This is a genomic window from Flavihumibacter fluminis (genome assembly GCF_021491375.1).
Taxonomy (GTDB): domain Bacteria; phylum Bacteroidota; class Bacteroidia; order Chitinophagales; family Chitinophagaceae; genus Flavihumibacter; species Flavihumibacter fluminis.
In genome coordinates, this window is sequence record NZ_JAKEVY010000001.1 from 575,342 (window position 1) to 690,684 (window position 115,343).

The 115,343-nt window shown below is 45.0% G+C and carries 91 protein-coding genes and 1 tRNA gene (2 of these 92 running past the window's edge); 36 read left to right on the forward strand and 56 right to left on the reverse strand.

Annotated elements, in window-relative coordinates; all coding sequences use genetic code 11:
- On the reverse strand, window positions 1-1,762 hold the 5' portion of the coding sequence (locus L0U88_RS02680; protein ID WP_234864062.1) for a PSD1 and planctomycete cytochrome C domain-containing protein. It extends 554 nt beyond the left edge of the window; the window shows 1,762 of its 2,316 coding nt (coding positions 1-1,762); the start codon lies at window positions 1,760-1,762; the stop codon falls past the left edge of the window.
- 194 nt (window positions 1,763-1,956) lie between these two features.
- On the opposite strand from L0U88_RS02680, the gene L0U88_RS20855 reads away from it, so the two are divergent.
- The 4 genes from L0U88_RS20855 to L0U88_RS02695 all read left to right on the forward strand — a co-directional run bounded on the left by L0U88_RS20855 (window position 1,957) and on the right by L0U88_RS02695 (window position 5,148).
- Complete coding sequence (locus L0U88_RS20855; RefSeq protein WP_255722956.1) at window positions 1,957-2,079, forward strand: hypothetical protein; 123 nt, start codon at window positions 1,957-1,959, stop codon at window positions 2,077-2,079.
- Window positions 2,073-3,713 (forward strand): AsmA family protein, encoded by a 1,641-nt coding sequence (locus L0U88_RS02685; protein ID WP_234864063.1) that lies wholly within the window; start codon window positions 2,073-2,075, stop codon window positions 3,711-3,713. Before L0U88_RS20855 ends, L0U88_RS02685 begins: the two co-directional genes overlap by 7 nt.
- 120 nt (window positions 3,714-3,833) lie before the next feature.
- The gene (locus tag L0U88_RS02690) at window positions 3,834-4,130 is read left to right on the forward strand and encodes a Gfo/Idh/MocA family oxidoreductase (protein WP_234864064.1); all 297 of its coding nucleotides are present in this window, start codon (window positions 3,834-3,836) and stop codon (window positions 4,128-4,130) included.
- A 22-nt stretch (window positions 4,131-4,152) separates the two neighbouring features.
- The gene (locus L0U88_RS02695) at window positions 4,153-5,148 is read left to right on the forward strand and encodes a glycoside hydrolase family 43 protein (protein WP_234864065.1); all 996 of its coding nucleotides are present in this window, start codon (window positions 4,153-4,155) and stop codon (window positions 5,146-5,148) included.
- Here the strand turns inward: L0U88_RS02695 and L0U88_RS02700 are convergent.
- Window positions 5,143-7,701: an alpha-L-rhamnosidase gene (locus tag L0U88_RS02700; protein ID WP_234864066.1), complete on the reverse strand. Its 2,559-nt coding sequence runs from the start codon at window positions 7,699-7,701 to the stop codon at window positions 5,143-5,145. The two genes, L0U88_RS02695 and L0U88_RS02700, sit on opposite strands and share 6 nt — an antisense overlap.
- A gap of 174 nt (window positions 7,702-7,875) precedes the next feature.
- Here L0U88_RS02700 and L0U88_RS02705 point away from each other — a divergent pair, with 174 nt between their 5' ends.
- Window positions 7,876-10,437 carry a TonB-dependent receptor gene (locus L0U88_RS02705; RefSeq protein WP_234864067.1) on the forward strand — a complete coding sequence of 854 codons (2,562 nt, stop codon included), beginning with the start codon at window positions 7,876-7,878 and terminating at the stop codon, window positions 10,435-10,437.
- Window positions 10,438-10,490: 53 nt separating this feature from the next.
- Window positions 10,491-10,760, forward strand: a complete 270-nt coding sequence (locus L0U88_RS02710) for a hypothetical protein (RefSeq protein WP_234864068.1) — start codon at window positions 10,491-10,493, stop codon at window positions 10,758-10,760.
- 1 nt (window position 10,761) lies between these two features.
- Here the strand turns inward: L0U88_RS02710 and L0U88_RS02715 are convergent, their stop codons facing one another.
- The 14 genes from L0U88_RS02715 to L0U88_RS02780 form a co-directional block, all read right to left on the reverse strand.
- Window positions 10,762-11,523 carry a DUF481 domain-containing protein gene (locus L0U88_RS02715; RefSeq protein ID WP_234864069.1) on the reverse strand — a complete coding sequence of 254 codons (762 nt, stop codon included), beginning with the start codon at window positions 11,521-11,523 and terminating at the stop codon, window positions 10,762-10,764.
- Window positions 11,524-11,600: 77 nt separating this feature from the next.
- Window positions 11,601-12,620: a LacI family DNA-binding transcriptional regulator gene (locus tag L0U88_RS02720; protein ID WP_234864070.1), complete on the reverse strand. Its 1,020-nt coding sequence runs from the start codon at window positions 12,618-12,620 to the stop codon at window positions 11,601-11,603.
- Window positions 12,621-12,644: 24 nt separating this feature from the next.
- Window positions 12,645-13,664: an inositol 2-dehydrogenase gene (iolG, locus tag L0U88_RS02725; RefSeq protein ID WP_234864071.1), complete on the reverse strand. Its 1,020-nt coding sequence runs from the start codon at window positions 13,662-13,664 to the stop codon at window positions 12,645-12,647.
- A 30-nt stretch (window positions 13,665-13,694) separates the two neighbouring features.
- On the reverse strand, window positions 13,695-14,624 hold the full coding sequence (locus tag L0U88_RS02730; RefSeq protein ID WP_234864072.1) for a TIM barrel protein: 930 nt from the start codon (window positions 14,622-14,624) through the stop codon (window positions 13,695-13,697).
- Between the two features lie 18 nt (window positions 14,625-14,642).
- The gene (locus L0U88_RS02735; RefSeq protein ID WP_234864073.1) at window positions 14,643-16,115 is read right to left on the reverse strand and encodes a CoA-acylating methylmalonate-semialdehyde dehydrogenase; all 1,473 of its coding nucleotides are present in this window, start codon (window positions 16,113-16,115) and stop codon (window positions 14,643-14,645) included.
- Between the two features lie 12 nt (window positions 16,116-16,127).
- A complete protein-coding gene (locus L0U88_RS02740) occupies window positions 16,128-17,702 on the reverse strand; it encodes a solute:sodium symporter family transporter (protein ID WP_234864074.1) in 1,575 nt (524 codons plus the stop codon).
- 17 nt (window positions 17,703-17,719) lie between these two features.
- Window positions 17,720-19,582, reverse strand: coding sequence for a 3D-(3,5/4)-trihydroxycyclohexane-1,2-dione acylhydrolase (decyclizing) (iolD, locus tag L0U88_RS02745; RefSeq protein WP_234864075.1), 1,863 nt, complete (start codon window positions 19,580-19,582; stop codon window positions 17,720-17,722).
- 18 nt (window positions 19,583-19,600) lie between these two features.
- Window positions 19,601-20,614: a 5-dehydro-2-deoxygluconokinase gene (gene iolC, locus L0U88_RS02750; protein WP_234864076.1), complete on the reverse strand. Its 1,014-nt coding sequence runs from the start codon at window positions 20,612-20,614 to the stop codon at window positions 19,601-19,603.
- Between the two features lie 11 nt (window positions 20,615-20,625).
- Window positions 20,626-21,495 carry a 5-deoxy-glucuronate isomerase gene (gene iolB, locus L0U88_RS02755; protein WP_234864077.1) on the reverse strand — a complete coding sequence of 290 codons (870 nt, stop codon included), beginning with the start codon at window positions 21,493-21,495 and terminating at the stop codon, window positions 20,626-20,628.
- Window positions 21,492-22,469, reverse strand: a complete 978-nt coding sequence (locus L0U88_RS02760) for a class II fructose-bisphosphate aldolase (RefSeq protein ID WP_234864078.1) — start codon at window positions 22,467-22,469, stop codon at window positions 21,492-21,494. Before L0U88_RS02760 ends, iolB begins: the two co-directional genes overlap by 4 nt.
- Before the next feature lie 80 nt (window positions 22,470-22,549).
- On the reverse strand, window positions 22,550-23,941 hold the full coding sequence (locus L0U88_RS02765; RefSeq protein ID WP_234864079.1) for a c-type cytochrome domain-containing protein: 1,392 nt from the start codon (window positions 23,939-23,941) through the stop codon (window positions 22,550-22,552).
- An 11-nt stretch (window positions 23,942-23,952) separates the two neighbouring features.
- The gene (locus tag L0U88_RS02770) at window positions 23,953-25,407 is read right to left on the reverse strand and encodes a DUF1501 domain-containing protein (protein ID WP_234864080.1); all 1,455 of its coding nucleotides are present in this window, start codon (window positions 25,405-25,407) and stop codon (window positions 23,953-23,955) included.
- Between the two features lies 1 nt (window position 25,408).
- The gene (locus tag L0U88_RS02775; protein ID WP_234864081.1) at window positions 25,409-28,306 is read right to left on the reverse strand and encodes a PSD1 and planctomycete cytochrome C domain-containing protein; all 2,898 of its coding nucleotides are present in this window, start codon (window positions 28,304-28,306) and stop codon (window positions 25,409-25,411) included.
- A gap of 122 nt (window positions 28,307-28,428) precedes the next feature.
- Window positions 28,429-29,547 (reverse strand): D-TA family PLP-dependent enzyme, encoded by a 1,119-nt coding sequence (locus tag L0U88_RS02780; RefSeq protein WP_234864082.1) that lies wholly within the window; start codon window positions 29,545-29,547, stop codon window positions 28,429-28,431.
- Between the two features lie 232 nt (window positions 29,548-29,779).
- On the opposite strand from L0U88_RS02780, the gene L0U88_RS02785 reads away from it, so the two are divergent.
- Window positions 29,780-32,329 (forward strand): TonB-dependent receptor, encoded by a 2,550-nt coding sequence (locus L0U88_RS02785; RefSeq protein WP_234864083.1) that lies wholly within the window; start codon window positions 29,780-29,782, stop codon window positions 32,327-32,329.
- On the opposite strand, the gene L0U88_RS02790 is transcribed toward L0U88_RS02785, so the two are convergent.
- Complete coding sequence (locus L0U88_RS02790; protein ID WP_234864084.1) at window positions 32,326-33,453, reverse strand: serine hydrolase domain-containing protein; 1,128 nt, start codon at window positions 33,451-33,453, stop codon at window positions 32,326-32,328. The genes L0U88_RS02785 and L0U88_RS02790 overlap by 4 nt on opposite strands.
- Before the next feature lie 89 nt (window positions 33,454-33,542).
- Window positions 33,543-35,093, reverse strand: a complete 1,551-nt coding sequence (locus L0U88_RS02795) for a M20/M25/M40 family metallo-hydrolase (protein ID WP_234864085.1) — start codon at window positions 35,091-35,093, stop codon at window positions 33,543-33,545.
- An 83-nt stretch (window positions 35,094-35,176) separates the two neighbouring features.
- Here L0U88_RS02795 and L0U88_RS02800 point away from each other — a divergent pair, with 83 nt between their 5' ends.
- From L0U88_RS02800 to L0U88_RS02825, 6 genes are read left to right on the forward strand one after another with little or no spacing between them, the layout of a single operon-like run.
- Entirely contained in the window at window positions 35,177-36,091 is a 915-nt protein-coding gene (locus tag L0U88_RS02800) for a pirin family protein (protein ID WP_234864086.1), read from the forward strand.
- Window positions 36,092-36,107: 16 nt separating this feature from the next.
- Window positions 36,108-37,619, forward strand: a complete 1,512-nt coding sequence (locus tag L0U88_RS02805) for a M61 family metallopeptidase (protein ID WP_234864087.1) — start codon at window positions 36,108-36,110, stop codon at window positions 37,617-37,619.
- A 51-nt stretch (window positions 37,620-37,670) separates the two neighbouring features.
- Window positions 37,671-39,050: an ankyrin repeat domain-containing protein gene (locus L0U88_RS02810; RefSeq protein WP_234864088.1), complete on the forward strand. Its 1,380-nt coding sequence runs from the start codon at window positions 37,671-37,673 to the stop codon at window positions 39,048-39,050.
- 13 nt (window positions 39,051-39,063) lie between these two features.
- The gene (locus tag L0U88_RS02815) at window positions 39,064-39,543 is read left to right on the forward strand and encodes a DUF2271 domain-containing protein (protein ID WP_234864089.1); all 480 of its coding nucleotides are present in this window, start codon (window positions 39,064-39,066) and stop codon (window positions 39,541-39,543) included.
- A gap of 18 nt (window positions 39,544-39,561) precedes the next feature.
- Window positions 39,562-41,757, forward strand: a complete 2,196-nt coding sequence (locus L0U88_RS02820) for a PepSY domain-containing protein (RefSeq protein WP_234864090.1) — start codon at window positions 39,562-39,564, stop codon at window positions 41,755-41,757.
- A 9-nt stretch (window positions 41,758-41,766) separates the two neighbouring features.
- Window positions 41,767-42,804: an FAD:protein FMN transferase gene (locus tag L0U88_RS02825; protein WP_234864091.1), complete on the forward strand. Its 1,038-nt coding sequence runs from the start codon at window positions 41,767-41,769 to the stop codon at window positions 42,802-42,804.
- On the opposite strand, the gene L0U88_RS02830 is transcribed toward L0U88_RS02825, so the two are convergent.
- The gene (locus L0U88_RS02830; RefSeq protein ID WP_234864092.1) at window positions 42,757-44,583 is read right to left on the reverse strand and encodes a serine hydrolase domain-containing protein; all 1,827 of its coding nucleotides are present in this window, start codon (window positions 44,581-44,583) and stop codon (window positions 42,757-42,759) included. The two genes, L0U88_RS02825 and L0U88_RS02830, sit on opposite strands and share 48 nt — an antisense overlap.
- Before the next feature lie 168 nt (window positions 44,584-44,751).
- Here L0U88_RS02830 and L0U88_RS02835 point away from each other — a divergent pair, with 168 nt between their 5' ends.
- Window positions 44,752-47,259: a phosphocholine-specific phospholipase C gene (locus tag L0U88_RS02835; protein WP_234864093.1), complete on the forward strand. Its 2,508-nt coding sequence runs from the start codon at window positions 44,752-44,754 to the stop codon at window positions 47,257-47,259.
- Here L0U88_RS02835 and ygiD read toward each other — a convergent pair whose 3' ends face one another.
- From ygiD to L0U88_RS02855, 4 genes are all read right to left on the reverse strand, one after another.
- Complete coding sequence (gene ygiD / locus L0U88_RS02840) at window positions 47,260-48,111, reverse strand: 4,5-DOPA-extradiol-dioxygenase (protein WP_234864094.1); 852 nt, start codon at window positions 48,109-48,111, stop codon at window positions 47,260-47,262. It lies immediately after the preceding gene.
- A 116-nt stretch (window positions 48,112-48,227) separates the two neighbouring features.
- Window positions 48,228-49,289 (reverse strand): DUF6544 family protein, encoded by a 1,062-nt coding sequence (locus tag L0U88_RS02845; RefSeq protein ID WP_234864095.1) that lies wholly within the window; start codon window positions 49,287-49,289, stop codon window positions 48,228-48,230.
- A gap of 28 nt (window positions 49,290-49,317) precedes the next feature.
- Window positions 49,318-49,896, reverse strand: coding sequence for an NAD(P)H-dependent oxidoreductase (locus L0U88_RS02850; protein WP_234864096.1), 579 nt, complete (start codon window positions 49,894-49,896; stop codon window positions 49,318-49,320).
- Window positions 49,897-49,975: 79 nt separating this feature from the next.
- Complete coding sequence (locus tag L0U88_RS02855) at window positions 49,976-50,548, reverse strand: Crp/Fnr family transcriptional regulator (protein WP_234864097.1); 573 nt, start codon at window positions 50,546-50,548, stop codon at window positions 49,976-49,978.
- Window positions 50,549-50,860: 312 nt separating this feature from the next.
- Here L0U88_RS02855 and L0U88_RS02860 point away from each other — a divergent pair, with 312 nt between their 5' ends.
- On the forward strand, window positions 50,861-51,898 hold the full coding sequence (locus tag L0U88_RS02860) for an alpha/beta hydrolase (RefSeq protein WP_234864098.1): 1,038 nt from the start codon (window positions 50,861-50,863) through the stop codon (window positions 51,896-51,898).
- A 5-nt stretch (window positions 51,899-51,903) separates the two neighbouring features.
- On the opposite strand, the gene L0U88_RS02865 is transcribed toward L0U88_RS02860, so the two are convergent.
- The 4 genes from L0U88_RS02865 to L0U88_RS02880 form a co-directional block, all read right to left on the reverse strand.
- Window positions 51,904-52,644, reverse strand: coding sequence for a LytR/AlgR family response regulator transcription factor (locus L0U88_RS02865; RefSeq protein ID WP_234864099.1), 741 nt, complete (start codon window positions 52,642-52,644; stop codon window positions 51,904-51,906).
- Window positions 52,613-53,728 (reverse strand): sensor histidine kinase, encoded by a 1,116-nt coding sequence (locus L0U88_RS02870; RefSeq protein ID WP_234864100.1) that lies wholly within the window; start codon window positions 53,726-53,728, stop codon window positions 52,613-52,615. Before L0U88_RS02870 ends, L0U88_RS02865 begins: the two co-directional genes overlap by 32 nt.
- Before the next feature lie 103 nt (window positions 53,729-53,831).
- Complete coding sequence (locus L0U88_RS02875; protein WP_234864101.1) at window positions 53,832-55,127, reverse strand: hypothetical protein; 1,296 nt, start codon at window positions 55,125-55,127, stop codon at window positions 53,832-53,834.
- Window position 55,128: 1 nt separating this feature from the next.
- The gene (locus tag L0U88_RS02880; protein ID WP_234864102.1) at window positions 55,129-56,130 is read right to left on the reverse strand and encodes an Ig-like domain-containing protein; all 1,002 of its coding nucleotides are present in this window, start codon (window positions 56,128-56,130) and stop codon (window positions 55,129-55,131) included.
- A gap of 124 nt (window positions 56,131-56,254) precedes the next feature.
- Between L0U88_RS02880 and L0U88_RS02885 the strand changes: the two genes are divergently transcribed.
- The gene (locus L0U88_RS02885) at window positions 56,255-56,956 is read left to right on the forward strand and encodes a VIT1/CCC1 transporter family protein (protein ID WP_234864103.1); all 702 of its coding nucleotides are present in this window, start codon (window positions 56,255-56,257) and stop codon (window positions 56,954-56,956) included.
- A gap of 55 nt (window positions 56,957-57,011) precedes the next feature.
- Here L0U88_RS02885 and L0U88_RS02890 read toward each other — a convergent pair.
- The 6 genes from L0U88_RS02890 to L0U88_RS02915 form a co-directional block, all read right to left on the reverse strand.
- Window positions 57,012-57,093: transfer RNA gene (locus L0U88_RS02890), tRNA-Leu, on the reverse strand.
- A gap of 111 nt (window positions 57,094-57,204) precedes the next feature.
- On the reverse strand, window positions 57,205-58,131 hold the full coding sequence (locus L0U88_RS02895) for a DMT family transporter (RefSeq protein ID WP_234864104.1): 927 nt from the start codon (window positions 58,129-58,131) through the stop codon (window positions 57,205-57,207).
- The gene (locus L0U88_RS02900) at window positions 58,132-58,944 is read right to left on the reverse strand and encodes a 2,3,4,5-tetrahydropyridine-2,6-dicarboxylate N-succinyltransferase (protein WP_234864105.1); all 813 of its coding nucleotides are present in this window, start codon (window positions 58,942-58,944) and stop codon (window positions 58,132-58,134) included.
- Between the two features lie 52 nt (window positions 58,945-58,996).
- Window positions 58,997-59,590, reverse strand: a complete 594-nt coding sequence (locus L0U88_RS02905) for a porin family protein (RefSeq protein WP_234864106.1) — start codon at window positions 59,588-59,590, stop codon at window positions 58,997-58,999.
- A 107-nt stretch (window positions 59,591-59,697) separates the two neighbouring features.
- Window positions 59,698-60,945 (reverse strand): metallophosphoesterase, encoded by a 1,248-nt coding sequence (locus tag L0U88_RS02910; protein ID WP_234864107.1) that lies wholly within the window; start codon window positions 60,943-60,945, stop codon window positions 59,698-59,700.
- A 9-nt stretch (window positions 60,946-60,954) separates the two neighbouring features.
- Window positions 60,955-61,464, reverse strand: a complete 510-nt coding sequence (locus tag L0U88_RS02915) for an NADPH-dependent FMN reductase (protein WP_234864108.1) — start codon at window positions 61,462-61,464, stop codon at window positions 60,955-60,957.
- A 111-nt stretch (window positions 61,465-61,575) separates the two neighbouring features.
- Between L0U88_RS02915 and L0U88_RS02920 the strand changes: the two genes are divergently transcribed.
- The 6 genes from L0U88_RS02920 (at window position 61,576) to L0U88_RS02945 (ending at window position 66,224) form a co-directional block, all read left to right on the forward strand.
- Entirely contained in the window at window positions 61,576-62,256 is a 681-nt protein-coding gene (locus L0U88_RS02920; RefSeq protein WP_234864109.1) for a metal-dependent hydrolase, read from the forward strand.
- 36 nt (window positions 62,257-62,292) lie between these two features.
- On the forward strand, window positions 62,293-63,120 hold the full coding sequence (locus L0U88_RS02925; protein ID WP_234864110.1) for a ParA family protein: 828 nt from the start codon (window positions 62,293-62,295) through the stop codon (window positions 63,118-63,120).
- A 74-nt stretch (window positions 63,121-63,194) separates the two neighbouring features.
- A complete protein-coding gene (locus L0U88_RS02930; protein ID WP_234864111.1) occupies window positions 63,195-64,112 on the forward strand; it encodes a ParB/RepB/Spo0J family partition protein in 918 nt (305 codons plus the stop codon).
- Between the two features lie 3 nt (window positions 64,113-64,115).
- Window positions 64,116-64,922, forward strand: coding sequence for a DUF5683 domain-containing protein (locus L0U88_RS02935; protein WP_234864112.1), 807 nt, complete (start codon window positions 64,116-64,118; stop codon window positions 64,920-64,922).
- Between the two features lie 178 nt (window positions 64,923-65,100).
- Window positions 65,101-65,817: a 4-hydroxy-tetrahydrodipicolinate reductase gene (dapB, locus tag L0U88_RS02940; protein WP_234864113.1), complete on the forward strand. Its 717-nt coding sequence runs from the start codon at window positions 65,101-65,103 to the stop codon at window positions 65,815-65,817.
- On the forward strand, window positions 65,814-66,224 hold the full coding sequence (locus L0U88_RS02945; RefSeq protein WP_234864114.1) for an RrF2 family transcriptional regulator: 411 nt from the start codon (window positions 65,814-65,816) through the stop codon (window positions 66,222-66,224). Before dapB ends, L0U88_RS02945 begins: the two co-directional genes overlap by 4 nt.
- An 8-nt stretch (window positions 66,225-66,232) precedes the next feature.
- Here L0U88_RS02945 and L0U88_RS02950 read toward each other — a convergent pair whose 3' ends face one another.
- Together L0U88_RS02950 and L0U88_RS02955 are read right to left on the reverse strand one after the other, a co-directional pair.
- Window positions 66,233-67,459: a peroxiredoxin family protein gene (locus tag L0U88_RS02950; RefSeq protein ID WP_234864115.1), complete on the reverse strand. Its 1,227-nt coding sequence runs from the start codon at window positions 67,457-67,459 to the stop codon at window positions 66,233-66,235.
- A gap of 62 nt (window positions 67,460-67,521) precedes the next feature.
- On the reverse strand, window positions 67,522-68,469 hold the full coding sequence (locus tag L0U88_RS02955; RefSeq protein ID WP_234864116.1) for an NAD-dependent epimerase/dehydratase family protein: 948 nt from the start codon (window positions 68,467-68,469) through the stop codon (window positions 67,522-67,524).
- 174 nt (window positions 68,470-68,643) lie between these two features.
- Here L0U88_RS02955 and kdsA point away from each other — a divergent pair, with 174 nt between their 5' ends.
- Together kdsA and L0U88_RS02965 are read left to right on the forward strand one after the other, a co-directional pair.
- Window positions 68,644-69,462, forward strand: coding sequence for a 3-deoxy-8-phosphooctulonate synthase (kdsA, locus tag L0U88_RS02960; RefSeq protein ID WP_234864117.1), 819 nt, complete (start codon window positions 68,644-68,646; stop codon window positions 69,460-69,462).
- Window positions 69,463-69,684: 222 nt separating this feature from the next.
- Entirely contained in the window at window positions 69,685-74,397 is a 4,713-nt protein-coding gene (locus L0U88_RS02965) for a translocation/assembly module TamB domain-containing protein (RefSeq protein ID WP_234864118.1), read from the forward strand.
- Between the two features lie 63 nt (window positions 74,398-74,460).
- Here L0U88_RS02965 and L0U88_RS02970 read toward each other — a convergent pair whose 3' ends face one another.
- Window positions 74,461-75,654: a bifunctional 3,4-dihydroxy-2-butanone-4-phosphate synthase/GTP cyclohydrolase II gene (locus tag L0U88_RS02970; RefSeq protein ID WP_234864119.1), complete on the reverse strand. Its 1,194-nt coding sequence runs from the start codon at window positions 75,652-75,654 to the stop codon at window positions 74,461-74,463.
- 166 nt (window positions 75,655-75,820) lie between these two features.
- Between L0U88_RS02970 and L0U88_RS02975 the strand changes: the two genes are divergently transcribed.
- Entirely contained in the window at window positions 75,821-79,054 is a 3,234-nt protein-coding gene (locus L0U88_RS02975) for a TonB-dependent receptor (RefSeq protein ID WP_234864120.1), read from the forward strand.
- 83 nt (window positions 79,055-79,137) lie between these two features.
- Here the strand turns inward: L0U88_RS02975 and L0U88_RS02980 are convergent, their stop codons facing one another.
- The gene (locus L0U88_RS02980) at window positions 79,138-79,965 is read right to left on the reverse strand and encodes an alpha/beta hydrolase (RefSeq protein WP_234864121.1); all 828 of its coding nucleotides are present in this window, start codon (window positions 79,963-79,965) and stop codon (window positions 79,138-79,140) included.
- A 104-nt stretch (window positions 79,966-80,069) separates the two neighbouring features.
- On the opposite strand from L0U88_RS02980, the gene L0U88_RS02985 reads away from it, so the two are divergent.
- The 8 genes from L0U88_RS02985 to L0U88_RS03020 are packed head-to-tail and all read left to right on the forward strand — an operon-like array spanning window position 80,070 to window position 87,089.
- Window positions 80,070-81,032, forward strand: coding sequence for an ATP-grasp domain-containing protein (locus L0U88_RS02985; protein ID WP_234864122.1), 963 nt, complete (start codon window positions 80,070-80,072; stop codon window positions 81,030-81,032).
- 48 nt (window positions 81,033-81,080) lie between these two features.
- Window positions 81,081-82,193 carry a carboxylate-amine ligase gene (locus L0U88_RS02990; protein WP_234864123.1) on the forward strand — a complete coding sequence of 371 codons (1,113 nt, stop codon included), beginning with the start codon at window positions 81,081-81,083 and terminating at the stop codon, window positions 82,191-82,193.
- Window positions 82,183-82,656, forward strand: a complete 474-nt coding sequence (locus L0U88_RS02995) for a hypothetical protein (protein WP_234864124.1) — start codon at window positions 82,183-82,185, stop codon at window positions 82,654-82,656. The genes L0U88_RS02990 and L0U88_RS02995 overlap by 11 nt, the downstream gene beginning before the upstream one ends.
- 20 nt (window positions 82,657-82,676) lie before the next feature.
- Window positions 82,677-83,012 (forward strand): hypothetical protein, encoded by a 336-nt coding sequence (locus L0U88_RS03000; RefSeq protein ID WP_234864125.1) that lies wholly within the window; start codon window positions 82,677-82,679, stop codon window positions 83,010-83,012.
- A gap of 15 nt (window positions 83,013-83,027) precedes the next feature.
- On the forward strand, window positions 83,028-84,659 hold the full coding sequence (locus L0U88_RS03005) for an amidohydrolase (protein ID WP_234864126.1): 1,632 nt from the start codon (window positions 83,028-83,030) through the stop codon (window positions 84,657-84,659).
- A gap of 25 nt (window positions 84,660-84,684) precedes the next feature.
- Window positions 84,685-85,530 carry a type 1 glutamine amidotransferase gene (locus L0U88_RS03010; protein WP_234864127.1) on the forward strand — a complete coding sequence of 282 codons (846 nt, stop codon included), beginning with the start codon at window positions 84,685-84,687 and terminating at the stop codon, window positions 85,528-85,530.
- 39 nt (window positions 85,531-85,569) lie between these two features.
- Complete coding sequence (locus L0U88_RS03015) at window positions 85,570-86,763, forward strand: glutathionylspermidine synthase family protein (protein ID WP_234864128.1); 1,194 nt, start codon at window positions 85,570-85,572, stop codon at window positions 86,761-86,763.
- 11 nt (window positions 86,764-86,774) lie between these two features.
- Window positions 86,775-87,089, forward strand: a complete 315-nt coding sequence (locus L0U88_RS03020; protein WP_234864129.1) for a cupin domain-containing protein — start codon at window positions 86,775-86,777, stop codon at window positions 87,087-87,089.
- Here the strand turns inward: L0U88_RS03020 and L0U88_RS03025 are convergent, their stop codons facing one another.
- From L0U88_RS03025 to L0U88_RS03040, 4 genes are all read right to left on the reverse strand, one after another.
- Entirely contained in the window at window positions 87,090-88,223 is a 1,134-nt protein-coding gene (locus L0U88_RS03025) for an efflux RND transporter periplasmic adaptor subunit (RefSeq protein ID WP_234864130.1), read from the reverse strand. It lies immediately after the preceding gene.
- Window positions 88,224-88,228: 5 nt separating this feature from the next.
- Window positions 88,229-92,590, reverse strand: coding sequence for a CusA/CzcA family heavy metal efflux RND transporter (locus L0U88_RS03030; protein ID WP_234864131.1), 4,362 nt, complete (start codon window positions 92,588-92,590; stop codon window positions 88,229-88,231).
- 40 nt (window positions 92,591-92,630) lie between these two features.
- The gene (locus L0U88_RS03035) at window positions 92,631-93,011 is read right to left on the reverse strand and encodes a hypothetical protein (protein WP_234864132.1); all 381 of its coding nucleotides are present in this window, start codon (window positions 93,009-93,011) and stop codon (window positions 92,631-92,633) included.
- A gap of 93 nt (window positions 93,012-93,104) precedes the next feature.
- Entirely contained in the window at window positions 93,105-95,396 is a 2,292-nt protein-coding gene (locus tag L0U88_RS03040; protein WP_289623300.1) for a TonB-dependent receptor, read from the reverse strand.
- A 247-nt stretch (window positions 95,397-95,643) separates the two neighbouring features.
- Here L0U88_RS03040 and L0U88_RS03055 point away from each other — a divergent pair, with 247 nt between their 5' ends.
- Window positions 95,644-96,126 (forward strand): GNAT family N-acetyltransferase, encoded by a 483-nt coding sequence (locus tag L0U88_RS03055; RefSeq protein ID WP_234864133.1) that lies wholly within the window; start codon window positions 95,644-95,646, stop codon window positions 96,124-96,126.
- On the opposite strand, the gene L0U88_RS03060 is transcribed toward L0U88_RS03055, so the two are convergent.
- The 6 genes from L0U88_RS03060 to L0U88_RS03085 are packed head-to-tail and all read right to left on the reverse strand — an operon-like array spanning window position 96,123 to window position 98,713.
- Window positions 96,123-96,662 (reverse strand): porin family protein, encoded by a 540-nt coding sequence (locus L0U88_RS03060; protein WP_234864134.1) that lies wholly within the window; start codon window positions 96,660-96,662, stop codon window positions 96,123-96,125. The two genes, L0U88_RS03055 and L0U88_RS03060, sit on opposite strands and share 4 nt — an antisense overlap.
- Complete coding sequence (locus L0U88_RS03065) at window positions 96,659-97,282, reverse strand: SprT-like domain-containing protein (RefSeq protein ID WP_234864135.1); 624 nt, start codon at window positions 97,280-97,282, stop codon at window positions 96,659-96,661. The genes L0U88_RS03060 and L0U88_RS03065 overlap by 4 nt, the downstream gene beginning before the upstream one ends.
- A gap of 3 nt (window positions 97,283-97,285) precedes the next feature.
- The gene (locus tag L0U88_RS03070; RefSeq protein WP_234864136.1) at window positions 97,286-97,687 is read right to left on the reverse strand and encodes a hypothetical protein; all 402 of its coding nucleotides are present in this window, start codon (window positions 97,685-97,687) and stop codon (window positions 97,286-97,288) included.
- The gene (locus tag L0U88_RS03075; RefSeq protein ID WP_234864137.1) at window positions 97,668-97,913 is read right to left on the reverse strand and encodes an AtpZ/AtpI family protein; all 246 of its coding nucleotides are present in this window, start codon (window positions 97,911-97,913) and stop codon (window positions 97,668-97,670) included. Before L0U88_RS03075 ends, L0U88_RS03070 begins: the two co-directional genes overlap by 20 nt.
- Window positions 97,882-98,307 (reverse strand): bactofilin family protein, encoded by a 426-nt coding sequence (locus L0U88_RS03080; protein ID WP_234864138.1) that lies wholly within the window; start codon window positions 98,305-98,307, stop codon window positions 97,882-97,884. Before L0U88_RS03080 ends, L0U88_RS03075 begins: the two co-directional genes overlap by 32 nt.
- 10 nt (window positions 98,308-98,317) lie before the next feature.
- Window positions 98,318-98,713: a hypothetical protein gene (locus L0U88_RS03085; protein WP_150847649.1), complete on the reverse strand. Its 396-nt coding sequence runs from the start codon at window positions 98,711-98,713 to the stop codon at window positions 98,318-98,320.
- A gap of 121 nt (window positions 98,714-98,834) precedes the next feature.
- On the opposite strand from L0U88_RS03085, the gene porW reads away from it, so the two are divergent.
- Complete coding sequence (gene porW / locus L0U88_RS03090; RefSeq protein WP_234864139.1) at window positions 98,835-101,798, forward strand: type IX secretion system periplasmic lipoprotein PorW/SprE; 2,964 nt, start codon at window positions 98,835-98,837, stop codon at window positions 101,796-101,798.
- A gap of 25 nt (window positions 101,799-101,823) precedes the next feature.
- Window positions 101,824-104,229, forward strand: a complete 2,406-nt coding sequence (locus L0U88_RS03095) for a penicillin-binding protein 1A (RefSeq protein ID WP_234864140.1) — start codon at window positions 101,824-101,826, stop codon at window positions 104,227-104,229.
- A gap of 70 nt (window positions 104,230-104,299) precedes the next feature.
- Here the strand turns inward: L0U88_RS03095 and L0U88_RS03100 are convergent, their stop codons facing one another.
- The 9 genes from L0U88_RS03100 to L0U88_RS03140 form a co-directional block, all read right to left on the reverse strand.
- Entirely contained in the window at window positions 104,300-105,523 is a 1,224-nt protein-coding gene (locus L0U88_RS03100) for a lanthionine synthetase LanC family protein (RefSeq protein ID WP_234864141.1), read from the reverse strand.
- Between the two features lie 87 nt (window positions 105,524-105,610).
- Window positions 105,611-106,330, reverse strand: a complete 720-nt coding sequence (locus L0U88_RS03105; protein WP_234864142.1) for a LytR/AlgR family response regulator transcription factor — start codon at window positions 106,328-106,330, stop codon at window positions 105,611-105,613.
- A gap of 6 nt (window positions 106,331-106,336) precedes the next feature.
- A complete protein-coding gene (locus L0U88_RS03110) occupies window positions 106,337-107,020 on the reverse strand; it encodes a sensor histidine kinase (protein WP_234864143.1) in 684 nt (227 codons plus the stop codon).
- Window positions 107,021-107,425: 405 nt separating this feature from the next.
- Window positions 107,426-107,620: a hypothetical protein gene (locus tag L0U88_RS03115; protein ID WP_234864144.1), complete on the reverse strand. Its 195-nt coding sequence runs from the start codon at window positions 107,618-107,620 to the stop codon at window positions 107,426-107,428.
- Window positions 107,621-107,712: 92 nt separating this feature from the next.
- Window positions 107,713-110,790 (reverse strand): lantibiotic dehydratase, encoded by a 3,078-nt coding sequence (locus tag L0U88_RS03120; RefSeq protein ID WP_234864145.1) that lies wholly within the window; start codon window positions 110,788-110,790, stop codon window positions 107,713-107,715.
- 73 nt (window positions 110,791-110,863) lie between these two features.
- Window positions 110,864-112,186 carry an OmpA family protein gene (locus L0U88_RS03125; RefSeq protein ID WP_234864146.1) on the reverse strand — a complete coding sequence of 441 codons (1,323 nt, stop codon included), beginning with the start codon at window positions 112,184-112,186 and terminating at the stop codon, window positions 110,864-110,866.
- Between the two features lie 77 nt (window positions 112,187-112,263).
- Window positions 112,264-112,692, reverse strand: coding sequence for a septal ring lytic transglycosylase RlpA family protein (locus L0U88_RS03130; RefSeq protein ID WP_234864147.1), 429 nt, complete (start codon window positions 112,690-112,692; stop codon window positions 112,264-112,266).
- The gene (locus L0U88_RS03135; protein WP_234864148.1) at window positions 112,689-114,365 is read right to left on the reverse strand and encodes a L,D-transpeptidase family protein; all 1,677 of its coding nucleotides are present in this window, start codon (window positions 114,363-114,365) and stop codon (window positions 112,689-112,691) included. Before L0U88_RS03135 ends, L0U88_RS03130 begins: the two co-directional genes overlap by 4 nt.
- 35 nt (window positions 114,366-114,400) lie before the next feature.
- Window positions 114,401-115,343, reverse strand: the 3' portion of a protein-coding gene (locus L0U88_RS03140; RefSeq protein WP_234864149.1) for a chorismate synthase. The gene runs 53 nt beyond the window's last position; 943 of the gene's 996 nt are visible here — the last part of the coding sequence; the start codon falls outside the window, past its right edge; its stop codon occupies window positions 114,401-114,403.

Here is a 115,343-nt window from a genome sequence, read left to right on the forward strand (position 1 = left end):
GTCCACCTATTTTTTTAACCAGTAGGCCGCTGGATGACAGTACCAGGTCACGAACAAACTCTGCTTTCAACCTGGTTCTGGGAGCATGCGACAGATAGATATTCTCAGGATCTTTTTCCAATGCTTTTTCGCTGACCCTGGCAGATTGGCGGTAGGTATTGGAACTAACGATTTTTTTGATGATGTATTTGATATCCCAGTTATGTTCCATGAAATCAACCGCCAGCCAGTCGAGCAGTTCGGGATGTGAGGGAAGTTCACCCTGCATACCGAAATCGCCACTGGTTTTTACCAGTCCCCTTCCAAAAAACTCTTGCCAGAGTTGGTTCACGAATACCCGGGCAGTAAGCGGATTGTTTTTGTCTACTGTCCATTTTGCCAATCCGAGGCGGTTTCTTGGTAATTGCACTGTATCGTATTTCATCACTACCGGCAGTGCCATGGGCTGCACGCGTTCGGTTGGATGGTCATAAACGCCGCGGTTTAATACATAAGTGGGGCGAATGGTATCCAATTCTCCCATTACGGAAACATACAGTGAACTGGTATCTTCCCGGTTTATAAAAGACAGGGTCGATTGGAGTTCCTCATTGGTAAGTGTCAGAATGGGATTCTTAGCCGGTTTGGAAATAGAAACATCACCCTCATAACCGACTTCATAGGTATTATTAAAGAAGGCAAACAGACTGAAATAATCCTTTTGCGAAATCGGATCATATTTATGATCGTGGCACTGGGCACATTCAGCCGTAAGTCCCAGTAACCCTTTGGTGTAGGTTTTCGTTTTGTCAAGCACATATTCAATCCGGTATTCTTCCGGGATTACGCCACCTTCTTCCGTGTATTTATGATTCCTGAAAAAAGCGGTAGCTAAAACCTGTTCCTTTGTTGCATTTGGTAATAAATCGCCCGCCATTTGCCAGGTGACAAACTGATCGTAGGGCATATTTTCATTGAATGCTTTAATAACCCAGTCGCGCCAGGGCCATTGCGTCCGGATATTATCATCCTGATAACCATAACTGTCGGCATACCTTGCAATGTCCATCCAGTGAACGGCCATTTTTTCCCCATATTGGGGAACTGCCAAAAGCGTTTCCACCAGTTTTTCGTACGCATTTTCGGATTTATCATTGAGAAAGCGCTCAATCAGGGCTTCATCAGGTGGTAATCCGGTCAAATCCAGGCTCACCCTTTTCAGCAGTCTTTCCTTATCCGCCTCTTCATTCATGGACAGCCCCTTCTCCTTCAGCCGGGCCAGAATGAAATAATCAATTTCATTTTTTGCAAGAGCTGATTTCACTTTAGGCAAGTCCTGTTTCTCCGGTTTAACAAAAGCCCAGTGTGGTTCATATTCTGCGCCCTGCTCAATCCATTTTTTCAGAATGGCGATTTCTTCCGTTGACAGGGCCCCGAGATGGGAGTCAGGAGTTGGCATGATGTAATTCGGATCAGTAGAGATTACCCGTTTGAATACCTCCGATTCCTCAGGTTTACCAGGCACCAATGCAAATGCCCCTTTGGTTTCTTTCAGGGGAGCAAAGGCAAACTCGGGAAGATCCAGTCTTAAACCGGCTTCCAGTTTATTTTGATCCGGGCCGTGACACTTAAAACATTTGTCAGACAATATCGGCCTGACATGGTAGTTATAACTAATATTACCTGTATCAGAGAGACCTTCTCCGGCACTATTCAGACAGGCAGTAAATGCAATCGCTGCTACAATCAGACTACAAACAGCGACCAAAATTTTTCTCCTCATTTTCTATGGCTTATGGTCGTTTTCAAATTTACGCAAACAATACAGCTTCCTCTTATACTGCATTGTCAAAAACACAGCCTATTTTACCAGTGCAGGTTCTTTATATTTTGTAACTTAAACACATCATTCAGTTTCCCTACCCGCTGGCACTGTTTTTTTGTAGCAAGTTTCATTCATTCTTAAAACGACTTACTATGAAAGATTGGCTTAGAACCCTGATCGCCGGATATGGTGCATACAAATGGGGCGGCGGCTGCCTTGGTACCATTGTAGTTTTCCTTATTCTCTATTGGTTACTTGGTGCAGTAGGATGTTAGGCCTCCGACCCATACTTGTCCTGCTGATTATACTATTCATGGCCTTGCTGGGAGTTGGTATCGTTCGCTATTGGTTAAAATCCAGAGATGTTGCCGAAACCATCAAAGACCGAATTTCGACCTGGGTTAAGGAGGAAACAAGTGGCCAGTACAAACTCAGCATTGGCGACCTGCACATTGACCCTGAAAAACAAAGTATACTGGTCAGTGAGATAGTATTTCAACCTTCTGACAAGATTAGAAGTGCAGGCTCTGTCTACAAATTCAGATTGGAAAATCTGCTGATCAACCAGGTTACTCTCAGCTCCTTACTGGAATCCAGCTTGCTCGATCTATCCAATATAACCATTGCTGGTGGGGAATTTGAGATCATCCGGTATGCTGACAATAATGATGATTCAACTACCGCAAAACAAAAAAAACAGTTCTCCAAAAAAGGATTGCAGGGCATAAAAATCGATTCTATTCAACTTTCACAACTTGATCTGGTATATCAGGCAAGCAATAAAGCCATCACCAAACTGGAATCCGTACACCTTGATCTGTATGGCTTTCATACCGACAGCCTCAACACAACAACAACCAATTCACTACCAGTTGCAAGTTTTCGGTTAGCCATCGAAAATCTTAGGACAGAACTCTCAGATAAGGAATATGAACTCAAGGCTGAAAAGTTTATCCTGAATGGAGCGCAACATTTTCAGGCAATAATTAAAAAGATTGAATTGATTCCGACTGCGGGCAGCTCACTGGAAGCAATTGCTGCCCAAACACCGGTACAAATGGATGTCTACCAGCTAAGCATACCCGAAGTTGTAATTGATTCACTTGATTATAGAGCTTTTCTGGAAGACAGCATAATCCGTACCTCCATGATCCTGCTTAATGAACCTTCTCTCCTCATATTTAATGATCGTAGCAGACCACCCTCCACCCAATCTAAAATCGGTAAAAATCCACATCAACTGATTCAACAACTGATCTTTGGATTGGAGGTACCCGTACTCCAGGTTAACAATGGGTCAATCACGTATTACGAAAAAAACAAAGAGGGTACCGATGTTGGTAAACTCCGGTTTGGTTCTATTTCAGGGAATGCTGGCCCAATACTGAAAGGAGTTGAAACAAAGGGTAGCCTGCAACTCGACCTGGAAGCCAAACTCATGGACCAGGTTCCGATGAAAGCACAGTTTTATTTCCCTCCCGGACCAAATGGTCAGTTCACGGTTCATGCTTCTATCCAATCCTTTCAACTCGCTGCCCTAAATCCAGTCATCCAGCCACTGGCAAGGGTTGCTGTCCGAAGCGGTAAAAGCAACCTTTTAAATTTTACTATTCAGGGATCCGATCAGGGCGCCAACGGCAAGATTCGGTTTAGCTATCAGGACTTTAAAATTGATATCCTGAAAGAAAAAGAGAAAGGAACACCTACCAAACGACCATTCCTGAGTCTACTGGCCAACCAGCTGCTAATCCGTACACACAACCGTTTGGGGGATCGAAAAGCGCATGAATTCCTGGTCCGGGAAGACCGCGATCCATCGAAATCATTCTTCAATCTGATCTGGAAAACCCTCTTTGAAGGACTCAAAAGCAGTGCAGGAATTCGCTCAAAAGACACTAAACCTGCCTGAAATGGCTAAAAACTGCGATATAAAAGCTATTTAACTGGTTAAAAAAGGCTTTAATGTTTAGACATTAGAGACTGATAGGCTATCTTTGCAAGTGTATTTTTTACCATTAATAAGAATAACATGGGAACTTATAAATATATCGGACTGATTGCTACCCAGCAATTGGAAACACCCATTCTGCTGAGCTCAGGAAGTTTGGCAAATGGGTATAAGCTAAAAAAAGTGCTGGCGCATGGCGAGGCTGTTTCAAACGGACTCGCTGAATCCTGGTATCCCGGTGTGGAAGTAGTTGCGAATCTTTCCGATATTCTTGAAGATGAAAACATCGAGCTGGTAGTTGTGGCTGGTAAATCACACAACCAGTTGGAATTGATCCGGCAGGCAACGGAAGCAGGTAAATTTGTACGGGTAATTTAATCCGCAATGATTAGTTTGCTGTATGCAAACGAACATAAGAATTGGACTCCTTATTACCCTGACTATTTTACTGATACAAGCGGGGCATGCACAAAAAGAACATAAGTCGCAAAACCTGAGTGGCAACCCGCTTTTTCAAGGTTGGTACGCAGATCCGGAAGCCATCATTTTTGGAAAACAATATTGGATTTATCCAACCTATTCAGCCCCTTACGAAAAACAGGTTTTCTTTGACGCGTTTTCTTCCAATGATCTGAAAACCTGGAAAAAACACCATCGTATTCTTGATACGAGTGCCATCAAATGGGCAAACAGAGCAGTATGGGCTCCCTCCATCATTGAAAAAAACAATCGGTATTTCCTGTTTTTTGGTGCCAATGATATCCAGAGTAACGAAGAATATGGAGGAATTGGTGTTGCCGTAGCAGATCATCCCGCCGGACCTTTTAAAGATCATATTGGCAAACCCCTGATAGATCGTTTTCACAACGGCGCACAACCCATTGATCAGTTTGTTTTCAAGGATGATGACGGACAACACTACTTGTATTACGGAGGCTGGAGACATTGCAATATTGCTAAACTGAATGTTGATTTCAACGGTTTCATCCCCTTTGATGATGGTAGCATTTTTAAAGAAATTACACCCGATAAGTACGTAGAAGGTCCGTTTGTATTCAAACGCAATGGAAAATATTACTTCATGTGGTCTGAAGGTGGCTGGACCGGCCCCGATTATAGTGTTGCCTATGCAATCGCAGATTCACCGCTTGGCCCTTTCCAAAGAATCGGAAAGATTTTACAACAGGATCCTGCAATTGCAACGGGCGCAGGACATCATTCAGTAATCCGTCACCCCGGCACCGATCAATATTATATTGTATACCACCGCAGGCCGCTCAGCGAAAAAGATGGCAATTCGAGAGAGACCTGCATTGATCTCATGAATTTTGACGAAAAGGGATTTATCCTTCCAGTTAAAATAACCAGGGACGGCGTGAAAAAATCGCGTTTATAAATTCTTCCAACTAAACTGATGAATACCGGAGCCTAATTCAATAAAATGGGTTCCGGCTTTCCCTTGTGACGGAATTCTGAGCCGGCCGGTTGCTCCGGGAGGGATGGTTACCTTGTACTGCAGCATATTCCCTTTTCGCTCCCAGGCCGATTCAATTTTCCCCCATACCGATTCATAACTACAGGAAAACTGATCCAGTTTTTTGGGGAAGTTTGGCTCAAGCTGTATCACCTGAAATCCAGGCGCTGCTTCAACTGGTTTGATTCCACCCAAAGCTTTGTACATCCACGCACCAATTTCCCCAAACATGATATGATTCATGGAAATATCGGATGCTGCATTGATGGGCCAGTTTTCATATAAAGTGGTTGCTCCGTTTTTAATCCACCAGCCCCAGGACGGAAATGTTTCTCTTGATGCGAGCTCATAGGCCAGATCTGCATAGCCATTATCACTTAATGCATTTAAGATGGTTTTGGTTCCCAGTAAACCAACATCAATTTGTCTGCCATCTGCCACCACCCTGTCTGCCAGCGCTTTCGCCACAACAGGAATCAAACTGTCGGGAACCAGTTTCCAATGAAGTGCAACACTCAGTTCCGTCTGCAATCCGGATCCGTATAAACGGGTGGATGCATTCCAGAATTTTTGCTGGAAGGCCTGATAAATTTTTTCCGAAAGGGCTGTATAACGGTCAGCATCAGCCGCTTTTCCTAGTAATCGGGCTGCTTTTGACAAGATCACCACATCCGTATAATAATAAGCTGTAGAGGTGAATTCAACAGGGGTTTTTGATTTGACCGGTACCCAGTCGCCAAGTCCCCAGTAACAAATTCCATCCTTACTGATACTTTCCAGGTACTGCACGTATCTTTTCAATGCATCATATGTGTGTGCGAGCAAACTGGTATCACCATAAAACTGGTAAATATTCCAGGGGATAATAGCAATGGTGCTGGTCCAGTCTGGACCATTTCCCCATTCATAACCCCAGCCATTGGATGGAATAATGGAAGGGAATACGCCGTTCGGTTGTTGTTCATCCAGGTGATCCTGCAACCATTTTTCATACACCGTAATGCCATCAAAATTGAAGAGTCCGGTTTCACTGGCAATATGTCCATCTCCTGTCCAGCCGTTTTTCTCCCGCTGCGGACAATCTGTTGGATAACCAAACATATTAGACAGATAGGATGCATTTGTGGCAGCCCATATTTTATTTAACACAGGATTCGAACTGCTGACAGCCCCCGTTACCGGTAAATCCGAATGCATGAAATAAGCCTTTACGGATTCTTTTGTCAACTCTATCGGCTCACTGGCTGTCACTTCCACATATTGAAATCCTTTATAGTTAAAACGCGGAGTAAACTCTTCCATGCCTTTACCTGAAAGAATAAAGATGTCGGTCTGGAAAGGATCGGAATTATCCTGAGGACGATAATGCACATCGATATTGGAAAGATCTGTGCGGCCATTTTCATAGAGCCGTTCGGAATGACGGAGTTTTACAATGGTTCCGGCTTTTCCTTTGAGCCGGATGCTGGCAACTCCTGAAATATTACGTCCCATATCAAGCACATACACGGTATCACTGAATTTCCGAATTGATACGGCTGCTAATTCCTTTACTCTTCTGATCGGATGTAACGCCTGTGCCGTAACCAAAGGTGCAGGCGCAGAACGATAAATGGAGTTGCTCCAACTGGAGTCCGCAAAACCTGCCTGGTCCCAGCCCGGCATATCCAGTCTTGCATCATAATGTTCTGCAGTGTAAATGCTGGAGAAAATAACCGGACCTGTTTTTGTTTTCCAATCACGGTCAGACCCAATCGTTTCAACTGTACCATCTTCATATTCAACACGGATATCCAGTACAAAACAGGGTCGGTTCCGCCAGGGAGCCTCATGAAAATTCCACACGGCTGTAGACTGATGATTGTACCATCCGTTTCCAAGTAATACAGCAACCGCATTTTTTCCGTTTAACAATTCGGCAGTAATATCATAGGTGCAATACAACAAACGACGATCGTAACGTGTATACGTAGGTTCCAGCCAGGCATCACTGATCCGTTTGCCATTCAGACTTAATTCAAACAATCCGCCGGCAGCAATGTAAGCGCGGGCAGATCGTATCTTTTTTGTGAGGCTAAATTCTTTTCGGAAATGAGGTAAGGCTTTCTCCTCTTTTGAGTTTCCATCACTGATCCAACTGCCTGTCCAGTTGCCAGAATGCATTTTTCCCATTTCAAAAGAAGCCCAGGCTGAATAGGCAGAAACAAATCCTGACTGATCCCAAGCGCGTGTCCTCCAGTAATAACGAGTATAGGGTTGAAGTTCAGGGCCATTGTATCGATAAAAACCTACTGGTGACACAATTTTCCCGGTACGGTGAAGAAACGTTCCTTTGGCTACCAAGCTGGTATCCTTACAAAACTCAAGTTCAAACGCAGTGCTTCGAACAGCTTGCTCTAAACTGTTGATTTTCCATCGGAAACGAGGATTTGGCTGATCCAGACCAATTGGATTGACCAAATTTTCAACCGTCATGGAACTAACGTTTATCGCTATACGAGATAAACCATCCTGTACTGTCCTGTTTTGTGCAACTAATTGACTGTTATTTATCGCATTTATAAAAAGTAATACGAAAACTAAACGAAAAACTATACTCATCTGTTAAATTTAAGGAATCCTTCAGGTTTAAATGGCTTCCTTTGCAAAATGACACGTAGAACCTCAGGAATATCGACTCCTTTATACCAGTTTTTTTTATTACTGACTATGGCATTCGCGCTTGTATCAAAACAATCAAATGCGCAAGTTCAGTCTGATGACCGGATTAAAATTTCCGGAATCGTAAAAGATGGTAAAACAGGTAATGCGGTGGCATCCGCTTCCATCACAGCCGTAACAACAGTTCGCAGGGAAGGCGCAGATCCAGATACACTGTCCAATATTTCAATAACTGACCCCGATGGCAAATTTGTAATTACTGCACCCAGAGGAATTCGTACCATCATCCAGATCAGTGCCGTTGGTTTTGGATTGGAAGAAATACCTGTTACTATTTTGAACGATTTAAGTGCTTATGAATTGGGAGAGATTAATCTCACTACAGAAGCATCCAGTCTGGCAACCGTAGTAGTAACTGCAAGAAAGCCATTAATGACTGTTGGCGTGGACAGGAGGATTTTTAATGCAGATGCTGCCATAACCAGTAAAGGTGGAAATGCAGTAGACCTGATGAGACAGATCCCCTCTCTTTCCGTTGATGTTAATGGTGGTGTATCACTGAGAAATAGTTCGCCCCAGATTTTTGTGAATGGACGTCCTACCATTCTTACACTTGAACAAATTCCTTCTGATGATATTGATCGTGTGGAAGTGATTACCAATCCTTCTGCCAAATACGACGCTGGCAGCACAGGAGGTATTATCAATATTATTCTTAAAAAAAATCGCAAAGGCGGACTGAACGGAGTTGCTACGCTTGGTGCAGGAACACCGAGTCTGTTTAATGGCGGACTAAGTTTGAATTACCGGAAAAACAAAGTGAATCTGTTTGCCAGTGGTAATTATAACCAGTCTGGAGGTATTGCACGCGGTGAAGCCTATCGGGAAAATAAACGCAACGGCCAGACTACGGATTTTTTCAACCAGCAGACAGACAGAGAAAGGTTGCGCAAATTTTCTTCTGTTCGCTTTGGTATGGATTATGACTTCAACGACTTTAACAGTATTTCCATTTCACAGGGCTTTGTGAGAGGCGCTTTTGAAAACGATGAAGTGCAGCAGCAGCAGTATTTCGCTGCCAATGGACAACCTACACAAACCGGGCAGCGTTTTTCAACTGATGATTTCAGTTTTAATCGTGCCAACACACAATTGAATTACAGGAGAACATATACCAAACCTGAAAAAGAATGGACAGCAGATGTCACATTTAATACAGGAACGAATGGAGGTAATGGAGATATCCGGAACTTCTTTTACAATATGGAAGGACAATTGATATCCACGCCGAATACAGTTATCAACGATGCCACCGGAAGTGGAACACAGGTTACCATTCAAACGGATTATGTTAACCCGCTTTCTGAAAACAGCAAGTTGGAATTTGGTGCAAGATCCTATCATAATTTTTCAAAGGACAAACTGGATGTATTCTCTCTTCAAAGCGGAAACATGAGTAAACTCCCACTGAGTAACAATTACAGTTTCCGTGAAATGGTAAATGCTGTATATGGAAATTATTCCAACAAGATCGGGAAACTCGGTTACCAGGCCGGTGTCCGGATTGAGCAGTCCAGTTTTGACGGTGAACTGATTGACAGCTCACGCAAGTTCGGTTACGATTATCCATCGAAAGGAAATAATCTTCTAAATGCATTCTTCCCCAGTTTATATTTGACCTATTCGGTTAAGGAAGGCAGTGATATCCAGGTGAATTTCTCTCGCCGGATTCGTCGCCCGAATTTTTGGCAGATCAATCCTTATGTAGATATCACCGATCCGTTGAATATCCGTAAAGGAAATCCGGAATTACGTCCGGAGTTTACGAATTCCTTTGAACTGAATTTCAACCGCACTTATAGCACCGGAAATGTACTAGTGTCCAGTTATTTCAGAAACAATACGGAAGACATAACCATGTTCAGCGATACCCTGACAACTGCTGAATACGAAGCACTTGGAAATGCAGCGATTGATCCAAATGCGATACTGAATACATTCGTAAATGCAGACCGTACAAACCGGATGGGATTGGAACTGACCTGGCAACAGCGGATTGGAAATAACTTCGATTTTACTCCCAACTTCAATGCGCAATACCGGGATGTAAAAGCGAATGTTAGAGGAATCAATCTAAGCAATACCGGTTTTAACTGGAGTACCAAACTGATGATGAATTATAAGATCAATCAGCCAGACGCTAAATTCTTCAACAATTTTTCGTTCCAGTTATCAGGAGAATATGAATCACCCAGGGTAATGCCCCAGGGCAAGACCAAGGAACAATATTATATGGATTTTGCGATCCGCAAAGATTTCCTCAAGAACAATGCCGGCACCCTTACCTTCAACGTAAACGACGTATTTAACAGTCGCCGCTTTGGAAGCATCACAGACACCGAAAACTTTTACCAGGATTCCTACAGACGATGGAATGTGCGGACGGTTCGCCTGACTTTCAGCTATCGTTTTGGACGTCAGGACCTTGACCTCTTCAAACGCAGGGAAGGTGGCGACCGCAACGGGGGTGGCGAAACGGGTGAAGGATAAAATGTTGAAAACTTTGTTTTTGGATTTGGACTTATCCACTTATTTTGGCATACATGGATCACCCCTATTCCACTCTCCAAACGATTTATAATATTGTCAAGGATGACCCGGATCCGACCAGTTACCCCTGTAAACCGGCCCAGATCATCGTACGTCAGTTTTTACCCTGGGATACCATCCTTGAGCATATCCACCAGCTAACCCGGGAAGGATTGGTTGAACTGCAACAACAGGAGCGATTCACCCTGGTTAAGATTACCCTTAAAGGGCTTGCTTTATGCAGTTCCGGTGGTAAGGCAGCAGAATTGAACCTGAGCGCCTGAATTAAAATATGTTTTCGATGCTTAGACCGTAATTGAAGAGCAGGTTTTCTGATTCTGTGAAATTTACTTTGTTATAGGTCAACCCTACTGTAAGGCTAAGCCATTTTTTCAACCTGAACGAAATCGTATTGGTTGTTCGCAGAATAAAATCTTCTCCATCTGCAAAAGATTGTTGCCAGAAATGAACCCCATCCAGGGTTATTAGTTCATGAATAATCAATCGGTTTTTAAACCGAAAAGAATTCCGGAGGGTTTCATAACCGGTTCTGTCATATTTATCAGGTTCCCTCAATGCAGATTTCTCATACAGCAATCCATTGGAAATAACCAGGTTCAGTTTTCTTGAATTAACCAGGGTATATCCAAGTCCGCCTCCAAACTGGTAACGGTCATAAAGTTTTAAGGAAAGACTTTTTTCGTATCCAGCAAGGCCCCAGTAATAAAGTTTACGGGTATGTTTGAATAAATCTGCATCCACGATAAATAAAAAATCATTATTGGTTTTACGTGTTGGATTCTCTCCGTAAATCCAGTTGGTGAATGCATTTACTGTTAATATTTTTTTATCAATACTAAAGCGCAGGGAGTTATTGAAAATGTAAGAAGTGCCATTAACGGCAGTACGATTTATATTACCTGTACCGGTAAATCCTAAACGATAGATGGTAGTATCCGGCTCTTCCTTAAAAACGCTGTCTTCATTTTGGGCAATGCCCTGGAAAGATAACAGAATCCATCCGAGCAGTATTCCGATTATCCTCATGATTCGGCTGTTGGTAAGCCACAAAAATAAAAAAATCAGCGGCTAAGGATATCCTTATTATTTCAAATACACAGAGTTTATCGAACGGATTCTCTCTCTATAATTTGAGTCGGTAATATAATATGGGATGCTTCGGTGCCGGACTGCTCTATTTGCCTAACCAGCACCTCTACTGCTTTTTTAGCCATTTGTTTAATCGGCTGGCTCATGACTGTTATACCAGGTTTTCCCAGGCGAAACAAATCATTGTCATCAAAACAGATAACCGATACCTTTTCCGGCACGCTGATGCCCAGGTTACTGAAAGCTTCAAGCCCTGCTACTCCGAGGTTATTGGAAGTAAAAAAAACGGCATCAAAATCAGCTTTTTGTTTGTTGAAAAATTGTGCCAGTTCTTTTACCTGCTTCTGTTCCGGCCAACCAAAAGGAATTTTTTTCACCATGCTCTTTTCAAAGACCAGTCCATTTTTCTTAAGCCCTTCCATATAGCCGTCAATCCGTTGCTTCATCTGGAGCTGATCTGTATCATTGGTCACGAGCGCTATTTTCCTGTTTCCTTTGGAGGCCAGGTGATTCACTGCTTCCAGGCTCCCATTGAAATTATCTACGGTAACATAGTTTGAATTCAGATCCGGGAAATAGCGGTCTATCAATACCGTTGGCCGTTTTTCATCAATGAGTTTTTCCAGTTCCGGCAACATGAAGGTGGTGGGAGCAATTATGTATCCATCCATATGTTTATCAACCAGCATATTCAGGATATTCCTGCTCTTACCCTCATTGTTTTCGCTGCTGCAAAACATTACGGTATAGCCCTTTTTGTCTGCCTCCTCTTCCACCACTTTAGCCAGGTGGCCGAAAAAATAGTTGGAGATATCATCCACAATCAGCCCGATGGTATTGGTTTTGCCGGTACGCAAGCCCTTCGCAAAATGATTGGGACGGTATTGCATTTTCTCGGCCAGCTTCTCAACCTTAAGGGCCATGCTTTCACTGATCTTCATTTCCCGGGCTCTTCCATTCAGCACAATAGAAACCGTAGTTGCCGATACACCGGCAGCAGCAGCAATGTCTTTTATGGATACTTTTTTAGCCATGGAGTCAGCTGTAACCCCGCATAGTTACAAAATAGCTTTTACTTCCGCGATGCTTACCGGTCTTTTTTTCTCTACGGACCATTTGGCCGCTGTAGCAATCACTACCGCTTCTAGTCCATCCTGCCCGCTTACCGGGATTGGCTGGTTATTCTGCAGGGCTTCAATAAAAAATTTCATTTCATTCAGATAGGAAGCGGCATAGCGATCCATGAAAAAATCAAGGGGAAGCGATTGATGTATGCCCTGTTTATCATACACAATATTGCGATTGTGCAGATTATTCTCCACTTGCAACATGCCTTTATTACCAAAAATTTCAAGTCGCTGGTCGTATCCATAGATAGCTTCCCTGCTGTTATCTATTACTGCATAGGAATCGTCTTCAAAGATCAGGGTGGTTAGTGCGGTATCAATATCACCGGCCTCTCCAACTTTGGGATCAACCAAAACCCTGCCCCTGGCATACACTTCCTTTACTTCCTTTTGCATGATATAACGTGCCATATCAAAATCATGAATCACCATATCCATAAAGAGACCTCCTGAATGCTTGATGTATTCAATCGGCGGCAAACCAGGATCCCGGCTGGTAATCTTTACGATCTGAACTCCACCGATCCTTCCTTCTTTAATCTGCCGCTGTGCATGCAGGAAATCAGGATCGAAGCGGCGATTGAAACCCAGCATCATCTTAATGCCGGAACCTTGCACCTGGTCAACTAGCTGTTTGGTAGTTTCCAGGGAAAGGTCTACAGGTTTCTCGCAAAAAATGTGCTTGCCATGCTCCAGCGCAAGCCGGATCATATCCGCATGTGTACTGGTGGGTGTACATATCAAAACGGCATCTACTTCCGGTTTTGCTACCAGCTCCTTTGCGTCCCGCGAAAATGGAATACTGCCGTACTCCCGCGCAAACTGCTCCGGATTATAATCACGGTCAGCAACACCCGAGATCTGCACTTGCGGAAAATGCCGCAAAATATTATTCAGGTGGATCTTTCCAATGCGACCCATTCCGATCAGTACAAGAGATAATTTTTTCATGTTGGTTAAGTGCTTGATTTTTGTACTTGGTTATAGTTGAATAGAAGCCAGGTATTCACGATTCTTTCGGGCACATTCCAGCGGCTGTCCCATTCCGGGTAATACATCCTGCTCCACCACAATCCAGTCTTTATACCCTTCCTCTTCCAGCAGGTTTTTGATGGCTTCAAAAGGTACAGCACCTTTTCCCAACTCACAGAAAACCCCGTTCTGTACCGATTGAAAATAATCCCAGTTTTCTATTGTTGCTTTATCCCGTACCACCGGATCAAAATCCTTAAAATGAACATGCCAGATCCGGTCTATATGTTTTTTTATGAATCCTACCGGATCCGTACCTCCACCCAGCATATAATGGCCGGTATCAAAACATAATCCCAGTACTGAAGGGTCTGAACCTTCCAACAACCATTCTATTTCCTGCGGTGTTTCTACATAACCGGCACCATGGTGATGGAAGACGGTACGCATGCCATATTTTTCCTTTACTGCGCGTGCCAGTGCTTCCGCATTGTTAGCAATAAACCGATAGGATTCCCGGTCCAGCAAATCGTTTGCTTCCACCCTGCCCGCTTTTTTTGTTCGTTCGGGCACCGAACCATTTTCATCCGCCAGCACTATAAACGCATTGGGATAACCAGCTGCGTGCATGAGTCCGGCTGTACGTAATGCCCGCTCAATCCCCTCTGCCTGCGCTTCCGGTTTTACCAAAGCTACCGGTACAAAAGCCCCGAGTAAGTCCAGCTGACGTTGCTGCAATTCAGCCCGAAGTGCTGCAGGATCAGTAGGCATAAATCCCCAGTCACCTAATTCCGTTCCGCTATATCCTGCCGCCTTCATTTCATCCAGCACCTGGTCAAATCCTTTTTTCTCTCCTTCGAGTTCAAATTCCAGCACCCCCCAGCTGCAGGGAGCATTGGCTACTTTTATAGTTTGTTTTTCTATAACAGTTTGATTCATAACGGTAATGTATAAACGTTAAAATTTACGGGTCCATTCTTTAGGCCATCTTTCTACTACTACTTTGGTTTGAGTAAAGAATTCAATGGCATGTTTGCCCTGCCCATGCAGGTCGCCAAAGAAACTTTCTTTCCAGCCGCTGAAAGGGAACTGCGCCATTGGTGCGGCAATACCGATATTGATACCGATATTTCCGGCCATCGCTTCACTCCTGAATTTTCTTGCGCTGTTGCCACTGGTGGTAAACAGGCAGGCCATATTACCATAGATACCACGGTTGATAAAGTCAATCGCATCGTCCACGTTCTTCATATGCACCAGGGTCATAACCGGACCGAATATTTCTGTTTTGATCAACTCTCCGTCAAGCGGCAATCCTTCCATGATGGTAGGCCGGATGAAGTTTCCTTTTTCATATCCGGACACAGCCTGGTTTCTGCCGTCCAGCAATAGTTTGCCGCCTTCCTGCAATCCTTTGCCTATCAGAGTTTCGATACGTTCTTTGCTTTCCGGAGTGATAACTGGTCCCATTTCAACGGTGCTTTCCAATCCGTAGCCTACCTGGCGTTTTTTTGCTGATTCGTAGAGTGCTTCCTTGATGTTTGCATCGTTATCAACGGTAATAACGACAGAAGCAGCCAGGCAACGCTGTCCTGCACAACCATACACACTGTCCGTTATAATCTGTGAAGTCACTTCAATATCCGCATCAGGCAGGATCACTACCGGATTCTTGGCACCACCCTGAGCCTGTACGCGTTTGCCATTAGCCGTTCCGCGTGCATAAATGTATTTCGCTACCGGTGTACTACCCACGAAACTGATCGATTTCACCAATGGATGATCCAGTATGGCATCCACCGTTTCCTTGCCTCCGTGAACGAGGTTCAGTAAACCCGGTGGCAGATCCAGTTTATCAATCAGTTCAAATATTTTCATCATCGTCAGCGGCACTTTCTCTGATGGTTTAATGATCATACTGTTGCCAGTCGCTATTGCATACGGCAAAAACCAGAAACTGATCATTGCTGGAAAATTGAAAGGCGCAATACAGGCTGTTACTCCCAGCGGTTGCCGGATCATGAATTCATCAATACCGGTTGCTACATTCTCCAGGAATTCACTCTGCATCAGCATGGGGGCGCCGCAAGCCACTTCCACATTCTCGATGGCCCGCTGGATTTCACCTGCCGATTCAGCCAGTGTTTTACCACATTCCAGCGTAATCAGTTTAGTGATCTCCTCTTTATTTTCCTCCAGTAGTTGTTTTAGTTTGAACAGGGGCTGGATACGCTTCAACACCGATACGGATTTCCAGCCGAGATACGCTTCCTGTGCTGCCAGCACGGCAGTTTCCAGGTCTTTTGAAGTGGCAGCCCCAAAGGGAACTTTAGCCAATACCTCCTGGGTAGCGGGATTCAACACATCACGGGTTTCAGCACACTGACTGCTGACCCATTTTCCGTTAATATAGTTTTGTAATACCTGCATATCGTTTTGTTTTTAGCTTAAGAAATAATACACCGCAATAGTTGCCAGCACCAGGAAAATCGAAACCGGCTTGGTGTACTTCCAGGGTTCGATATTCACTTCACCGGTATGCACCGGTTGATACTGATTGGTGTTGGGATAAAATTTGGAAATCAGCAACATCACGAGGATATTAAGTACAAATTCAATTCCCCACACATGAATGAAATGAATGTCTACTTTAAGAATGAAGGTGGTCAGTAAATAAAAAGCCAGACCTGTAAAGATGGCCACCTTGGCTCCGGTTGCAGAAATCGATTTGATAAAAAATCCACCCAGCAGTACCGAAGCAATCGGAATGAAAAATATCCCGTTCAGTTCCTGTAACATCTGGTAGAGTCCCTCCGGTGCTTTTGCCACCATCGGTGCTACAGCAATGCCGAAAACAGCTAACAAAATGGAGGCCCAACGACCCGTTCTCACCAGCTTCTTTTCATCCGCCGCCGGATTAATTTGACGTTTGTATACACCCAATGTAAAAAGGGTTACTGCACTGTTCAACACTGCGTTAACCGTACTTAAAACAGTTCCCAATACCACAGCAGCAAAGATGCCGATTAAACTAACCGGCAATACTTTTTTCACCAGCTCTGGATAGATGGTATCCTGGTTATTGTAAAGTGAATCATTAAAATAATAAAAACCAATTACACCCGGCAATACAATGATCAGTGGCATGAGAATTTTAAACAAGCCCATGATCAGAAATCCTTTCTGTGCTTCTTTCAAATTTTTAGCACCCAATGCTCTTTGTACGATCACCTGGTTCATACACCAGAAATAAATCTGGTTGATAACAAGTCCCGTAAACAGCGTTCCAAAGGGCAAAACAGAATCTGAACTACCAATGGAATTGAATTTTTCCGGTGCATGTTCATACACTTTTTTTAACCCGCCTGCGATATCGGTTTCACCAATTTCATAGAGCGCAAAAAAGGGAACTGCCAATCCGCCTATAAACAAACCGATTCCATAGATCATGTCCGAATAGGCAATGGCTTTGAGTCCACCAAAAATTGCATACACTGAACCCAGCACCCCGATCAGTACAATCATCCACCACATCGATTCTTCTTTGGTAATTCCAAACCGCTCAGATACATCAAACAGGGTTTCAAAATTGATCGCACCGGTATAGAGTACGATGGGCAGCAGGGTGATGATAAAGGAGAGAATGAGTAAGAGGTTAACAATCGTATGTGTCGACTTATCAAATCTCAGTTCCAGGTATTGCGGAATTGTTGTTAAGCCCATCTTCAGGTAACGCGGAATAAAATAAACCGCCCCTAAAACAAGCGCAATCGCACTGGTTACTTCCCAGGCCATCACAACAAATCCGTTTTTATAGGAAGAGCCGTTCATACCGATTAGGTGTTCGGTAGAAATATTCGTGAGCAACATGGAGATCGCAATCAGCCAGGCTCCAAGGGACCTTCCTCCAAGGAAATAACTGGAGGCAGTTTCAAACTTATCGCTGCGCATTTTGTACCAGCAATAAATTCCCACAAACAGGGTAAACAACGCAAACGTTACTATAGCAAGATTCATTCGTTGGTATTGGTGGATTAATAAATGCGTTGCTTTGCTTTGTTCTTTTTCAATTTATCATAGGCGGATTTCACACTGGCATGCGTAGATACTTCCGCTACAGGAACCTCCCACCAGGCGTAACCACCTACCCGTTGTTCGCGATCCGTTTCAATGTATACGACCGTAGTGTTTTTATTTTTCTTCGCCTGGACGAGTGCGGCTTCCAATTCTTTTCGTGTTTGTGCCTTAATAACCGTAGCACCCATGCTGGCTGCATTCGCAGCAAGATCTACGGGAAGAATACCACCATCCAACTGGCCGGTTTTTTTGTTGCGGAATTCATACCGGGTTCCGAATCCTTTGGTACCAAGTGATTCTGATAAACCACCGATACTCGCATATCCATTGTTGTTAATCAGCACAATAATGAGTTTCATCTGTTCCTGTACAGCCGTTATGATTTCCTGGCTCATCATCAGGTAACTGCCGTCGCCCACCATCACATAAACTTCCCGGCTTGGATCGGCCATTTTGATTCCAAGTCCGCCTGCAATCTCATACCCCATACAGGAATAGCCATATTCCAGGTGAAAGCCTTTGGGGTTGCGGGTTCGCCAGAGTTTGTGTAAATCTCCAGGTAAACTGCCGGCAGCGCATACCATCACATCCTTGTCATTGGACAGGGTATTCACTGCACCTATTACTTCACCCTGGCTAATCGGTACGGGATGATTGAGCTTATAAACCGTATTCACCACCTTATCCCATTTTCGGGCTTCTCGTTCCTGTTTGGCGCGATACGCATCTGAAACCTTATACCGCCTGATGGATTGCAGTAGTTCCTGCAATATTGCTTTCGCATCTCCTACCAGGGGAATAGCTGCATGTTTGAAAGCATCAAATTCTGTGACGTTAATATTAATAAAGCGAACGTTTGGATTTTGAAAAGCCGATTCAGAAATCGTGGTAAAATCACTGTAACGCGTACCAATTCCAATTACAAGATCTGCTTCTGCAGCAGCTGCAATAGCACCGGGAGTGCCGGTAACTCCTGCTGCACCCAGGTTCAGGGGTTCGGCATAATGAACAGCTCCCTTACCGGCAAAAGTTTCCATTACCGGAATACCGGTTCGGTTGATGAACTCCGTTAGTTCCTTACTGGCTTCGCTGTATAGCACACCTCCACCTGCAATGATGATGGGTTTGCGTGCTGCTTTAATGGTTTGTAAAGCAGTAGCAAGGGCTCTGGCATCGGGACGGTTACGCTGGATGGTCCATACTCTTTTAGCAAAGAATTCCACAGGGAAATCAAAGGCTTCCGCCTGCACATCCTGGGGCATACAGAGGGTAACAGCGCCGGTTTCAGTGGGTGAAGTAAGTACCCGCATCGCTTCAGGCAAGGCAGTTATCAATTGCTCCGGACGATTGATCCGGTCCCAGTAACGGGAAACCGGTTTGAAACAATCATTCACGGAAATATCCTGGCTCCAGGTTGATTCAAGTTGTTGCAGCACTGGCGCCACATCCCTTTTGGCAAAAATATCGCCGGGTAATAAGAGTACGGGAATTCGGTTAATGGTAGCCGTTGCAGCACCGGTGACCATATTGGTGGCACCCGGACCAATAGAGGTAGTACAGACCAATGCACCGATGCGATTTTTCATTTTCGCATAAGCAATGGCGGTATGCACCATCGCCTGTTCATTGCGGCTTTGAAAATAGGGGAACGATGGATATTGAAGCAGCGCCTGTCCGATACCGGCCACATTACCGTGACCAAAAATGCCAAAACAGCCACCAAAAAAAAGCTGCTCCTTTCCATCTCTTTCCACGTATTGATTTTGCAGGAACAGAATCGTAGCCTGCGCCACAGTCAATCGTTGTGTTTTCTTTGCCATATGAGTTCGTTGATCAGTTTAATCGGTGAGTCCACCGCGTTCTTCAATCAGTTGCATTACTTCGGATAAAGTGGGCATATCATTCGCACAGCCGGGTCTTTGCACCACCAGGGCACCGCAGGCATTACCCAGGCGGCAGGCCTTGGAGATACTCCATCCCTGTACAAATCCATAAATGAAGCCGCCCGCAAACGCATCACCAGCGCCCAATACATTCAGCACATCTACCGGATAACCGGGAACATCCTGGGGTTCATTACCCGCCGCATAAATCGTAACGCCCTTTGATCCTTTTTTTACAATCAGCACTTTGACCCCTGCATTCAGGATCTGTTTTACGGAAGCCTCTAGGTTGCCTTTCACTTTGGGGGCGGAAACCTGCTGGTGTTCAATCACCACATCGTTGATATCCTGAAGGGTAGCTGCCAATACCTCTTCTTCTGTACCAATCGCAATAGTCACTTTAGGCAAAATGGCACGAACCATCAGTCCGAAGGAACGGATATCTGTCCACTGATCGGCCCTGAAATCAATATCCAGGATTACTGGCACATCCTTATCATAACCCTGTTCAACTGCATAAAAAATAGCACTTCGACTCGGTTCTTTACTCATCGCATTTCCCGAAACCTGCACTACTTTAAACTGACCTACATCCGCGGCAGCCACATGATCCATGGTGATTTGAATATCTGCACAGTTATCGCGGTAAAAAACCAGCGGGAAACGATCCGGAGGTTCAATACCAAGAATCACAGCACTGGTGCGGGCACCCGGAATCCGGGGAATATAATCCGTGACAATCTTTTCTTTGTTTAGAAAATTCAAAATGAAATCACCGGTTTTGTCCTGGCCTACTCCGGTTAACAGAGCCACTTTCAAACCAAGCCGGCCAGCTCCTACTGCGATATTCAAAGGAGAGCCACCTACAAATGCATTAAACCCTTTGATATCAATAAAATCGGCACCGATATCCTGGGAGTATAAATCAATAGAAGAGCGACCAATGGTCAGTAAATCCAAATTTTTCATGTTGGTTGGTCTTAGGGTTGATTGTTCATTTCAGCAGTTACCATGGGAATTCGCGGATCTCTGAATTTCCAGCTGTCAAATAACCAGCTATGATCCGGATCGGGTGTATTGGCCAGTGACTGATCACTGCCCGCAAGGAAATTCAGGTAATAACAGTTGTATCCATGCAGTGCTACCACCGGGTGATACCCTTCCGGAACCAGCACGGCATCGTTGTTACCTGCCCGCAGGATTTCATCCAGGGAACGATCACTGGTATACACCTGTTGCAATGCAAAACCGCCTGGTTTGTCTATTTTATAAAAATATATTTCTTCGAGATCGGCTTCTTTCAATTCACCGTTTGCATCCAGGATACGAACATCATGTTTATGCGCCGGAAAGGAACTCCAGTTGCCGGAAGGCGTATACACTTCAACAGCTACCAGTGATGAACAACCGAAACCCGGTTCAATCAGACTGTTGATCTGGCGGGTTGCATTTTCTCCTCCCCTGATTTCAATGGCAGCTTCTTCCGGTGTTTTGAATCGGGCCGGAAAATCCGCTTTGGCTTTCACCCATCCTGCAGCGATGTCGAGTAATTCACTGGTTGCAGTCAATTTGAATTCAGTATGGCGGGGCAGGTAGAGACTATGTGCTATGCCGCTGAAAACAGATTTGCGTCCATTGGTGGTGGTCCAGGTACCCTGACTGGTTTCCACGGTATAATTACCACTCAGTAAAATAAAGCCATATTCATGTTCACCAGTATAACCGGTCCAGCTTTCGCCCTTTTTTAATAAACGAGCTTCCATATTCAGGTGCTCCCAGCCTGCATCCGCAGCCGTTATACGCTGGTACACAGATGCCCCTTCCCTGGGATGTATTAATAAGTTGTTCATTCCTGTCCGATTATGGTGTGTTGGATTTCCTGTATCAAGGGTTGTAAAGCCCGCGACTGTCCGGCTGCTCCCATCAGTTCAAAACGCTTCAACATGAATGCCTCGAAGGATTGCATGTATTTTCTTCCTGGAACAACTGGATCAATCAGCTCTGGCTGACTGGTAAAAAATTCCCGGTGATCCCTGGTCCATAATAAACGCAGGTCGGTTGCGATATTCACTTTACAGATACCGAGCTGAATGGCTTTCTTCAGCTCTTCATCTTTTACACCGGAGGCATCAGGTTTCAATTTGCCACCATACTGATTGATGGCTTTAACCACTTCCGGATCTACGCAGGAACTGCCATGCAGTACTAATGGAAAGCCGGGCAATAATTCCTGGATTCTTTCAAGTATGTGAAATTGAATCCCTTGTCCGCCACTGAATTTATATGCACCATGACTGGTACCAACTGCTACTGCAAGAGAATCACAGCCGGAACGTTCCACAAATTCTTTTGCCTGTTGCGGATTCGTGTATTTGGCATCCACTTCTTCCACCGACAAATCATCTTCCACTCCGCTTAATACACCCAGTTCCGCTTCTACAACAATACCGTGGGTATGCGCTTTTTCAACTACCAACCGGGTTCTTTCAATATTTATATCAAAGGGATCATGTGAAGCATCAATCATGACAGAGGTATATCCCTGCTCAAGAGCTGCAATTGCATGTTCTTCATTTCCATGATCGAGGTGGATCGCGTATACAACATCCGGGTAAATATGTCCTGCGGCCTGAATCATCGCCTGCAACATAACAGGATGCGCATAGTTCCTGGCCACAGGAGTTAACTGTACAAGAATGGGGGCTTCTGCACGGTGAGCAGAAGCAAAGAGTGCCAGCACCTGCTCCATCGTAAATACGTTTACGGCAGGGATCGCATAACGACCATAACAATGTGAATAAAGCAGGCGTGGAGAAACCAGCATAACAATCGTTGGAAAGGTTACTAAATCGTTTTAGTAAAACGTTAAATTAAGGTTTTCAGGCAATAATGCAAAATTATTTTTTAGTCTGTCCCGGGCACCTGGCTGTCGAGTGCCAGCACCAGTTCCAGCTTGACCGGCAGGCTGGAGGAATCGATTTTTGTCTGATCCACTTTGCTTTCCCAGAGATAGAGTTTTTTTAATGCAGGCAAGGATGTCAGCAGGGGTAAACCTGCTTCCGATACCTGGGTTCCATAAAGGTTCAGGTATTCCAGCTTAGTTAATGCCGGCAAAAAAGACAAACCCTTTTCGCTAATCGGATTCCGGTTCAAATTCAGTTTAAAGAGACTGGTCAATGATGCCAATGCGGGTAGATCCGCATCTTCCAGCTGACAGTTTTCCAGTTGCAACCAAACCAGTTGTTGCTTTACGCCAGCCAGTACGGAAAGATCAGGCCTGCTACTCCCCTTTCCGTTGAATTTCACTTCCAGGAGATTGCCTGTTCGGGTCAGCAGATTAACCTGGTACCCATTATTCAAGAGTGCATCAATGGCTGATGGTTCCGGAGCAGGTGCAATATACCCGGCTACTGCCTGCTGATCCAATCTGAAAAAACGAACCAGTTCATCCCGCCTTTTCGCATTGGGTGCAAATGCGGTTACCCGTTGCTGTTGATGGGCGCCAGTTTCAATCCACCATTCCAGGATGGCTTTCTGTTCCTCTGTTAAGGGTGTTTTACCATCTGTTGGCATGAATTCTTTATGATCTTCCGGCAAACTGATCCTGCGATAGAGTTCACTGGTAGCAAGATTACCTGGCACCACTCCGGCACCGGATTTGCCACCTTTTAAAATGGCAGCGTGACTGGTAAGCAGGTATTCCCCTTTTGTCTTTTCTTCATTGTGACAACTAGCGCATTTAGCCTGCAGGATAGGCATCACTGCATCTTCAAAGAGATAAGCAGAATCCAGCTCGCGGATTTGCCTTGCAGTACTACCTGCTGCTCCCATTGAATCCGAAGCCGCAAAGGGGCTGTATTCCGTCAGGTAAGAACCACCGTGAGTAAGTGCACCGCCCCAGTGGCCTGTAAGGATCATTGAACCGATCGCACTAACGATACCGACTAAACGAAGAATAGGAAATGCAGATCGCTGACTTTTCCCCTGTATCAGATACGTTATAAATACTACCATTGAAAGTACTGCCACCAGGATGCCGCCATTTTTGTGACGCTCCAGGGTTTGCGATTCATAATCACCTCCGGATGAAAGCAACCAGCCGGTCAGAATGGATAGACCACCACTTATAGCTGCCAGTAACCAGAGTATGGATAGTGCTTCTGTTAGCCGGGAGGATTTTTTCTTCCATTGTATCAGATGCAGTACCAACGCGAAACTCAGCAATCCGATTGGCAGGTGTACAAGTAAGGGGTGAAAGCGCCCGATAAATAAGGAGAATTCAGAATTCAATTGCATAAACTTTTTAATCAGGCCAATATGTCTTTTACGATATTTCCATGAACATCGGTTAACCGGAAATCGCGGCCACCAAAACGGAAAGTCAGTTGTTTGTGATCAATGCCAAGCAGGTGCAACATAGTAGCATGCAGATCGTGAATAGTGACAGGCTTATCTATTACCCGATACCCATAATCATCGGTAGTACCATAGATCGTTCCGCCTTTGATACCTGCTCCCGCCATCCACATGCTGAAAGCTGACGGATTGTGATCGCGGCCATCAGTTCCCTGTGCGAATGGTGTTCTGCCAAACTCTCCGGAAAATACCACCAGGGTTTCATCCAGCAAACCACGCATTTTCAAATCCTTTAACAAGCCGGCGATTGGCTGATCCACCGCATGGGCATTTCGTTCATGTCCATCTTTCAGATTAGAGTGCTGGTCCCAGCGATCTGCATTGCCTCCAATATCCGGACAGGTTAATTCAATAAACCGCACACCCCGTTCAACCAGCCTCCTGGCCAACAAACATTGCGCGGCATAATTGCGGGTATTGGGATCCGGTGAATCCAATCCGTATAATTTTTTAGTAGCGGCTGACTCTTCTTTGAATTCTGTCAATTCGGGTATGGAAGACTGCATCTTATAGGCCAGCTCATAATTGGAGATGGCTGCTTCGATCGCATCATTGCCTTCCAGGCTTTGTAATAAATGAGCATCCCGCTTTTTCAGGAATGCCAATTTTTCTTCCTGGATACCGGCTATGGAATCCAGTGGTTTGATATTCGCAAGGGGCTCTGTTCCTGCTCTCAACAGTGAAGCCTGGTAAGCTGCAGGAAGAAATCCGTTTTTGAAATTATCCAGTCCGCCCGGAGGAATCAATCCACCATCCAGCACAACATAACCCGGCAGATTACTATTTTCCGATCCTAGACCATAGTTCACCCAGGCTCCCATGCTGGGCCGGCCTTGCAGACCGCTTCCCGTATGCAAAAAATAGTTCGCATTGGTATGTTCCGGAAAATTGGAAACCATGGAGCGAACCAGCGCTAAATCATCCGCGCAACTACCAATATGTGGAAAAAGTTCACTGATCTCCATTCCGGATTCGCCATAGCGATTAAACTCCCAGGGACTTTTCAGGATCTTGCCAGTATCGCCAAACTGTGTGGCATCCATTTTAAATTTTTTGGCCGGGTCTTCTCCGTTTTCTTTTGTCAGTCGTGGTTTGGGATCAAAGGAATCCACCTGGGAAATCCCGCCATCCATGTACAGAAAAATAATATTCTTTGCCCTGGGAACAAAACCCGGAGGAATGGGGCCGGCACCCAGGTGATCCAGTAACTGGTTCTTTCCCGCTTCCACACCGGAACAGGACGGAAGCAGGCTGCCAAACATACCCAGCATGGCCAGCGATCCAAATCCGCATTTGCAGATGCCTAACATTTCCCGGCGACTAAGCGGTCGTTGAAACTGATTCATATCAATTGAGATAAATGAATTCCTTCAGGTTAAAAATGGTATGAGCAAAATCCTTCCACACAGTTCGGCTGTTCTTTTCCGTTAGTCTGGTCAGCAATTGATTCGCTTCCCTGATTTCATCTCCTGTTGCGGCCCTGCCAAAACAATTCTTATAGAGCCATTGAATTTTTTCCTCCCGGGTCTTCAATCCCTTTTTCTCCAATCGCTCTGCCAATCGCGCCGCTTCCTGCATAACAAAGGGATCATTCATCAGGATAAGCGATTGCGCCGGCACATTGGTCACTTCTCTTTTACCAAAACTGGTAAAGGGAATGGGACGATCAAAACTGGTCAGCATGGGATCCAGGAAATTCCGGCGAACCTCCAGGTAAACAGTTCTTCTGCCGCTGCCATCCAGTGGACCAGATTGAGCCGGTTTACCTCGTCCATTCATAAAGGAAGTAATATGCTGAGGAACGGGAGGACCATACATGGAAGTATCCAACCTGCCAGAAACAGCCAGCATCGCATCACGTATCGCCTCCGCTTCCAATCGCCGCAAAGGGAAATGAGATAACCAGGTATTAGCCGGATCTTTTTCCTTGCTGTCATTTACCGGTACGGTGGAGCGTTGAAACGTTTCCGATAATACGATCGTACGGATCAATTGTTTAACAGAATAATTATGCTGTTTAAAGGATAGACTCAGGTAATCCAGTAATGCAGGATGTGATGGAAGTTTTCCCTGCAATCCAAAATTATCAACAGTTTCCACAATTCCTTTTCCAAAGAGATGATGCCATATCCTGTTTACCATTACGCGGGTAGTAAGGGGATTGTTTTCTTCCAGCAAGGCTTCTGCCAATTGAAGGCGTCCGCTACCGGCTACATCCAGGTTGTTGGATCGAGTACCCAGGGCCGTTAGAAAAGTTCGGGGTACTTTTTCTGCTGACAACTCCTGGTAATTGCCACGTATGAAAACCGGACTGTTTTTACCAAAACCGTCAGTAACACCATAGAAGAACCGGAGAGAGTCGCGCAGAGCAAGCCGTAACCGGGATTCCTGCTCCAGAAGCGATTGTATGGAAGGATCAACTTTTAGCTTTTTGATCTGGCGATTCAATGCGGAAACTACCAGCCCCTTGTTGGCTGGTTCAATCCATTTTTTATTGTACGCAATAGCATAACGGGCATCCACATACGAATCAGGCCGCTGGACGAAAACATGATTTTCATAAACACCCGGCAGCAGTTCAATATACGCCTTATGGCCTTTCCATTGTCCTACATCAAATACATATTGTTTCCATTTGGTATCGCTTACCAGTTGTTCGATATTTCCATAAATCGGCCAGCGAATCAATTGGAAATTATCAATCACAATCCGGATCACGGACTCTCTTCCTGCTGCTTCCACACCAATAAAATTGGTTGATATGGTAAAGTCTGGCGAACGAAGCGCCCCATAGATACCAAGCGCCGTTTTCCTGCTGCTGGCCATTCCTTCCCGGATACCCATGAATTGGTATTGGTCATTAAATACGGGATCACCAAGAGTGGTCCTGCTACTAAAAGCCAGTCCATCTGCTTTCCAGCCTTCCAGATCGGTACCGGAAAAATTACCCAACACCTGGTATCCGGAATCAGCAGGAGATGCAGGCTGCTGGTTATTCGTTTGCAGCAGCACGTTAGCAGTGCCCGATTCCTGCAGCTGCTGGTGCGCCCATTGCCTTACCTGTTCCTGGATTTGTTGCAGGTTTTGGAGTATTTGTACTTTTGAGCCCTGGTTAACCGGTTGGGGACTGAACCGGGTGCCTTCCATAACGCCGTAAAAAGAATAATAATCTTTTGCTGAAATCGGATCAAACTTATGATCATGACAACGGGCACAACTAATGGTAAGGCCCAGGAAAGCCTTACCTGTTACATCTATCATGTTATCAATGCGATCCGCTTCATCTTTTCGGATATCAACCGGGCTGTGCGAGCCTTCCGCCATCGTTAAAAAAGCAGTTCCAAGGATGGATTCGTTTTCATTACCCGGACCGACTCTTGGTTTTGGCAATAAATCGCCGGCCAGTTGTTCTCTGACCAGTTGATCAAAAGGAATATCTGAATTAAAGGCCCGGATCAAATAATCGCGATAGCGCCAGACCTCCTGAATCTGATAATCAAATTCATGTCCGCGCGTTTCCGCATAACGGGCAATATCCATCCAATGGCGGGCCCATCTCTCTCCGAAACGGGGGGATTGCAAATAATAATCCACCATCTTTACGTAGGCATCCTCGTTCGTTTCAGTCAAAAAAAGCTGCTGCTCTTTTTCGGTTGGTGGTAATCCGGTTAGGAGAAAGGATACCCTGCGCAGGAGTGATTCGGGATTGGCTCGCGGAGCGGATTTGATTCCACGTTCATCCAGTTCTTGCTGAATGAAAAAATCAACCGCATTTTCTTTATATTTTTTTTCAAGCAGGCTGCTGTCAGGGGGAATAAAAGCCCAGTGAGGATCATAGGTGGCGCCCTGGTCGATCCACTTCTCCAGGATAGCCATTTCCTGTTGTGTAAGTTTCAAGTTGGATTCGGGTGTTGGCATTACCTGGTCCGGGTCTTTGTGATAAATGCGTTCCACCACCATGCTATTGGCAGCATGGCCGGGATCAATCGCACGACCGCCATTTTTCAATAAGGCTGTTGCCCCTTCATAGGTATCAAGCCGAAGGTTTGCTTTCCGGCTGCTTTCATCCGGACCATGACATAGATAACATTTTTGAACGAGGATGGGCTTTACATGGTAGTTAAAATCAACGGTATCCGGAATACCGGCTGAAGCATCCGTTCCGCATCTGCTAAACAGTGCAATGGAGATAAACAATCCTGCTACTACCCAGGTTGATTTTTGCCGAAAAAACCGGAAGCCCATAATGCAAATCGTTAGACTTCTAATTTAACCAATCCTCGCGGAGCTTCCGAATTCTGACTATATAAACCTGGCTGTTTTACGCATAGTGGAGAAAAAATTCCGCATTTTGGAGAATTTCCGCATTATAAAGTAAGCTTGCGGTCCCGCGCCAGAGTTTTCCACTCGCCTGAAATATTACCCTCTACCACAGTGAATGCTTTTTCATACAGTGCCACAGTGGGACAAATATGCCAGGGCAGACCAACCAATAGATCCCCAATTTGAAATGCATCTGTTTCTGTAGTAGTAAAGAAAAAATGTTCTTCACTGTGACCAACTGGCGTGAGTCCGGCTGCATTCAACCAATGCACTCGTTTATCCAGGCTGTTTTCAGATGCAATGGATTTATGCCCAAGATCGGTGGTAATACGGTTACCATCTGGCATGGAGACCACCCTGCTTAACACAACCGCCGCTGGAATAAAAGGGGTGTCAGATAATTTTTCGGAATAGGATTGATCCCAGTAAACAAAGGTACCCGGACTACAAACCAGGTCTGGATAACCAGCTAAAATTGGAAAGCTGGGCATACCGCCAGCTATTATTTCCACGTTTTTGCAGCCACGCTCCTGTAAAATTGATTTCATTTTCCATACGGGTGCGAAAGCAGCTTCCACACGTTGTTTTCTTACATGAGGATCAGGGTCGGAAATGTGTCCGTCGTAGGCATGTAATCCTTTTACGGTTATACCTTCCCGTTGATTAATATAAAGGTATAAATCCACAGCAGTATCATCCGGTTTCATTCCCGTGCGGTGCATCCCCACATCCAGATCAAGGTACACGGAGATGGACAACCGAAGAGTAGTTGCTTTCTCCAATAGTGCCTCAGCGCTGATTGCATTATCAACCAGGCAGGAAAATTGGGTATCAGGATAAACCTGCATGAGTTGCAGGAATCGATCGATTTTTGGTCCGACTGGCTGGTAAGCCAATAACACATCCGGCACTCCCTGCTGTGCCAGCATATCCGCTTCCGCGATGGTGGAACATTTGAATTGCTGAATGCCGGCTTGCAGCAGGAGTTGAGTCAGATCCGGCGACTTATGCGTTTTGGCGTGGGGTCTTAACCGTTTGACATCTCCAACCATCCGAATGGCTGTATCGATATTCTGTTTCACTCGTTCAGGGTAAACAACCAGGGCCGGAGAATCAATCATTCCCATGCCTTCAAATAAAAACCAAGGGGATTCCTGCTTCATATCCAGAAAGATAAGCCTTCACCATCGCTCCTGTTCAATTATCGAAAAAATTTAAAAATAGTAGTCTACTTATTTGATAGGATAAAAATAAGCACTAGTTTTACATTCTCTACAGTATTAATAGACTATTACCACTAATTCTGAGACGATTTGCCTTTTAGCTTAATAATGTATCCATTATACATTATTGGGATTTGCCACTTATTGTCAAAATTTAACCAGACCAGCAACCATGAACAAGATTTTTATCACACTATTGTTTATCATTTCGGGTTTTATAGCCACGGCACAAAGCCGGCTAACCGGAACCATCAAGGATGAAAAAGGGCAGCCCGTGGAAGCGGCCACTATTAAAATCAAAAACACTTCCCGCTCTACGGTGGCGGATGCAAAGGGGCATTTTACCTTAACAGGATTACCGCCCCTCCCTTTTACGCTGCAAATCAGTTCTGCCGGTTATGCTCCTGCAGAACTGCCTTTAAACCAGTTGAAGGATTCTTCCATTACCATCATCTTACTGGAGAATTCACAGCTTTCGAATGTAGTTATTACCTCCCGCCGCCGGGTGGAATCTGCCCAGGACGTACCGATTCCAATTTCAGTACTGGGAGGAGCCCAGGTGGAGGATGCCGGTGCCTTTAATGTAAACCGGTTAAAAGAACTGGTACCAACGGTACAATTATATTCTTCCAATCCGCGTAATACGACCTTAAACATAAGAGGTATTGGATCCACATTTGGATTGACCAATGATGGCATTGATCCGGGTGTAGGCTTTTATGTGGATGGTATGTATTATGCAAGGCCTGCAGCCACCACGCTTGACTTTATCGATATAGAGCAAATAGAAGTGTTAAGAGGTCCGCAAGGCACCTTATTCGGAAAAAACACAACTGCCGGAGCGTTTAATATTACTACCAAAGCGCCGAAATTCAAACCAGGTGCAAGCTTTGAAGTAAGTTATGGGAACTATGGTTTTGTTCAGGCAAAAGCATCGGTTACCGGAGGCATTTCCAAAAAATTAGCCGGGCGTATCTCCTTCTCCGGAACACAACGCAATGGGCTGATTGAAAATATTTCAACCGGAAGATCGGTAAACGATCTGAACAACATTGGGGTTCGCGGTCAATTACTGTATACGCCATCCGACAAGGTAAAAATCACATTTATAGGAGACATTACAGATCAAAAGCCGGATGGTTATGCACAGGTGGTAGCTGGTGTGGTAAAAACCCAGCGGGCTGGTTACCGGCAGTTTGACAGTATCATCGCAGACCTGGGTTATCAACTCCCCTCCCGCAATCCCTTTGACCGGATTGTGGATCATAATACTACCTGGAAATCAGGTAACCAGTTGGGAGGACTCTCTGTAAATGTGGATGCCAAAATCGGTGGTGGTACCCTTACTTCCACTACCGCCTGGCGCTATTGGAACTGGGACCCTTCCAATGACCGCGACTTTACTGGATTACCCGTACTAACACTCTCCCAGGCTACTTCCAAACACCAGCAATGGACCCAGGAAATTCGTTATGCGGGGGAATTTTCTTCCAGGCTGAGTGGAGTTGCCGGCGTGTTTTTAATTGGACAAGATCTAAAAACCGATCCTTTCCACATCGAAGAATCCGGAGCTGCTCAATGGCGGTTTTCGCAAAGCAGTACGAGTAATTTATGGCGCACACCCGGACTCTTTGAAGGCTATGGTATTCGAACCCGTTCCCGATTGGAAACCTTTGGCGCAGCGGCATTTGGTCAGTTAGACTGGGCGATAACAGAAAAACTGCATGTATTACCTGGTATTCGCTATAACTATGATCGGAAAAAAGTTGACTTTGACCGGCAAACCTATGGCGGACTTCAGACAGAAGACCCGGCGCTGCTGGCTTTGAAAAGAGCTGTTTACACCAACCAGGCATTCACCGCCGATGTGGATGAAAGTAATATATCCGGACAACTAACGGTGTCGTATAAGGTAAGAAATGATATCAATGCATTTGCAACCTATTCGTTGAGTTACAAACCGGTTGGCATCAACCTGGGTGGATTGCCGACCTCCAACGGAGAAGTATTGATTGAACTGGCCAGGATCAAACCGGAAAATGTAACCCATTATGAAGTAGGTTTGAAAACTTCTCCCAGCCGAAATTTTATTTTCAACATCGTAGCTCACCAGACCGATATAAAGGATTATCAGACACAGGTACAAACTGCGGAAGTGGGTGTAAATCGTGGTTATCTTGCCAATGCGGAAAAAGTAAGAGTTTGGGGAATTGAATCGGATGCGAACTATAAGATCAATGACCACCTGACATTGTACGCCAATCTCGCATATACGGAAGGCAGGTATCTCTCCTTTACAAATGCTCCTGTACCCCTGGAAGAAACCGGATCCTCCACCTCCTTCAAGAATGTTTCTAACGGTAGCCTCCCCGGGATCTCAAAATGGGCAGGATCAATAGGTGGCGAAATTCAATCCGCTGTCAAAAAAGTATTCAGTAAAGAAGGCCGTTATTTCCTGGCAATCGACAATTATTTCCGTACTGGTTTCTCTTCGAGCCCTTCTCCTTCAAAGTATCTGAACGTTCCCGGTTATGCGCTTTTTAATGCAAGAGTGGGCTATCGTTCGAGAGAAGGAATCAGCATTTTTCTCTGGGGCAGAAACCTGCTGAACAAAAATTACTTTGAGCAATTGCTTCCTGCCGCGGGAAATGCAGGGCACTATGCTGCCGTATTGGGAGACCAGCGAACTTATGGCGTCACGCTGCGGTACGCCATAAATTAATCAGCTTTAATTATTCCTGCATACAGCTGCTCAATCACTGATCTGATAACAGCATTGTACCCCTCGGCATACCGGGGGGTACAGCCATTGCTGATTACCACAATCCCCCATTTTTCGGCTGGATCAAAAAACATGGCACTGTACAATCCATAGGCGGAACCTGTATGCCCGACCAGCTCTTTGCCTGTTATTAATCGGGTTGTTTTTTCCAATGCCAGTCCATAATTCTCCTGGGCAGACAAAGGGGTTTGCATCAAGCGGCTATGCTTTTGAGAAATAAGCCGCTTTCTATTACTCTTTCCGTAATTCATATGCATCATCATATAACGGGCAAGGTCAATCGCAGAAATCTTCATACCACCGGTTGGTGAGAAAACAGGTGTGCTATATCCCATGGTATAGTTCCGGATCTCCTCACTGCGCGGCGCATAAGCCCCCGGAGAAGCGCGAAATCCGATGGTATCATTTACATATTCATAAATCGTGGCAAAACGACTGGCATCCAGTGAATCAATGCAATATCCGCCATATAAACCCAATGGATCCAGTATATGTTTTTTAACATACTGATCAAATCGCTCTCCACTATACTTTTCTATGATGGTACCAATCATATTAAAATTCAGATTGCAATACTGGTACCCTTCGCCGGGAGCATACGTATTATAACAACTATCTGCATTCGGATTTTTTGCCGGGTTGATAGCATCCAGGGTAAAATAGCCCTGACGGTCGTTGATGCTGGAACGATGAGATAATAAATGCTCCAGTGTAATCACTTTATCCGGATACCGGGGATTGCGCACCCTGAAACCAATCAGCTCACTTACGTCATCACTCAGTTTAAGCTTACGTGCCTCCACCAGTTGTAAAATAGCTGTAGCTGAAAAGGATTTGGAAATAGAAGCAATACGGAAAATATCCGTATTGCTTAATTGAGTTTTTGATTCGAGCTGCTTGTACCCAAAATTCTGACTGTAAACGAGCTTATTTTCTTTTACTACGGCAACCGCTATGCCTACTGCCTTGCCAGAATCAATCAGGTGTTGAATGGCAAGTTCCGCTTTTTCGATTTGCGCAACGGCCATGGCGGGAAGCAGTAAGAGGAGCAGGAATCTTATCATAATGTATGCATAGTTTTTAAAGTGAGACGTCAGACGTGAGATGTGAGAAGGGTCCAACTTCATAATTCATAATTCTTACTTCATAATTCTCATTTCCCACTTCTTTTGGCTTTTCGCTGGGCCGGCCATTCGCCCTGCTTGCCCGTTCTCGGATTGACCGGAAGTACGGCTTTTTCCCTGGAAGTTTTTTCAGGCTCTTCGCAGGCCATATACACCAATATAGCAGTCAGGATGGCATTCTTGCGCACATCGTCAAATACAATTTTATCATAAGTATCCCGATTGGTATGCCAGGTATAGGAACCGTAAGACCAGCTTTTGGAACTCAGTGAAAAACCAGGTGCACCTACTGCTACAAAAGAAGCATAATCCGATCCTCCACCACCGGGAGATCCTGGAAAACGGGTTTCGATTTCATTACGGATTTCTTCCGGCACTTTAGACAACCACCTGCCCAGATAATCATACGCATGTAAAAATCCTTGTCCCGATATATTCGCTACCCTTCCCGTTCCATTGTCCTGGTTGAACAATGCCTGCAGATTGGCTACAATCTCGGGATGATCTTCCACAAATGCCCGGGATCCATTCAGTCCCTGCTCCTCACTGCCCCAATGCCCTACCAGGATAGTTCTTTTCGGATTGGGATACACTTTTTTAAGAATGCGCATCGCTTCCATCATCACAATGGTGCCGGTTGCATTATCAGTGGCACCCGTGCCACCATCCCAGGAATCAAAATGGGCGGAGAGCATTACATATTCATTGGGTTTTTCTGTTCCCTTGATTTCAGCCATGGTGTTGAAAGTTGGTACAGTTCCCAACTCTTTGGAATCAGCGCGTACATTCAGTACCGTTTTAACGCCGGATTCAGTCAGGCGATAGAGCATGCCATAATCTTCCAGTGCCACATCAATCGTGGGAATTTTGGTGGTGTTGGCACCAAAGATTTTATTAACGCCGAAACCGGAAGACCAGTTGCTTAAAATAATGCCAGCTGCACCTGCATTCTCAATAGCCAGCGCCAATGCTTTGGCATTTAATCCGGTTTTACTGATTCGTTGTCTCCACGCAGCTGTTTGCGCTTCTCTTTCTTTTTTCATCTTTTCAAAGGAATCCGGAGTAGCCCATTCCTGCCAGTTGTAATCAGGGCGACCGGTAGGCTGTTTCATGGAAATCAGCACAAACTTGCCTTTTACATTGGGAAGCCATTTTTGAAAGGAGATGGAATCGGGTTGATCGGCCAGGATGATGGTTTCGCCTGTTACAGTTTTTCCTTTAGTACTAGGGCTCCAGGCCAGCTGCATTCCTTCCAGGGATTTCACTCTTGGTGATACCATGTCGATATGAGTGATGCCTCTCTCCCAGCCTCTCCATTCACCCCAGTTTTCCACTCTGGCATCAATGCCCCATTCCTTATACCTGGCAATGGCCCAATCGGCTGCATTTTTCATTTGTGGGGTACCCACCAGTCGCGGTCCGATACCATCCGTCAACTGGTGTGCCAGTACTTCCAATTGTGATTGTTCAGTAGCTTCCTTTACAATGGCTGCCACTACGAGGGAGTCATTTTTTTGTGCCCATACGGTGGTACTAATCAGAAAACAACCCGCTACCAGGGTTTGCTGCAGAAATCTCATGTTCGGTTAAGTGTTATTGTTAAGCCTTCAAGCTACGAAATATCCCGAACCTGCTTACTTTCACCCTACGAAAACTGGAATACATGCTGGATATAGTTATCGATTCAAGACAGGCCGCTATCAGCGAACATATCCGCGTAAAGCGTATTCTGCCCTTTCGCCAGCGCAGAATGGTAGGACCCTTTATTTTCATGGATCATGCCGGTCCGGTTACCTCAGCACCCTCCCCCATTTCCAAAATGGATGTGTTGCCACACCCGCATATCGGATTGTCTACTGTTAGTTATTTGCTGGGGGGCAAGGTGACCCATCGCGACAGCCTGGGCGTTGAACAGGTCATCGTTCCAGGTGAAGTGAACTGGATGACTGCTGGCAGGGGCATTGCCCATTCGGAGCGCTTTGAAGACCCCACCGTATTGCAAAAGGGCCAGCTCGAACTGATCCAGACCTGGGTGGCATTGCCAGAAAAAGAGGAAGAAGCAGACCCTGCTTTTGAAAATTTCAAACCTGAGCAATTGCCGGTTTTTACAGACACCGGTATCTGGATGCGACTGATCGCGGGAAATGCCTACGGATTACGCAATGAGGTGAAAACCTTATCGCCCCTCTTTTACCTGCATGTAGTACTGGAAGCCGGTACCCGTTTTGCCCTGCCACAGGAACACAGTGAACGGGGTGTTTATATTGTTCGGGGTGCACTGGAAACAGGCGGACAGTTGTATCGCGAGGGCCAACTGCTGGTGTTTACCAAAAAATCAGACCCGGTAATTTTGGCAAAAGAGAATTGCACCCTTATGGTGTTGGGAGGTGAGCCACTGGGCGATCGGTTTATCTGGTGGAATTTTGTATCCTCCCGTAAAGAACGAATTGAACAGGCAAAAGAAGACTGGAAACAGGGGCGGATCATCCTGCCACCAAATGACAACCATGAATATATTCCATTGCCAGAAGACAAATCAAAACCTGCAGGAGGACCCAATCCGGGACTACTTTCCTGATTCAATACTACAACCAATGTTTAGATTTTTTTTATGCAGCTTATTGTTAGTGGTAACACTTACAGCTTCTGCTCAGAAGGACACCATTCAGATTTATGTTTCAACCCATCTGGCCGACTCCAACACCTTTGAGATAACTATGGATTGGCCACTGAACCCAGCTGCAGTACAGGATATCAAACTGCCGGTATGGACTCCGGGTTATTATCAGCTCATGCCCTATTCCAAAGGAATTCAACGGTTATCTATAACCGATAAATCAGGCCGGCCGTTACAATGGCAAGTTACCGGTGATCATTCCTGGAGAATTGCCACAAAGAGGGAAAAACAAATACGCATCAGGTATCAATATAAAACAGAACGTTCGTTTGTTGCTACCAGTTATATTGATGATAAAAGAGCGTTTATTCGACCCACCAGTCTTTTTTTCTATGGCGATAACTACCTGGATCTTCCTGTAAAAATCAAGCTGGAACTGCGCCCTGGCTGGAACCGGGTGGCAACCGGGCTGGATTCGATTGCCCCGGAAACCTATGTTGCCAGTTCCATGGACCAGGTTTATGACAGTCCCCTGCTTATGGGTAAACTGACTGAGTTGCCATCCTTCTCATTAGAGGGGAAACAACATCGGTTTATTGGTTATGAGATGGGAAGTTTTGATGGAGCCCTGTTGATGAAGCAGCTAGAAAAAATCATTCTGGCAACAGGCCGGCTAATGGGTGAATACCCTTATAAACATTATACATTTATAGGAATCGGGCCAGGCAATGGTGGCATTGAACAACTCAACTCCACGGCCATCAGTTTTACCGGGGATGAATTCAATAAAGGAGGCAAAAGAACCCTGAGTTTTCTGGCGCATGAATATTTCCATCATTATAATGTGAAAAGAATACGACCAATTGAGCTGGGACCGTTCGACTATTCAAAAGCCAATCGCACTAATTCACTCTGGGTTAGCGAAGGACTGACGGTGTATTATGAAAGTATTCTGCTCTACCGTGCCGGACTTCTGAATCGCCAGGATGTGATCCGGCAATGGCAACAAATGATTGAACGATACGAAAACAATCCGGGACGTTTCAACCAAAGCCTCGCAGCCTCGAGCAGGGATACATGGGAGGATGGTCCGTTTGGTAAAAGAGGGGAAACCATCTCCTTTTATGAGAAAGGGCCGATCATAGGTTTGTTGCTTGATTTGGAAATCCGATCCTCGACTCAGAATAAAAAATCGCTGGATGATCTGATGCGGCATCTGTACTACACCTATTACAAAGCTGAAGGCCGGGGATTTACAGAAGCTGAGCTAAAAGCAGCTTGTGAGAAGATTGCGGGTAAAAATCTGGATGAACTCTTTTCCCTTATCTATACCACCAAACCAATTGATTACGGCACTTATTTTTCAAAAGCGGGACTGATTTTCCAACTGATTCCCAACCAGGCAAAACCTGAAAACAGGGTACAGTTTACAGAAAACCCTAATGCATCTGCTGCCGAAAAACAGATTTTAACTGTCTTCTTTCAGTAAATTTTCCGAATTCGTAAACCGGAGCGAAGGGGCCCATGGTAACTTTGCGCCATGAAAAAAACCGTTCTGTTCTGCCTTTTGCTGGCTCCCATTTTGGGGCTGGCTCAAAACAATACACTCCTACGGGCCGATTTCTGGAAAACGAATCCTGATCTTGCTGCTGTAAAAGCCGAAATCGCCAAAGGAAACAAACCTTCAGAAGCCAATGGAGGCAATTTTGATGTGGTGACCATGGCGATTAATAACAATGCAACTACTGAAATCATTAAATACCTGGTTTCACAGGATGGTAATGGAGTTGGAAAAAAAACACATGATGGCCGGATCTATTTGCATTGGGCGGCCTCCAGGGGAAACATCGAGGTGGTGAAGTACCTGCTGGAAAAGGGAGCTGATATCAATTTTGGGGATGACCGGGGTACCATTCCCCTGGTTTATGCACTGGCAAACGGGCAAACCAATACGGCTGTTTATGAGGTACTCTTTAAAGCGGGCAATAATCCCAAACAAAAATTCCAAAATGGCGCCAGCCTGTTGCTGCTTGGCATTGCCAATGATAAAGAGCTGGTGCTGTCTGAATACCTGGTAACTAAAGGCCTTTCCTATACTGATACAGATGATTTAGGCAGAACAGCTTTTGATTATGCAGCGCGTTCCGGCAACCTGGAACTCCTGAAAAAATTGAAAGCGAAGGGAGTGAAACACAGCAATCAGGCATTGCTCTTTGCAGCACAGGGCGGTCGCGGTGGAGCAGCCAAACAGGAAGTATATCAATACCTCGTGGAAGAGTTAAAAATTCCAGCAACCGCAGTGGGTGAAAACGACGAAACAATACTGCCCTACCTGGTACGTCGTCCCAATCAGCAGGAGACCATCCAGTATTTTCTGAATAAAGGAGTAGATATCAACAAAGCAGATAAAAAAGGAGAAACAGCGCTTACGCATGCGGTTCAATTCAGTACTGCTGAAATGGTTGGCTGGCTGCTAGATAAAGGGGCTTCGGTTGTGGTTAACAGTAAGGAAGGAAACCTGGGATATTACCTGTTGCAGTCGTATCGCAGTCCACGTGCAGGCGAAACACCAATTGATTTCACCAACAAGTTGAACCTGTTGATTGCTAAAGGTGTTAACCTGAATACTGCTCAACCGGATGGCAATACACTGTATCATCTGGCAGTAGCCAAAAACGACATTCAGCTGTTTCAATTACTGGCTCCCTTAAAAATCGACATCAATGCAAAAAACAAGGATGGCATGACAGCCCTGCACCGCGCAGCCCTCGTCGCAAAAGATGACCAGTTGTTGAAGTACCTGGTATCTATCGGAGCAAAGAAAGAGCTGCTCACCGAACTGGATGAAACAGCGTATGACCTGGCGAAAGAAAATGGATTTCTGAAAGAGAAAAAGGTAGGACTCGATTTTTTAAAATAAGTAATAACGATACATGAGATTATTTATAGTGAGTTTGGTAATGAGTTGCCTGACATGGAGCTCAACCGCCATTGCCCAGCAAACCAAATACAAATGTTTGTTACAAACCACCAGTTATACAGGTGAGGAAGCCTATATCGTAGTGTCCCTGATCAACCCGTCGGGTAACTATGATAAGACACTTTACATAATGGGACCGGATAAACAATGGTACAACAGTTTTAAGGAGTGGCATAAACAGCAAAGCAAAAAGAAGGAAAACCTGAGTGCAATAACAGGCGCTTCAGTTGCAGGTGGTGACCGGGCAAGTGCAACCTTTGTATTGGATGAAGGCCTCCTGAATAAAGGATATAAACTTCGATTTGAGAGTTCAGTGGAAGACCAGCAATATCATATGGTTGATGTGGAAATACCGATGACTACGGAAGCACTTACCCAAAAAACAGAAGGAAAGGGTTATATCCGGTTTGTCAAATTAAGTAAAGTTCAATAAGGGGATTCAATCGTTCGAATGACAGCTTCCATCTGGCGGACATCGCACCTGGCACTGGCAATTGTTTGCTCACTCTTCCTGCTGGTTGCCGCGGTAACCGGGGTGGTATTGGCGGTGGATGTCATCCGTGAAAAAAATCAGCCTTACAAAGCAGCAGGGTTTGAACAGATCAGGCTATCAGAATCCCTGCCGGCTTTAAAGGAAAAATATCCGGAACTGTTGCAGCTCAGCATAGACGCGCACGGATTTGTAAAAGCGGAAGGCTTTGATACAGCTGGTAATGAAATAAACGGATATGTTCACCCGAAAACTGGTGAACTACTGGGAGCCCCCCTTGTTCAGTCGGATTTTGTACAATGGAACCTGGCCCTTCACAGATCCCTGTTTTTGCAAGAAACCGGACGGTTTATAGTTGGTGTTGTTTCCTTTTTGTTGATGCTGATTGTGCTTTCCGGCACACTGCTGATCATTCAGCGACAAAAAGGCATCCGTCATTTTTTTGATCGCATGAGCCGTGATTTTACTGCTCAGTACTATCATGTGGTTGCAGGCAGGTTGTTATTGATTCCGCTGCTTTTACTCGCAGCAAGTGGCACGTATTTATTCCTGGTCAGATTTGAGTTGTTGACCAAAGAAACTTCTCCCGACACAAAAATTGTAGAACTAACGGAAACCACTATACGATCGTTGGCTGAGTTCCCGGTATTCCAGAAAACCCGGCTGGCGGATGTCGTAAAAATTGAATTTCCACTGGACAGTGATCCGGAGGAGTATTTTAAAATACAATTAAAGGATCGGGAATTAACGGTTCATCAATTTACCGGAGCGGTACTGCAGAAAAAAAAATACCCGTTGGTACAGGTTTGGGAAAGCATCAGTCTTGATCTGCATACCGGGAGAACCAATAGTATCTGGGCAATCGTGATTGGCATTGCCTCGCTGAATATTCTTTTCTTTATCTATTCGGGCTTCCGGATTACTCTTAGAAGACTGGGCGTTAAAACACAGAATCGCTATCAAGCAGAAGATGCCGAATTTATTTTACTGACGGGTTCTGAAAATGGCAGCACGCTTCGGTTTGCACAACAGGTACACCTGCAGCTATTGGCAAATGGGATAAAATCCTACCTGGCAGAAATGAATCGTTACCAGGCCTATCCATCCGCCAGGCAATTGCTGGTATTTACTTCTACCTACGGCTTGGGAGATGCGCCCAACAGTGCCCGGGTCTTTGAGAAGAAATTATATCAATATCCACAATTACAAGAAGTTGAATTTTCGGTTGTAGGTTTTGGTTCCCGCACCTATAAAGAATTTTGCGGTTATGCAGTACAGGTAGATGATTGGCTGGAACAGCAGTCATGGGCCAGAAGAAACCTACCCTTGTATAAGGTGAATGATAAATCCACCGAAGATTTTGTAAAATGGGTGAAGGCATGGGCTTCGAAAAACAGGATTGCACTGGTGGAGAGCCCGGTAAACTACGGCGGACAACCACCTGGTTTACAACAGTTACATATAATCGAAAAAACAACTGCAACTGAACAGGATCTGAATTTTAGTGTAACCCTGAAAATACCGCGGTCAGCTACTGTACGTTCCGGTGATTTGCTGGCCATCTATCCGGCAGGTGATGAACGGGAACGTCTTTACTCCATCGCAAGAATTGGCAAAAGGATGCAGTTGGTCGTGAAACTCCATACAAAAGGGCTGGGATCTCAATACCTGCACAACCTTAAAGTGGGCGAAAAAATCAAAGCGAGAATTATTCCCAATCCCTCTTTTCATTTGCCAGAAAAAGCTCCGGAAATTGCCTTGATTGCCAATGGTACCGGCATTGCGCCCTTTCTTGGTATGATTGCGGAAAACAAAGCCGGTCGGCCTTTGCATCTATATGCAGGATTCAGACACCGATATTCCTCTGTACAAGACTACAAGGCAATCTGTGATACGGCCATCCAAAAACAACAACTGAAAGCAGCTTCTTTAGCCTTTTCGAGGGAAGAACATCCCGCTTATGTGATGGATTTAATTCGGCGGGATGCAAGCTTTTTTGCCAGCCTGCTAGCTACCAAGGGAAGCATTCTGATTTGTGGCTCTTTGGCCATGCAGCAGGATGTGGAGCAGGTGCTGGATCAGATTTGCCAGGAAAAGAATGGCAAATCGCTCCATTACTACAAGGCATTGGGACAGGTACTGGCAGATTGCTATTAAATTGAATCGATGAAGAAATTCCTGCTTATTATATGTTTATGTTCCAGCTATCTTTCAACAACGGCACAGGTTGTACGCAAGCGAACGCTCACCTTAATGGGTAGCCGCTTTGATATTTCAATTGTTGCCGCAGACAGCAGTACGGCGGAAAAATATATCGATAAAGCGATTGCGGAAATTGATCGGATCGAGCAACTCATCTCTGATTGGATTCCCGGATCACAGGTGTCTGCAATCAACCGGATGGCAGGGATTCAACCGGTTAAAGTGGATCGGGAGCTACTGGAACTCACGCAACGGGCGCTGCAAATATCCGAATTAACAGATGGCGCTTTTGATATCAGCTTTGCTGCCATGGACCGGATCTGGAAATTCGATGGCAGTATGGAGCAGTTGCCGGATTCAGCTACTATTCAACAGGCCATAGCGAATATTGGTTACCGATCTATTCAACTGGATACTGTGAACAGTACCATTTATCTTTCACGTAAGGGAATGAAAATCGGTTTCGGAGCTACCGGTAAGGGCTATGCGGCCGATAAGGGGCGGGCACTGATGAAGGAACTGGGTGTTCCGGCAGGAATCATAAATGCTTCGGGAGATCTGACAACCTGGGGTAGCCAGCCAGATGGAAAAGCCTGGACCATCGGGGTAACCAATCCTTTCAAACGATCCAAACCGGCAGCCATTTTAAAGATGCATAACGGAGCGGTTACTACTTCGGGTGATTATGAAAAATATGTGGAGATTGATGGAAAACGGTATTCCCATATCATCAATCCCAAAACAGGCATGCCGAGTTATGGGCTCACCAGTGTAACAGTAATTGGTCCGGATGCAGAAAACTGCAATGGATTCAGTACCGCCATCATGGTATTGGGAAAGAAAAAGGGACTCCGGTTAATCAACGAACATCCGGTATATGCTTGTCTCCTATTGACAACAAAGGGGAAAAAGCACAAGTCGCGAAATTTCAAAAAAGTATTGAGCACTATTTCTTCAATTCCAGGTAGCGAAAGGCAGCATGCCATTCAAGCCCAGCAGTAAGCAGAACTGTGCAAGAAAAACAAGCACCCAAAAATCAAACTTTTTAAACGGATTCCCAGGCTGCCTCCAATACCGGAAGATTGAGAATGCACAGGAAATTGGTAATGCGAAACTAGCTGCATACAGAAGGACAGTTGCCATATTCATATCTCCCAGATAGATTATTCCTTTACTTGCAGCCAGTAAGCCGCCAATAACCAGCAACCATACAGCATAATACGAAAAGGAATATGCTTGCTGTTGAAATAAAGCCGGACTTTTAATTAACTGTATGGTTCCGAGTAAAAGCAGTAACACCAAACTTAATAGTCCCATACATATACTAATCATTGGAAGGATGATTTGTATTCCATTTACCTTTTTCAATGTCTGCGTACCGGTGGTGAGAAATTTTTCCCTTGCATCATTTTCATAAAACAAATGTGAATATCCAACTTTACCATCCGTAATAAATAGGCGATTGTCATTGGTCAATAGTGGTATTGCTTTTTTCTGAAAAGGTTTAATAGAAAGTGTACCCTTATCCATTGACACATTGGTAAAGGAACTGATTCGTTCCAACAACTGAAAGGGTTCAACTTTAGGGATTACAGGAGCATAATAGCCGACCCATTTTTTACTGGCCTTTCTTGGATGAATAGATGCCATGGTTGGGAGAATCTCGGAATCCATGCTCAATCCTGCAATCAGCATTCTATTTAATTGTTCATAGTCTGCCGACTCACTATCCATATTACATGCGATAAAAAAACCTTTACCCTGCTTTGGAAAAACATACAACATAGCCTTATAGCCAATAATATTTCCGGAATGTGCGATGCCAACTACACCGTGCCGGTCTCTTGAAACTGCCCCCAAAGCATACCCATTTGGTAATCCATTTACTGCTGCGATGGTTTGTGTCTGTTTCCCTATCTGGTCTATCAGATCACTTAGAATGAATTGCTCACCGTTTATAACACCTTTGTTTAGCAGCAATTTAATAATGCAAACCATGTCTTCACCGGTGGTGGTAAATTGGCCAGCCGGACGAAGAAAGATTGGCATGGCAGGTGCCATTTCGCCATTATCAAAATGTCCCATAGCCAGCTCCGAAACTGCTTCAGCACCAGTTTGTGAATAAAACTGAAAACTGCTCTGTTGCATGCCCAATGGTTTCAGCAGTACGCTGTCTAAATAGGGCTCGTATCTTTCTTTGGCTATTGCTTCGATTACCATTCCCAATAGAGTATAGCCCATATTAGAATAGGAGAAAACACTACCAGGTTTGGAATAAATTTTCAATACTGCAGGATTGCTTCGATAAAAAGATTCCAATGGCGTATCAGGAGTTGATCCGGTACTAAAAAAATGCCAGAGCCGTAAATCACTCAATCCGGAAGTATGATCCAATAAGTGGCGGATGGTTATGGGTTGTTCCTTTTCCCATAGGTTATCAAAAGGCAATCCAGGAAGATATTGATGCACCGGATCATCCAGCTTCAGTTTATTTTCAGTTGCCATCCGCAAAACACCCAGGGCTAGTATAGTTTTCGTAATAGAACCGACATGAACTTTTTCCTGTCCAGTCATTTTCTCCCCTGTGTGCATATTTTTAACTCCCATTCCCAATACCTGTACCGAATCGGCATTAAGAACAGAAATGACAGCTCCGCTTATTTTTTCGGCTGCAAGTATTTCCTTCAGGTGATTTTCGATAGCCATTGAAACAACCTGAGCGGAGGCACCGATGGGTTGTAAATGAAGAATCCAAACCAGTAGAATAATGATATATCTCACTATATAAATATATAATACCACAGTCTTTCAAGAAATTATCCTAAGGTAAGAACTCAAAGCTGCCGTTAATAAATTATTAGCCTTCTATTAATTTAGTATTACTAAACATATTTTTAGTATTTATTACTAGATTTAAGTAGTTTTTATCATCAACCCATCGCAATCAATATGGACAATCGTCGTGAATTCCTCCGCAAAGCTGCATTGCTTACAGGTACCGCAGGCATTGCAAACAGCCTGCCTGCCTCCATCCAGAAAGCCTTCGCCATTAATCCGGCTCCGGGGTCAACCTACCTGGATGCAGAGCACATCGTTTTTCTGATGCAGGAAAACCGGTCCTTTGACCATTGTTATGGAACCCTTCAGGGTGTGAGAGGATTTAATGATCCCAGGGCGATCACCCTGCGCAATAAAAATAAAGTGTGGGCACAAACTGATGCCAACGGTAATACCTACACGCCTTTCCGGCACGACCTGAAAGACAGCAAAATCACCTGGCTGGGCTCCCTTCCGCATGGATGGAACGATATGACTGAAGCCCGGAATGAAGGGCATCACGACAATTGGCTGGAAGCCAAAAAACCAGGCAGAAAGGAATGCCAGGGGATGCCCCTGACCATGGGCTATTTTGACCGCCGCGATATCCCGTTCTACTATGCATTGGCAGATGCATTTACGGTTTGCGATCAGCATTTCTGTTCCTCCTTAACAGGCACAACTCCTAACCGGCTTCATTTCTGGACTGGAACCATCCGGGAAAAACATGATCCGAATGTCATAGCCAATGTATATAATTCAGATGTCGATTACGGAAAAGAAGCTACCTGGAAAACCTTTCCGGAATACCTGGAGGATAACGGTGTAACCTGGAAAATCTATCAGAATGAAGTGAGCCTTGAATCCGGCTTTGAGGGAGAAGAAGAAGACTGGCTCGCCAACTTTACTGACAACCCGATTGAATGGTTCAGGCAGTACCAGATCCGTTTTGCTTATGGGCACCGGCAATTCCTTCCGAAAGCTGTTCAGCTACTACCTGGGAAAATAAAAGAAATGCAGGATAAAATCGCAGCCACTCCTGCTACTGATCCAGGCTTACCCCGCCTGAAGAGGCAATTGGAAGGACTTGAAAAAGGATATGCTTATGCACAAAAAGCGGTCAAGGAATATACCCAGGAAAATTATGATCGCCTGAGCCAGCGGGAAAAAAACCTGCACGAAAAAGCGTTTAGCGATAACCGTAAGGACCCTGATTACCGGAGCCTGGAAACCATCACCTACGATGACAATGGTACAACCAGGTCTATGAAAATACCCAAAGGAGATATACTGTATCAGTTTAGGGAAGATGTAAAAACAGGAAATCTCCCAACTGTTTCCTGGGTAGTAGCGCCCTCCAATTTTTCCGACCATCCCGGTTCCCCCTGGTATGGTGCCTGGTACCTGAGTGAAGTAATGGACATTCTAACTCAGAATCCGGAAGTATGGAAGAAAACCATTTTCATCTTAAACTATGATGAAAATGACGGGTATTACGATCACGTTCCTCCTTTTGTGCCACCGAATCCATACCAGCCAAACAGCGGTAAAGCTTCCGAAGGGATTAATTGTGAAGAAGAATATGTTCACAAATCTCAGGCCTGGATGAAAGACCCTTCCAAAGCCAAACACCTGGAAGGGCCTATTGGACTCGGTTTCAGGGTTCCAATGGTTATAGCCTCTCCCTGGTCAAGGGGCGGCTGGGTGAATTCGGAAGTATGCGACCTCACCTCTCCCATTCAGTTCCTGGAACATTTCCTTTCACACAAAACAGGAAAAAAAATCTATTCAGAGGAGGTAACTGCTTTCCGCCGGACTGTATGCGGCGACCTAACTTCGGTATTCCGTCCTTACAATGGGGAAACATTAAAAGCACCGGAATCTGTGGACCGGATCAGCTACCTAGAAAGTATTCATAAAGCTCAGTTTAAAGAAATGCCGAAAGGATTTCATAAACTATCAGCTGCAGAACTGGCCGCACTGAATGCTGACCCAATGGCCTCCCCACATGTACCCGTACAGGAAAAAGGAACCAGACCGGCTACTCCTATTCCTTATCAGTTGTACGTGAATGGGAACTTCAACAATGGCCAGTTAGAGCTGACATTTGAAAACAGGAAAGATCAGTTTGGAAACAAAACAAGCGGCGCACCATTTATTGCGTACGATGCAATAACCAATGTGCCACCTCGAAATTATGTAGTGAAAGCAGGTGATCGCTTAACAGATGAATGGAAACCCTCATCCGGTGCTATTCATGTAAGAGTTCATGGACCAAATGGTTTTTACCGTGAATTCAAAGATGGAACTGCGAATCCGGGGCTCGAAGTACGCCTCACTTATGAAGAGCGCAAAGGCAGTAAGCAGCTAACTGGCAATGTGGTTGTGATGATGAAAAATTCATCTTCACGGTCACAGGTAGTCGAAATTACCGATCCCAGTTATAAAGCAGCCCCGGTTACTAAAAGCATTGCAGCCGGAAAAGCAGCCAGCGTAGTGATAGACCTTAGTAAAAATCAAAACTGGTACGATCTGCTTGTGCGTATTAAAGGAAATAGCAGCTTTGAACAGCGTTTTGCCGGACACGTAGAAAACGGACAGATCAGCACTACCGATCCTTTGATGGGAGGCGTGGTTTGATCAGGACGGCAGGGAAGAAATTTTTACTGAAGTCATGGTTAGTGAACCTCCAACCAACTGATCATTAAAAAAATCAATTGTATCTGCAGGTCCCTGTAATGCCAGTGAATATAGCAATGGTAAATAATGTTCAGGAGTTGGAATAGCAAGCTGTGCTTCTCTTCCAAGCGAACCGTATTCCATCAAAGCCTTATGATTGCCTGAAACAATAAGAGATTTAAACTGTTCATTGGCTGCAATTGCCCAATCATATCCAAATCCGGGATCATCGAGCCGGTTCCAGGCAACCATTCGAAGATTATGTACCATATTTCCACTACCTACAATCAGAACGCCTTTTTTGCGCAAGGCAACCAATTCCCTTGCCAGTTCATAATGAAACTGTCCGCCTTTGGTATAATCAATACTTAACTGTAGAACCGGAATGTTGGCATCCGGATACATATGCCGGATAATTGTCCAGGTACCATGGTCCAACCCCCAGTCGTGGTCCAGTTCTACCTGAGTAGTAGTAATCAAATTCGCTGTTTCCTTTGCAAGTTCCGGGTAACCGGGTGCCGGGTATTGAACAGCAAATAATTCATCCGGAAAACCACCAAAATCATGAATGGTTCTGGGAAAATCCATTGCCGTAATTTTAGTACCCCTGGTAAACCAGTGTGCTGAAATCACCAGTACTGCTTTAGGTGTGGGAATTTCGGTTGCCATTTTGGTCCAGCGGCGACTGAATTCCGTATCCTGGATGCCGTTCATGGGAGATCCGTGTCCGATGAACAGGACCGGCATCAAAAAATCCTGATCCGGAAGTGTGGAAGTGAAATTTCGGAAGGCCGAAAAACCAGCTATTGACATGATTCCAGTTGTTACTGATTGAATAAATAATTTTCTGTTCACAGGTAACTTTCAAACAAAATTACTGTTGAACACATGCTTCACCCAATGCGTTTGGTCAAGAAAAAGGGTTGATATTAATCAAGAGGACGGGTAATATTATATTCCACTTCTACCAATTCCAAGTCGCCGTACTGAAATTTGCCATCCGGACGATCATACCACAAACCGGCCCTGGTACCCAATCTATAACCATTAAGTTCCTTATAATCAGAAACTGGGGTTAACCATGGATAATTCTTGTAGGTTTTGCCATCTGTTTCAAATCTGTCATTTGAAATAAAATTAACCAACTGACCTTCTGCTGTAAAATACAAACTGGCGCTTACAGTAAAAGGAGGATTGGTAAAGCGCGCAATAACCACTGTATCATTTACCTGCTCCCATTGAATACGTTTATCAATCAGGGCAGCCGGGGCAATAAAACAAAAATCATTTAATACCGTAACAGTTTCGGCCTGTTTGAGTTGATCTCCTTTTGCATCAATAATAGGAAACCAGTTTAGCAACTTAACATTGAAAACTGCTCCGGAAGTATCATAGCTATGAATACCAGACACCGGCACTCCGGCTTTGGTTGCCGTAAACCGAAAAAAGCGGGATGGTTCTTCGGTGAAATTATATTGGAGGGTTTTCATTGGCATGTAGGAATCATCCGGATTGGAACGCATACCGCCTTTAAACACGGCCCTGAAATTGAAAACCTTTGGCTTCCCAACTGAATTCGTGTAACTGAGATATTGTTGTACGATTAAGGGCAAATGCACCAAATCTGCTTCTGTAATGAGTTGCGAACTGTTTGTTGCATTTATTTTTAATCTTGATTCCACCAATGTATCGAACCTTTTCAGCATCCGAAAAACTCCGAATTCCACCAATACTATTATCAGCAGAAGCAGGTTTATGATGGTTCCAAAGCGGGCTTCTTTCCAATCAGAAAAGATAAGCCACTGTGAGATCAATATTGCCACGCCTCCTGCAAACCAGGCATAGTTAGCAGCACTAAAATACAGGTAGGCAAAAAGCAGTAGTAAAACTCCGGCTACAACCCAGAGCCATCCAAATTGTGGCGACTTACGTAAACCCAGGAAATGAATTCCGGCATGAAGCAGTATCAACACCAGGAATAAAATTTTCATATTGGAATTTACTACATTCCTTCAACATCTATCTTAAAGCGCGGCCCAATCCAGTCACTTTATCAATCCATTTTTTTCTCAATTCGGGGGAAGAAGTTTTTATAATTCCAATAAAGGTCAGTTTTACAGGTTCAATCCCACAAAACATCAGGACAGAATTTTTCAACTGGTTTACACTGGGCCTTCCGAATACCAGACGGTAGTACCAACCGGGCTGATCAAGTGTAGTAATAATATGGGCAGATTTTCCCTTCAAAAGCTTATCCCACCAAACAGAATTGGGGCGATACCGAAAAGCCATTCCTGGTAAAAAAAGACGGTCAATAAACCCTTTGGTAATGGCGGGCAACCCACCCCACCAGACAGGATGCACCCACACCAGGTGTTCCGCCCATTGAATCAGCTTCCATGCTTCCAGTAAATCAGGCTCCAGTTCAATTCGTTTCTGGTAGCCATACGCCAGATTCGGATTGAAGTTTAACTCACCAATATTGATTCTTTTAACTTCTGCCCCTGTTTTTGTAGCACCAGCAACATATGCATCAGCCAGGACCTGATTGAACGAGTCCTTATTCGGATGTCCATTAATTACCAGAATTCGCTTCATCTCATTTGGATTATAGTCAATTGAAGATTTGTAGTACCCAAAACTAGAGACTGAGCGAATTATAAAAAAGGACAAATGTCTATAAAACAAACTCCTTTCGAATCCTGCTTAAATGTCGCTGGGTAATTCCAAGATAGGAAGCGAGATATTGTAACGGAATTTTTTGAACATATTCCGGCTGGTTCTGTAAAAGATCCTCATACCGTTGCAAAGCAGTAGTTTTCTGCAACTGGAAGATGCGTTTTTCCAATTCAATATATTGAAGCTCTGCTATTTCTTTTAAAAATTTAGTCCAATTCAAACTATCGTTGGAAAGCTTGTTCAATTCCTGTTTGGAAAATACCAGTAGTTCTACTTCAGAAATTGCCTGTAAATTTTCATCGGTTTTATTTCCGGTAATAAAAGATGAATAGGCCGCAATCATGTCATTTGGAAACCTGAAACAATAAGTAATTTCTTCTCCTGTGTTAGTTGTATAATAGGAGCGTATAAGTCCCGATACTAAAAAACCAACCTCTATACTAACCTGCCCCTCCCGTATAAAAAAATCGCCTTTTTTCAATTTTTGGAAACGCACAAAGGCAAGCAAAGACTGAATATCTTCTTCACTCAAATGGCCAACCATTTCTAAATATTGCCGCAAAGCTTTCATTAAATAAATATACAAAGCATACAATCCGAAACACCGCTCTTTAATTGGCTCCCTGTATCTCACTAAGTAAATCTTTCCAGATAGAAGCAGCAAATCGCTCCTGGAAAATACCAGAATGTCCGATTGATGATACCTGGAAATTTTTTGGATCTAAATGAACCTTACGCACAGCGGCATTACTGTATTTTTCAATCAACCAATCTACTGAATCAGATGGAGCATAATAATCCTTATATCATCCATAGATCCTCCATTTAATCATTTATATTCTGTAATTTAAGAAGCAGCTACAATCTTTCACAAAAAGTAACCGTGAACGTATACTCAGTTAATAATACCCATAAACGAAAAAACCGCTTTATCAAAATTACTGGCATCCTGTTGCTTTTGATATTAGCAGGTTTCCTTTCCTTTAATTTCAGCCCCTGGCCATCTACCCTCCTTATTCGGTATGCGTTTAATAAAGAGGCCGTTAAAATGAATGCGGCATTGGAAAAGCATGTTCCACCTGGTATTAAAGAAATGAAAGATATTCCATACGATCCTTTAGATCAATCGGTAATGTTGGATCTGTATTTTCCTTCCAATAGAGAAGTGGATTCACCACGGCTTCCCCTGGTTGTCTGGTTTCATGGGGGAGGACTAATTTCAGGCAATAAGGAACAGGTTGGAAATTATTGTAAAATTCTGGCAGCAAAAGGCTTTGCAGTAGCATCGGTAGATTATACCATTGCACCGGAAGCCAATTATCCAATTCCCATCCGACAAGCCAATGCTGCACTTGCCTACCTGAGCAGCAGGGCAACTGACTACTCTATCAACAACACTAAAATCTTCCTTGCCGGAGATTCTGGCGGCTCCATGATTGCCGCCCAATTAGCCAACCTGCTATCCGACAAGCGTTATGCAGATTCTTTGGGCATTCAACCTTCTATTGACCGTTCAGCGTTAGCAGGTATGCTATTGTATTGCGGCATTTACGATATCAGTAATCTGAATCTTTCCGGAAGCTTTGGTCAGTTTCTTCGAACGGTCCTCTGGGCCTATGGAGGCAGAAAGGATTTTGAAAATCATCCTTCCTTGCATACTGCTTCTGTCTTCAATTACATTACCAACAACTTCCCTCCCAGTTTCATTTCTGCTGGCAATAACGACCCTTTGTTACTTCAATCTACCAGCCTGGCCAGAAAATTGGCAGTCTTGCAGGTACCTGTTGATACTGTATTTTATCCCGCCAATTTTCAACCAGCCTTGCCACATGAATATCAATTCAACCTTGATATAGCTCCGGGGCAACAGGTACTGGATCGGGCCGTACTTTTTATGCAGCAAGTAGTAAAACAGCATTGAAAAATCTAGTACATCAGCTTCCTTATATTTTCTGCATATCCCCGGCTGACCTTCAGCGATAAATCATTCTTCATAACCAGGTAGGTTTCACTCTTTGCCCTATAGAGTTCCCGGATGTGATGAATGTTTACAATAAAAGACCGATGAATCCGGAAAAAAACCGACGGATTCAGTCTTTGTTCAAGCACCCCAATTCCAAAATTGCTTAGGTAAAATCCTTCTCCCGCATATACCCTGGTATAATCCTTTTCCGCTTCCAGGTACATTATTTCATCCGTAGCGAGACTGATCATTTTCTGACCCGCTTCCAAAAAGATACGGTCATAAAATGCGGGAGCAGGCTCTCCGGCACATTCAGCCATAGCTGTAATGCGGGCCTGGCTGTATCGATTTTGAAGCTTCGCTTTATCCACCGCCCGCCTGAAACGATCGCGTGTATAGGGTTTAAGTAAATAATCAACCGCGTTGGTATCAAATGCCTTCAATGCATATTGGTCATATGCGGTTGTAAACACAATCTGAGGAATGTGAACCAGTTGCCGTATCACCTGGAATCCACTCAAACAGGGCATCTGAATATCCAGGAATACCAGATCCGGTTCCATCCGATTGATGGCAGCCACAGCCTCCAGCCCATCCCGACACTCACCAATAATCTCCAGTTCAGGATAGTCATTCAGGTATTGCCGGATAAGGACCCTCGCTGCATCTTCATCATCTATAATCAATACTGTTCCTCGATGCATAATAATGAATAGGGATTTTAAAAGAAAAAATTAAACCGGATGGTTTATGCCTGCTGATCTGTATTTTCTCATTATACAATTTCTCCAGCCTTAGCATGGTATTGCGCAATCCAATACCTCCAAACTTTGTCATTGCGCTGAGGTCACCCTCATATCCTATGCCCGAGTCACTTACATAAATTACCACAAAACCGTGGCTTTCCCGGCAGGCTATTTTGATCTTACCTCCAGTTTTGGAAGGTCCAATTCCATGTTTAATTGCATTTTCTACCAATGGTTGTAACAACATCGGAGGGATCGCTGCATCTGTAACTGTTTCATCCGCCAGTATCTCCACCTGAAGACGGTGCGTGAATCGCTCTTTTTCCAACGCAAGGTAGTTTTCAATAAATTGCAACTCCGAAGCCAACGGTACAAGATCCTCTCTTGTTGAACGCAATGCATAACGAAACGTATCCGCCAGTTTTGCAATCAGGATACGGGTCGCTTCCTGCTCCGGCAGTACCGTTGCACTGATACTGTTGAGGGTATTAAATAGAAAATGAGGCTGAATCTGGGCCTTTAGTGCTCCAACTTCAGCCTGATAGGCAAGTGAAAGCAACTCCTTTTCCTTTTTTATCTGCTGTTGCGAACGGCACCAGAAAAAATACGCATAGAAACCCGAGAACTGGATTACATAAAAAATATAAGGAAGTGCGATATCCATCCAGAGCATGGAACGACCTATTTTCATTTCCATCCCTCCTGCTTCCAGCAGCTTATAGGGAAGTATCCCGCCCAATAACAGATAGATGCTAACTGTCAGGAGATGCAACCAGATCGTAGCTGAAACAGAACGATCTTTTAGCTTTCGGAAATAAAACCACCATAAAACAGCAATGATTCCAATCCTTACGGCATAACTCACTATTAACTCAATTCCAACAGCACTGATAAAATGAGCCGTATCGGTTGTTTTTCCGGAAGCATTGTAGGTTAGAATGAAAAAATAAAACAACAGGAATAGCGAGCAGAATCCGCTCCAGACAAGTAGTTCACCCAAGGATATTTGCCAAAACAATTTTTTGCTGAATCTACTTTGCATACATTTTGTTACAGATCTAATGTAGGCAAAGCCTGCCGAGCTTCATTGCACTGTCAGATGAACGGTACTATCCACACACTAATGGTTTCCGAAATTCCTGAAATTATCTAGCTTTCACCCTGAAAACGCCCCGGATCGGCAATGAAAAGTCATCGTCGCAATCACGGTTCCTGTAAACCCTGCCATTAAATTCACCCTGGATAAAGGTTACACCATCTTCTTCTATCACTTCTGCTGCTACAGCACCAGGTGATGCCACATCGTCGCAGGCATGTGTAGAGATATATCCATCAGTCAGGGTCAGTACATATCCCATCACACCCGTACCGTCTTTTAGGTCCTGGTTCCAGGGATACACCCTGCTTTTCAGTTCCGCTCCCACCCCCATCATGAGCGATATACTCGGAGTACCACTGGAGGTTTTATGGGCGCCCACCACAGACAGAATGCCATCCTGATGCACAAAATAATGAGCGGGAAAATTGATTTCGTCATTCCCGGCTGTTGCAATAAAATAAGTCTCCTGATAAAAACGTACTCTTTTGTAAATCTGTAATTGTTGTGAAAGCCGGATTCGGGGAAGTGTATCTTCTGGTACAACCCTGTTTAAATCGACTGAAATCGTCACATTTGCGGCACCATTAACCTGGACTGGCGCTTTGAACGTTGCTCCTGACTTATCCTCTTTCACAGAGAGTTCTCCTTGTCCGGTCAACATCCAGTTGGATAATTTGTTTTTATCATTCAACGGTCTGCTCTTACCAATTGCCCGTTCTTTATGTTCAGGTGCCAGCAGGTAAGTATCAGCAATTTTGATACTTAGCTTTGATTCTGCACCAGCTTTTACCTCATCCGGATCAGCAGTTAACCGGAACAGTGCAAAGGGTGCCCAATCCGAAAATCGGTTTGTCGTAACCGTTAGTTTCCGATTGGCAGCATCCAGGCTGGTTTCAGTCATAAATGACCATACCCCATCATTTTTCTGATAGGCAAGGAAGAGCGCATCTTCAGCAGTTCCGGCAACATCCTCTTCAGAATAGGTATAGATCAGTTCAATGGGTTTACCTAACGATAGTTCCTCCGGTAATAATCGATAGGCTGTCAACCGGCCACCGGGCAGGGTGTTTTCTATGGGTTGAATACTAATTACGGTACCTGCTGAAACGGCACCTGCAGGCAGTTTCAAGAGGAGTTTACCATCGGCAGATTTTAATTCACCACCGGAAGCAGGGATGGTCGAACTTACCGGATTGCCCAAAGCAGTTCCACGTGGTCTTATTTCAGGAGTGGGCATGATGGCACCGGGACCTTCATTTTCCCGATTGCAGGATGCATATGAAAATAGCAGTAGCAGTGCTGAATTGATCAGCAGGTAAAAAAGCCGGGATCTTGTTTTCATATCAGGGCATTTCAATTTTTACATCAATGGATCTCCAGTTGCCGGTATAGGCGGCGGTGCTGCTTGCCTGGGCGCCATCCGGATTAAACCATATAGTTGTGGAACCTACTGACTGCTTGGGTGACAAACCAAAACTGGAACTGGCATAGGGACCAATCTCTTTCAAGCGAAGGTCTCCACCACCAACAAGGCGCGCAGAAATTTTATAGCGGCCGACCGGTATATTAACGATTGTAAAATTGAGATTAGCTGTTTTCTTTCTGATTACAATCGTTTTTCGTTCTGCAGCGTGAAACAGCCATTCTTCGGGTTCAAGCCGGAGTTCAAATTCAGCACCTTCCAGTAGTGCACCGGCAGGTGCCCATATATCGCCAGGTTCTTTGGTATCGTAACTGATGAATATGCTTCCGCCAAAATAGTTGCGTCCAAACCAGGGCTTTTCACTGACGGCATCTGATTTACCTCTGCCGTAGGGAAGTAAGACAAAGTTTTTTACCACTCCGGCTTCAGATGCAAATGAATTCAGTGTTGAATCGGCAGGAAATAAACCAATGGCTGCTCTGCCGGCGCCGTAATCAATGGTATAAGCTGCAGAGAAAAATTCTGCTGTACCGAATGGTATGGTGAATTCATAATATCCTTTGTCATTGGTAACACCAGTACCATTAGAATAAACACCACCTACAACCGAAGAGCGAATACCAATATGTGCTCCGGCAACTGGTCTGCCATAACTGTCCTTTACATACCCAAGGGCTTTTCCTGGTTTAACTGATAGCGATTTGAATGCAGGCAATGGCTTGCGCTGATTGCCCATCACATTTACATGATCTGCATTTTCGGAAAGCAAAAAACTGGCGGTTGTTTGCGGCAATGCGCTGAAGGCGAGTTCCTCAAGAATCCTATCGGTAGGCTCGGGATCAGGACCTTCGTTTTCTTTTTCTGTGGTACAGGCGTACAGGGTAATGACACCCAGGAGTACCAGGGGGATAAGGTGTTTCATGAAAGCAAATTGCAGCAGGCAAAACTTGCCTCCATGTAAAATCCGACAAGTTGCAAATAGAACCGACGGGTAACGAAGACTTCCATAAATTCAGTACATTGATAGTTCAAACTCCCGATGAAATATGATCACCATAGACAACTACCTGGATAGCCATTTTATTCATCGTAGTAACTGGCTAAGAGCTGCAGTACTGGGTGCAAACGATGGAATTATTTCTATTTCAAGTCTGGCCATTGGTGTGGCAACCGCAAGCACCGAAAGGGATCCTATTCTGCTGGCAACCATTGCTGGACTTGTGGCTGGGGCGCTATCAATGGCAGCGGGGGAATATGTTTCAGTAAGTTCACAAACCGATATTGAAAAAGCAGATATTGAAAGAGAAAAGCTTGAATTGGAACAAATGCCCGAAACCGAATTATCCATCCTTGCCCAGATCTATGAAAAGCGGGGGTTGAAAAAAGAAACCGCCTTACAAGTGGCGAAAGAGTTGACAGCAGCGGATGCGTTGGGCGCACATATCCGTGACGAGTTAGGCATCAATGAAATTAGCCAGGCAAAGCCGATCCAGGCAGCCCTGGCATCCGGTGCGGCATTTACAGCCGGAGGTATCCTGCCACTATTGGTAACACTCTTTGCACCGGTCTCCAATATGGAATACTTCCTATATGGTTTTACGATGCTTTCCCTGATTATCCTTGGAGCCGTTTCCGCCAAAACAGGCGGATCAAGCATCAGTAAAGCGATCATTCGGATTGTTATCTGGGGAACAATTGCCATGGTATTATCAGCAGCGGTTGGATATATGTTTGGGGTACAGGTGTAGGGCCTGATTTGACCCAACTAAAAATCCCCCGACAAATGTCGGGGGATTTTTTTCGTGCCCAGGACTGGATTCGAACCAGCACACCTCGCGGCGCCGCCACCTGAAGACGGTGCGTCTACCAATTTCGCCACCTGGGCATCCGTTTGATGTTTAACGGGGAGCAAATATAGGAAATCAAGGATTCCTTCCAAAAAATCAATGTCCGTTTCAAAACTTTTTTTCATCCCATCACTCCGCCGCGGCGGATGTTACCCGACCGGTGAATTGGATTTCCAGCCAATCATCGTTACACCCAGCACAACCAGCACAGTTCCCAGGATCTGTGGGCCATGCACCGGTTCACCAAGAAAAAAATAGGCCTGGGCAATGGTGGAAACCGGACCAATGGAGGAAATGATCGCAGCATTATTGCTGCCAATCCGCTTCATACCGGCAGTCAGAAAAAAAGAGGGCAATACCGTGGCAAAAATTGCCAACATTACCCCGAATTGAACCTTCTCTCCTGTCCAGTCGAATCCACCTATGCCCTTCTCAACCAGGTAATGTAAAAAGATTCCGCCTGATGCCGCTAACATGGCATACGCGTTAAACCGAGTTGCACCCACTTTGGGTATCATTCGCCCACTTCCGGCCAGGTAACCGGCATAGGTAATCGCACATATAAAAATCATAAGGGAGCCGAAAAAGAAACCCTCCTTTCCATAGTCAATCTGCAATTCACCATAATAGGCAATGCCAATTCCCAGGTAGGTAATCAGCAATGCCCAGCCCTGCCTCCTGCTCAGGTTCTGCCGAAATAAGAAATAATTAATGAATGCCGTAAAACTGGGATATAAAAACAGGATCAACCGCTCCAATGCGGCAGAAATAAATTGAAGCCCGATAAAATCAAACCAACTGCTGGCATAATAACCCAGCAATCCGCAAATAACTACCCACATCCAATCCCGCCTCGAAACCGGCGTACCCCCCTCCTGCCGGCTGTTCCACCAGGCCACCGCAACAAAAAAAGGCACCGAAAACAACATGCGCAACATCAGCAGGCTGATCGCATCAATCTGCACTTCGCGATAAGCCAGCTTCACCATTACGGCCTTTGTCGAAAACAAGACTGCACCGGCAAAGGTCAATACAAACCCCCACCAGTGCAGTTGCTTATGTGCTCCAGTTCCCACTTAAACGCTCACGTTGAAATCACGCAGCGCATCGTTCAGGCTGGTTTTTAAATCGGTACTTGGTTTCCGCTGTCCAATGATCAGCGCACAGCTCACCTGGTATTCTCCTGCTGCAAATTTCTTGGTATAAGAACCCGGAATCACAACACTTCGGGCTGGCACTCTTCCCTTGAATTCGATAGGTTCTGGACCACTTACATCAATGATCTTGGTGCTCTGAGTTAATACTACGTTCGCGCCCAGTACAGCTTCTTTCTCCACGATAACACCCTCCACTACAATACAACGGGATCCTATGAAACAACCATCTTCAATGATCACAGGAGCTGCCTGTAAAGGCTCCAGTACACCCCCAATTCCAACACCGCCACTCAGGTGTACGCCTTTACCAATCTGTGCGCAACTCCCCACGGTTGCCCAGGTATCCACCATGGTGCCTTCATCTACATAGGCACCGATGTTTACATAACTTGGCATCATCACTACATTGCGACCCAGGAAAGCGCCATAGCGGGCGATAGCATGCGGTACGGCACGAACTCCCAGTGATGCATAGTTTTTCTTCAGCAACATCTTATCGTAAAACTCAAAGGGTCCAAGTTCGTAGGTCTGCATCTGCTGAATGCCGAAGTACATCAGGATGGCCTGTTTCACCCACTCATTCACTACCCATCCATTCTCACCCGGACTCGCCACACGAAGACGACCTTTATCCACTTCTTCGATTACGGCACGAACCGCATCTGCATAATCTGCTTCTTTGAGCAGTTCCCGGTTGCCCCAGGCTTCCTGAATCATTGCTTGTAAAGACATCGGTAAAGAAAATTTTTGCAAACATAGGGCAAATGAACGTTGCACGGCCTGCTTACAATATTCTTATGCCAACTCCCACCTGGAATCCTTTATTCTTCCAGGCCTCATTCACATCACCTGAGCTGATATCATTAATATTGGTAAAGTATCTACCGGTAATATGAAAGCCGCCAAAATTCAGTTGCGCTCCACCTACTAAGGATACCACTCCGGCATTAAAAGCATCACGCCCATTTTCCAGCAGATTCTTATCCTGGTTCAGTAATACTCCGAATTGTGGTCCCGCATGCAGGGAGAACCAATCCAGCAACCGATAATTCAGCGTAATTGGAATAGCCAGGTAATTCAATTTCACTTCCTGCCGGTTGGAACCATTTGCCGGAAAATTAATGATGTCTTCAAAATCATCGGCAGTACGTGTTCTGTATTCGGTCCACATTACCTCCGGTTGAATGAACCATTTTTTTCCTAATCCCACTTCCGCAAATCCGCCAAGCTGATAGCCATAATTGAATTCATCTGTCATGGCTTTTCCATCTACCTTGGTCAAATTAGCACCGCCTTTAATTCCGAAATGGAGCCCCTGTGCCTGTGTTAAGGATACGGCCAACAAGGCCAATACGAGCAAACTGAGTTTGGATTTCATAACGTTGGTTTTGTGGAAAATTAGCGCCAATTGTATGCCAACGGCTATGCATGCCTGTTAAATAAAATGCAAACAAAACAGGATTAAACCTTTCACATTTGACTTGGTCAAACGAGCTCCAAAATCGTGATCTCCGGCAAAATGCCTACTCTACCCGGATAACCAATGAAGCCGAAGCCCCGGTTTACATAGAGTTTCTGACGATCGGTTTCATAGAGTCCGGCCCATTGCTTGTAAACATATTGCACCGGGCTCCACCTGAACCCGGGTAATTCAACGCCGAATTGCATCCCATGTGTATGGCCACTAAGTGTCAAATCAATATCAGGATAGGTTTCCCGCACTTCTGCATCCCAATGACTGGGATCATGACTCATCAGGATCTTAAATGGATATTGTTCTGCTCCTTTGTACGCGTTGGAAAGATTTCCGTATTTCGGAAAATTTGCTTTCGCTCCCCAGTTTTCAATTCCAAGCAATGCGATTTTTTCGCCTTCCCGCTCCAGCACCACATGTTCATTCATTAATAACCGCCAGCCCATGTCTGCATGCAGCTGGATCAGATCAGCAAGATTCTGTTCCTTAGCGGCTCTTGATTCCCATTGATAATAATCGCCATAATCATGATTTCCTAAAACGGAATACACCCCAAGCGGGGCCTTCAGTTTTGAAAAGATCTCTTTGTAAGGCTCCATTTCCACCGCACGATCATTCACCAGATCACCGGTAAATAAAATGATATCAGGATTCAATTGCTGAATGCGATCCACTCCTTTCTGCACGGCTACGGGATCAGTAAAACTTCCGCTATGGATATCGCTGATCTGCAAAATCCGTAAGCCTTTGAATGCGGAGGGCAGGTTTCCATAGGACAATCGGTGACGCTTAACCGAATAATTGTATTTATTCGTAAAGCCGTACATAAACGTACCAAAAAGCGTAGATCCGGCAGCCAGTCCCAGCCAACTGAGGAAAGCAGAGCGACTGATTCCCTCCTCTTTTTCATCGGATGCAGCCCTTGCTTTGGGGATAACCTTGCCCGCTGTAAATTGTACACCTCTGCGGACATCATCTACCAGGAAAAACACACTCGCTATTAACTTTGAGAAAAAGAGTCCGACAATGGTGGCAAATACATAAGAACGTACAGCCTTAGGCCAGTTATCTGCCCCCAGTTGGGGCATAAAAACAAAAACAACAGCCACTCCGATTGATACCACCCAGTACCCTATCAGCATGGCCTGCCGGGATCGTACTGACCAACCCTGGGTTACATGGCGTAAAACCTGGAATACGTAAAAATCAAGGATCAGCAGGAATACCAGGATCACCCATATCATGCCCGAACTTCTCATATAATCAGTTTAAAAAGCAATGAATTCATCTAGTTGCTGGTGGATGGCTTTCAGCGTAGGCTCGTCCTTGATGCTGCCATCCAGGTTCAGTAACACATTCACTACTGAAATTGGTAATTTATTATGATGCACCATCATTTTCAGGTAGTGCAGGATTCCGGTCAGGTGTTCCATACCCCTAAGGTTGCCGGCCCTTCCGGTTGAGACTCCAACCAGCAGGGCTTTTTTTCCCCACCAGCAGGACTGGATATCACTGCTGTCGAACAGCGATTTCAACACGCCGGGAATACTTCCATTGTATTCCGGAGAGATGAATATGAATTTAGCGGTCGGAATCAGGAGACTTGTCTCCAGCTCGCGGATCTGTTCATTACGGGTACTGACATCTAAATTTTCCAGGCTCAGCAGTTTGGCCTCAATGCCTTTCTGAGCCAGGAGGTCTTTGTATTGCCAGGCAATTTTAAGCGTATTACTTCCGGTACGGTTGGTTCCTGATACAATGGTGTAGTTCGAATTCATGATATGCTGCAAAAATCTGCCATTGATAACAAGCACCGCAGTGGTTTGTTCCGGTTATTTTAAGCCGAAACGTTATTTTTGCTGTCCCTGGTCAAAAAAATAGTGCAGATTATGCAATATACATATTATGGACATTCCTGTTTTTCAGTGGTGATCAACGGCAAACACCTGCTTTTTGATCCATTCATTACCTATAATGAACTGGCAAAAGAAATCGACATAACTAGTATCAAAGCGGATTATATCCTGGTTTCCCATGGCCATGCTGATCACATTGCAGATTGCATTTCGATTGCCAACCGTACCGGCGCCAAAGTGATTACCAACTGGGAAATTCACGAATGGCTGAACAAAAATGGGGTAGCCAATACACACCCCATGAATACAGGAGGTTCCTGGGATTTTGGCGATTTTAGGGTAAGATGTACCGTAGCCCAGCACTCCAGCGGACTGCCGGATGGCTCTTATGGTGGTAACCCTATGGGCTTCATCGTTTACTCTGATGCCGGTAATTTTTATTATGCCGGTGATACTGCCTTAACCCTTGATATGCAATTAATTCCGCGATGGGCAAAACTTAATTTTGCGGTCTTGCCAATTGGCGACAATTTTACCATGAACGCCTCCGATGCCCTGGCCTGCGCTGAAATGATCCAGTGCCAGCAGGTTATTGGAGTCCATTACGATACTTTCGGATTTATCAAAATTGATCACCAGGCCGCCCAGGACTTATTTTCCTACGGCGGCAAAAAATTGCACTTGGTTGCCATTGGTGAAAGTATTACGATTTAATCCCATACCCGAAAACGAAGAACGAGGAACTGAATTATGGCAAGAATCATAGGCGTAGCGAATCAAAAAGGTGGTGTAGGCAAAACCACCACAGCCATTAACCTGGCAGCGAGTTTTGCCGTACTGGAATTTCGTACCCTGCTGGTGGATGCTGATCCCCAGGCGAACAGTACTACCGGAACCGGGTTCGATCTGCATAATATCACCCAGAGCCTGTACGACTGTATGGTAAATGGTACACCGATCCGGGATGTGATCCTGAAATCGGACATTCCTCACCTGGATGTAGTGCCATCGCATATCGACCTGGTAGGTGCAGAGATCGAGATGATCAATTATCCCAACCGGGAGAATGTATTAAAAGGTATCCTGGCACCGGTATTGGAAGACTATGATTTTATCGTGATTGATTGTTCCCCTTCGCTGGGACTTATCACAGTGAATGCATTAACTGCCGCCGATTCGGTGATCGTTCCTGTCCAAACTGAGTTTTTTGCACTGGAAGGATTGGGTAAATTGCTGAATACCATTAAAATTGTACAGAACCGGCTCAATCCGGAACTGGAAATTGAAGGTATCCTGATGACCATGTACGATGGTCGTTTGCGCTTATGCAACCAGGTAGTAAGTGAAGTTCGCCGCCATTTTGATGAACTGGTATTTAATACAATCGTACACAGGAACACCCGGATCAGTGAAGCGCCTTCCGTAGGAAAACCGGTTATTCTCTATGATGCTTACAGTAAAGGATCCGTAAACTACCTGAATCTTGCCAAAGAAATCCTCCAGAAAAACAATATGACCCGCATCAGCCAGGAAGACCGCGTGATGGAAGAAGAAACCGAAGAAGGAGCAGAAGAGTAGATTTTTTGACTTTTGCCGTTTCACTTCTCACATTTCACGTTTCACGTTTCACTTTTCACTTTTCACTTCTTATCATGACCAACCCAAATAAAAAAGACGCGCTAGGAAAAGGAATTCGTTCCTTATTGCAGAATATTGATGCCGATTTAAAAAACACCTCGGGGCAATTGAAACCCCAGGTGGTGGAACAGGCAACTTCCATTGCCCGTATTCCCATTACACAAATTGAAACCAACCCCAAGCAGCCTCGTCGTGATTTTGATGAGCAGGCACTGAATGAGCTGGCTTCCTCTATCAAAATACATGATATCATTCAACCCATCACGGTTTCCAAACTGCCTTCGGGTAAATACCGGCTGATTTCCGGAGAGCGACGTTTCCGGGCATCCAAAATAGCTGGATTAAAAGATATCCCTGCCTATATCCGCCAGGCGGATGACCAACAGCTACTTGAGCTGGCATTGTTGGAAAACCTGCAGCGGGAAGACCTGAATGCAATTGAAGTGAGCCTGAGTTACAAGCGCATGATGGATGAACTGAACTACACGCAGGAACAGGTGGCTGAACGTATGGGTAAGGAAAGAAGTACCGTGGCAAATTATATTCGTTTGCTACGACTACCACCCGATATCCAGGTAGCAGTTCGGAATGCCGATATCAGCATGGGACATGCACGAGCATTGATTAATGTGGATCATGTAGATAAGCAACTCTATATTTTTAACGAAATCAAGAACAAGGGATTATCTGTTCGCCAGACGGAAGAACTGGTTCGGAAAATGTATAAGGAGGATGGTCCCGCTGTTAAAACTGCTCCAAAAACCAGCCTGCCTCCTGTATACAAGAAAATAGAGGATAATTTAGCATCCCATTTCAGTACCAAAGTGAAGCTGAACCATAACAAAAAAGGTCATGGCAGTATTACCCTGGAATATTATTCAATCCAGGAGCTGAACAAGCTGCTGGAAGCAATGGGTGTAACGGTGAATTAATTCATGAGCAGACTCCGACTGGCATTATTGCTGATGTTTTTTTCCGGATTTTTCTGGAGCAGTGAGGCAGTTGCCCATGAAGCTCCCCTGCCTTTCTTCAACTGGCGCATGAGCTTTACTGTTAGCGATGCTTCTCTTCCAAACCGTGATACCATACCTGCTAAAATAGATTCGTTGGCCCGGCCATCCGATAGTCTTTTGCAGGCTCCCAAAAAACTCCTGGCGGTTGTGGACAGCACGGGGAAAGTTGCGAGTGCAGGAAAAGACACTGCGAAAACTGCCAAAAAAATAAAAGCGCCCCATGATCCCCGGAAAGCCACCATTCGTTCCGCAATTATTCCAGGATGGGGACAGATTTATAACAGGAAATACTGGAAAGTACCTATTGTTTATGCAGCCCTGGGAATTACCGGGTATGTGTTTTTTGACAATATCAAAACCTACCGGGAAGTGCGTTTTGCTTACCAGGTAACTGTTGGCAGGGATACCGCCAGTTGGGATAAAGTGGCGCCCTATCTCAGAGTATTTGTAGAAAACAATGCAGCCTCCTCTCTCGATAACTACCGCCGGGAATTTCGCCGTAACATTGATTATTCCGTATTGGTTTTCCTTCTTTTCTGGGGCCTCAATGTTGTGGATGCAACCGTGGATGCACACCTGAAAGAGTTTGATGTGAGTCCGGAGCTTAGCATGAAACTCAAACCGCTCCTGCCCAACAACACCTACCAGTTGGGTGTAGGTAATACTGCCGGATTATCGCTGATATTTGATATTCACAAAGCGAAGCCAGGCAGGCTTTGGGTGAAATAAATGTGAGAAGGGAGAAGGGAGACAAAGGAGACAAAGGAGACAAAGGAAACGGTTGAAGGCAGTGTTCCATCTTCCATTCCTCCATCTTCCATTGCCCCTCTTCCATTCCTCCTTATCTTTGCGCGAAAGGTTGCCAACTACGTAACCTGCCAAAACTTCTAACCTTCAATTTTTTACTTTGCAAATCGCACTCATCGGATACGGGAAAATGGGCCAGGCCATTGAAAAAATCGCACTGGAAAGAGGACATACAATCGGACTTAAAATTGACGTCGACAATAGACATGAACTCAACGAGGAAAAGCTGGCAAGCATTAATGTGGCCATCGAATTTACCAGTCCGCATAGCGCATTTGACAATATCATGGATCTTTTGAAATGTAAAGTTCCCGTTGTATGTGGCTCTACCGGCTGGCTCGATAAGAAAGAAGCGGTTGATGAATACTGTTTGCAACAGCAGGGTGCTTTTCTCTATGCCAGTAATTTTTCTGTTGGAGTAAACATCTTTTTTGAACTCAATAAAAAACTGGCGGAACTGATGGCCCATCAGACAGAATACCGCGCCTCCATGGAGGAAATTCACCATACGCAGAAAAAAGATGCTCCTTCAGGTACAGCAGTTACCCTGGCGGAACAAATCCTGCACACCATTCCGTTATACAAAAACTGGGTAAATCATGCATCCGGGAAAGCGGATGAATTGTCCATCATCAGTGAACGTATCGATCCGGCACCTGGTACCCATAAGGTTAAATATGCTTCTGCCATTGATGATATTGAAATCATTCATACAGCGCATAGCAGAACGGGATTTGCTACCGGTGCGGTGATGGCCGCCGAATTTCTGCAAGGTAAGAGGGGAATTTATGGCATGAAGGATGTACTTGGCTTATGATCTCAAAAAAAACCCAATACGGCTTGAAAGCGCTGAGTTATATGGCTCAGCGGGAAAACCAGGGACCTATTCTTATCGCAGATATTTCCGTGGATCAGAAAATTCCCATTAAATTCCTGGAAGCTATTCTGCTGGACCTGAAAAAAGCAGGACTCCTCGATAGTAAAAAAGGAAAAGGCGGGGGCTATTATTTTGCCCAGCCGCCCGGGCAGATTAAAGTGGCTACAGTTATCCGCTTACTTGACGGTCCGATTGCCATGCTACCTTGCGCCAGCCTCAACTTTTACAAGAAATGCGAAGACTGCAATGAACTTACCTGTGGATTGAATCATCTCATGAAAGAAGTGCGTGATGCGAGCCTGGCCATCCTGGAAAACAGAACAGTAGCCGATCTTGCATTTCTCTAAGCTGCATATTATTCTCCCAATAAGCGGTTCACCGTTTCTTCAAACTCCTTCACATATTTCGTGTGTTCTTCCCCGGTAGCCGGACCAAAAAATCCGCTGTTTATTTTTTTTATTGAGCCATCTCTACCAACAAAAATCGTTGTTGGGAATACTTTTATCGGCGTTAACTGAGGTAATGTTTTTTCTGTACGAAGCGTATCCGAACTGGTAACACCGGTAATCAGCATGGGATATCCCACATTGAACCGATCTTTAAACTTGCGAAGGCTGGCACGGGACCGATTGATATCGGTACTGTATTCATAAGCCAGGGAAACCACTTCAAGTCCCCGCCCTTTATGTTGATCATAATACCTGCTTAAAAAACGGGTCTCATCCATACAATTTGGACACCAGGAGCCCATGATCTGAATCACTACCACTTTATTCTGGAATCGGGGATCTCGTATACTCACGGTCTTACCTTCCAGATCAGGAAAACTGAATTGTAAGGGAGGCGCATCCGGCCGAACATGTACCTGTATGCCATCAACTGGCAGACTGGCTGCTTCATTACGAATGGCAGAAAATGCTTCCACATGTTTGGGACCGGAGTAAAAATAGCCGCCTTCAATCTCATTCTCAGAACGGATATGTGCTGAAAACACATACGCATGGCTGCCATCAAAAGTGCTTAGAAACATACTATCGCCGCGTACAATGCCTTCCAGATAGCGGTAATCCCCCGAAGGAGCCAGTATGGTTCCGGTGAGATATGAGCCTTTTTGTACAAGCTGTGCAACTGCGGGACGCGGACTCCCATCCGGACGAATGATTGTCATTTCCCATTTACCTGAAATACTACCCGCTGGTGGAGCTCCGGGTTGAAAGCGATCTTTCACTCCCGGCCTGGCAATCATTGGCATTACCGATAAAACAGTGCTCGTGCCCTTTTTCCACTCCCCCTTTAACGAACCATCTTTTTGAATTTGCAGGAAAAACGCGGACTCAAAAAAAGGCAGATCAATCAAAACGGAATCCCCTTTGCGCTGAATATTGCGGACCTCCAGTCGCTCTGATGCATTGAGAATCGTCATTTCAGGTTTCCCCTTTTCATACCTCCATTCGAAATTGAAAACAATAGGCAAACCGGCTTCACGCAACAGCTCCGCCTTCCAGGTACCCGCTTTTATGGTTTGCGCCTGTCCGATGAATCCAGTCAAACTAATGAGTACTATTCCAATAAGTTTTCGCATAATCCAGTATTCTGACCGGCAATTTACGCCAGCCAGCCGGTTTACCTGTGATTTTAACAAGCCTACTGAGCTTTCAGATTGGCCAGCATATCAGCTGTCATACGCTTGAGATCGAAATCCTGTTGCCAGCCCCAATCTCTCCTTGCAATATGATCATCAATGCTCTGAGGCCAGGAATCGGCTATTGCTTGCCGGTAGTCAGGTTCATATCGCATGCTAAAATGTGGAATATGTTCCTGGATCGAAGCGGCAATTTCCCGGGGAGAGAAACTCATAGCGGAAACATTGTAGGAGGTACGAACTGTGATCTTTTCTGCCGGCGCCTCCATGAGTTCAATGGTTGCCTTAATGGCATCCGGCATATACATCATGGGCAGATACGTATCTTCCTTGAGGAAGGAGGTATACTTCCCCTCTTCCAGGGCTTCGTGAAAAATTTCAACAGCGTAGTCGGTAGTACCTCCGCCCGGGGCGGATTTATAACTGATCAGTCCGGGGTACCGCAGACTTCTCACATCCACTCCGTATCGCTGGTGGTAATAATTGCACCAGAATTCACCAGCGTATTTGGAAATGCCATACACGGTAGTAGGTTCGATAATGGTGTACTGCGGGCAGTTCTGTTTTGGGGAAGTTGGACCAAACACCGCAATGGAAGAAGGCCAGTAAACTTTAGTCAGCTTTTCTTCCCGTGCGATATCCAGCACATTCAACAAACTTTGCATATTCAGATGCCAGGCCAGATTGGGATTCTTTTCGCCCGTTGCCGAAAGGATCGCAGCCAACAGATAAATCTGCGTAATATTCTGGCGGATTACCAGCACATGTAACATCTCCTTATTGAGGGCATCAATTGATACATAGGGACCAGTACCTTTCAGCAATTCATTTTCTTCCCGAAGGTCAGAGGCGAGCACATTACTGTTTCCGTAAATCTTTCTGAGCGCCAGAGTTAGTTCCACACCGATTTGTCCACAGGCGCCGATTACCAATATTTTTTCTTTCGTCATAGCAAGCAAAATTTCGGTTGCAAACCTACATACAAAACGCTTTGGTTTTTCAACCAGCGCAATCGTTTCCCTACCCCCTGCTCCTTTCCTCATTCCACCGAGGAGGATGGTAGTCCGCCATGTGAGGAGGGTACCCACCTATGGCGGGGTGAAAGGAACCCTTATCTTTGCAGGATGGAAAAATTTCTGCAAGACCTGTTCAAGGGACAATCCTACGACGAAAAAAACTTTTTTCTGATTGCCGGCCCCTGTGTTATTGAAAGCGAAGAACTGCTTAGCGAGGTAGCAGAAAAAGTAAAAGCCATCTGCACGAAACTCGGCATCCCTTATATTTTCAAATCTTCTTACCGAAAGGCGAACCGAACCAGTGCCAGTTCCTTTACCGGACTAGGAGACGAACTCGGATTAGGTTTGCTTCATAAAACAGGTCAGCGTTTCCAACTACCTACTACCACCGATATCCATGCCCACGACGAAGCCGCCCCTGCAGCCAAATTCGCAGATATACTTCAAATACCCGCTTTCCTCTGCCGGCAAACCGACCTGTTGGTCAGCGCCGCCGAAACGGGTAAAATCATCAATGTGAAAAAAGGCCAGTTCCTGAGCGGTCCGGCTATGAAGTTTGCGGTGGAAAAAATCAGGCAGGCAGGGAACGATAAAATTATCCTTACGGAAAGAGGCACCACCTTCGGCTACCAGGACCTGGTTGTGGATTACCGCAATATTCCATGGATGAAGGAACACGGTGTGCCGGTAGTGATGGATTGCACCCACAGCCTGCAGCAACCCAACCAGACTTCCGGTGTAACGGGAGGAAATCCACAACTGATTGGCACCATCGCCAAAGCATCACTGGCAGCAGGAGCGGATGGCCTCTTCATTGAAACACATCCAAACCCGGCGGTTGCCAAAAGCGACGGAGCCAATATGTTGAAACTGGACCTGCTGGAGGAACTGCTGACCACCCTGGTAAAACTACGAAAAGCCCTATAAGCCCCCCCCTCAACAGATGATAAGACCAGGTTAAGAATTAAACCTCATCCCGGGTATACCAGTCTCATCCAGTAATTTCGTTCAATGGTCACATTCTTCTGAAAAGGATGCCGCTGAATAGTTAATTTTACAGATAATACCCAATTCCTGAAACGAGTATTTAAAATAACCGGTTATCTAATCCTGTCGCTTCTGCTATTGGTGGTGCTGGTGTATTTTCTCTTGCAGGTATCTTTCGTCCAGAATTATATTGCCAGGCACGCAGCCAACAGGCTGTCGCGGGCGCTGAAAACCGAGGTTAAAGTGGATCATATCGACCTCGAATTTTTCAACACCCTTTCTCTGAACGGCACCCTGGTAAGGGATCAGCAGAAAGACACATTGCTGTATGCCGGCGCCCTCAAGGTAAACATCACCGATTGGTTTTTTGTGAAAGACCAGGTGGAACTCACGTATATCGGGCTGGAAAACACCCTGATTGATTTGCACCGGGTGGATTCGGTCTGGAATTACCAGTTTCTTGCCGATTATTTCGCGGCTCCCCCCAGTCAGAAAAAACAGAACCCGATCCAGTTATCGGTAAAGGAAGTATCGCTGAAAAACATCAGGTTGCTGCAGCGGGATGAATGGCGGGGAGAAAACCTGGGACTATCACTTCAATCGCTCGATCTGCAGGCTGAAGTGTTTGACCTGATCAATAAAAACATCCAGGTAAAAAACCTGTCTATCGTACAGCCCATTTTTTCCATTTACAATTATGATGGGAACCGGCCACCAAGACCCCGTAAGGTGAGTTCTCCTCTTCCTCCGAACGATCCCGAGAACCTGAGATGGAACCCCGGGAAATGGTCGCTGGGCATCCGCAACCTGACCATCCGGAATGGAACCCTTAAAAACGACATTGAAACCGAAAGAGCGCCCTACTACTATTTTGACGGCGCACATTTCCAGTTCAGCCAGATCAACAGCCAGATCAGTGATATCAAACTAGTAAACGACACTTTCAGCGGCAATATCCAGATTGCAACCAAAGAGAGATCCGGCTTTGAAGTAAAAAAATTAAAAGCCCTTATGCGATTCCATCCTGAAGCGATGGAGTTCCGTCAACTCGACATACGCACGCCTAAAAGCTATCTGCGGAACTATTATGCCATGCGCTATGATACGTTTGATGATATGAGTGAATTCATCGACAGTATCCGGCTGGAAGGCAATTTCACGGATGCCATTATTCACAGCGATGACATCGCTTATTTCGCCCCTGAACTGGCAAACTGGAATACCCGGATCAGCCTGAGTGGAAAGGCATCGGGTACCATCAGTCATCTGGAAGGGAAAAAAGTAATAGCAAAAGCAGGTAATAACACCTACTTGAATGGAGACTTTGTATTGAAAGGCCTGCCCGACATAAAAAAGTCCTATCTCGATGTAACAGTTCGGGATTTCAATGCCAGCTATGCTGATGTAACACAATTCTTTCCTGTTATTAAAACAATTAACGAACCCCGGCTGGATCGGCTTGGTTTTATAAAATTCAAGGGCAGCTTCACCGGATTCCTGACTGATTTTGTAACCTATGGAACTATTGAAACAGCCTTAGGCACCCTGGCTACTGATGTGAATATGAAATTCCCCGATAAAGGTGCTCCCATGTATGAAGGAACCATTCAGACAGAAGAATTTAATCTTGGGCAATTTATTGGGAACAACATGCTGGGTTCTTTTGGTGTTGCCGGTGATATTAAGGGAAGAGGCTTTACACTGCAAACTTTGGATGCGGGACTGAAAGGCTATATTCCGTTTATCGTGTATAAGGGGTATGAGTACCGTGATATCGAAATAGATGGAAAATTCGCAAAGCGTCTTTTTAATGGAAATGTTGCGGTGAACGATGAACACCTGGAAGCAAAACTAAAGGGACTGGTTGATTTGTCCGGTGAAATACCCCGCTTCGATTTTAGTGCACTGGTGGTGAATGCGAATCTGCGCAGCATGAAATTCGCAAAAGAAGAACTGGATTTCAATGGCACCTTCAATGTGAATTTTTCAGGCAGCAATATTGACAACTTCCTGGGATCCGCCCGCATTTCCGATGCTTCGGTGTATAACAATGGACAACGAATTTCCTTTGACAGCCTATATGTGGAAAGCAGTTTGCAGGAAAGTGGGAACAAAACCATCACCGTGCGTTCCAACGAATTCGAAGGCATACTCGCCGGAAAATTCAATATCTCTTCCTTACCTGATGCCTTCCAGACCTTTCTCAACCGTTACTACCCCAGTTATATTGCAGCATCGAAAACAGCAGTGGACAATAACTTCAGCTTTTTTATCACCACGCGCAAAGTGGATGATTACCTAAGTCTGCTGGATAAACGGCTCAAAGGATTTAATAACGCTACCATCAACGGGCAGCTCAATACCAAAGAAAACATATTTGATGTGGATGCCGAGATCCCGGAATTCGGGTATAATAAACTCAGCTTCTACGATGTAAAATTCAAAGGCCGGGGAAATTTTGATTCGCTTGCAGTGAATACCACTGTTGGAGACATCCAGGTAAATGACAGTCTGCATTTCCCGGGATCCGTTGTGAATATCAGCGCCAGCAATGACCTTTCAAAAGTTAGCATTCAAACCAGTGCCAACCAGACGCTAAACCGAGCTTCCATTGCCGGTGAAGTACAAACGCTGAAAAATGGTATCCGGGTACAGTTTTACCCTTCCAGTTTCGAAATCAACGAAAAACCCTGGATCATTGACGATGGAGGTGAGATCATCCTGAGTAAAGAACTTGTTACAACTGAAGGCGTTCGGATTTACAGTGAAGACCAGGAAATCATACTCAGCTCTGCTCCTTCGTCTATTGGTAAGGGTAATGATCTGAAAGTGGAATTGAAGAAAATCAATATAGGCGATTTCGCGCCCTTCTTTGTTAAATCAAACCGGCTGGAAGGATTGCTCACCGGGGAGATAGAACTTATCGATCCGTTCAGCAACCTGCAGGTGGATGCCGTAGCGAAAGCGGAACAGTTTCGCCTGGACAATGATTCAATAGGTGTGCTGGATCTGAGCAGCACTTATTCCAGCAAGTCGGGCAGGGTGACTTTTAAAACTATTTCGCTTAATGAGAATTACAATTTTGATGTAGCCGGACTGGTCAACACAACAGACAGTTTATCAGACCAGGTAGATATAACGGCAAAGCTTAGCCGAACCAAAATCAGTTTGCTGCAACAATACCTGACGGGCATATTTGAAAAGCTGGATGGTCATGCAACCGGTCAATTACGAATTGTTGGCAAAGGAAATAATCTTAAATACCTGGGAGATGTAAGTTTAAATGAAGCAGGATTGCTGGTTGATTACACAAAAGTTTACTATAAAATTCCTGCAGCACAGATCAAGTTTACAGATGGACAAATAGACTTTGGCAAATTTGTATTACAGGATACTTTAGGCAACAAGGGAGAACTGACTGAAGGAAAACTCTATCACAATAATTTCAATGACCTTGCTTTTGATTTTTCGGTAAAGACCAATAAGCTGCTTTTACTGAATACCACTTCAGCCGACAACAGTCTTTTTTACGGAAATGTTATTGGTCGGGCCAACATGAAATTCAGCGGTCCGATGTACGACATGCAGATGGAGATCAGCGGTGAGCCTACAGACAGCAGCAATATATACATCGCAACGGAATCGAGCCGTCAGAATGCAGAAGCGGATTTCATTGTATGGAAAGAATATGGTAAGGAAATGACACCTTACAAACCCTATGACCGCGAATCCAATTTTACCGTATCACTCGATATCAGGGCGAATAATATGGCTGTGGTAAACATGATCATTGATGAGGCAACCGGTGATATTATAACGGCCAGGGGTAATGGGAATTTAAAAATGCGGGTAGGTTCCAAAGAGAACCTTACCATGACAGGCAGGTATGATATCGAAAGTGGTTTTTACAATTTCAATTTCCAGGCCTGGAAGAAAAATTTTATTCTGTTGCCGGAACGCAACAATTACATCAGCTGGAATGGAGACCCGTACGAAGCAACTTTAAAGATTGATGCATTGTATTCGGCAAACAATGTGAAGTTCAGTGACCTGCTAAGTAGTGGAGGATTCGGGATCAATGACCCGAACGTAACCCAGTATCGTGGTACGGTAAATATCATTGCCAATATCACAGAGAAATTATCACAGCCAAAGATCCGCTTCCGGATTGAATTGCCGACGAACAGTCCGTTACGGAACAATTACCAGGCAAGTACGCTTTTCAAGATCATTCAGGAAGATGAGAACGAATTGAACAAACAGGTATCCTATCTGATTTTGTTTAACAATTTCGGTCCGCTGACTGCTGTTGGAAGCCTTCAGAACAACAGTGCATCTTTCGCCAATACCGCGTTTGAAAGCCTGGTAGTGAGCAGCATTTCCGGCTTTTTATCCAGTGTTTTGTCTAACGAATTCTCCAAAATTCTGCAGAATGTATTCAACGATAAAAGCCTGAAGCTGAACATGAATGCCGCCCTGTACAGCGGCACCAACCTTACCGGACAATCGAATACACAGATCTTGTTACCAGACCGGACGAACATTAATCTTAGCCTGGCTAAAAGTTATCTGAATGAGCGACTCACTTTTATGGTAGGCAGTGCGATCGATTTCGGGATCAATTCCAGGCAATCGGCCACTTTCCAGTTCCTGCCGGATGTATCTGCGGAATACAAACTAACCCCGGATGGTAAATTCCGTATCACGTTTTTCTATCGTAATAACTGGAGTTATGCCTACCAAAGTGCCCTCCAACGCTCAGGCGTCGGACTATCTTACCGTAAAGAATTCGATCGCATCTGGGAACTGTTCCGCCGCAAGAAGAAAAATAAAACGGAGGAACTCCCAGAAGAAGAATTAGGAGTTAAGAATTAGGAATTTAGAATTATTGGGCGGATTCGTTCTCCAATTCATAATTCATAATTCACACTTCATACTTTACAGTTTGTGTCCCAGTTTATCCCGCTTGGTTTGCAAATACCGTTCGTTGTGCGGGTTGGGATTGATTCGGATGGGAACCGTATCGACAATTTCAATACCATAGCCCATTAATCCGGCTCTCTTCTTGGGATTATTGCTGATCAACTTAAGTTTGGAGATTTGCAGGTGACGAAGTATCTGGGCTCCAACACCGTAATCGCGTTTATCCATCGGGAAGCCAAGATGGAGGTTCGCCTCCACGGTATCCATGCCTTCTTCCTGGAGTTTGTAGGCCCGGAGTTTGTTCATCAGGCCAATACCCCTTCCCTCCTGGTTCATGTATAATACAACCCCTTTGCCTTCAGTTTCCACCAATTGTAGCGCCTTGTGCAACTGTTCGCCACAATCACATCGCAGGGAACCGAGTATATCACCGGTAAAGCAACTGGAATGTACCCGAACCAGAACCGGCTCCTCCTTATCCCATTCGCCCTTGATCAGGGCTATATGTTCGTTATTGGTATGCTTCTCGCGGAAAGCCACCATGGTAAAATGTCCGTATTTGGTAGGCATATCCACCCGAACCACTTCTTCAATTAAGGTATCACGCTTCAGGCGGTATTCAATCAGGTCCTTGATGGAAATGATCTTGATCCCAAACTTTTTGGAAATCTCAAGCAGTTGAGGCAGGCGGGCCATGGTACCATCTTCATTCAGGATTTCCACCAGTACACCGGCGGGTTCGCATCCGGCCAAACGGGCCAGGTCGATGGTAGCTTCCGTATGGCCGGCGCGGCGCAGCACACCGCCTTTTTTAGCTTTAAGGGGAAAAATATGGCCCGGACGACCCAGTTCTTCGGGACGTGTATCCGGGTTGATGAGCGCCTGGACGGTTTTGGCCCGGTCGTGCGCGGAAATTCCGGTAGTACAGCCATGACCCAGCAGGTCCACCGATACGGTGAAAGCGGTTTCATGTAAAGCGGTATTGCTGCTGACCATCATATCGAGTTTAAGCTCCTCACAGCGATCTTCAACCAGGGGGGCGCAAATGAGTCCCCGGCCTTCTTTGCTCATGAAATTGATGACTTCCGGGGTCACATGGCGGGCGGCGATTACAAAATCACCCTCGTTTTCACGGTCCTCGTCGTCCACCACAATCAGCATCTTACCTTCCCTGAAGTCTTCAATGGCACTTTCGATACTATCCAGCATAAACCAAATTTTAGCAAAGCTACGGTAAAGACCTCAGAACACTATTATCAGAGAATATGGGCAACTTATCAAGGTAAACCGGTAGGTTACAATTTGTTAACATTATCCAAATAACATAATAGAATTATTCAGTTTCTTTGCAGCAAAATTGTAAAACACACACATTATGCTTTTGAAGAGAATTGTACGACTGGTGTGCCTTTTAGTGGCATTCACGGTCAGCGCAACGGCTCAGGTTACGACCAGTAGCATGAGCGGCTCCGTAAAAACGGCAACAGGTGAACCTCTGGTGGGTGCTTCCGTAACCATTACACACGTTCCAACCGGAACCGTGTATACGGCAGTAACCAGAACAGGTGGCCGCTATGACCTCGCTAACATTAATACAGGCGGACCCTACAAAATCCAGGTTTCTTTTGTTGGATTTCAGTCGGCAACCCGCGAAGACGTATTTGTGAACCTGGGTGAAACTGAAACCCAGAACTTTACCCTGTCTGATACGCAGCAGCAACTTACAGAAGTAGTAGTTGCCGCCCGCGGAAGGGCTCGTGAAACCGGTAAAGGTGGTGCAGAAACCTCTATCGGTCGCGACAAAATGGCCAACCTTCCAACTGTAGGCCGTAATATCTCCGATTTCCTTCGTTTTATTCCACAGGCAAAAGTTACCGGTGACGGTGGTATTGCGATTGCTGGTCAGAACAACCGCTACAACTCCTTTTATATTGATGGAGCTGTCAATAATGATGTTTTTGGTCTGTCTGCAAGTGGTACCAACGGTGGTCAAACCGGAGCTCCTCCCATTTCAATTGATGCGATTGACCAGTTCCAGGTAGTTGTTAGTCCTTATGATGCAAGCCTTGGTAACTTCACCGGTGGTGGTATCAATGCGATTACCCGCAGCGGTACTAACGAAACAACCGGAAGTATCTATTATTTCTTCCGTAATCAGAGCCTGAGTGGGAAAACTCCGGGTGGCGCTAAAGAAGACGCTACCAGACTGAACGACTTCTCCAACAAAACTTATGGTTTCCGCATTGGTGGTCCAATCATTAAAAACAAACTGTTTTACTTCCTGAATGCTGAAATGCAGCGCGATGAGCGTCCGCAGCCTTTCTCATTTAGTGATTACCAGGGATCTTTAACAGAAAATGATCTGGCTACACTCACCACCTTCCTGCGCAATAATTATAACTATGATCCAGGAGGTTACCTGAACAACCCTGAAAAAGTAACCGCTGATCGTATTACAGCTAAGGTAGACTGGAATATGAATGCCAAAAACAAACTGAGTGTCAGCTATCGCTACAACAATGCGGAGCGTTATAACACCAGTAGAAGTGCTAACCAGTCGATCAATTTCTACAACAACGGTTACATTTTCCCGAGCAAAACCAATTCATTGTCTGTAGAATTAAACAGCCGTTTCAAAAGAAGCAGCAACAATCGCCTGTTAATTACGTATACTGGTGTAAAAGACGACCGTGGTCCCCTCGGTGGCGCTTTCCCCCGTGTGCGGATTCGTGATGGCGCGTCCAGCCTGTTCTTTGGAACCGAAGAGTTCTCCACCGGTAACCTCTTGACGCAGGATAACGTAGCAATCTTCGATGTATTCAAAATGTACAAAGGAAGACATACGATTTCCATTGGTACCGATAACGAGTACAGCAAATCGTATAACGTATTCATCCGCCAGAACTATGGTTCTTATGATTTCCCGAACCTGGAAACTTTCCTGAATGGAGGAAATGCAACTACCTATAACCGTTCTTACTCCCTTGTTGACCCAGGTGTAACTGGTGACAAAAGTGAAAACGCTGCTGCGGTTTTTGCCACCCTGCGTTTAGGTTTCTTCATTAATGATGAAATCAAGGTTTCAGACAATTTCACACTGAACCTGGGTCTCCGTGCTGATAACACCATCTTCCTGGATGATCCCCGTACGGATAATTTCTTCAACGATACAGCTGCTGCTGCTATCAGCCAGCACTATAATCTGAGAGGTGCCCGTAGCGGAAAAATTTCTAATCCAAAATGGTCGCTCAACCCAAGAATCGGATTTATTGGTAAACTTCCCGATGAAGGAATCACTATCCGTGGTGGTGTGGGTCTGTTTACCGGCCGTGTTCCCCTGGTATGGCCTGGTGGCGTGTACAACCAGAACGGTGTTAGTATCGCCGGATTGAACGGATCTAATCTGGCTTTCCGTCCGGATCCATTTGATCAATATACTCTTTCTGATTTGGGACTGAGTGCCCGTCTCCCATCAGGTGAGGTAAACCTGATTGCTGAAGATTTCAGAATGAATAAGGTAGTACGTGCCTCTTTAGCAGTTGATAAAGAACTGGGTAAAGGATGGAAATTCACTGTTGAAGGTATTTACACCAAGAACATCAACGAAATCGCTTATCAGAACGTAAACATCCTTCCTCCTGCAGCACAGTCTGCTGGCGCGGATTCCCGTAATGTGTATGCATTGAGTGGTTCCTTCCCTGCTCCAATTCCAATGCGTTCAAATGGATCAAATCCGTATACCGGAGTTTATCTTTTGTATAACAACGACGGACCAAAAGGATACTCTTACAATTTCACGGCTACCATCGATAAGGCTTGGAGAAATGGTTTTGCTTTCAACGCCAGTTATGTTTATGGAAACTCTATCGTGCTGAATGAAGGTACCAGCTCTCAAAACAGCTCTCAGTGGAGATTCATGGAAACAGTAAATGGCCGTAATAATATGGTTAGAAGCATCAGTGATTTTGACATTGCACACCGTATCTATGCATACGCAGCGAAAAAGATCACCTATGCTAAAAAGCACCTGGCGACTACCTTTACACTGGCCTATAATGGTCAGAGCGGATCTCCTTACAGTTATGTAATGAGCCGTGGTATGGTTCGTGATTTTGACAACAACGAAGACAATGACCTGATCTATGTTCCCCGTAACAGCAGTGAAATTGTATTCGTTCAGAATGGCAACCAGACTCCTGATCAGCAGTGGGCTGCTTTCAATGATTTCGTTGAAAACGACAGCTACCTGAAAACTCGTCGTGGTCAGTATGCAGAAAGAAATGCTGCACGTCTGCCTTTCACCCATGTAATCGACCTGAAAATCCAGCAGGACTTCAACATTCGCATTTCGAAGAAAACCTACCAGATTCAGGTTACTTACGATGTATTCAACTTCACCAACATGCTGAACCGTGAATGGGGTCGTACCTGGTTTGCATCTAACGACAACTATCGTTTGCTCGATTTTGCCGGTTACAGAAGCGCTACCGACCTTACTCCGACTTTCCGTTATACTGCTCCCAGAGACGGAAAACCTTATACCATCAGCGATGGCGTATTTAACAGCAGCAGATGGAGCAGCCAGTTGGGTGTTCGTCTGAACTTCTAACAGCTTAGCAGTTATTCAATATAAAAAAGGCTGTCTCACAAAATGTGAGACAGCCTTTTTTAGTTACATAAAAATCGCTTTAATCAGCCTGCAAAGGCCCAGTCCAGAAATACCGGCATTGCCTTACCCCAGGTTGCTACATCGTGTCTGCCATCCGGTAATTCGAGGTAATACATATCGGAACTGCGGTTATATCCTTTTCCTTCCAATTCAGTCATCAGTCCGAGTGTATCATCAATGGAATCAATGATTCCATTCCCGTTGCGATCATTGGTTTCATCGAGTGTTCCGGTACAAAAGAAAAACTTCAGCCAGGGGGCATAATTTCCTTTTCTCACCAGGTCATGCATAATGCGATGTTTGTCGTCATCATAGTCAGGTTCTGTCTGATCAATCATTCTCCACCAGAGTGAACCAGAAAAGACCCCTACTTTGGTAAATTCATGCGGATGCGCCCACACAATATCCAGTGCCGATAAACCTCCCAGGCTAAATCCGGCAAATACTTTTTCACTGAATTCAGGGTATCCCAGTTCCCGCCGGATAGTTGGCAATAATTCTTCGAAGATAAATTTCGTGTAAGCAGCTGCTTTAGCGCCCCTGCCCAGGTAATCCGGAACACCGGCTGTACCGTACTCCATTTTACGATCTGTACCCGCATGCATGGCAACCGCAATAAGCGGAATGCTTCCCTTACGCTGCAGGAAGTCCCTGAACACTTCAATCCAGTTCATGGTAGGCATGTCCTGGCCATCGTTGATTAACAGCAAGGCAGGGCGCTGGTGTTTCTCCAGGAATCCGGGAACATACGCGTCTACTTTTACCGTACGATCAAGGTGTTCCGATTCAATTTCAGTAGCGATGATATCAATTGTCAAACTGGTTTTCTCCGGGGGCATCAGGTCACTCATAACTGTTCACAATAAAATAATACAGGGCGCTGAAAATACAGGAATTTGGTGAAAAAAAAACTATATTCAGGTTCGATCTTTACCATTAACCAATTCAATTACAGATGAAGAAAATTGGCATTTTGTTTGGCCAGGAACGCAGCTTTCCGATGGCCTTCATAGAGCGTGTAAATAGTAAAAACATAGAAGGCATCCTTGCAGAACCCGTACGCATCGATAAAGTGATGCAGGGAGAAGCCACTGAGTATGCGGTAATCATTGACCGGATTTCCCAGGATGTGCCCTTTTACCGGGCTTTTCTAAAGAACGCAGCCCTCTGCGGAACGGCCGTGATAAACAACCCCTTCTGGTGGAGTGCCGATGAAAAATTCTTCAATAACTGCCTGGCCACCAAAATCGGGGTACCCGTACCCAAAACGGTTATACTTCCTTCCAGGGATCTTCCGGCAGACACAACCGATCAATCGTTCAGCAACCTGGCATATCCACTTGACTGGGACGGCATTTTCAAGTATGTCGGATTTCCCGCTTACATGAAACCCTTTGCAGGAGGGGGTTGGAAAAACGTGTATAAGTTGGTAAGCATGGAAGACTTTTTTGAGAAACATGGTGAAACCGGCGAGTTGGTAATGCTGTTACAGGAGGAGATCATTTTTGATGAATACTACCGTTGTTATTGCATAGGGGGCAAATATGTGCGGATCATGCCATATGAACCACGTAACCCGCACCATCTCCGTTACCAGGCAGGCTTCTCTCCCAGCCCGGAACGTCTTAAGCAGATGGAGGAGATTGTTTTAAAAATCAACCATTATCTGGGCTATGACTTCAACACAGTGGAATTGGCTGTACGAGATGGCATTCCCTATGCGATCGATTTCTGTAATCCCGCTCCCGACGCAGAAATCAAGAGTGTAGGCGAGGATAATTTTGCCTGGGTAGTCGAAACTGCTGCCAATTATGCCATTGAAAAAGCGATGGCACACCAGCCGGGAAAAGACAACCTGACCTGGGGTGAATACATCAAGCGCAGCGCTGCCAAAACACCCTTAACCTCCGGACTATAATCATTTTTAATTTTTCACGTCTCACGTCTCACATCTCACTTAATTCATATGTCTCCAATTAATTATAGCCAATTCACGCTGGGTATAGAAGAAGAATACATGGTCCTTGACCCACAATCGCGCGAGCTGAAAAGCCATGAACAAAAGATTGTATTGGAGGGACAAAAAATCATCAAGGACAAAGTAAAAGCAGAAATGCACCAGGCGGTGGTGGAAGTGGGTACTGATATCTGCAAAGACATTGACGAAGCCTTAAAAGATGTGGCTACCCTTCGCAATACCATTGCAAGAGTGGCCGGCGACCTGGGTTTTTCAATGGGTGCAGCCGGTACGCATCCTTTCAGCCATTGGGAAAGCCAGCTCATCACTGACCATGTCCGTTACAGTGAAATCGTTAATGAATTACAGGAAGCTGCCCGAAGCAACCTCATTTTTGGACTGCATGTGCACGTAGGAATGGAAAGCAGGGAGATGGCCAATCATATTGCCAACAGCACCCGGTATTTCCTGCCACATATTTATGCGCTTAGTACCAATTCCCCTTTTTGGGAAGGAAGGCTGACAGGTTATAAATCTTTCCGTACCAAAGTATTTGATAAATTCCCACGGACAGGCATACCTGAATATTTCGATACCATTGAAGATTATGATCACTATGTAAGGATGCTGGTAAAAACCAATTGCATCGACAATGCTAAAAAAATCTGGTGGGATCTGAGGGTGCATCCATTCTTCAATACGGTCGAGTTCAGGATCTGCGATGTACCACTGACTACCCATGAAACCATTATCATTGCCGCACTCTTCCAGGCGATCTGCGCCAAAATTTACAAGCTGCGCACCAACAACCTGAATTTCATTCAGTACTCACGGGCACTAATAAACGAAAATAAATGGAGAGCCAGTCGCTATGGAATCGATGGACGACTGATTGATTTCGGGAAAGAAGAAGAAGTAAATACCCGTGTATTGATTTATGAATTACTGGATTTTGTAGATGATGTGGTAGATCAGCTTGGAAGCCGGCATATCCTTTCGCTGGTTCCCAACCTGCTGGAAACAGGTACCGGTGCCGACCGTCAAATGAAGGTATACCAGGAGACCAATAGCATGGTATCGGTGGTGGATTATATCAAAGACCAATTTCTTTATGGTATTTAATCTACTAACGCCCTTGCATAAACGTAGTTGGCCGGCGCTGATTTTGATAGTAATCCTGAGCAGTGCCTGTTTTATACAGAGTTCCTGTGTTACTACTGCCCCCTATGATCAATATGTATACAAGGAATCCACCAGCCTTAAGGTGGATGCACTGAAACTCATGGACAAGGCGGAGAAAACTTATAATACTCAGGAAAAAGAAATAGAGAAATTAACCGACCAGCTGGATAAACTCTACGAATACGAATTACATAGAAAGAAAAATCAGTTGAGGATTCAAATGTGGGAATTACTCCGAAATCCGGAAAAAAACCTGCTGGGAGGTTTTCTTTCACGCTGGAAAAAAGAAGGTCAGTTAAGTCCGGGTTTTATTACTGAAGCAAAAATCATTGTAGGCAAAGCATTTGACCAATTGGCTGAACTGGAGAGTGGTAAACTTACTCCAAAAGAACTTCAACAATAATCACAACCTAAGCTGTTATCATGGCTGAAGCAGTACCATTTGACGATATTTTCAAAACCCTCAAAAAACAGGTGGAAGAGCTGGCCAGGCTCTTTGTAAAAAACTACACCAAAGCAGCCATTAAGGATGGCAGGAAATTCCTCGATGATACCAGAGAAAGTCTGAAACGCTGGACACTGTTGCTGGCGGAAGGAAAATTAACCACGCAGGATTTTGAGTGGCTGGTACTCGGACAAAAAGATCTCGCTCAGATGATCGCGCTGAAGCAGGCGGGCTTGTCTGTTATCCGGATTGAACAATTCCGCAACAGTTTATTATCGTTGATTGTTGATACCATTTTTGGTGTTGTTTTATAATTAAAATCTCAGTACTTGAAAACGTTACGACTATTTATTGGGGCACTCATGATCATGGGTAACTGGGGCTGCAGCAACAAGAGCGAAGCAGATCTGCTTATCCGCAATGCCGTTATTTATTCGGTTGACAGCCAGTTCAGCAAACAGACAGGCATGGTTATCCGGGATGGAAAAATCCTGGAACTGGGAGCTGATGCGCAATTGTTGGAAAAATACCAGACCAAAGAAGTATTGGATGCAGGCGGACAGTTCATTTACCCTGGTTTTATTGATGCACATTGTCATTTTTACCGCTATGGCTTGGGATTGCAAACAGCCGACCTGGTAGGTACTACCAGCTGGCAATCCATACTGGATACATTGGTAAAATTTTCATCAAATGTTCCGGAAGGATGGCTGATTGGCAGAGGGTGGGATCAGAACGACTGGCCTGCCCAAAATTTTCCTACCAATGAAGATCTCAATCGTTTGTTCCCGGAACGCCCGGTATTATTAAGCCGGATAGATGGGCATGCCGCTATCGCTAATGACAGGGCCCTTGAGTTGGCGGGTATCAAAGCCGGAGACCGTTTAACAGGTGGTACCATCGAAGTGAAAAACGGAAGACTGACGGGAATCCTGATTGATAACGCGATTGATCTGGTAAGCTCAAAAATACCCGCTCCTACTGCAATACAGATGAAGGAAGCGCTGCAGGATGCACAACGGAACTGTTTTGCGATGGGACTTACAACGGTTGACGACTGTGGTCTTGATTATACAGAAGTGGAATTCATCGACAGTCTGCAAAAATCCGGTGATCTGAAAATGCGTGTATATGCCATGCTAAGCGATGCCAAACGCAATTATGATTATATCCTTCCAAAAGGCATTATCAAAACGCCCTTTCTCAATGTTCGATCGTTTAAAGTTTATGCAGATGGTGCATTAGGCTCAAGAGGCGCCTGCCTGTTGCACGATTATGCAGATGATCCCGGCAACAAAGGATTTCTGTTAAGCAATCCCGAACATTTTGATTCCGTGGCCGCACTACTTGCCAACTCACCTTTCCAGATGAATACACATGCTATCGGAGACAGTGGGAACCGTACTATTCTCAAGATTTATGCAAAGCATCTCGAGGGTCAATCTGACCGGCGCTGGAGAATTGAACATGCACAGGTGGTGAATCCAGATGATTTCGTACTCTTTGGCGCCCATGGAATTATTCCATCCGTACAGCCCACACATGCCACTTCTGATATGTACTGGGCTGGAAAACGAGTGGGTGCTGAAAGAGAGAAAGGAGCCTATGCATTCAAACAATTAATGGATCAAAATGGCTGGATTCCCCTGGGAACTGATTTTCCTGTAGAGGATATTTCCCCTTTTAAAACCTTTTTTGCCGCGGTTGCCCGACAGGACGCCAACGGCTATCCTGAAGGTGGTTACCAGCCGGAGAACGCACTTTCCCGGGAGCAGGCACTTCGGGGTATGACCATCTGGGCAGCAAAGAGCAATTTCGAAGAATCCGAAAAAGGCAGCCTGGAACCCGGTAAACTAGCCGATTTCATTCTGCTTGACCGGGATCTGCTAACGGCACCGAAAGACTCCCTGCTCTCTACCCGTGTCCTCGGCACCTGGGTTGGTGGCCAAAAAGTGTTCTAAAGGAGAAATCTTTATTTTTGCAGCTATGGCAATGGATTTGGGTAAGATTAGGGTAGCCATTCTGGATCTGTACGAAGGGGTGGAAAATCAGGGCATGCGGTGTATCCGTGAAATTTTGAACCTGTATGCAGATCAGCACCAGGTGGATCTGGAATGGGACGAATTTGAAATACGCCTGCAACAGCAGACGCCTGACTTAAGCTATGATATTTATATCTCAAGCGGCGGACCCGGATCACCACTCGAAAGTGAAGGATCGGCCTGGGAAGCGGCCTATTTTGGCTGGCTGGGATCCGTGGAAGAATTCAATAACAATCCTTTACATTCCCGTAAGAAACAAGTATTCTTCATTTGCCATTCTTACCAGCTTGCCTGTAGGCATTACGGTGTAGGAGAAGTGACAGCCCGCAAATCCACCGCATTTGGTGTTTTCCCTGTTCATATGCTGCCCGGTGCAGAGAAAGAGCCCGTTTTTCAGAACCTTAAAGATCCCTTTTACGCAGTGGACAGTCGCGATTTCCAGGTGATCCGTCCCAACTATAACCGCATCCGTCATATGGGCGGAAAAATTCTGGCAATCGAAAAGGAAAGACTACATGTGCCGCTTGAACGTGCCATGATGGCCTTCCGTTTTAATGAATACATGGTGGGCACGCAATTTCATCCGGAAGCGGATGCCATTGGCATGAGTATGTACCTGCAGCGCGACGATAAAAAGGAAACCGTTATTAAAAGCCATGGTTTTAAAAAATGGCAGAGCATGATCGAACACCTGAATGATCCGGATAAAATCCTGTACACTTATTCCCAGGTGCTTCCCAATTTTCTGAATCATGCAATTGGACAATTAGCCTTTGCAGAAGCCGGATAAAAGCGGCAATTCTGTATCTTCAAACAAAGGCAAAATTTTATGGTTTCATCCTGGAGAACTTCTTTTAACCAGCAATTCACCAAAGAACGGTACGAAGCATTTATAAAGGACCTGCACAGTGCCTATCCCGGAGAAATAGAATTCCGTGTGGCGGAAACACCTATACTGGCAGATAAAGTTTTCAAGCAAAAAGTATTGGATGCCTGTGAACGTATTGTAGACCGGATACTGGAACCGGATTTCAAAACAATCACCGAACGCAGCATTCCTCCTGCAGAAAGGGTACCAAATGAAACCCCCTTTGCGCACATGATTGCATTTGATTTCGGCGTCTGCGAAAATGAACAAAACGAACTGGAGCCACAATTGATAGAAATGCAGGGGTTCCCCACCCTATTCGGATTCCAGGTCTATTACCCGGAAGTATTGCAACGTCATTTCGAAATTCCGGAGAATTTTTCTCAATACCTTGGTGGATATACCAAAGAAACCTACCTGGATGATTTACGTTCCATTGTACTCGGTACGCATCAGCCGGAAGAAGTAATCCTGCTGGAAATCAAACCTCATGAACAAAAAACCCGGATCGATTTTTACTGCACCCAAACCTACCTGGGCATCCAACCGGTATGCATAACCGAACTGGAACAGGAAGGGAAAGCGCTTTATTATACAAAAGAGGGTAAAAGAATTCGCGTAAAGCGCATATACAATCGCGTTATATTTGATGACCTGAACGCGCAGAAAGATCAGTTGGGGAATTATATTGACATCACGCAGGATTTCGATGTTGAATGGGTTCCGCATCCCAACTGGTTTTACCGGATCAGCAAGTTCACCATGCCTTTTATCAAACATCCCTATATACCTCCTACCTATTTTCTGAACGAGTTGGATAGTCTGCCGGCGGACTTGAGTCAGTATGTACTGAAGCCACTATTCTCGTTTGCCGGGCAAGGAGTAGTGATTGATATAAGTCCGGATGATATAAGCGCCATCAAAGATCCCCAAAACTGGATTCTGCAGAAAAAAGTAAAGTATGCAGCTATCATTCCCACGCCTGATATACCTGCCAAAGCGGAAATCCGGATCATGTATCTGTGGAAGGAAGGATGGGATCGACCCAAACCTGCCATCAACCTGGCACGCCTCAGCAAAGGCAAAATGATCGGTGTCCGCTATAATAAAGACAAAGAATGGGTGGGTGGATCTGTCTGCTTTTTTGAACAATAATAAATTCCTGTATGCAACACCTTAATGATATCACTGCAAAAGAAGTCCTGCCCGGATTATTCGGAAAATTTCTGCATGGAGAAAAATCCTCCCTGGCTGTTTGGGAAATCCGCAAAGGAGCTGTCCTTCCCCTTCATGAACATGAAAACGAACAGATCACCTATATCCTGGAAGGAGAACTGCAGATGACGATCGGTGAAAACACAACCGTTTTCAAAGCCGGAAATGTAGAGGTAATCCCTGCCAATATACCTCACAGTGCTATCGCATTGACAGACTGTAAGGTAATTGACAGCTGGGCTCCCGTTCGGGAAGCCTATCGTTGATTATTCCTCTTCCGCGGAATTCTTGAGTTTTCCCAATACCGAGTATGCATTGGCGATTACCAGTTCTTCCTTTTCCAGGTTCAGTGCAGTACTGTTGATGGAAAGCAATCCATTACCAGCCGGTTCTGTTGTTACTTCCACCATTTCAAAGGTCAGTGGCTTCACCTGGCGGAAAATGTATTGGTTGTTTCCAAACCGTACCACTGCCTCTTCGGGCACAGTGAGTGCTTTGCGCTTATCGAGGAAAACTGTAGCATTCAGAAACATACCCGGCATCAGGTGATCCGGCATTTTCTCAAAATGGCAATGCACGGTACCGCTCCGGTTTTCATCCACATTGCGGGTAAAAATTAAAATTTCACCCGGATATTCAATTTCCGGCTCATCCACAAACTGCATACTAACACGCTGGCCTATTCGAAGTTTAGCCATATCCTTTTCAAAAACAGTCAGTGCGGCATGCATATCATCAGGATTAATCAGTTCAAACAAAACATCAGTAGGATTTACATATTTACCAATGTTCACATTTACTTTGGACACATATCCATTAATAGGCGAACGAAGGGCAACCGAACGCGATAAATTTTCAGCTGTCAGCTGTTCCGGAGGCAGGCCTACCAGTCGCAGTTTTTCACTGAATCCTTTCAATAATACCTGCTGACTTTCCACGTCTGTAGTCACCTGCTGTAACACTTTATCCGCGTTGACTTTGTTCTCATTGAGAATCCGCTGCCGCTCCAGGTCCTGTTTAAGATAATCCAGTTTACTTTTAGTAACCAGGTAGTCCTGCTGTAATTGCACCAGGGCCTGATCCTCAATGGTACCAATCACTTCTCCTTTTCGCACCCGCATACCCGGTAGCAAGCGGGTTGATTTTAAATACCCTCCTAACGGAAAACTCACCGATACAATATTCTGCGGGGGTACATCCACCACTCCGTTTACGGTTAGTGTACTGCTGATGTCTTTTGTTTGCGCTTTACCGGTAACAATTCCTGCCATCCGAAGCTGGCTGCTATCCAGTTCAACCTGGTTAGTCAACAATTCTGATGCTGTTGTTTCGGATTTGGGTGCTGCCGTATTACAGGCCGCAACAACTAATACCGAATATATAATTGATAATTTTTTCATTGATCTTAATTTCCATTTACAAAGTTCATTTCAACCAATTTCATATTGTACGCCTTCACGGCGTCCAGATAATTCAGCCGGATGTTGATGCTCTGATTCATCAGCATGGTCCATTGCAGGTAATCAATCTCTCCGTTTTCATAAGCAGCCCGGGCCTGTAACTGCAGGGCGTCTGCCTGTTTTTTACCAGATTGTCTGAAATAATTTATCTGATCGCGTGACCTTTTCATTTCCTCTTCCAATTGAAGCTGTCGGTACTGAAGTGACTGCAGCAAGGCGGAAGCCTGCGTAGAAGCCTGCTCCACCTGGATTTCAGCGGCTTTAACCCGGGTGCGGGTAGCTTTCATAAACAAGGGAAGCCCCATCGTAAAATTGACTGAATGAAAGCGGTAACCCGGACCAAAATACAGATTATCCACCCCGTTTTTGCTTTGATATCCCACAATGGACATATTAGTATACCCTATCGTAAACTCGGGCAGCAACTGCGCCTTATCAGTTTTGCCTGAAGCCTTGGCAACTTCCCCCAATTGCTCCAGATAACGGAGCCCCGGTGCACCGGTTAACCCGGCTGATTGTATAGGCTCCAGTAACGGCTCCTGGTAAAGAGGCTGATAATAATCAGTTGTGTTTGTAAGCGCCATCAATTGCTGCTGAATCGCCCGGCGGTCCTGCACCAATTGACGCAACTGCAATTGCAATTGTTCCAGCATGGCATCCGCCGTTGTTTTTTCCAACTGATTAGATTCACCGGTTTGTAAACGCAATGCTGCTGCTTTACCAAACCGGCTGTACACCGTATCAAGTGATTGTAAAACCAACTCCCGCTCCCGGATGTCTATCAATTGCAGATACAGCATCCGGATTTCCCTTTTGAGTTCATTGGCCTGGATACCCGTAGCTGCTTCCTGCAATCGCTCCTGCTGAGCATATAGATTCTTTTGAGACTTATACACAGCAGGCAATTGCAATCCCTGGTTCATAAAGAGACGATTGTCGTGGAATACGGAATTGAAACGGCCGTATTCAATTCCCAATGCAGTTTTGGGTAACTCAAACGTTCCTGATTGCAGCACTTTAAAATAATCCTCCTGCTGCCTGGCAGCTTTTAAACCCAGGTTTTGCCGCTCTGCCAGTACCAGTAAAGAATCAAGTGGAACAGGATGTTCATTTATCACTTGTGCCTGTACGTTAGTAGACCCTAATCCGGCAAGTACGATTACTACCATGGCTGCGGCCTTTTTACTCATACCCCATTTCTTTTCTATCCATACAAACAAAACAGGAAGGAGAAAGAGCGTGAGAATGGTTGCCGTTAACAATCCGCCAATAACAACGGTTGCAAGCGGGCGTTGTACTTCGGCACCCGGACCGTGACTAAGCGCCATCGGCAAAAAGCCCAGGGAAGCAACAGATGCTGTCATTAGTACCGGACGCAATCTCAAACTGGTTCCTTCCATAACAATATCCTTTAATGAATGATTGCCTTCTTTTTTAAGGCGATTGAATTCTGCAATCAGAACGATCCCGTTTAAAACTGCCACACCAAAAAGTGCAATGAATCCGATACCCGCTGAAATGCTAAAAGGCATATCACGGAGGTAGAGCGCGAACACACCACCGATCGCAGATAATGGAATGGCTGAAAATATAAGCAGCCCGTATTTGATGGATCCAAAAGAAAAATACAGCAGGAAAAAAATAAGCAGTAAGGCAACAGGTACGGCAATCATCAAACGAGCTTTCGCCTGTTGCAGGTTTTCAAACTGTCCGCCATAATGCACATAATAACCGGCGGGAAACTTTAAGCTACGATTGACTTCTTTGTTTAACTCACTCACTACTGACTCCACATCTCTGCCCCTGACATTGAAGCCCACTACGATCCGTCGTTTGGCATCCTCCCGTTGAATCTGGTTGGGTCCTTCCTTGATCTGAATATCAGCTACCTGGTACAAGGGCACCTGCAAACCGGTTGGAGTAGGCACCAGCAACTGCTCAATCTGGCTGATATCCTGCCGGCCTTTTTCACTCAATCGAACCACCAGATCGAAGCGTCTTTCATTTTCGTAGATCAGGCCGGCCGACTCTCCTGCAAATGCAGCACGAATCAGGTTATTGATATCTGCAATCTGCAATTGGTAGCGGGAGATAGCTGCCCGGTTATACGTGACCACAATTTGTGGCAGTCCGGTAACCGTTTCAACATATATATCTGCAGCCCCTTCCAGTTTCCGTACTACCCCGGCAAGGTGATGTGCATAGGCAGACAATGAGTCGAGGTTCTCACCAAAAATCTTACACACTACATCTTGTCTTGCACCAGAGATCAGTTCATTGAAACGCATCTGTACCGGAAACTGGAAACCGGCTGTGAGTCCGGGTATAGTTGCCAGTTCCTGGCTCATTTTATCCGCCAGTTCATCATAGGTTTCAGCGCTGGTCCATTCCTCTTTTGGTTTCAACTGAATAATCATATCACTCATTTCAATGGGCATTGGATCTGTGGGTATTTCCGCTGCTCCGATCCGGGTCACAATTTTTTTTATCTCAGGAAATTTACGCAGCAGCAAGCCGGCTCCCTGCTGGGATGCTTCAATAGAAGTGGTAAGGGAACTGCCCACCAATACGCGTGTATCAACTGCAAAATCGCCTTCCTCCAATTCTGGGATAAACTCTCCACCCAGGCGCGTCATCAGAAAAATGGCAAACAGGAAAAACACCAATGCTCCACTAACCAACCAGGCAGGTATAGTCAGTGCTTTTTGCAGCAGTGGTCGATACCAATTCACCAGTTTATCCATCAATCGATCAGAAAGAGTTGCCTTGTGATTGAGTTTCTTACTTAATGCCAGCGAACTCATCATCGGTACATAGGTAACCGAAAGCAGGAAGGCGCCAATGAGAGCGAAACTAACGGTCATGGCCATGGGCCGGAACATCTTGCCTTCAATTCCAACCAGAGACAAAATAGGCAGGTATACAATCAGGATGATGATCTGGCCGAATACAGCCGCATTCATCATTTTGCCGGATGCATGTTCTACTTCATTGTTCATCTCGTCCTGGCTGATATGCCTTGCTTTTTCATAGGTTTTACTATGGTAGAGCCGATGCATCACAGCTTCCACAATGATAACGGCACCATCCACAATTAGTCCGAAGTCAAGGGCACCCAAACTCATCAGGTTACCGGATACTCCAAAAACGTTCATCATGATCACCGCGAAGAGCATGGCCAGCGGAATCACGGATGCAACAATGAGTCCGGCTCTTAGATTCCCCAGAAATAAAACCAGGATAAATACCACAATCAGGGCACCTTCGATCAGGTTTTTCTTTACTGTAGAAATGGCATTGTCTACCATTTTCGTACGATCGTAAAACACTTCCAGTTGCACTCCCTCAGGTAATGATTGCTCAATAACGGCAATCCGTTTTTTTACATCTTTCACAACCTGGGAGGCATTGGCGCCTTTTAGCATCAATACTACTGCACCGGCAACTTCTCCTTTGTCTGCGTCTACCAGGGCACCGTAACGAACAGCGTGTCCTATTTTTACTTCTGCCACATCGCGCAGGTAAACCGGCAATCCGTTACTGGTATTCTTGATGTAAATGGAACGGATATCATCCAGGGAAGTTGCCAGTCCCTCTGTGCGGATAAACAGCGCAGCCTTATTGCGTTCAATATAAGCGCCTCCGGAATTCTGGTTATTCTTTTCCAATGCGGAAAAAACATCCGCAATGGTGAGGTTCATACTTTTCAAACGGTCAGGCATAACCGCTACTTCATATTGCTTGAGTTTACCACCAAAACTGCTTACGTCTGCCACACCGGGGATGCCCAGTAATTGGCGACGAACTATCCAGTCCTGGATGGAACGCAATTCAGTAAGGTCAATTTTGCTTTCATAACCCGGCGCGGGTTTTAGAATGTATTGAAACACTTCTCCCAAACCGGTGGTGGGGGGTGCTATTTCAGGTGTACCAGCCAACTGCGGTATTTGTTCCCGAATCAGGGTAATCCGTTCGGCAACCTGCTGACGGGCCCAGTATAAATCGATATCATCATTAAAAACAATGGTAACCACAGATAATCCAAACCGGGAGATGGATCGCATTTCGTGAATACCTGGAATATTGGCCGTGGCCTGTTCAACGGTAAAACTAATGAGGCGCTCTACTTCAGGAGCTGCCAGGGTGGGTGTAACGGTAATCACCTGTACCTGGTTGCTGGTGATATCTGGGAGTGCATCAATTGGTAACCTTGAAACCGAATAGGCTCCGTATCCGATTAATCCTGCTATAAATAAACCGATAATCAGCTTGTTCCGTACGGAAAAGCGGATAATTGCATTCAACATTTAATTAAGATTTTACATGATCAATAAAAAATCGGAATGATCATGTATGCCTGGGAGGCTGGAAAATATTGTGTAGAGCACCGGCTCTTGGGAAATCTGCCCGGTGAATATTAAATTCTCGTTCAACGCTTGCTTCCCTTGGTCGGAGGTCCAGCTGAACCGGTTCAGAAAGAGCAACAATTGTAGTATTAACGCAATGCGTTGTTTTGAATGGGAGCTGACTGTCGCGTTGATCGTCGTTGTCCAGAATAATCTGATCTATATAATGATCAACGAAAAAATCCAATAGGGAGATGTCCTTATTCAATGCACGATGCTCCTGAAAATGCACGATGAGAACCGGCAGTTTCAGCACCTGGTGCAATTCGGTTTGTGTCAGCACCAGTAAAACCATAAAGAAGAGTGTGATTCTTGGTTTCACAGGGTAAAGATAGGGAAAGCCGGAGGAATGGAAGAGGGAAGAATGGAAGATGGGCCATCCTTTCCTCCCTCTTCCATTCTTCCATCCTCCATGCTACTTACTGATCCGTATGCCTGCAAATACCCGGCGGCCCTGGTTGGGGGCGTACATATAGGTGGGATCAAAGCTGAGTGCGTAAGGATTTTCGGGGGTGGCTATTACCTGTCCGCCGGCGCCGCGAACGACCTGTTTATCAAACGGGTCATGAGCGCGGGCAATCAGAAAAGGATTTCCTCTGTCGGGCGTAAAATCCAACAGGTTTTTTACGCCCCCAAAAAACTCAACACCAGATTTCCATTTTTTAGTGACTTGAAGGTGCTGAAGTGTCCATACCGGCGACTCCGGTTTACGGGGATCCAGCTCAGAAACCAATGGCAACAGCATAGGACCATAGACAGAGCCTGTATAATCAGCCGACCAGCCGGCATTACCAAATCGGTAAGAGAGCGTCCAGGTGCCCGACCACTGCTCGGTCAGGAGTTGCCGGCTGCGTTGCAAGCGACCCTGGTCATCGCGGTCTGAAATTCGTACATCCTGCACCGTTAGTCCGGTTGTAAACCGCAACCTGCTGCTCAACTGTCCTTCCAGATTCAGGCTTACACCCAGTGATTCCGCATACCCATCGAGGTTGGCATAGATAATCTTGTCCGCATTGGTAATATAATCCGGAATGATCCGGTTGGAAAAGTAAGTATACCATCCGGCAGCTTCCAGGTTCATGAAACCGTTACCAACCACCAGCTTGCGACTGTAATTGAGGCTGGCATTATAACTCCTTTCAGGTTTCAGGTCTCCCACAATTTCAACTTCCCTGGCACCTGTAAGAGCTGCATGGTCTTCGGTAAACAGATTCACCACCCTGAAACCAGTACCCATATTCAGACGTATATAGTCCTTATCGGAAAGTTTCCATTTGTAAGCCACCCTTGGAGTAAAAATAGCTCCATGCCGGCGGTCATAATCGTACCGCAATCCAGCCAGCAACTGGTGCTGTTTATGCAATGAGATATCATCCTGTACAAAAATTCCGGGAATCAATACTTTATCGGGCCGGTTGGTTTTTCCATCCAACGCCCTTGTTGCAGGAGTATTATCATCATAATAGGTATAACGGCTAACAATACCTGAAAGCAGCTGATGTTTGCCAGCCTTTTTTTCCCAGGTAAGCTGACCAAAACCAATGTACTGATCCGCATTATAAATTGTAGAACCATATGCAGACCGCTGCTGGTGGGCATTGGCAGAAAAAGAAAACAGTAGTTTTTCGGTTGTGGGTAATTGGTAGTTCCCAATCCATTCCAACCGATTGGTACTGATCTGTTCTCCATATCGCTCCTCTCCTCCCCGGAAAGCGCGGGTCCACTGCATTTCACCTCCCCAACGGTCTTCTGTGATAAATCGAACTGCCATACCGGCCTGTCGCCCCTGCTTACGATCCCATTGGATTTTGCTGAATAAAGACAATCGGTTCTGTAAAGTTACATCGGTGAAATTGTCCATGTTTTTATCCATGCGATGCGTGTAATTAAAATAGTTGACCCCCACCAATGCCTGGCTTTTAGCACCGATTCTGATTTTGAAACCAGCGTCCAGGTTGTGTTCCCGCCAACTGGTTCCGGTATATTCTATTGAATAGCGGGGGGCTTTTGCCGGGTTTTTGGTTATGACGTTGATGAGTCCACCCATGGCTTCAGATCCATATAAGGAGGAAGCCGGGCCCTTTACTACTTCGATCCGCTCCACCAGTGAACTGGGGATTCCCTGTAAACCATAAACGGTAGCAAGGCTGCTGACAATTGGCATGCCATCGATCAATACCATCGTATAAGGTCCTTCAAGTCCATTTATATGGATATCGCCCGTATTACAAACATTGCAATTCAATTGCGGACGAACACCATTCACCAGTTGCAGCGCATCAAATAAACTCGGAGTTGGATTTTTGCGAAAGAATTGAGCGGAATACACTTCCACCGGAACCGGGCTGGCAGAACGAACAACGGCCCGCATGGTTCCGCTTACCACAACCGCATCCATTTCTTTTGAAGTGGATACGAGTTGAATTTGTAGCTCTCCTTTTTTCCAGTTCCATTCACGGGTTTCATAGCCCACAGCTGACACCAGTAGTACGGTCCGCTCCTTACCCAATTCAACCAGATCATTGGGTGAAAAATTCCCCAGGCTATCCGCCAGAACAGACTTCCCACTGGCTTTTGCTTTTACCGTTGCAAAAGCTACCGGTAATCCTGTGCCCTCTTCCACCACCTGCACTGAAAGTGCTGAAACCTGTGCCTGGCCTGTAATTGAGAGCACCAATAAAACATATCCCACTATCCAGTATCTCATATTTAGTCTTGTCTAAATTTATTTTTAGCCAAATATAGATACATTTTTTATTTATACCACAAAATAAATGATGCTTTTTTCTATACGATTTTGACGAATGGCACGTTATCTGCATAGAAGGTTCTAAAATTTCAATCATGCACTCAAGGAACGCCGACAAATTATTTATTGCAGCCATCTTTACCTCTCTGGTATTGTTTTACGGGCTGTTTGCACTGATTCTGGGTTAAGCACCTAGATTTGCGGAATGGAATGGAAAATCCGGCCGATACAGCCCGGGGACAACCCGGAACTGGCCCTGATCGTTCGAACCGCATTAACTGAATTCGGTGCCAACAAACCAGGCACTGTCTATTACGACGAATCCACCGATCACTTATTTGAATTGTTTCAAACTCCGGGCAGCTGTTATTTTGTTGCGGAAGAAGATAAGCAGCTATTGGGCGGTGCCGGACTATTTCCTACGCCCGGATTGCCAGAGGGCTGGTGTGAACTGGTAAAAATGTACCTGCGAAAAGAAGCGAGAGGATTGGGATTGGGAAGAAAATTAATAGCTCATTGCCTGGAAGAGGCGAAACGAAGGGGCTACCACACGGTATACCTGGAAACCATGCCGGAACTACGGAAAGCTGTTTCCGTATACGAAAAATTTGGATTTGAGTACCTGAACGGCCCGGTTGGCAATTCAGGTCATTTCGGTTGTGATGTCTGGATGAAAAAGAAAATTTAGCGTTTGCGATAGGTGTCTACAATACCACGGGGTGACAAATAGATCTGGAAACCTATCCGTACTACCACCCCCCCATCACTTGGAATATCTGAAACCTTGGAATTGACATAACCCACCAGGGTCTCTATTGCAACGTGCTCATTTACAAATGCGGCGAGTCCCGGACCGATAAAAAAATCTGCTCCGTTCACAGTGGAACGAAAGCTGGGATTATCAAATTTATTGGAGGTGAAAATGTATTCGGATGCAATAAAGGGCTTGAGTTCCTTCTTTCCGAAATAATAGCGCACAAATGGTCCGACGCCAAAAACCGTGGTTTTGTTATCCCCTGTTTTATTATAAGAAAGTTGAAATACCCCACCCGCTGCAAAATTGTTCAAAAAGAAATAGCCGGCAGCCGGATTCAGGCTAACAGTGGTATTCTGACTGGTGTTCAGGGCAAAGCTTCCGCCGACCAGCCAATCCTGTTGTTCTGTTTGAGCAAATACTCCCAGAGCAACTACCAAACCGAATAAAAGCAGTGTGATTTTTTTCATAACTGATGGTTTAGGACTTCGTACAATCCACTGAAAAGGTACAACTTTCCAGTTGCCAGTTCTTTACACTGATATCTTTTTCTTAATTTTTTTCCTTTTTGAAAGATCCTTCCTCCGTCAATTTCAAAGAGGGCTCCTTCTGGCAATTCCTCCACCAAAACCTGCCGCTGCTCCGGATTATCATGATTTCTGAGAATCCGCATCAGGTTTTCGTCTGCACAGCTGCTGGCCGGCAGGTTGTGAAGACTCTTATTCAGGGCTGCTTCCACATCACCCGGAAACAATCCTTTTCCCAGAAACTGTTCAAGCAGGTGCCGGTATAATTGCTTCCATTCTTTTCCATGGGATTGAACCCGGTTGCCATATTGTTCAAAGGTTACCAGGTGAGCCAGTTCATGGATAAGAGTGATCAGGAAGGAATAGGGATTCAGATTGCCATTTACACTGATCCGGTGATTGCGGTTCAGGTGTGCATGGCGATAATCACCCAGCAGGCTGCGCCGTTCACGGCTTATCGTCAGGTGCACTTTATAATAATGCAGGTAGCGGGCGATCTGCTCATAGGAACCCTCTGGCAGAAAATGAGAAAGCTGAGTAAGCGGGTATTCCTTTTTGGGCATGGATCAGCTCGACTTGCTTTGTTTTAGAACGGATCGCAATTCGATAATGGTATAAACCACGTAGAGCGCCATCGCGCCAAACAAGGCCGGCTTGTTCACATTATTACGGTTGAGGTACATATATACGAAGGCAGCCAGGGCACCACCAAAGAGCTTCAGTAGCATACCCGAATACATGTTTCGCATAAAGACATGGGTGGAACTATTTGCCATGGATCGCAAATGCAACCAGAGAGAGATAAAAAAGATACCAAAGAGAATGAGATTTGCCACCAACAGAACGCTTGTATCGAGTCCGGCTGCTGCCAGGCGTTGCTGAAATACAATCAACAGACCATTTATAGCAATAAAAAACAGCAAAAGGGGCAGTAGTGCCTTACGGGAATCAGTTCGTTTTTTTTCCATTCGATTTACCTGCGGTTTCTTTTACCAATTTGAAGATGGTAACAGCAATTACCAGCAAAGGTAAGATCCAAACGGATAGGGGCATAGAAAAGCCGAGCCGCTTATCGATCCAGATACCGGCCCAAACAGCCAGTCCCAGGGCCACCAGCAATTGGGTGCCCAGGGAAAGGTATTTCAATAAATTGTGAGAATTATCAGGCAGCTTTTGTGTCTTTCTGCTTTTCATTCACCATAGTAGGCGCTGCTGTTTCAACCCCCATATGACAGGCCCCATTAAAAGTGGCAGCTGGTTCAATTTGCAATTTACCTGCATGGATATTGCCATTAACCGTGCCGCTGGCTTTCAGTTGGAGCAGTTCTTTCACTTTGATGGTTCCGGTTACTTTACCCATGATATCGGCTTGCACCCCATGGATATCGCCTTCTACTACTCCGTTGGCACCGATTACTACTTTGGCAGTACTGTGGATATTGCCAATCAGCTTACCGTCTATGCGGAGATCACCATTGCTGGAGATATCACCTTTCAGGGTGGTTCCGTTGCCGATCAGGCTGGTACTGCTACTTGTGCTGCCGGATACTTCTGCGGCAGCTTCAGATTTGGATTTTCCGTTGAACATGATCTTGGATTTAATCGGTGGTTGTTTCAGTTACCGGTATATTCAGCAGGGTTGTATCCAATGCTACTGGCTCCTCCCCCTGTAATACCCGTTTAATATTTAACAAATACTGATCTTTATAATACATCGCCTGTTCCAGCGAATCGGTACGGATCTTCAATTGTCTCAATTCTTTGGTCGCACTGGCCGATCCGTAACCCGGAATATACAACTTTAACGGTGTAAACACAATTAAAGCTACGGTCAGGCTGGTCAATAACACAAAAATGGTACTCAAACCAATGTAAACACTTAGCCGCGATAATTTGAAGGTTACCACCTCTTCGTAACTGTCGTCGTTCATCACAACCAGCCGGTACCTGTTACGTAAACGCTTAAGGGTGGTATTGGTATTGTTTTCAGGCATTAAAATTGTTCAGTTTTTCACGTTAAGCCGCCACAACTTACATAAAATTCGAGCCAAATTATTTGGCTAACTTTAAAATAATTTTCTTGTGGGTATGTTATTATCAATTTAGTTTGCGCAGATGATTAAAATCCAGGGCCTCCCATACCTTGTCCCCTTTATACTATTCCTTTCCTTTGGACTACCTGGAATGGGGCAGCCTACGCTTGACCCGGACATTCAGCAGCAAAAGCCCAAAAAATACGAAAACCGGATCCTCCGGGCCGAAAAAACCGGTGAAAAAAAATTTACCACGCCACGCCGCTTTTTCCAGAACACCTATACACATTATAATTATGTGTTCAATGCAGAAACCAAACTGACCCAGGTACTGGAGGCCGCCAAATTGCAGCATATCGATCGCTATTCCGAACTGCTTTCCTTCTATAATTACAGTCTCGAAGCCACTTCCGCACAGAAAACCGAACTGGACTCTGTTATTTACAAAGTAAATGCGGGGGTCTTTTTACATGATTTGCGGAGCGACTGGATGGATAATCTCTACCTGGCCATGGGACAGGCTTATTTATTCAGAAATACCCTGGATTCGGCCTACATGACTTTCCAGTATATGAACTACGCGTTCCATCCAAAAGATCCGGATGGGTACGACCGGGTGATCGCTTCCAATTCCACAGAAGGAGGTAATGCGCTGAAAGTGTCTACTACAGAAAAAAGAAATATTCTTGATAAAGCTTTCTCCAGGCCGCCCAGCCGTAACGATGCACTTATTTGGCTGATCCGGACCCACCTTGAACGTGATGAAACCGGACAAGCAGCCACGTTGATCCAGACCCTACGCAATGACCCCCAGTTTCCGGAACGGCTCCATCCAAAGCTGCATGAAATGCAGGCCTACTATTTTTATAAGCTGAAGCAATACGACAGCGCTGCTATTTACCTTGGTAATGCGCTGCCGGCAGCATATAACAAACAGGAAGCAGCCCGTTGGGAATTTCTAATGGGCCAGTTGTTCAAGAAAGCGGGCTCCACGGAGCAGGCGATGGATGCGTTTGAGCAGGCTTCCAACCACACCCTGAACCCCGTAATGGAAGTCGCAGCCCAACTGGAGATAGCGTTGTTATCCGGCAACAGTGAAGGCCGAAACTGGAAAACAGTGGTGCAAACCCTGGAAAAAATGGCAAGGAGGGAAAAATACGCCAGTTACCGAGACCTTATATACTATACAATAGGAAAACTGGAATATCAGAACCAGGCTTATACAGAAGCACATCAACACCTGCTGAAAGGTATCCGGTACAGTTTGCAAAATCCTGAACAAAAAGCACAGACCTGGTTACTGCTTGGCGATGTCGCTTTTACACAGAAACAGTACCAGCCGGCAAAAGCTTATTATGACAGTGTAGAAAATAGTCTTGTAGCAGAGGCTGAACTTCCGAAACTGGAGCAACGAAAACAGGTGTTGAGTGTAGTTGTAGCCCAGATGGAAATTATAGACCGGCAGGATAGTCTGCAGGCCCTGGCTGCGATGCCGGAAGCTGAAAGAATGGAAATTCTTAAGAAAAAACTTCGTCAACTGAAAAAACAGCAGGCAGCTGTTGAAAACGCTAACGCACCTGCAGGCAATAACTTCCCGGGCTTTAATAATGCAGGAAACCAACCACCTGCTGACCTTTTTGCTTCTGGCAGTTCTACGGAATTTTACTTCTATAGCAATTCGCTTAAAAGCAGGGGATTTAATGAGTTCCGCAATAAATGGGGTAATCGTCCCAATACCGATAACTGGCGAAGAAGCAGCAGCCAGAGCAATCCTGTATTCAGCAAGGAAAAGAAAGGCAATCAGCAGGATCTCCCCGAAGAAACAGATGAAGACACCAACCTCGATCAATTACTGGAAAACATTCCGCTGACCCCCGAAAAGCTGCAAACATCCAAAGATTCGGTTGCCCAAGCCCGTTATCTTATTGCAGTTACCCTTCAGAATAAACTCGAAGATTATGCGGGTGCTGCAACGGAATATGAGTGGTTGCTTGAAAATTATCCGGGTGGACAACTGGAAGCAGATGTGCTCTATAATCTGGCTATCTGTTACCGGATGTTGGGAAAGCAGGGGGAATTATCGGCCACCACGAAACAATTGAATGAAAAATTCCCGCAATCACGGCAGGCGCAACTGGCAAGGGATCCACTGGCAGTTCAGGCGGCAGACAGTTTACAAAGCCGGCAGGCTACCGCTGCGTACGACCAGATCTACAATCAGTTTTTATCGGGACAATTTCAGCAGGCAGTAGCAGCCAAACGCGCGGCTGATAGTTTATACGGCCCCCATAACTGGACACCACAGCTACTTTATATTGAATCCATCTATTACATCAAACAGCAAAACGACAGCATCGCAATAACCGTTTTGGAACAACTCAAACGCCAGTTTCCGGAACATGCGCTTTCAGAGAAGGTAAATACCATGATTGATGTACTGAGGAGGAGAAAGGAAATTGAAAGTTATCTAAACAACCTGGAGGTGGAAAGACAGGCGGAAGACTCCACCCGTTTCCAACCAATACCGGTTGTAAAAGCACCTGAAACGCCTGCTCCAAAGGAAATCAAGGCTGCTGTACCGGTACAAAAAACGATTGTAGCGCCACCAAAAGCCGATAGTACACGTCTTAAGAAAGAGGCACCAAAATTGCCGGAGAAACCATTGTTCAGTCGCCATGCAGAACAACCCCATTTTGTTGTAATTGTACTGACGAATGTGGATCCCGTATATGTAAATGAAACAAAAAATGCATTTGATCGCTATCATCGTGAAAAATATTATAACCAGCCAATGAATGTAGCAGTCACTTCACTTTCTGATACAGTCAAGCTGGTCACCATTCGCGGTATGGCAAATGAAGCTGCTGCACTCGATTATATTGAAAGGGCAAAAGCACTGGCTGAACGTGATATTATTCCCTGGATGAAAAAGGAAAACTATTATTTTATGCCGGTAGCGGAAGACAATCTGAATTTGTTACTCGACAGCACCAATCTGCCGGCCTACAGAAGTTTCCTGCAACAGGTATTTCCTAATTTAAAGTAAACTGCTCCGTTCGAAAAACAACAATATGAAACAGGTAACACGCGTATTTTGGAAAATTTTCTTCATTGGCTTTGGGCTCTTCCTGGCGTTGATCTTATCCATCAATCTTGGAGTATTTGGCAAATTGCCTTCCTTAAGTGAATTGGAGAATCCGTCCATACTCCAGGCAACAGAAGTGTATGCTGCCGATGGAACACTGATGGGCAAATATTTTCGGGATCGGGGTAACCGGAGTAATGTGGAGTATCGGGACATCAGCAAACACGCGGTAAATGCGCTGATAGCCACAGAAGATGAACGTTTTTTTGATCATTCGGGCATAGATGGGAAATCAGTTTTACGTGCAATTATATTCCTCGGACGAGAGGGAGGCGGCTCTACCATAACACAGCAGCTGGCGCTCAATATGTTTGCTGAACGCTCCAAAAACCCAATCCTTCGCGTTGTGCAGAAGTTGAAGGAATGGGTCATTGCCATTAAACTGGAAAGGAATTTCACCAAACAGGAAATTCTGACGCTGTATCTCAATACAGTTCCGTTTGGTGAGAATGTTTATGGTATCCGGAACGCGTCACTGACATTCTTTCAAAAAGAGCCGGATCGCCTGGCTCCAGAGGAAGCAGCTGTATTGATTGGATTATTAAAAGGGAACACCCTTTACAATCCGAGAAGAAATCCAAAGGCGGCTGTTAGTCGCCGTAATGTAGTACTGGACCAGATGACCAAAAACGGGTATCTCACAGAAGAAGAAGGAGCTAAACTGAAGAAAAAGCCGATAGCACTCAATTACAGGAAGCAGGATGAAACTGCCGGACTGGCACCCTATTTCCGTGAGGTACTCAGAGAGGACATTAAGAAATGGTGTAAGGAAACCACCAACCCTGCTACAGGCGAACCTTATGATATTTACAAAGATGGATTGCGCATCTATACCACCATTAATCCACGTATGCAGATATATGCGGAAGAAGCAGTTGCGAAACACATGCCGGTACTGCAGAAAGCCATGGATGCCCAGTCTTCCATCAAAAAAGGAACGGTTTGGCAAGGGCGGAACAGCGTACTGGAAGCAGCCATGAAAGCAAGCGACCGCTGGAAAAATGGAAAAGAAGATGGTATGACAGAAGAAGAATTACGGAAAAGTTTTAAAACCAAAACACCGATGAAAGTTTTTGCCTGGAATTCACGCAGGGAAAAGGATACGGTGATGACTCCGCTGGACTCCATCAAATACCACCGACAAATGCTGCAAACTTCCTTTATGGTAATGGATCCAATTACCGGTGAAATTAAAGCATGGGTGGGAGGCATTGATTTCAAAACCTACAAGTTTGATCATGCTAATATCAACACCAAACGACAGGTTGGTTCCAGTATTAAACCATTTTTATATTGCCAGGCAATAGAAGAAGCAGGATTTACTCCGGAAACGCCGGTTGAAAATGTGGCACAGGATTTTCCTGGATTCGGATTGGTGCCAGCAAAGGGAGTGTGCAAAGGGAATACGGTATCTATGGCAACCGCCCTCACTTATTCCTACAACTGTGCTACCGCGTATATCATGAAGCAGATTGGCCCCAAACGTTTTGTAGAATTCCTGCATAACATCAACATTAAAAGCAAAATGGATCCCTACCCTTCTATTTGTTTGGGTGCCGTGGATTTGTCAATGTATGAAATGTTGTATGGGTATACCATGTTTGCCAATAACGGATTCAGTACCGAGCCCATTTATATTACAAGAATCGAAGACCGTAACGGCAACGTGCTTGAAAGTTTCCAGACCAAGATGAACCAGGTGATTAGTGAAGCAGCGGCGTATACAACTACGAAAATGTTAGGCGGACCGGTAGAAGTAGGTACAGCAGCAGGTTTGAGAGCGCGATTGGGAGCCGCTGAGATGGCGGGTAAAACAGGAACAACCAATGACAATGCCGATGCCTGGTTTATTGGATTTACTCCTCAGCTGTTGGGTGGCACCTGGGTAGGATGTGATGATCGGTTTATCCGCATCGAAAACAACCTTGGCTATGGCGGACAGGCATCGAGACCTATTTGGGAGTACTTTTTCCAGAAAGTTTATGCGGACAAAACACTTGGTATAGACAAGGATGCCCGGTTTGCGCAGCCAGAACAAATGCGTAATGAAGTCATGTACGATTATATGAATATAATTGACCAGGCGCCGTTACCAGGTGCAGAAGGTGAAGACCAGGGTAATGGAGCAGCTGATCAATATCTTATGGATCCGGATGACACCTATGTACCCATCGAATCAGAGATTCCAAAAGAAGAACAGGATGTATTAAAGGAAGCACGGCAGTCAGAAAAGAAAAACGATAAAAAAAATCCAGACACACCAGCTGATGAACCTAAGAAAAAAGGAATACTGAGAAAGATTTTTGGAGGCAAGAAGAACAAAGAACAATAAAAATTCATAGGTGGCCTACTCATTCGAAAGGGCTTCTTCCGAATGAGCAGGCCACAGGTTTAATGGTACATTAGTTTATCAAAAAGAATTCTTTCCATTGTCCTTTATTGGGATATACTGCATCCTGCAGCACCAGTGAAATTCCTGGCAAACCTTCCAGGAGAGAAAGGTCCCGATCCTCGTAATCCAGGTTTATATGCCCGCGTTTTAATAATTCAAGGCATCGCTGAATCCAGGTAGCTGAAGCTTTTTTATAGTAAGCATGACCACTGACCCTGGATAAGGAATTGTACATGGCAGCAATACCAGCAGCGCCATGACAAAGCTGGGCATCAACGCACATGGTGGAGGAAGCGTCTAATCGTTCCAGTGAACTTGCACCAATCAAATCAGCAATTTCAATGTATTGTTTTATACCAAAGCTCACACCAACTTTGTAAAGCAGGAAGGCCTGATTCAAATCCCCATAACACCAGGCCATTCTGTTGTTGTATGTTTTTTCTTGGGTTGCTTCATGAACGGAATTAGGAAAAATGGAATGCCTGTTATTTTCAGGATCAGTTGGCATCGTTTGTTTTAAAAGCAGGGAAATCATGGAACGTATGGTATCATGCAACTGCTCGTAAAGCAACCCCTCTTCAAATGCTTTTAAAAGTACCAGTATAAAACCAGTTTGTCCGTGCGATAAACTTAGATTGATTTCACTTGTCTCTTCTTTTGAAACGATATAATTCCGGATAAAACTACCTTGCTTGTTGTGAACTACTTTTCTGAGAATAGCTTCAATAAGACATTCAGCATGCAGTTGAATGGCAGGATCTGGTAATCTGTCAATAAAATAATTAAGCACTCCAAAAGCACCATGCAGGTAATCGTTAAAATCATGCTCAACCTGGTGAAGTGCCTGTTTCAGTAAAAATTTATCAATCTCCTCAAACTCATGAAGGTCCTGGTAGATGTATTGTTTTTTTGTAAGGTAATTCAGCAGCGACATAAATCCGCCTAATCCTGTACTCAGGGAAGGATTCAGCAAAGAACTTCCACTTTCATTGAAATGACTAAATACTTCATCCAGATAATTGCGGCCTTTTTCTATATGATCTTCAGCACCAGTATATTCAAAACTGGTGTAATGATAAAGTGACAATCCGAGTTTGCCGAGGAAAAGCGAATCATTTACAGCAGTACCAGAATTGATCGCATGATCAATCGTTTTGATCTGGCTGATAATATCTTTTGGAATTCCTGCTGAAACAGTGGCCGAAAAATCAACAGGATATGGGTTGACTTGCATAACTTTTATTTACAGGATAAAAGTAGCTGCCGTATTCCCAATAATTAAGTTTAATACACTAACTGGCATTTTGTAAGGACATATTCCTTATTTCATGGTACTATCTCTGGTACGCGATACCAATTGATCTTTGTATATATCACCAATAGGCACTTGTTCCACCCGGTTCCGCAATTTGAGGATATTGTTTTCTATGGAAACAATATTTTTAAACGGCACAATAAATGAGCGATGTACACGTACAAATATATTTTTGGGTAACCGATCCTCTATATCTTTTAAGTTAAGAAGGGTCAGAATTTTTTCTTTCCCTTTGTGAAAGGCAACGTAATTTTTTTGTCCCTCGATAAAATCAATTTCATCATAATTGATTTTAACAAGTTTTCCTCTTTGTTCCGTTTTCACAAAAATGTAGTCGTTCGGAATGGTATCAACAACTGCCACCTTACCGGCCATTATAATTCCCATAGCACGTTGCACGGCTTTCATAAAACGAGGAAATGCAATTGGCTTCATCAGATAATCCACCGCTTCATAATCAAATGCATCCAATGCAAAATCAGAATAAGCTGTACAAAAAATAACCCTGGTATGATTGCCAACAATTTTAAGGATATCAATACCACTCATTTCCTCCATCTGGATATCAAGGAAAACCAGATCAGGTTTATGTCTGTTGATCAGATCAATTCCCGTAATAGGATTGGTGGCTGTGGCAATCAGTTCCAGGTGTTCAATCTTGGAAACATAATTCACCAGCACATCAATTGCTGCCTTCTCATCATCAATAATCATGCATCTAACCATACGATATCATACATACAGGGTTAACTCCAGCGTATAGAATTCCTCCTCATTATTTGTTTCCACTTCATATTTCCCTTTGTAGGAAACATCCAGTCGTTTCAAAACATTTTGAATACCAATTCCACTGCTTTTCTCAAACACTTTTTTCTTTTTCTTATTACGGCAATAAAAACGAATCCTATCCTGATAGGCATCCAGCCGGATAATCAAAGGATGGGAGCTGTTTTTTAATTCGCCGTATTTAAGCGCATTTTCTACAAAGGTAATGAATACCAGTGGTGGAATGGTAAAATCTCCCACCGGCCCGCTTACTGCAAAGTCAATCTGGAGTTCGTTGGAAAACCGTAATTGGTGAATATCGATCAGGTTTTGGAGGTGATGAACTTCCTGTTTAAGGTTAACCATGCCATTATCCTTATCTAGTCCCTCTATGCTATAGCGCATGATTTCAGACAGTTTCAGGATGTTATCGGCCAGTTCTTCTGAATAATACTGGGCATGTGAGAACAGTGTATTCAGGGTATTGTATAAAAAGTGGGGGTTTACCTGGGCTTTCAGGAAGTTATATTCGGTATGAAGTTGCTGGATTTCCAGCTGGCGGTTATTTAATTCGAGTTCCTGGATCCGCTTTTGTCGTTCGAGTGAATAGATAAAATAGGAGTACCCAAGTGCAAATATGCTGTACTGCATGTAATAAGCTAACGAATAGCCAATTTCTTCTCTGTTTTTGACAAACTCAACAAAATCAAATTGACCATAAAACAAAAGTATCAAATACCTTAAAAAATAGAAAGCAGGAAACAAGAATAACAAAAGCACAACCTTTCGTATCCTTGTTTTATGGTTTGCAAAAATACCCTTAAATAAGATGTTAGTGCAAAAATAGAACCATCCAATGCTGGGTATGTAATAAGCTAATGATGGTAAAATCACAATCTCACCTCTGGTCACTAAAACCATCATCTGAGTTGTTCCGATCCATGTAACCCAGACAAGCAAATGCTTTAGAAATTTGGTGTGCATTTTTTCCTGCATTCAGAATTATTTCAGCATATAGTTACAAATTCTGAATGCAGCCACCAAAAAAAGACCAGTTTAAATCATAATCCCGCCTTTTGTAGTTGGCTTCGGAGTAGATGGACCGCATACTTCAATGAATGACGGAATAAACCGAATATCATTCCCCTTTACAAAAGGTTGCTGGCTGGTAGGTACTTCTGCCTGCTTTACCATAATAGCGATTGTTTTCTTTTGAATATTCAGTCTGGATTTGATTTGCTCGGGTCTCATTGTCAGATGATTTATTTTTAATGAATGAATTATCTGACGAAACTATCCCGGCCACCAGCCACCACCTTATCTATTACACCAACTGACGTATTCTAGGTACGAACAGGTTTTTTTCGCATTTTTTCTGCATAATAATAGCGATACAAAAAATCATAACAGATCATTTCATGCTGCCGCGGTTGTGAAGGAAACAAGCGGTTCAATTGCATATGTATCAGGCTTGCTACCAACTCTTCCAGTATTGGATCTAGCAGCTTTTGTTGCTGAAGATATAATATCTCGCGTACTGCAGCCTCCATTTCAGAAACTCTGAAACCAGCTCCACTAGCGGTTTCCAGCTCACGCTTCAATTGATCGCGATATTTTCGGTACCGGAAATCCAATTGCTGTTTTAAGAGTTTCCCTGTATGGAATTCTTCCGCAAAAGCGTTTTTCAGTTTTTCTAATACGGTTGTTTTCTTATCGAGATCCCATCCAAAAGAATTGAGCAATGCATCAATTCCTTTTAAGCCCCAAAGCCACCTCGCATGTTCCCGTTCATCTCCTTCAGTATTGCTTAACCAATTCACCGTTGCAATACTATTCTGATGAAAAATCGTTTCCACTGCTGCTATCGACTGGGTTCCATAACGCGCTGTTTCACGCTGGTAGGTATCCAACTGGATTTTCCAGATAAATCCTTGTTGCTCAAATTCAGAAACAGTTGAATGAACTAATTGTATGACTTTTCCAAACAGTTCCGGATCCCTGAGCTGCACCCGGAACCGAATATGAAAATGAGGATCCAGGTAGCGGATAAAGAACCACTTTCGGATGAGCTCCTCCTTTTCAAGGTATTGAGTTAGTGGATATAGGGCCTGCGTCAGAATTTTTTCCGCAGAACGACTTCCACAATATAATTTAACATACAACCACTCCGATCCTACCGAAAACCGATCTGTAACAAGTGATTGTTCCAGCTCCGGCAGAGAAACTGAATAGGTTGCTTCCTGTTTTTGCAGAATTGCAATAAACTGATTAGCATGGAATGCTCCTTCCGAATTCCGGACACCGGTTTGACTCCTGTAAAGAAACTCCCTTATTACCAGTGCCTGGCGTTTGGATAAAACATCGAAAAACAGCTTTCTTAATAAGGGGTCAGAAAAATTGATTAATAACTCATTATCCCCATCCGCCAGTACAATTTTTTCAGGTAGTCGCCATTTGGATAGCCAGTTTTGTAGCGTCCGATCACGTTCCTCTTCACCAGCCTTGAGCAATTCCTCCCAATCCGCTCTTTCGAGAGTCCAGGTTGCAGGGTGCAATACCACTTTTTTGTATAGAACCTCAGGCAGGAATTTATAAACCTGGGCGACTCCTCCCCAATTAAATTGATAGCCCCCGGAAATACCCTGACTTTGCAGATCACACAAAAATTCATAAACCGGAAGTGGTTGGATTCGAAAATTATGCGCACTGGATAAGCGCGGGATAATTTCCCTGTTTAATTTCCTGGATCGCAGGACCACCCGGTTGTTCCGCACTGAAACCAGTAAATCACTTGCAGGAACCTGGAATTCATCCGGCACAGAAGCTTTTGCCAGGTAGGGAATCTCGTACGACCTGAATGCCGGGTGTAGCAAAATATTCCCCATTCTGCTTTCTGGAAGATGTACAATTTCAGCGTATAGAATGGCAGGTTCCAATTCCTGCTCCAGTTGGGTTACATTGTTTACAATTTCTCCAATTTCAGGCGAACCATGTGCAAATCGGCCCAACAGATTAGCGGCACTGAAACCGGCAGCAGATTCCAGGTATAAAACCGATTGTTCAGCATCAAGCAGCCGAAACATTAGAGATAAAGAAGGTGCAGCAACCAGCTCTACTTCCTTGAATTGCTCCAGGTCTTTATCATCGAGTTCGATTCGCTGTTTCCGTTCTTCCAGTGTTTGCCGGATTTTTGCATCCCAGAATTTTTCCAGTTTCCCCCAGGACAGCGTTTCCGGCACCTCGGGCCGGACAAAAACAAAATCATTGAGCAGGGGACTTAATTCTACTCCCGTATTTCCTCTGTAAGGAATACCTGTTTCCGTATCCAGAAGTTCGAGCAATGGCATTTCCCGGTCTTCATATCGCTCTTTAAACAATCGAATAAACTCCTGCATTTCCTGTGACGGTACAGGGCTCAGTCGATGCAATACCGCCAACGCTTCCAGTAATTGATCCTGGTACCGATCATCCACCTGGTTTTGTTCTAGAGAAAAAAAGAGATCACACTGAAACAGTTTCCCGGCATCAAAGGCAACCGGTAAGCGAACCAGTTCCTCCTGGATAGCTTCATAAGCTGCTGCGGGATTGACACGCTGAATATCCAATTGCTCCAACCTGTCAGCTATACCCGTTAAAAAATCAATCAGAACGCTCAGCATTCCCTGATCATCCGCTTCCAGCTTTCCAAGAATCGATTTTAGCTGGAAAATAAACTCCGGTCCCGTTATGGCTGGTTCCAACTCACTGACCAGGACCTGGGCATCAATTAATCCATGAATGAATTCCCTCGCTTCTTCGGTTGAAATTTCCGCATCTACCAACTGAGCCGCCAATGCTTCTATTCGCTGAAAATCGGTAGCCGCCAATATCACGCGATCAATGTATTCGGTACGTTGAATAGAGCTGATTTTATGGACGCGTTTACCATCCTGGTAATAGTATTCAATGTATCTTATTTCATCACCTATTTTGTAAAGGGTTGAATTCCTCGTAAAGCCAAGTTTCTCCTTTATACCAGTTGCTCCTGCCAGATACTGGGCAAGTGCACAGAGAAAATGCATATCAAACCGCGTATGACGATAAAATTGATCCTGATCCAAAACCAATTTCGTATCACCCGTATTCCAATTCGCTACAGCACAGCCTGAAAAGAGCCCGAATGGAGTACATCTGCTATACATCCGTGTGTAATACTTCAGTATTGCCTGTTGCATTTTTTTAATTGCACGTGCATCGGATTCCTCCCCTTCCAGCAATTTCCTGCAAGCTGTATGAAGTACCGGTGATGCCAGGTAAACAGCTTCCATGAAACGCTTGTCTTTCAGCAGTTCCTTCCAACTCCCGGAATTCAGGCTTGCTGAAAGCGGGAACTGGGGTGTCCGCAGCACCAGCTTTGGATGGAATTGATAGTGCCCATTCATTAGTGCAATCTTCCGAAAAAAAAACTGGTCCGCCTCCGCGGACCAGTTTTTTATACAAACTATAAGTATTCGATTACTGACTTACCTTGAATTCAACCCGGCGGTTCTGTGTACGACCGGCGGCAGTGCCATTATCAGCAACAGGCTGATCCTGGCCAAACCCTATCGCATTCAAACGATCAGCGGCTACGCCCTTCTTAACCAGGTAAGCAACAACGGCAGCGGCACGCTTTTCAGACAACTTCTGGTTGAACTCAGCCTTACCTGTGTTATCAGTGTGTCCACCAACCTCAACTTTCAATTGCGGGTACTGCTCATTGAGGATACGGGCAGCTTTATCAAGCTCCTTACGGGCAGCGGCTGTGAGGGTTGCACTTCCGGTTACAAACTGAACTGCACTTGCGTTGAATTTAGAGGCTTCCAGTTTGGGACAACCACCATTATCAGCCGGACCAGCCAGATCCGGGCAACGATCTTCCTCATCATTTACACCATCGTTATCACGGTCAGGAATCGGGCAACCCTGGTAACGGGCAACACCTGCAACGTCCACACACTTATCTTCTTCATCATTGATGCCATCACCATCGGTATCTGGAATCGGACATCCGTTGTAACGGGCAATACCAGGCACATCCGGACATTTGTCATCTTTGTCAGCAATACCATCACCATCTTTATCAGGACAACCCTGCAGGGAGGCAAGACCTGGAATTTCAGGACAGGCATCCAGTGAATCCACTACACCATCCTTATCGGTATCAACAGGTTCAACCATTGGAGGAGGCGGAGGAGGAATTACTTTTACTTCTTTTGGCTTACCGATATTGCCGGCGAAACCAATGCTATGGTAAAAATGGTTCTCAGTTGTATTGGTAATTCTCATGCGGTACTGAGAATTGATCAACAGGAAGGCTTCGTCAAAGAAGTTCACCTGCCAACCCACTCCCACAGGGAGAATAGCACCATAATATCCTTTGAATTTGGAAGCGCCTAAACCGGCAGACAGATATGGAGTAACCCAATACTTATCAGACAGCATTTTGGCATTCACCATGGCATCCCACTCAAACAATGCACCATCGCCAACGGGACCCTTATCACGAATTGGGTAATCCAGGAAAGACACCCCAAGGGTTGTAGAGAAATCGAGGTGGTTAGTCAACCCCTTCAGGTAATTCACACCAAAACCAAAATTGTGATCACCCAGTTTTGCCCACTGTTTGTCTTTTAAAACAGTACTCAAAGAGGAATTCCGGATTTTCTCAGGAGTTTCAAAGTCATTACCGAAGAAATGAATTCCGAGTGCGGGGCGCTTTTTATAATCATTGTTTTGGGCGAATACAGCAGATGTAAAAGTGCATCCAACCAACAATGAAACTATTAATTTCTTCATATGCGTAGTTTATTTAAACTGCCGCAAAAATAAACCCTCCTGCTTAAACTTGGAAATTATTTATTATTGGTAGGTGGCTATTGTTCAATCGGTTTCTTTTTTCCCAGCACTTCCACCTTCACTTTTGTGAGCCCCCTGGAGTAAAAACCAAGCTTTTTGGCCGCTGTAGCAGACAAGTCCACCACCCGCGTATTGGCATGGTGCAGGCGATCATTGATTTTTACAATCACAGAGCGTTTATTTCTTCGGTTGGTCACCCTCACCCAGGTTCCGAAGGGTAGTCCATTGTGCGCTGCCGTTAGTTTACTGGAATCATATTTTTCACCACTTGCGGTTAAACGCCCTTGAAATTTTGCTGCATAGTAACTGGCCACCCCATATTGGACAGAATCCAGGTTGACAATTCTTTTTTTAGCCGGGAGTTGGGTGGAATCCTGTGCAAATGATGCTACGGAGCACAGTAAAAATAGTAATCCCAATATGGATAATACGGTTTTTATAGTCATGGATTATTTGATTTGGAAGCGAAATACCTTTCTTTCAGGCGTTTGTCTTCCTCATAAATATCGGGAAAAAACCGAATATCTCCATCGGCACCTGCTGCGGTTATATAGCGGATATAGATTGGCACCTGCGGAAAATCACCGATGGTCTTTTTTTCCTGCCGCTGTATCAATGCCCTGATCGTATCCGGATGATACCGTATTTCATTGTTTCGAACCAGGAAATGCGATAAATCTTCCCATTTCTGGACCCTTACACAACCGTGACTAAGCGCCCGGTTGTCCCTTGAAAAAAGACCTCTCGCATTGGTATCGTGCAGATAAACACTGTACTTGTTCCTGAAATTGAATTTCATTACACCCAAACTGTTATCATCGCCCTGTCGCTGCCTTAGCAGATAGGGGAAACTATTTTTATTTACTTTGTTCCAGTCAATGGTTTCAGGTGCAATTACACTGTCGTAGCGGTCTACTACCATAAGGTTTTCCTTGGCCAGGTATTGGATATCCTTCCTGATTTTGGGCAGCATTTCTTTAAAAATGATGCTGTAAGGCACTGTCCACTGCGGATAGGTAATGAAATTGGTGATGGAACTATTCAAAACAGGCGTTGGCGTTTTAGGGGTCCCGATTATAATTTTTGACTGAAGTGCTACGGTATCGTAATCCATCACTTCCAGTTGATACGCCGGCAGGTTCACCCACAAATAGGTTTCCGGCATAGTGTCAGGCAACTGGCGGTAACGATCCAGGTTAAGCGCTATTGTTTTGAAATAATCCCAATCGGTAGTATTCAGACTGGCTACCGTTAACTGTGCAACAAATCCTGTTGTAATAATACCTTTGGATGACTGGTATTTTTTAACCGCTTTGGCAAAGACAAGGGAGTCATCTCCGGCTACCCAGCTACTGTCCAGGAATCCCATTGCCTTTAATTTTTTACCTACCTGTTGTACAAAAGCCATGGAATCAGTAGCAGGGTACTGAATGGATTCAACAGGTTGAAAATTAGCCTTCGCCAGGAAAGCAGCAAGCCCTTTTTTCAGCTCCTGGTACCCTTTATGCTTTGGCTCCAGCCGGTTCAACATCGTTTGCACCTGCCCGTTACGATGGAGCGATCCCAGCAGATTCAGTTTCTCTTCATCTGTAAAGGCCGAATCTTTTCGAATGGTAATACTATCGCGGTTCAGATGCCCGTATTTGAGGTGATGGGCCATTTTCCAGCAGGCATCTGTCAGCAACAGATCTGCCCTTGCCCAAAGTGCTGCATTTTTCCTGCTAACAGAATCCAGGATTATTTTATTCCGGATTTCCAGCAAAATAGGATGATGATAATCAGAAGGAAAAAGACCATAGGAGGTAGCCTGGCTAATCATAAAGAACAGACTGTCTCCTGCCGGCTTCCAGTGATCGGCTTCACTCCAGATCGGATGATATCCGTTTTTTTCATAGAATTCCTGCATAAGGGAGTATTCCGTCAGCAGGACACTATCCTTCAGGTATCCATCCCGGTTCGTCAAGTAGCGAAGTAGTTCATGAATCTGTTCACTCACCACCATGGGCACTTCTTCTTTCTTGTCCACCAATACCACTTCCTCAGGTGAAGTAGAGCTGAAACAGCCGGCTAGCGTACTGACTAAACAAACAATTCCAATGCAGCGAAGTATATTTCTCATATTGACTGTTCTACCCTCATCCCTAAATATAATATTTATGGGAGGACCCGGGAAATTTGTCCCGATTGAATCATCAGGTCCGCCAGCACAATAGCAGTCACTGCTTCCAAAACAACCGGCACGCGAAGCGCTATGCAGAGATCATGCCTTCCTTTCACAGAAAAAGTTTCCTGCTCACCGGTCTCCCAGTTCAGCGTCAACTGTTCTTTTGGAGTAGAAGAAGTTGGCTTGATGGCTATCCTGAATATTAATTCGTTTCCATTGGTAATGCCTCCAACAATTCCCCCAGCATGATTGGTTCGGGTTTTACCTTTGGAATCCTCAATAGCATCGTTGTGTTCAACGCCAAACATCCGTGCAGCAGCAAATCCGGTTCCGAATTCAATACCACGCACCGCAGGTATGGCAAATACGGCATGACTGATCAGGGATTCTACCGAATCAAAAAAGGGTTCACCCAGACCAATGGGTAATCCACTAACCCTGCATTCCACGATTCCTCCTATGGAATCCTTGGCATCAATCGCTTTTTGCAAACCTTTCTCCAGGTCAGCTTCTCCCCCGATCTCAAGAATGGTGGCTGCTACAGTGATGGGATTCAGCATTTTTTTTGCTACCACCCCTGCCGCAACAAGTCCAACTGTAAGTCGGCCACTGAAATGACCACCACCCCGAAAATCTTCAAAGCCGCCGAATTTTTTATGGGCTACAAAATCAGCGTGACCAGGCCTTGGTACAGCACGCTGCTTTTCATAATCCCCGGAACGGGTATTTTTATTTTCAAACAAGATGGTCAGGGGCGCACCGGTTGCCTTACCATTAAAAAGTCCGGTTTGAAAGAGTGGCAGATCATCTTCCTTTCGGGGAGTGGTGCCTTTTTGTGTGCCGCCTTTCCTGCGTTCAATATCAATATGAAAATCTTCCAGTGCAAGTGGCAGGCCGGATGGAACACCGTCAATGATCACACCTACAGCCGGA

Excerpts from the sequence above, each read along its gene's own strand:
- L0U88_RS20855 (WP_255722956.1), top strand. The coding sequence starts at position 1,957 with ATGAAAGATTGGCTTAGAACCCTGATCGCCGGATATGGTGCATACAAA.
- L0U88_RS02685 (WP_234864063.1), top strand. The coding sequence starts at position 2,073 with ATGTTAGGCCTCCGACCCATACTTGTCCTGCTGATTATACTATTCATG.
- L0U88_RS02690 (WP_234864064.1), top strand. The coding sequence starts at position 3,834 with ATGGGAACTTATAAATATATCGGACTGATTGCTACCCAGCAATTGGAA.
- L0U88_RS02695 (WP_234864065.1), top strand. The coding sequence starts at position 4,153 with ATGCAAACGAACATAAGAATTGGACTCCTTATTACCCTGACTATTTTA.
- L0U88_RS02700 (WP_234864066.1), bottom strand. The coding sequence starts at position 7,701 with ATGACGGTTGAAAATTTGGTCAATCCAATTGGTCTGGATCAGCCAAAT.
- L0U88_RS02705 (WP_234864067.1), top strand. The coding sequence starts at position 7,876 with ATGACACGTAGAACCTCAGGAATATCGACTCCTTTATACCAGTTTTTT.
- L0U88_RS02710 (WP_234864068.1), top strand. The coding sequence starts at position 10,491 with ATGGATCACCCCTATTCCACTCTCCAAACGATTTATAATATTGTCAAG.
- L0U88_RS02715 (WP_234864069.1), bottom strand. The coding sequence starts at position 11,523 with ATGAGGATAATCGGAATACTGCTCGGATGGATTCTGTTATCTTTCCAG.
- L0U88_RS02720 (WP_234864070.1), bottom strand. The coding sequence starts at position 12,620 with ATGGCTAAAAAAGTATCCATAAAAGACATTGCTGCTGCTGCCGGTGTA.
- iolG (WP_234864071.1), bottom strand. The coding sequence starts at position 13,664 with ATGAAAAAATTATCTCTTGTACTGATCGGAATGGGTCGCATTGGAAAG.
- L0U88_RS02730 (WP_234864072.1), bottom strand. The coding sequence starts at position 14,624 with ATGAATCAAACTGTTATAGAAAAACAAACTATAAAAGTAGCCAATGCT.
- L0U88_RS02735 (WP_234864073.1), bottom strand. The coding sequence starts at position 16,115 with ATGCAGGTATTACAAAACTATATTAACGGAAAATGGGTCAGCAGTCAG.
- L0U88_RS02740 (WP_234864074.1), bottom strand. The coding sequence starts at position 17,702 with ATGAATCTTGCTATAGTAACGTTTGCGTTGTTTACCCTGTTTGTGGGA.
- iolD (WP_234864075.1), bottom strand. The coding sequence starts at position 19,582 with ATGGCAAAGAAAACACAACGATTGACTGTGGCGCAGGCTACGATTCTG.
- iolC (WP_234864076.1), bottom strand. The coding sequence starts at position 20,614 with ATGAAAAATTTGGATTTACTGACCATTGGTCGCTCTTCTATTGATTTA.
- iolB (WP_234864077.1), bottom strand. The coding sequence starts at position 21,495 with ATGAACAACTTATTAATACATCCCAGGGAAGGGGCATCTGTGTACCAG.
- L0U88_RS02760 (WP_234864078.1), bottom strand. The coding sequence starts at position 22,469 with ATGCTGGTTTCTCCACGCCTGCTTTATTCACATTGTTATGGTCGTTAT.
- L0U88_RS02765 (WP_234864079.1), bottom strand. The coding sequence starts at position 23,941 with ATGCAATTGAATTCTGAATTCTCCTTATTTATCGGGCGCTTTCACCCC.
- L0U88_RS02770 (WP_234864080.1), bottom strand. The coding sequence starts at position 25,407 with ATGAATCAGTTTCAACGACCGCTTAGTCGCCGGGAAATGTTAGGCATC.
- L0U88_RS02775 (WP_234864081.1), bottom strand. The coding sequence starts at position 28,306 with ATGGGCTTCCGGTTTTTTCGGCAAAAATCAACCTGGGTAGTAGCAGGA.
- L0U88_RS02780 (WP_234864082.1), bottom strand. The coding sequence starts at position 29,547 with ATGAAGCAGGAATCCCCTTGGTTTTTATTTGAAGGCATGGGAATGATT.
- L0U88_RS02785 (WP_234864083.1), top strand. The coding sequence starts at position 29,780 with ATGAACAAGATTTTTATCACACTATTGTTTATCATTTCGGGTTTTATA.
- L0U88_RS02790 (WP_234864084.1), bottom strand. The coding sequence starts at position 33,453 with ATGATAAGATTCCTGCTCCTCTTACTGCTTCCCGCCATGGCCGTTGCG.
- L0U88_RS02795 (WP_234864085.1), bottom strand. The coding sequence starts at position 35,093 with ATGAGATTTCTGCAGCAAACCCTGGTAGCGGGTTGTTTTCTGATTAGT.
- L0U88_RS02800 (WP_234864086.1), top strand. The coding sequence starts at position 35,177 with ATGCTGGATATAGTTATCGATTCAAGACAGGCCGCTATCAGCGAACAT.
- L0U88_RS02805 (WP_234864087.1), top strand. The coding sequence starts at position 36,108 with ATGTTTAGATTTTTTTTATGCAGCTTATTGTTAGTGGTAACACTTACA.
- L0U88_RS02810 (WP_234864088.1), top strand. The coding sequence starts at position 37,671 with ATGAAAAAAACCGTTCTGTTCTGCCTTTTGCTGGCTCCCATTTTGGGG.
- L0U88_RS02815 (WP_234864089.1), top strand. The coding sequence starts at position 39,064 with ATGAGATTATTTATAGTGAGTTTGGTAATGAGTTGCCTGACATGGAGC.
- L0U88_RS02820 (WP_234864090.1), top strand. The coding sequence starts at position 39,562 with ATGACAGCTTCCATCTGGCGGACATCGCACCTGGCACTGGCAATTGTT.
- L0U88_RS02825 (WP_234864091.1), top strand. The coding sequence starts at position 41,767 with ATGAAGAAATTCCTGCTTATTATATGTTTATGTTCCAGCTATCTTTCA.
- L0U88_RS02835 (WP_234864093.1), top strand. The coding sequence starts at position 44,752 with ATGGACAATCGTCGTGAATTCCTCCGCAAAGCTGCATTGCTTACAGGT.
- ygiD (WP_234864094.1), bottom strand. The coding sequence starts at position 48,111 with ATGTCAATAGCTGGTTTTTCGGCCTTCCGAAATTTCACTTCCACACTT.
- L0U88_RS02845 (WP_234864095.1), bottom strand. The coding sequence starts at position 49,289 with ATGAAAATTTTATTCCTGGTGTTGATACTGCTTCATGCCGGAATTCAT.
- L0U88_RS02850 (WP_234864096.1), bottom strand. The coding sequence starts at position 49,896 with ATGAAGCGAATTCTGGTAATTAATGGACATCCGAATAAGGACTCGTTC.
- L0U88_RS02855 (WP_234864097.1), bottom strand. The coding sequence starts at position 50,548 with ATGAAAGCTTTGCGGCAATATTTAGAAATGGTTGGCCATTTGAGTGAA.
- L0U88_RS02865 (WP_234864099.1), bottom strand. The coding sequence starts at position 52,644 with ATGCATCGAGGAACAGTATTGATTATAGATGATGAAGATGCAGCGAGG.
- L0U88_RS02870 (WP_234864100.1), bottom strand. The coding sequence starts at position 53,728 with ATGCAAAGTAGATTCAGCAAAAAATTGTTTTGGCAAATATCCTTGGGT.
- L0U88_RS02875 (WP_234864101.1), bottom strand. The coding sequence starts at position 55,127 with ATGAAAACAAGATCCCGGCTTTTTTACCTGCTGATCAATTCAGCACTG.
- L0U88_RS02880 (WP_234864102.1), bottom strand. The coding sequence starts at position 56,130 with ATGAAACACCTTATCCCCCTGGTACTCCTGGGTGTCATTACCCTGTAC.
- L0U88_RS02885 (WP_234864103.1), top strand. The coding sequence starts at position 56,255 with ATGATCACCATAGACAACTACCTGGATAGCCATTTTATTCATCGTAGT.
- L0U88_RS02900 (WP_234864105.1), bottom strand. The coding sequence starts at position 58,944 with ATGTCTTTACAAGCAATGATTCAGGAAGCCTGGGGCAACCGGGAACTG.
- L0U88_RS02905 (WP_234864106.1), bottom strand. The coding sequence starts at position 59,590 with ATGAAATCCAAACTCAGTTTGCTCGTATTGGCCTTGTTGGCCGTATCC.
- L0U88_RS02910 (WP_234864107.1), bottom strand. The coding sequence starts at position 60,945 with ATGAGAAGTTCGGGCATGATATGGGTGATCCTGGTATTCCTGCTGATC.
- L0U88_RS02915 (WP_234864108.1), bottom strand. The coding sequence starts at position 61,464 with ATGAATTCGAACTACACCATTGTATCAGGAACCAACCGTACCGGAAGT.
- L0U88_RS02920 (WP_234864109.1), top strand. The coding sequence starts at position 61,576 with ATGCAATATACATATTATGGACATTCCTGTTTTTCAGTGGTGATCAAC.
- L0U88_RS02925 (WP_234864110.1), top strand. The coding sequence starts at position 62,293 with ATGGCAAGAATCATAGGCGTAGCGAATCAAAAAGGTGGTGTAGGCAAA.
- L0U88_RS02930 (WP_234864111.1), top strand. The coding sequence starts at position 63,195 with ATGACCAACCCAAATAAAAAAGACGCGCTAGGAAAAGGAATTCGTTCC.
- L0U88_RS02935 (WP_234864112.1), top strand. The coding sequence starts at position 64,116 with ATGAGCAGACTCCGACTGGCATTATTGCTGATGTTTTTTTCCGGATTT.
- L0U88_RS02945 (WP_234864114.1), top strand. The coding sequence starts at position 65,814 with ATGATCTCAAAAAAAACCCAATACGGCTTGAAAGCGCTGAGTTATATG.
- L0U88_RS02950 (WP_234864115.1), bottom strand. The coding sequence starts at position 67,459 with ATGCGAAAACTTATTGGAATAGTACTCATTAGTTTGACTGGATTCATC.
- L0U88_RS02955 (WP_234864116.1), bottom strand. The coding sequence starts at position 68,469 with ATGACGAAAGAAAAAATATTGGTAATCGGCGCCTGTGGACAAATCGGT.
- kdsA (WP_234864117.1), top strand. The coding sequence starts at position 68,644 with ATGGAAAAATTTCTGCAAGACCTGTTCAAGGGACAATCCTACGACGAA.
- L0U88_RS02970 (WP_234864119.1), bottom strand. The coding sequence starts at position 75,654 with ATGCTGGATAGTATCGAAAGTGCCATTGAAGACTTCAGGGAAGGTAAG.
- L0U88_RS02975 (WP_234864120.1), top strand. The coding sequence starts at position 75,821 with ATGCTTTTGAAGAGAATTGTACGACTGGTGTGCCTTTTAGTGGCATTC.
- L0U88_RS02980 (WP_234864121.1), bottom strand. The coding sequence starts at position 79,965 with ATGAGTGACCTGATGCCCCCGGAGAAAACCAGTTTGACAATTGATATC.
- L0U88_RS02985 (WP_234864122.1), top strand. The coding sequence starts at position 80,070 with ATGAAGAAAATTGGCATTTTGTTTGGCCAGGAACGCAGCTTTCCGATG.
- L0U88_RS02990 (WP_234864123.1), top strand. The coding sequence starts at position 81,081 with ATGTCTCCAATTAATTATAGCCAATTCACGCTGGGTATAGAAGAAGAA.
- L0U88_RS02995 (WP_234864124.1), top strand. The coding sequence starts at position 82,183 with ATGGTATTTAATCTACTAACGCCCTTGCATAAACGTAGTTGGCCGGCG.
- L0U88_RS03000 (WP_234864125.1), top strand. The coding sequence starts at position 82,677 with ATGGCTGAAGCAGTACCATTTGACGATATTTTCAAAACCCTCAAAAAA.
- L0U88_RS03010 (WP_234864127.1), top strand. The coding sequence starts at position 84,685 with ATGGCAATGGATTTGGGTAAGATTAGGGTAGCCATTCTGGATCTGTAC.
- L0U88_RS03015 (WP_234864128.1), top strand. The coding sequence starts at position 85,570 with ATGGTTTCATCCTGGAGAACTTCTTTTAACCAGCAATTCACCAAAGAA.
- L0U88_RS03020 (WP_234864129.1), top strand. The coding sequence starts at position 86,775 with ATGCAACACCTTAATGATATCACTGCAAAAGAAGTCCTGCCCGGATTA.
- L0U88_RS03025 (WP_234864130.1), bottom strand. The coding sequence starts at position 88,223 with ATGAAAAAATTATCAATTATATATTCGGTATTAGTTGTTGCGGCCTGT.
- L0U88_RS03030 (WP_234864131.1), bottom strand. The coding sequence starts at position 92,590 with ATGTTGAATGCAATTATCCGCTTTTCCGTACGGAACAAGCTGATTATC.
- L0U88_RS03040 (WP_289623300.1), bottom strand. The coding sequence starts at position 95,396 with ATGAGATACTGGATAGTGGGATATGTTTTATTGGTGCTCTCAATTACA.
- L0U88_RS03055 (WP_234864133.1), top strand. The coding sequence starts at position 95,644 with ATGGAATGGAAAATCCGGCCGATACAGCCCGGGGACAACCCGGAACTG.
- L0U88_RS03060 (WP_234864134.1), bottom strand. The coding sequence starts at position 96,662 with ATGAAAAAAATCACACTGCTTTTATTCGGTTTGGTAGTTGCTCTGGGA.
- L0U88_RS03065 (WP_234864135.1), bottom strand. The coding sequence starts at position 97,282 with ATGCCCAAAAAGGAATACCCGCTTACTCAGCTTTCTCATTTTCTGCCA.
- L0U88_RS03070 (WP_234864136.1), bottom strand. The coding sequence starts at position 97,687 with ATGGAAAAAAAACGAACTGATTCCCGTAAGGCACTACTGCCCCTTTTG.
- L0U88_RS03075 (WP_234864137.1), bottom strand. The coding sequence starts at position 97,913 with ATGAAAAGCAGAAAGACACAAAAGCTGCCTGATAATTCTCACAATTTA.
- L0U88_RS03080 (WP_234864138.1), bottom strand. The coding sequence starts at position 98,307 with ATGTTCAACGGAAAATCCAAATCTGAAGCTGCCGCAGAAGTATCCGGC.
- L0U88_RS03085 (WP_150847649.1), bottom strand. The coding sequence starts at position 98,713 with ATGCCTGAAAACAATACCAATACCACCCTTAAGCGTTTACGTAACAGG.
- porW (WP_234864139.1), top strand. The coding sequence starts at position 98,835 with ATGATTAAAATCCAGGGCCTCCCATACCTTGTCCCCTTTATACTATTC.
- L0U88_RS03095 (WP_234864140.1), top strand. The coding sequence starts at position 101,824 with ATGAAACAGGTAACACGCGTATTTTGGAAAATTTTCTTCATTGGCTTT.
- L0U88_RS03100 (WP_234864141.1), bottom strand. The coding sequence starts at position 105,523 with ATGCAAGTCAACCCATATCCTGTTGATTTTTCGGCCACTGTTTCAGCA.
- L0U88_RS03105 (WP_234864142.1), bottom strand. The coding sequence starts at position 106,330 with ATGGTTAGATGCATGATTATTGATGATGAGAAGGCAGCAATTGATGTG.
- L0U88_RS03110 (WP_234864143.1), bottom strand. The coding sequence starts at position 107,020 with ATGCAGTACAGCATATTTGCACTTGGGTACTCCTATTTTATCTATTCA.
- L0U88_RS03115 (WP_234864144.1), bottom strand. The coding sequence starts at position 107,620 with ATGAGACCCGAGCAAATCAAATCCAGACTGAATATTCAAAAGAAAACA.
- L0U88_RS03120 (WP_234864145.1), bottom strand. The coding sequence starts at position 110,790 with ATGAATGGGCACTATCAATTCCATCCAAAGCTGGTGCTGCGGACACCC.
- L0U88_RS03125 (WP_234864146.1), bottom strand. The coding sequence starts at position 112,186 with ATGAAGAAATTAATAGTTTCATTGTTGGTTGGATGCACTTTTACATCT.
- L0U88_RS03130 (WP_234864147.1), bottom strand. The coding sequence starts at position 112,692 with ATGACTATAAAAACCGTATTATCCATATTGGGATTACTATTTTTACTG.
- L0U88_RS03135 (WP_234864148.1), bottom strand. The coding sequence starts at position 114,365 with ATGAGAAATATACTTCGCTGCATTGGAATTGTTTGTTTAGTCAGTACG.